The sequence below is a fragment of the Cohnella sp. 56 genome, assembly GCF_037963805.1.
In the GTDB taxonomy this organism is placed as follows: domain Bacteria; phylum Bacillota; class Bacilli; order Paenibacillales; family Paenibacillaceae; genus Cohnella.
Genome location: NZ_JAZDQE010000003.1, coordinates 230,686 through 346,028 on the forward strand (window position 1 = coordinate 230,686; position 115,343 = coordinate 346,028).

At 63.0% G+C, this 115,343-nt stretch carries 89 protein-coding genes, 1 pseudogene and 2 riboswitches (1 of these 92 running past the window's edge); of the genes and pseudogenes, 52 read left to right on the forward strand and 38 right to left on the reverse strand.

All coding sequences use genetic code 11. From position 1 onward, the window contains the following. Window positions 1-3,454, forward strand: the 3' portion of a protein-coding gene (locus tag VQ071_RS06595) for a glycosyl hydrolase (RefSeq protein ID WP_340513102.1). 815 nt of this gene lie to the left of the window's left edge; 3,454 of the gene's 4,269 nt are visible here — the last part of the coding sequence; its start codon lies beyond the left edge, outside the window; the stop codon is at window positions 3,452-3,454. A gap of 415 nt (window positions 3,455-3,869) precedes the next feature. Here the strand turns inward: VQ071_RS06595 and VQ071_RS06600 are convergent, their stop codons facing one another. Continuing rightward, on the reverse strand, window positions 3,870-4,235 hold the full coding sequence (locus VQ071_RS06600; RefSeq protein WP_340513459.1) for a DUF3889 domain-containing protein: 366 nt from the start codon (window positions 4,233-4,235) through the stop codon (window positions 3,870-3,872). A 254-nt stretch (window positions 4,236-4,489) separates the two neighbouring features. On the opposite strand from VQ071_RS06600, the gene VQ071_RS06605 reads away from it, so the two are divergent. Beyond that, entirely contained in the window at window positions 4,490-5,095 is a 606-nt protein-coding gene (locus VQ071_RS06605; protein ID WP_340513103.1) for a Uma2 family endonuclease, read from the forward strand. A gap of 71 nt (window positions 5,096-5,166) precedes the next feature. Here VQ071_RS06605 and VQ071_RS06610 read toward each other — a convergent pair whose 3' ends face one another. Next, the gene (locus tag VQ071_RS06610; protein WP_340513104.1) at window positions 5,167-6,897 is read right to left on the reverse strand and encodes a permease; all 1,731 of its coding nucleotides are present in this window, start codon (window positions 6,895-6,897) and stop codon (window positions 5,167-5,169) included. Between the two features lie 124 nt (window positions 6,898-7,021). Here VQ071_RS06610 and VQ071_RS06615 point away from each other — a divergent pair, with 124 nt between their 5' ends. Continuing rightward, complete coding sequence (locus VQ071_RS06615) at window positions 7,022-7,924, forward strand: AraC family transcriptional regulator (RefSeq protein ID WP_340513105.1); 903 nt, start codon at window positions 7,022-7,024, stop codon at window positions 7,922-7,924. Between the two features lie 385 nt (window positions 7,925-8,309). Here the strand turns inward: VQ071_RS06615 and VQ071_RS06620 are convergent, their stop codons facing one another. Continuing rightward, a complete protein-coding gene (locus VQ071_RS06620; RefSeq protein WP_340513106.1) occupies window positions 8,310-8,933 on the reverse strand; it encodes a GyrI-like domain-containing protein in 624 nt (207 codons plus the stop codon). 162 nt (window positions 8,934-9,095) lie between these two features. On the opposite strand from VQ071_RS06620, the pseudogene VQ071_RS06625 reads away from it, so the two are divergent. The 8 genes and pseudogenes from VQ071_RS06625 to VQ071_RS06660 form a co-directional block, all read left to right on the forward strand. Further along, window positions 9,096-9,836, forward strand: a pseudogene (locus VQ071_RS06625) (DUF3900 domain-containing protein); the annotation flags it as partial. A 375-nt stretch (window positions 9,837-10,211) separates the two neighbouring features. Continuing rightward, window positions 10,212-10,529, forward strand: coding sequence for a DUF3898 domain-containing protein (locus VQ071_RS06630; protein ID WP_271752724.1), 318 nt, complete (start codon window positions 10,212-10,214; stop codon window positions 10,527-10,529). Between the two features lie 1,224 nt (window positions 10,530-11,753). Beyond that, complete coding sequence (locus VQ071_RS06635; protein ID WP_340513108.1) at window positions 11,754-14,600, forward strand: SLC13 family permease; 2,847 nt, start codon at window positions 11,754-11,756, stop codon at window positions 14,598-14,600. 129 nt (window positions 14,601-14,729) lie between these two features. Continuing rightward, on the forward strand, window positions 14,730-15,986 hold the full coding sequence (locus VQ071_RS06640; protein WP_340513109.1) for a multidrug effflux MFS transporter: 1,257 nt from the start codon (window positions 14,730-14,732) through the stop codon (window positions 15,984-15,986). A gap of 88 nt (window positions 15,987-16,074) precedes the next feature. Further along, window positions 16,075-18,366, forward strand: a complete 2,292-nt coding sequence (locus VQ071_RS06645; RefSeq protein WP_340513110.1) for an alpha/beta hydrolase family protein — start codon at window positions 16,075-16,077, stop codon at window positions 18,364-18,366. Window positions 18,367-18,525: 159 nt separating this feature from the next. Continuing rightward, a complete protein-coding gene (locus tag VQ071_RS06650; protein WP_340513111.1) occupies window positions 18,526-19,185 on the forward strand; it encodes a nitroreductase family protein in 660 nt (219 codons plus the stop codon). Between the two features lie 428 nt (window positions 19,186-19,613). Next, complete coding sequence (locus tag VQ071_RS06655; protein WP_340513112.1) at window positions 19,614-22,718, forward strand: hybrid sensor histidine kinase/response regulator; 3,105 nt, start codon at window positions 19,614-19,616, stop codon at window positions 22,716-22,718. Beyond that, window positions 22,715-23,875, forward strand: coding sequence for a response regulator (locus VQ071_RS06660; RefSeq protein ID WP_340513113.1), 1,161 nt, complete (start codon window positions 22,715-22,717; stop codon window positions 23,873-23,875). Before VQ071_RS06655 ends, VQ071_RS06660 begins: the two co-directional genes overlap by 4 nt. 192 nt (window positions 23,876-24,067) lie before the next feature. Here the strand turns inward: VQ071_RS06660 and VQ071_RS06665 are convergent, their stop codons facing one another. Together VQ071_RS06665 and VQ071_RS06670 are read right to left on the reverse strand one after the other, a co-directional pair. Next, window positions 24,068-25,270, reverse strand: a complete 1,203-nt coding sequence (locus VQ071_RS06665; RefSeq protein WP_340513114.1) for a GNAT family N-acetyltransferase — start codon at window positions 25,268-25,270, stop codon at window positions 24,068-24,070. A gap of 54 nt (window positions 25,271-25,324) precedes the next feature. Beyond that, a riboswitch (ZMP/ZTP riboswitch) is annotated at window positions 25,325-25,406 on the reverse strand. A 44-nt stretch (window positions 25,407-25,450) separates the two neighbouring features. Beyond that, complete coding sequence (locus VQ071_RS06670; protein ID WP_340513115.1) at window positions 25,451-26,467, reverse strand: helix-turn-helix transcriptional regulator; 1,017 nt, start codon at window positions 26,465-26,467, stop codon at window positions 25,451-25,453. A 170-nt stretch (window positions 26,468-26,637) separates the two neighbouring features. Between VQ071_RS06670 and modA the strand changes: the two genes are divergently transcribed. Continuing rightward, a complete protein-coding gene (gene modA / locus VQ071_RS06675) occupies window positions 26,638-27,507 on the forward strand; it encodes a molybdate ABC transporter substrate-binding protein (protein WP_340513116.1) in 870 nt (289 codons plus the stop codon). A gap of 6 nt (window positions 27,508-27,513) precedes the next feature. Next, complete coding sequence (gene modB, locus VQ071_RS06680) at window positions 27,514-28,182, forward strand: molybdate ABC transporter permease subunit (RefSeq protein ID WP_340513117.1); 669 nt, start codon at window positions 27,514-27,516, stop codon at window positions 28,180-28,182. 467 nt (window positions 28,183-28,649) lie between these two features. On the opposite strand, the gene VQ071_RS06685 is transcribed toward modB, so the two are convergent. After that, window positions 28,650-30,800 (reverse strand): YhgE/Pip domain-containing protein, encoded by a 2,151-nt coding sequence (locus VQ071_RS06685; RefSeq protein ID WP_340513118.1) that lies wholly within the window; start codon window positions 30,798-30,800, stop codon window positions 28,650-28,652. A 185-nt stretch (window positions 30,801-30,985) separates the two neighbouring features. Here VQ071_RS06685 and VQ071_RS06690 point away from each other — a divergent pair, with 185 nt between their 5' ends. Further along, window positions 30,986-33,073: a translation factor GTPase family protein gene (locus VQ071_RS06690; protein WP_340513119.1), complete on the forward strand. Its 2,088-nt coding sequence runs from the start codon at window positions 30,986-30,988 to the stop codon at window positions 33,071-33,073. A 179-nt stretch (window positions 33,074-33,252) separates the two neighbouring features. On the opposite strand, the gene VQ071_RS06695 is transcribed toward VQ071_RS06690, so the two are convergent. After that, entirely contained in the window at window positions 33,253-33,714 is a 462-nt protein-coding gene (locus tag VQ071_RS06695; RefSeq protein WP_340513120.1) for a hypothetical protein, read from the reverse strand. Window positions 33,715-33,898: 184 nt separating this feature from the next. Between VQ071_RS06695 and VQ071_RS06700 the strand changes: the two genes are divergently transcribed. Beyond that, entirely contained in the window at window positions 33,899-34,480 is a 582-nt protein-coding gene (locus VQ071_RS06700) for a nitroreductase family protein (protein ID WP_340513121.1), read from the forward strand. A 147-nt stretch (window positions 34,481-34,627) separates the two neighbouring features. After that, on the forward strand, window positions 34,628-35,605 hold the full coding sequence (locus tag VQ071_RS06705; protein ID WP_340513122.1) for an alpha/beta hydrolase: 978 nt from the start codon (window positions 34,628-34,630) through the stop codon (window positions 35,603-35,605). Here the strand turns inward: VQ071_RS06705 and VQ071_RS06710 are convergent. From VQ071_RS06710 to VQ071_RS06735, 6 genes are read right to left on the reverse strand one after another with little or no spacing between them, the layout of a single operon-like run. Beyond that, entirely contained in the window at window positions 35,602-36,456 is an 855-nt protein-coding gene (locus VQ071_RS06710) for a diguanylate cyclase domain-containing protein (protein ID WP_340513123.1), read from the reverse strand. The genes VQ071_RS06705 and VQ071_RS06710 overlap by 4 nt on opposite strands. Further along, window positions 36,453-38,549: a cellulose biosynthesis cyclic di-GMP-binding regulatory protein BcsB gene (locus VQ071_RS06715; RefSeq protein ID WP_340513124.1), complete on the reverse strand. Its 2,097-nt coding sequence runs from the start codon at window positions 38,547-38,549 to the stop codon at window positions 36,453-36,455. The genes VQ071_RS06710 and VQ071_RS06715 overlap by 4 nt, the downstream gene beginning before the upstream one ends. 17 nt (window positions 38,550-38,566) lie before the next feature. Next, window positions 38,567-39,817: a glycosyltransferase family 2 protein gene (locus tag VQ071_RS06720; RefSeq protein ID WP_340513125.1), complete on the reverse strand. Its 1,251-nt coding sequence runs from the start codon at window positions 39,815-39,817 to the stop codon at window positions 38,567-38,569. After that, window positions 39,804-41,405 carry a hypothetical protein gene (locus VQ071_RS06725; RefSeq protein ID WP_340513126.1) on the reverse strand — a complete coding sequence of 534 codons (1,602 nt, stop codon included), beginning with the start codon at window positions 41,403-41,405 and terminating at the stop codon, window positions 39,804-39,806. Before VQ071_RS06725 ends, VQ071_RS06720 begins: the two co-directional genes overlap by 14 nt. Before the next feature lie 30 nt (window positions 41,406-41,435). Then, window positions 41,436-42,971, reverse strand: a complete 1,536-nt coding sequence (wsfD, locus tag VQ071_RS06730; protein WP_340513127.1) for a glycan biosynthesis hexose transferase WsfD — start codon at window positions 42,969-42,971, stop codon at window positions 41,436-41,438. A gap of 52 nt (window positions 42,972-43,023) precedes the next feature. Beyond that, the gene (locus VQ071_RS06735) at window positions 43,024-44,154 is read right to left on the reverse strand and encodes a hypothetical protein (RefSeq protein ID WP_340513128.1); all 1,131 of its coding nucleotides are present in this window, start codon (window positions 44,152-44,154) and stop codon (window positions 43,024-43,026) included. A gap of 425 nt (window positions 44,155-44,579) precedes the next feature. Here VQ071_RS06735 and VQ071_RS06740 point away from each other — a divergent pair, with 425 nt between their 5' ends. From VQ071_RS06740 to VQ071_RS06750, 3 genes are all read left to right on the forward strand, one after another. Beyond that, window positions 44,580-45,062 (forward strand): MarR family winged helix-turn-helix transcriptional regulator, encoded by a 483-nt coding sequence (locus tag VQ071_RS06740; RefSeq protein WP_340513129.1) that lies wholly within the window; start codon window positions 44,580-44,582, stop codon window positions 45,060-45,062. Continuing rightward, window positions 45,059-48,247 (forward strand): MMPL family transporter, encoded by a 3,189-nt coding sequence (locus VQ071_RS06745; RefSeq protein ID WP_340513130.1) that lies wholly within the window; start codon window positions 45,059-45,061, stop codon window positions 48,245-48,247. Before VQ071_RS06740 ends, VQ071_RS06745 begins: the two co-directional genes overlap by 4 nt. 174 nt (window positions 48,248-48,421) lie before the next feature. Further along, window positions 48,422-48,847, forward strand: a complete 426-nt coding sequence (locus VQ071_RS06750; RefSeq protein ID WP_340513131.1) for a TerB family tellurite resistance protein — start codon at window positions 48,422-48,424, stop codon at window positions 48,845-48,847. A 97-nt stretch (window positions 48,848-48,944) separates the two neighbouring features. Here the strand turns inward: VQ071_RS06750 and VQ071_RS06755 are convergent, their stop codons facing one another. From VQ071_RS06755 to VQ071_RS06780, 6 genes are all read right to left on the reverse strand, one after another. After that, window positions 48,945-49,835, reverse strand: coding sequence for a type II CAAX endopeptidase family protein (locus VQ071_RS06755; RefSeq protein WP_340513132.1), 891 nt, complete (start codon window positions 49,833-49,835; stop codon window positions 48,945-48,947). A gap of 219 nt (window positions 49,836-50,054) precedes the next feature. Then, window positions 50,055-51,446, reverse strand: a complete 1,392-nt coding sequence (gene fumC / locus VQ071_RS06760) for a class II fumarate hydratase (RefSeq protein ID WP_340513133.1) — start codon at window positions 51,444-51,446, stop codon at window positions 50,055-50,057. Between the two features lie 815 nt (window positions 51,447-52,261). Then, window positions 52,262-54,262 (reverse strand): ABC transporter ATP-binding protein, encoded by a 2,001-nt coding sequence (locus tag VQ071_RS06765; protein ID WP_340513134.1) that lies wholly within the window; start codon window positions 54,260-54,262, stop codon window positions 52,262-52,264. Continuing rightward, complete coding sequence (locus VQ071_RS06770) at window positions 54,255-56,126, reverse strand: ABC transporter ATP-binding protein (RefSeq protein ID WP_340513135.1); 1,872 nt, start codon at window positions 56,124-56,126, stop codon at window positions 54,255-54,257. The genes VQ071_RS06765 and VQ071_RS06770 overlap by 8 nt, the downstream gene beginning before the upstream one ends. Window positions 56,127-56,153: 27 nt before the next feature. Next, complete coding sequence (locus tag VQ071_RS06775) at window positions 56,154-56,597, reverse strand: MarR family winged helix-turn-helix transcriptional regulator (RefSeq protein ID WP_340513136.1); 444 nt, start codon at window positions 56,595-56,597, stop codon at window positions 56,154-56,156. Between the two features lie 280 nt (window positions 56,598-56,877). Beyond that, window positions 56,878-57,855 (reverse strand): aldo/keto reductase, encoded by a 978-nt coding sequence (locus VQ071_RS06780; protein WP_340513137.1) that lies wholly within the window; start codon window positions 57,853-57,855, stop codon window positions 56,878-56,880. Window positions 57,856-58,089: 234 nt separating this feature from the next. Between VQ071_RS06780 and VQ071_RS06785 the strand changes: the two genes are divergently transcribed. Then, window positions 58,090-59,103: an aldose 1-epimerase gene (locus VQ071_RS06785; RefSeq protein WP_340513138.1), complete on the forward strand. Its 1,014-nt coding sequence runs from the start codon at window positions 58,090-58,092 to the stop codon at window positions 59,101-59,103. 922 nt (window positions 59,104-60,025) lie between these two features. Here VQ071_RS06785 and VQ071_RS06790 read toward each other — a convergent pair. Further along, on the reverse strand, window positions 60,026-60,871 hold the full coding sequence (locus tag VQ071_RS06790) for a helix-turn-helix transcriptional regulator (RefSeq protein ID WP_340513139.1): 846 nt from the start codon (window positions 60,869-60,871) through the stop codon (window positions 60,026-60,028). Window positions 60,872-61,362: 491 nt separating this feature from the next. Between VQ071_RS06790 and fabF the strand changes: the two genes are divergently transcribed. Further along, window positions 61,363-62,607: a beta-ketoacyl-ACP synthase II gene (gene fabF, locus VQ071_RS06795; protein WP_340513140.1), complete on the forward strand. Its 1,245-nt coding sequence runs from the start codon at window positions 61,363-61,365 to the stop codon at window positions 62,605-62,607. 1,273 nt (window positions 62,608-63,880) lie between these two features. After that, the gene (gene purT / locus VQ071_RS06800) at window positions 63,881-65,044 is read left to right on the forward strand and encodes a formate-dependent phosphoribosylglycinamide formyltransferase (protein WP_340513141.1); all 1,164 of its coding nucleotides are present in this window, start codon (window positions 63,881-63,883) and stop codon (window positions 65,042-65,044) included. Between the two features lie 60 nt (window positions 65,045-65,104). On the opposite strand, the gene VQ071_RS06805 is transcribed toward purT, so the two are convergent. The 4 genes from VQ071_RS06805 to VQ071_RS06820 are packed head-to-tail and all read right to left on the reverse strand — an operon-like array spanning window position 65,105 to window position 69,171. Next, window positions 65,105-66,199: a GerAB/ArcD/ProY family transporter gene (locus VQ071_RS06805; RefSeq protein WP_340513142.1), complete on the reverse strand. Its 1,095-nt coding sequence runs from the start codon at window positions 66,197-66,199 to the stop codon at window positions 65,105-65,107. After that, window positions 66,196-66,429 carry a hypothetical protein gene (locus VQ071_RS06810; RefSeq protein ID WP_340513143.1) on the reverse strand — a complete coding sequence of 78 codons (234 nt, stop codon included), beginning with the start codon at window positions 66,427-66,429 and terminating at the stop codon, window positions 66,196-66,198. Before VQ071_RS06810 ends, VQ071_RS06805 begins: the two co-directional genes overlap by 4 nt. Continuing rightward, window positions 66,426-67,610 (reverse strand): Ger(x)C family spore germination protein, encoded by a 1,185-nt coding sequence (locus VQ071_RS06815; protein ID WP_340513144.1) that lies wholly within the window; start codon window positions 67,608-67,610, stop codon window positions 66,426-66,428. The genes VQ071_RS06810 and VQ071_RS06815 overlap by 4 nt, the downstream gene beginning before the upstream one ends. Next, window positions 67,603-69,171 (reverse strand): spore germination protein, encoded by a 1,569-nt coding sequence (locus VQ071_RS06820; protein WP_340513145.1) that lies wholly within the window; start codon window positions 69,169-69,171, stop codon window positions 67,603-67,605. The genes VQ071_RS06815 and VQ071_RS06820 overlap by 8 nt, the downstream gene beginning before the upstream one ends. Window positions 69,172-69,317: 146 nt before the next feature. Here VQ071_RS06820 and VQ071_RS06825 point away from each other — a divergent pair, with 146 nt between their 5' ends. Beyond that, entirely contained in the window at window positions 69,318-69,659 is a 342-nt protein-coding gene (locus VQ071_RS06825; protein ID WP_340513146.1) for a winged helix-turn-helix transcriptional regulator, read from the forward strand. Between the two features lie 338 nt (window positions 69,660-69,997). Beyond that, complete coding sequence (locus tag VQ071_RS06830; RefSeq protein ID WP_340513147.1) at window positions 69,998-70,651, forward strand: YfbR-like 5'-deoxynucleotidase; 654 nt, start codon at window positions 69,998-70,000, stop codon at window positions 70,649-70,651. Between the two features lie 92 nt (window positions 70,652-70,743). Here the strand turns inward: VQ071_RS06830 and VQ071_RS06835 are convergent, their stop codons facing one another. Continuing rightward, a complete protein-coding gene (locus tag VQ071_RS06835) occupies window positions 70,744-71,661 on the reverse strand; it encodes a DUF4097 family beta strand repeat-containing protein (RefSeq protein WP_340513148.1) in 918 nt (305 codons plus the stop codon). A 1-nt stretch (window position 71,662) separates the two neighbouring features. After that, window positions 71,663-71,992: an HAAS domain-containing protein gene (locus tag VQ071_RS06840; RefSeq protein WP_340513149.1), complete on the reverse strand. Its 330-nt coding sequence runs from the start codon at window positions 71,990-71,992 to the stop codon at window positions 71,663-71,665. Between the two features lie 342 nt (window positions 71,993-72,334). Between VQ071_RS06840 and VQ071_RS06845 the strand changes: the two genes are divergently transcribed. From VQ071_RS06845 to VQ071_RS06875, 7 genes are all read left to right on the forward strand, one after another. Next, entirely contained in the window at window positions 72,335-72,574 is a 240-nt protein-coding gene (locus VQ071_RS06845; protein ID WP_340513150.1) for a hypothetical protein, read from the forward strand. A gap of 264 nt (window positions 72,575-72,838) precedes the next feature. Next, complete coding sequence (gene cyoA, locus VQ071_RS06850; protein ID WP_340513151.1) at window positions 72,839-73,831, forward strand: ubiquinol oxidase subunit II; 993 nt, start codon at window positions 72,839-72,841, stop codon at window positions 73,829-73,831. Window positions 73,832-73,844: 13 nt separating this feature from the next. Beyond that, window positions 73,845-75,803, forward strand: coding sequence for a cbb3-type cytochrome c oxidase subunit I (locus tag VQ071_RS06855; RefSeq protein WP_340513153.1), 1,959 nt, complete (start codon window positions 73,845-73,847; stop codon window positions 75,801-75,803). Continuing rightward, on the forward strand, window positions 75,803-76,423 hold the full coding sequence (gene cyoC / locus VQ071_RS06860; protein WP_340513154.1) for a cytochrome o ubiquinol oxidase subunit III: 621 nt from the start codon (window positions 75,803-75,805) through the stop codon (window positions 76,421-76,423). Before VQ071_RS06855 ends, cyoC begins: the two co-directional genes overlap by 1 nt. A 1-nt stretch (window position 76,424) precedes the next feature. Next, window positions 76,425-76,766 (forward strand): cytochrome o ubiquinol oxidase subunit IV, encoded by a 342-nt coding sequence (cyoD, locus tag VQ071_RS06865; protein ID WP_340513155.1) that lies wholly within the window; start codon window positions 76,425-76,427, stop codon window positions 76,764-76,766. A 105-nt stretch (window positions 76,767-76,871) separates the two neighbouring features. Beyond that, window positions 76,872-77,318 (forward strand): MarR family winged helix-turn-helix transcriptional regulator, encoded by a 447-nt coding sequence (locus VQ071_RS06870; RefSeq protein WP_340513156.1) that lies wholly within the window; start codon window positions 76,872-76,874, stop codon window positions 77,316-77,318. Between the two features lie 71 nt (window positions 77,319-77,389). Beyond that, window positions 77,390-77,878, forward strand: coding sequence for a DoxX family protein (locus tag VQ071_RS06875; RefSeq protein WP_340513157.1), 489 nt, complete (start codon window positions 77,390-77,392; stop codon window positions 77,876-77,878). A gap of 101 nt (window positions 77,879-77,979) precedes the next feature. On the opposite strand, the gene VQ071_RS06880 is transcribed toward VQ071_RS06875, so the two are convergent. Further along, the gene (locus VQ071_RS06880) at window positions 77,980-78,873 is read right to left on the reverse strand and encodes a cation diffusion facilitator family transporter (RefSeq protein ID WP_340513158.1); all 894 of its coding nucleotides are present in this window, start codon (window positions 78,871-78,873) and stop codon (window positions 77,980-77,982) included. Between the two features lie 995 nt (window positions 78,874-79,868). Between VQ071_RS06880 and VQ071_RS06885 the strand changes: the two genes are divergently transcribed. The 4 genes from VQ071_RS06885 (at window position 79,869) to VQ071_RS06900 (ending at window position 85,303) form a co-directional block, all read left to right on the forward strand. Then, on the forward strand, window positions 79,869-81,323 hold the full coding sequence (locus tag VQ071_RS06885; protein WP_340513460.1) for a circularly permuted type 2 ATP-grasp protein: 1,455 nt from the start codon (window positions 79,869-79,871) through the stop codon (window positions 81,321-81,323). Between the two features lie 21 nt (window positions 81,324-81,344). Further along, a complete protein-coding gene (locus VQ071_RS06890; protein WP_340513159.1) occupies window positions 81,345-82,298 on the forward strand; it encodes an alpha-E domain-containing protein in 954 nt (317 codons plus the stop codon). Beyond that, complete coding sequence (locus VQ071_RS06895) at window positions 82,295-83,161, forward strand: transglutaminase family protein (protein ID WP_340513160.1); 867 nt, start codon at window positions 82,295-82,297, stop codon at window positions 83,159-83,161. The genes VQ071_RS06890 and VQ071_RS06895 overlap by 4 nt, the downstream gene beginning before the upstream one ends. A 533-nt stretch (window positions 83,162-83,694) precedes the next feature. Then, window positions 83,695-83,794, forward strand: a riboswitch (purine riboswitch). Window positions 83,795-83,845: 51 nt separating this feature from the next. Then, the gene (locus VQ071_RS06900; protein ID WP_340513161.1) at window positions 83,846-85,303 is read left to right on the forward strand and encodes an NAD(P)/FAD-dependent oxidoreductase; all 1,458 of its coding nucleotides are present in this window, start codon (window positions 83,846-83,848) and stop codon (window positions 85,301-85,303) included. A 160-nt stretch (window positions 85,304-85,463) separates the two neighbouring features. On the opposite strand, the gene VQ071_RS06905 is transcribed toward VQ071_RS06900, so the two are convergent. Continuing rightward, window positions 85,464-86,111 carry a DsbA family oxidoreductase gene (locus tag VQ071_RS06905; protein ID WP_340513162.1) on the reverse strand — a complete coding sequence of 216 codons (648 nt, stop codon included), beginning with the start codon at window positions 86,109-86,111 and terminating at the stop codon, window positions 85,464-85,466. A 229-nt stretch (window positions 86,112-86,340) separates the two neighbouring features. Here VQ071_RS06905 and VQ071_RS06910 point away from each other — a divergent pair, with 229 nt between their 5' ends. Together VQ071_RS06910 and trxA are read left to right on the forward strand one after the other, a co-directional pair. Continuing rightward, window positions 86,341-86,766 (forward strand): RrF2 family transcriptional regulator, encoded by a 426-nt coding sequence (locus VQ071_RS06910; RefSeq protein WP_340513163.1) that lies wholly within the window; start codon window positions 86,341-86,343, stop codon window positions 86,764-86,766. A gap of 142 nt (window positions 86,767-86,908) precedes the next feature. Continuing rightward, window positions 86,909-87,220: a thioredoxin gene (gene trxA, locus VQ071_RS06915; protein ID WP_340513164.1), complete on the forward strand. Its 312-nt coding sequence runs from the start codon at window positions 86,909-86,911 to the stop codon at window positions 87,218-87,220. A 126-nt stretch (window positions 87,221-87,346) separates the two neighbouring features. Here the strand turns inward: trxA and VQ071_RS06920 are convergent, their stop codons facing one another. Then, window positions 87,347-88,030, reverse strand: a complete 684-nt coding sequence (locus VQ071_RS06920) for an LptM family lipoprotein (RefSeq protein ID WP_340513165.1) — start codon at window positions 88,028-88,030, stop codon at window positions 87,347-87,349. Between the two features lie 528 nt (window positions 88,031-88,558). Here VQ071_RS06920 and VQ071_RS06925 point away from each other — a divergent pair. Continuing rightward, window positions 88,559-89,866, forward strand: coding sequence for a molybdopterin-dependent oxidoreductase (locus tag VQ071_RS06925; protein ID WP_340513166.1), 1,308 nt, complete (start codon window positions 88,559-88,561; stop codon window positions 89,864-89,866). A gap of 26 nt (window positions 89,867-89,892) precedes the next feature. Here VQ071_RS06925 and VQ071_RS06930 read toward each other — a convergent pair whose 3' ends face one another. The 4 genes from VQ071_RS06930 to VQ071_RS06945 form a co-directional block, all read right to left on the reverse strand. Beyond that, complete coding sequence (locus tag VQ071_RS06930; protein WP_340513167.1) at window positions 89,893-91,239, reverse strand: ABC transporter substrate-binding protein; 1,347 nt, start codon at window positions 91,237-91,239, stop codon at window positions 89,893-89,895. Then, window positions 91,236-92,795 carry an ABC transporter substrate-binding protein gene (locus VQ071_RS06935; protein ID WP_340513168.1) on the reverse strand — a complete coding sequence of 520 codons (1,560 nt, stop codon included), beginning with the start codon at window positions 92,793-92,795 and terminating at the stop codon, window positions 91,236-91,238. The genes VQ071_RS06930 and VQ071_RS06935 overlap by 4 nt, the downstream gene beginning before the upstream one ends. Next, on the reverse strand, window positions 92,792-93,412 hold the full coding sequence (locus VQ071_RS06940) for an RNA polymerase sigma factor (protein WP_340513169.1): 621 nt from the start codon (window positions 93,410-93,412) through the stop codon (window positions 92,792-92,794). Before VQ071_RS06940 ends, VQ071_RS06935 begins: the two co-directional genes overlap by 4 nt. 334 nt (window positions 93,413-93,746) lie before the next feature. Next, on the reverse strand, window positions 93,747-93,890 hold the full coding sequence (locus tag VQ071_RS06945) for a hypothetical protein (RefSeq protein WP_340513170.1): 144 nt from the start codon (window positions 93,888-93,890) through the stop codon (window positions 93,747-93,749). Window positions 93,891-93,946: 56 nt separating this feature from the next. Here VQ071_RS06945 and VQ071_RS06950 point away from each other — a divergent pair, with 56 nt between their 5' ends. Next, window positions 93,947-94,933: a DUF6612 family protein gene (locus VQ071_RS06950; RefSeq protein ID WP_340513171.1), complete on the forward strand. Its 987-nt coding sequence runs from the start codon at window positions 93,947-93,949 to the stop codon at window positions 94,931-94,933. 161 nt (window positions 94,934-95,094) lie between these two features. Then, window positions 95,095-96,195, forward strand: a complete 1,101-nt coding sequence (gene ychF / locus VQ071_RS06955) for a redox-regulated ATPase YchF (protein WP_340513172.1) — start codon at window positions 95,095-95,097, stop codon at window positions 96,193-96,195. 704 nt (window positions 96,196-96,899) lie between these two features. Here ychF and VQ071_RS06960 read toward each other — a convergent pair. Continuing rightward, window positions 96,900-97,328 carry a MarR family winged helix-turn-helix transcriptional regulator gene (locus VQ071_RS06960; RefSeq protein ID WP_340513173.1) on the reverse strand — a complete coding sequence of 143 codons (429 nt, stop codon included), beginning with the start codon at window positions 97,326-97,328 and terminating at the stop codon, window positions 96,900-96,902. A 159-nt stretch (window positions 97,329-97,487) separates the two neighbouring features. On the opposite strand from VQ071_RS06960, the gene VQ071_RS06965 reads away from it, so the two are divergent. From VQ071_RS06965 to VQ071_RS06980, 4 genes are all read left to right on the forward strand, one after another. Further along, window positions 97,488-97,943, forward strand: coding sequence for a CBS domain-containing protein (locus tag VQ071_RS06965; RefSeq protein WP_340513174.1), 456 nt, complete (start codon window positions 97,488-97,490; stop codon window positions 97,941-97,943). Between the two features lie 77 nt (window positions 97,944-98,020). Beyond that, window positions 98,021-99,262, forward strand: a complete 1,242-nt coding sequence (locus VQ071_RS06970; RefSeq protein WP_340513175.1) for an MFS transporter — start codon at window positions 98,021-98,023, stop codon at window positions 99,260-99,262. A gap of 174 nt (window positions 99,263-99,436) precedes the next feature. After that, window positions 99,437-100,276: a stalk domain-containing protein gene (locus VQ071_RS06975; protein ID WP_340513176.1), complete on the forward strand. Its 840-nt coding sequence runs from the start codon at window positions 99,437-99,439 to the stop codon at window positions 100,274-100,276. Between the two features lie 221 nt (window positions 100,277-100,497). Further along, complete coding sequence (locus tag VQ071_RS06980; RefSeq protein WP_340513178.1) at window positions 100,498-102,294, forward strand: ABC transporter ATP-binding protein; 1,797 nt, start codon at window positions 100,498-100,500, stop codon at window positions 102,292-102,294. 207 nt (window positions 102,295-102,501) lie between these two features. Here the strand turns inward: VQ071_RS06980 and VQ071_RS06985 are convergent, their stop codons facing one another. From VQ071_RS06985 to VQ071_RS06995, 3 genes are all read right to left on the reverse strand, one after another. Continuing rightward, window positions 102,502-103,005, reverse strand: coding sequence for a DinB family protein (locus VQ071_RS06985; protein ID WP_340513179.1), 504 nt, complete (start codon window positions 103,003-103,005; stop codon window positions 102,502-102,504). An 80-nt stretch (window positions 103,006-103,085) separates the two neighbouring features. Beyond that, the gene (locus VQ071_RS06990; protein ID WP_340513180.1) at window positions 103,086-104,069 is read right to left on the reverse strand and encodes a helix-turn-helix transcriptional regulator; all 984 of its coding nucleotides are present in this window, start codon (window positions 104,067-104,069) and stop codon (window positions 103,086-103,088) included. Then, window positions 104,066-105,028 carry a LysR family transcriptional regulator gene (locus tag VQ071_RS06995; RefSeq protein ID WP_340513182.1) on the reverse strand — a complete coding sequence of 321 codons (963 nt, stop codon included), beginning with the start codon at window positions 105,026-105,028 and terminating at the stop codon, window positions 104,066-104,068. Before VQ071_RS06995 ends, VQ071_RS06990 begins: the two co-directional genes overlap by 4 nt. 127 nt (window positions 105,029-105,155) lie before the next feature. Here VQ071_RS06995 and VQ071_RS07000 point away from each other — a divergent pair, with 127 nt between their 5' ends. Together VQ071_RS07000 and prfA are read left to right on the forward strand one after the other, a co-directional pair. Next, window positions 105,156-106,043 carry a DMT family transporter gene (locus tag VQ071_RS07000; protein WP_340513183.1) on the forward strand — a complete coding sequence of 296 codons (888 nt, stop codon included), beginning with the start codon at window positions 105,156-105,158 and terminating at the stop codon, window positions 106,041-106,043. A 93-nt stretch (window positions 106,044-106,136) separates the two neighbouring features. Beyond that, on the forward strand, window positions 106,137-107,210 hold the full coding sequence (prfA, locus tag VQ071_RS07005; protein ID WP_340513184.1) for a peptide chain release factor 1: 1,074 nt from the start codon (window positions 106,137-106,139) through the stop codon (window positions 107,208-107,210). A 726-nt stretch (window positions 107,211-107,936) separates the two neighbouring features. On the opposite strand, the gene VQ071_RS07010 is transcribed toward prfA, so the two are convergent. Then, window positions 107,937-108,815, reverse strand: a complete 879-nt coding sequence (locus tag VQ071_RS07010) for a helix-turn-helix transcriptional regulator (RefSeq protein ID WP_445293271.1) — start codon at window positions 108,813-108,815, stop codon at window positions 107,937-107,939. A gap of 151 nt (window positions 108,816-108,966) precedes the next feature. Between VQ071_RS07010 and VQ071_RS07015 the strand changes: the two genes are divergently transcribed. The 6 genes from VQ071_RS07015 (at window position 108,967) to VQ071_RS07040 (ending at window position 115,300) form a co-directional block, all read left to right on the forward strand. After that, complete coding sequence (locus tag VQ071_RS07015) at window positions 108,967-110,352, forward strand: MFS transporter (protein ID WP_340513186.1); 1,386 nt, start codon at window positions 108,967-108,969, stop codon at window positions 110,350-110,352. A 97-nt stretch (window positions 110,353-110,449) separates the two neighbouring features. Next, window positions 110,450-111,448 (forward strand): N5-glutamine methyltransferase family protein, encoded by a 999-nt coding sequence (locus VQ071_RS07020; RefSeq protein WP_340513187.1) that lies wholly within the window; start codon window positions 110,450-110,452, stop codon window positions 111,446-111,448. Between the two features lie 107 nt (window positions 111,449-111,555). Beyond that, complete coding sequence (gene spoIIR, locus VQ071_RS07025) at window positions 111,556-112,377, forward strand: stage II sporulation protein R (RefSeq protein WP_340513188.1); 822 nt, start codon at window positions 111,556-111,558, stop codon at window positions 112,375-112,377. A gap of 51 nt (window positions 112,378-112,428) precedes the next feature. Continuing rightward, window positions 112,429-113,610, forward strand: coding sequence for an L-threonylcarbamoyladenylate synthase (locus VQ071_RS07030; RefSeq protein ID WP_340513189.1), 1,182 nt, complete (start codon window positions 112,429-112,431; stop codon window positions 113,608-113,610). A 490-nt stretch (window positions 113,611-114,100) separates the two neighbouring features. Beyond that, window positions 114,101-114,658 carry a manganese efflux pump MntP gene (locus tag VQ071_RS07035; RefSeq protein WP_340513190.1) on the forward strand — a complete coding sequence of 186 codons (558 nt, stop codon included), beginning with the start codon at window positions 114,101-114,103 and terminating at the stop codon, window positions 114,656-114,658. Between the two features lie 60 nt (window positions 114,659-114,718). After that, window positions 114,719-115,300, forward strand: coding sequence for a low molecular weight protein arginine phosphatase (locus VQ071_RS07040; protein ID WP_340513191.1), 582 nt, complete (start codon window positions 114,719-114,721; stop codon window positions 115,298-115,300). Window positions 115,301-115,343: the final 43 nt, after the last annotated feature.

The window sequence follows — 115,343 nt, forward strand, 5'->3', positions numbered from 1 at the left end:
CGGCGTCACGGTCAAAGGCAAAACCTATATCGCGGGCGGCGGGCCGAACACGGTCATCCTGAACGACTCGACGCTCGGCGAAGTCGTGGTGAACCGCAAGGAAGGCGAGGTGCGCGTCCAAGCGACCGGCACGACCCGGATCGCGCAGATTACGGTCGACAGCGCGTCGAAGCTGGAGCTCGGTCAAGGCGTCACGGTCGAATCCGCCGCGCTCAACAGCCCGGTGAAGCTGGAGGTGGCCGAAGGCGCTTCGATCAACCGGCTGCAGGTCGCCGCGGGCGCATCCGGCACGACGATCTCCGGCAGCGGCAGCGTTGCCTCGGCGGTCATCGAGGCGACAGGCGTGACGGTCGGAGGCAAACCGATCGCAGCGGGGACGGTCAGCATCTCGAACGGCGCGGCGACGCCGTCCACACCGGGCACGTCCACGCCGGCTCCGTCTACGAACCCGCCGGTCAACCCGGCAGTCAGCGTCAACCTCGTCGATGCCGACGCGACGCCGGCCACGCGCTCCCTGTTCACCTATCTGAACGACCTGCGCGGCAACAACATCCTGTTCGGGCAGCAGCATGCGACGACCGAAGGGCTGTCCGCCGACCGCAAGGCCGACGCGCCTGTAGGCACGCAGTCCGACTCGCTCGATGCGGTCGGCGAATACCCTGCGCTGTTCGGCTGGGACACGCTGAGCCTGGAGGGCTGGGAGAAGCCGGGCGTCAGAGGGGATTTCCCCAAGAGCCGCGACAATCTGATCGATGTGATGCGCCAAGCCTACAACGCCGGCGGCGTGCTGACGCTCAGCTCGCATATGCCGAACTTCGTGACCGGCGGCGACTTTTATGACCTGAAGGGCAATGTCGTCTCCCACATCCTGCCGGGCGGGGACAAGCATGCCGAGTACAATGCGTTCCTGGACAACATCGCGGACTTCGCCAACCATCTGAAGGATGACGGCGGCAACCCGATTCCGGTCATCTTCCGTCCGTTCCACGAGCAGAGCGGCAGCTGGTTCTGGTGGGGGGCGGCGTTCACGTCCAAGGACGAATACCGGGAGATCTTCCGTTATACGGTCGAGTATCTGCGGGACCTCAAAGGCGTGCGCAACTTCCTGTACGCCTACTCGCCGGGCGGCGGCTTCGGCACGAGCGCGGAACGTTACCTGGAGACGTACCCGGGCGACGACTATGTCGATATCCTCGGCTTCGACAGCTACTACAACGGCGAGGGCCAGACCTGGTTCGACGGCGTCAAGACCGAGGCGGCGCTCGTATCGCGCATCGCGGACAGCCGGCACAAGGTCGCAGCGCTCACCGAGTTCGGCTACCAGAAGATGAAGGTCAGCGGCAATGCGACGCCGGACTTCTATACGAAGCTCTCGCAGACGCTGCAATCCGATCCCGACGCGAAGCGTATGGCGTATATGCTCACCTGGGCGAACTTCGGACCGGACGCCTACGTGCCGTATCCGACGGGCGCAGGCCAGCCTGAGCATCAGATGATGCCCGACTTCCTCAAGTTTTTCCAGGAGTCCTATACGCTGTTCAACAAGGAAGTGACGGGTGCCTACAACCGCAGCGTGACGACGGAGCGCGAGCAAGCGTTCATGCATATCGCTTCGCCGACGGATCAGGGCACGGTCAAGACGAACACGACGCGGATCCGCGCGCGTATCCTGAACGAGACGCCGGCCCGCGTGGCCTACACGACGGATGCGGACGCTGTCGAGCATGTCATGTCGCTGGATTCGGCCACCGGCTTCTACGTGGCCGATTGGTCGCCGAGCGCGAGCCAGAACGGCAGGGCGGCGACCGTCACGGTCAAGGCTTACGATGCGGACGGCCGTGTGCTGCAGGAGCAGACGAATACGGTGTTCGTTAAAATACCGGAGGTGCTGGTCGGTGCGTACACGTTCGACGACGGCATCGAGGGCGTGCAGAACAACGGCGGCTGGCAGGCGAATATCGACAGTCTGTCGCATGCTGCGGCGGACGGCGACGGCAGGCTCAAGCTGAGCGTCGTCGGCACGACCTACACGGACGACTGGCAGGAGCTCAAGCTGGAGCTGAAAAACGCGAAGGCTGTAGCCGGCGCCGATACGCTCTCCGCTGTGAAACGCATCACTTTCGAGGCATGGGTGCCGGTGGCGGCAGGCGCGAAGAGCGGCAAGGCGACATTGCGCAGCGTCGTCCAGCTGCCGCCGGATTGGGACCGCAAGTACGGCATGGACACGACGCAGGTATCGTTCGCGAATCTGCCTCAGACAGAGATCGACGGCGAGCCGTACGTTCACTACACGGCCGCGATCGATCTGACGGATGCGGACACGCTCGCTGCGGCTGACGATCTGGCGCTCTCGCTCGTCGGCAGCGGTCTGGACAATACGGGAGGCGCATTCCCCGTCTATATCGACAACATCCGCTTCTACAACACGTACCAGGATGCAGCCGCCGATCCGGCGTCGGTCGACGACTTCGAAGGCTACCTGGGCAGCAATGAAGCGCTGGGCGCGAAGTTCGTCCATGCGGGCGGCGACGATACGTCCACGGCGCTCGACGCGGGCAACAAGCAGGGCGGCAGCTACGGCTTGAAGTATACCTATACGCTGGCGAACAGCGGCTATGCAGGCATCACCAAGTCGCTCGGCGGCGTCGACTGGTCCGGCTTCAATGCGCTCCAGTTCTGGTACAAGCCGGACGGCAAGGGACAGAAGCTCGTCATGCAGATCAATGCGGACGGCAAGACATACGAATACTATCCGGATACGACGACGGAGGAGGCCAAGTTCATCACGGCGCCGTTCAACGCGTTCCAGCCGGCCAACGGCGCGACGGGTACGCTGACGAAGCTGAATCTGTCCAAGGTGAATGCCTTCTCCATCTATACGAATGCGAAGCCGGACGGTACGAAGCTGACATCCTCGATGTACTTCGACGATATCCGCGCGGTTAACGACAAGGATGCCGGCACGGTGCCTAACGGCAGCGCCGGCGGCGGCCTGCCGTTAGGCACGCTGTACGGATTCGACGCCGGCACGGAGGGCTGGGCGCTGAACGACAATACGCTGGGCGCATCCAACGTCCGGCAGGTGTCGGACGGAGAGCTGAAGGCGCTCGCGGCCGACTTCCCGAAGAACGGAGACTCGGCGCCGCACTTCGAGCTCGTCGCGATGAAGGATATGGATCTGAGCAAAGGAAGCAAGGTCAAGGTCAAGGTGCGGCTCTCGGCAGGAGAAGCCAAGGCGCAGCTGTTCGTCAAGCACGGCAGCTGGGTCTGGGCATCGACGGGAGAAGTATCGCTCGGCACCGCGTATCAATGGATCACCCTGGATCTGGGCGTCGACGATATCAACGGCGGCAAAATCGACAAGTCCGCGATCAAGGCGCTCGGCCTGCAGATCTACTCGCCGGCCGGGGCGGATACGTTGACGGTGTACGTAGACGAGGTCGTACTGGAATAGGATGAAAAGAGCGCCCTGTCGGCTTTGCGGCCGAAGGGCGCTCTCTCCTGCTCGTGAAGGATTCGGGCTGCTGCGGCCGGCCCAGCCGCGAGGCTGGGCCGTGCCTGATGCTCATTGCCGCTGTCCGCGCGGGAAGACGCACGGTTTGTAGGGCCGGAGCCTGCCCCGGGGGCAGGACGGCTATGCAGGTTCAGTCTGGACTTCGTCTTTCCCGCAGGCGGCAGCTTCGCTTCGATGCGAACGGCTTCACGATCGGCAACTGTCAACACTTGCATGTCTCCCGATCGAGCACCTCGGGCTGTCGATCCAATCCCGTATTCGTTATTAACCGACTGTCGACAGGATCAAACTTCCGGCAGCTGTCCGCCGGCAAAAATGGGAATTCGAGCATGGTCCAAAAGTCCAAAGCTGACCGTCAGGTACGCGATTCCCGGAGCGTGATCGCGATGAGCCGGTCCTCGGCATCGCGGAACCGCACGGTCGCGTAGACGCCGAATTCGCGGCTGCCCTCGCGGAGCCAGAGCTTGAACCGCTCCTCGCTGAGACCGTCTCCGACATGCGTTCTGCCGATATGCGAATAATCGACCAGCGCGGCCTTCGGGTACTTGTGCTTCGTCTCCTCGATGGCGATCACACTCCACTTGTGATACGTCGTTCTGTCCGCTGCGGCCGCATGCCCCGGGCGGGCGATCCCGGTCGCCAGCAGGACGAGAGCGAGCAAGGCAAGCAGTGCGCCGCCCCGCACGCGGCAGCTTCGATCAAATGGCTTGAGGCCAGTCATCACCTATCGAACCTCCTATAATCGCTTATGCCGGATCGAATTCCAGTATGCCCCGACAGAGGAGAAGAATGCCGGGTGCAGCCGCGATTTTCCCGAGCGCGTCGCTCCGCATGTGATTGATAGGATTGACAGTCTCTGGGCTGGCGTCCGTAATAATGGGAAATGATCGTACGGGGAAGCGCCCCGTCAGAGCCGCGCACAGGGTCGTGTCGCTTTGACGGGGCGCTTTTTTACCGTGAGAGGGGATGAGATAGATGGCGGATAAGGACAAGCATGGCCGCAAAAACGAACTGCGCGAGTCGAACGTTACTTACGAGATGTATGCGGAGATGCCTGACGACGGCAACCGCTACGAGATTTTCGACGGCAAGCTGGAGCTGATGTCTCCCGGGCCGAACGCGTACCATCAGGCGATCAGCGGCAAGCTGCATCTGCTCCTGCAGAGCTGCACCTCGGTGTATATCGTGCTGTACTCGCCGCTGGATGTCATTCTTAGCAGAACCAACGTCATGCAGCCGGATCTCGTACTCGTGAGCAAGGACCGCTGGGAGATCGTCACCAAACGCGGTGTCGAGGGAGCGCCGGATCTGGCCGTCGAGATTCTGTCGCCCGGCTCGCGTCAGCGGGACCGGGTGCGCAAGCACGCCGTCTACGAGCGGCACGGCGTACCCGAATACTGGATCGTCGACCCGTCCGCCCGGACGCTGGAGCAGTTCTTGCTCGTCGATGGCCGCTACGTCTTGGGAGCGCTGTTCGAGGAGCCGTCCCGGGTCGTCTCGGACAGATTCCCGTGCGTATCGTTCACGGTGGACGAACTGTTCAAGGGCGACGTGCTCGAACGGCTCGCGTCGCTGAACTGAGGCGGACTGCCGGGAGGCGCGCACCCGGGGGTGCGGGACGCGCACAGTCTGCCCGGGAATCCGAGACGAGCTCACTCCACGCGGAACCCCGCATACGTCGACGGCGCCAGCCGGATCGCGTACAGCGCGGAGCCGTCCCGGGCATCCGTTGACACCTTTTCAGCCCGTGCCGACGGCGTGAGGCCCGCGAGCTTGCGCCCTTCGGGCAGACTTATCTGCCATTGCTGCGGCAGGGGCGCGAAGTTCTCAAGCACGAATGCCCCGTTGTCATAGGCGAACCATCCCGCGTTCGCAGGACCGTGCAGCGCGTACGGCAGCGCGAGCCGCTGCGTGAACAGGCTGCGCAGCTGCGTGACGACAGGCTCCGGGAGCTTCCACAGATCCGGGTAGTGATCGGGTACGATCAGCGTGTGGATTTTGCCTTTGCCATAGTTGTCGTACATCAGGATCGGGATGTTGTTGTGGCCGCTGAGCGCGACGATCTGCTGCCAGGTCCCGTTGGTGCTGTAGTCGAATATCGGGAAGGACAGCGGCTCGGCGGACAGCGAGAAACGGTCGAAGGTGCAGCTATGCGTGTTCCGGGCGAACTGCTGCACGGCCAGCCGCTTGCCCGTCGGCCGCAGCGTCGTGAAGTCCTCGGCCCCCTTGCCGTACATGCGCGCGATGAAGCCGGAGGTCATGACGATCTGCCCGCCCTGCTCCAGGAACGTCTTCATCTTGGCGATGATGTCCTCGTCCCTGGCCGCGTCCGCCGTGATGAGCAGCGGCGTGTCCGCCGGCTCGGGAAAATGCGGCGTCGGCTCGAACGGGATGCCGAGCATGCCCAGATAATCGTACAGATGATCCTCGCCCTTGGCATGATGCGGCTCGTATACGGCTGCGCCGACCGGGGCGCCGAGCTGCGGCGCCAGCCGGTCCAGCTTGTCCAGCTGGAAGCCCAGCGGCGGGATATAGTAGCTGTCCCGCAGCAGCGAGTAGCAGAACAGCGTCAGCTCCTTCGCCTTGCCGAAGACGGTGAGGTAGGCCTGCTCCAGATAATAGTCGACGTATGTGCAGTCGAGGCTGTCGAACCAGCCGCCACCGTTGCGTCCCGGCGCCAGCCGGTCCATCCAGCGCAGCAGCGAATACGAGGCGTAGCGCGGGATATGCTGCTGGCTGATCGCCGGATCGCGCGTCTCCGTGCCGGTGTAGACGCCATCGAACAGCTGCGGCTGCGTCTCCGTGTTATAGCCGGAAGCCTGGTACGATTCGTTCCAGTTCGGATACTTGATGATCATCCGCGAATTCGGATTGACCTCGCGGGCGGTCTTCATGATGAGCTGCTCCGATACCTCCGTCATCAGCTCCAGCCGGAATTCCTCCCACGACCGTCCACCCTTGCGCGCGAGACAGTCGTCGCAGCCGCAGTTCGTGAAGAAGAAGTCGTCGAAAATCACTTCGTCGAACACGGCTGCGGCATTGGCGACCGCTTCCTTGAATTTCATTCTGGAAGCTTCGTCGGTGTAGCAGATGCCGCCGAACAATCGCTCGTAGCCGGGCCGGTAGGACGCGCCGAGCGTAGGCGTGATGCCGCCCGCCGTCTCGATGCCGCGCGCTTCGAAAAACGACTTCAGCTCCAGCAGCCGCTCGCGGCTCAGACTGACGTCGCCCCGGTGATTCTCGATATAAACCTTGGACAATCGCAGATGGCGCTGGAAAAAGTCCATATCTGCCGCAATCTCGTCCAGCGGCTTGTCCAGACATCCGGCCGTGCAGTAAATGGCCAGCTTGAACGATTCGTAGGATGGGGATCGGTTCGTCATCTTAAACGGCGCCTCCTTGGCGGGCGGATAGGTTTATAGATGATTATAGAGGCCGGCAGCGGGGAGAAGTTGTGCGCACTCAACTAAAACTATTAGAATTGAAACTTAAAAGGAGGTGGGCGGTATGCCGGTGCTGCAGTTCGACTGTCCGCCGATGCCGGGCTACATCCGCAGCGGCTACAGTCTGGCAGGGCCGGGCCGCAGGCATCCGGAGCGGAGCGCGATCGGCGAGTTCGATCTGCTGGTCGTGAAGCAGGGCTGCCTGTACATCGGCGAGGAGGACCGAACCTACAAGGTGTCGGAAGGCCATGCGCTCATCCTGCGGCCGGACCTCCATCACTATCCGACGGAGGGCACGCGGGAGCTGACGGCATCGTACTGGCTGCACTTCGACACGGCGGGCGCGTGGCGGGCGGTCGATGAGGCAGGAGAGGCGGGCGTTGTGGGGAGCGAAGGGGCGGAAAGTACGGAGGCGCAAGCTGGACGCGCATCCGGTCCCCGCATACAGCCTTTTGCGATCCGGCTGCCGCAGTTCACGCGTCTTGCGGAGCCGGGCAGGATGTACGAGCTGCTGGGACGGCTCACGCAGCTGGAGTCGTCCTCGCATCTGGACGATGTGCGCTGGCGGCAGCAGCGGCTCTTCCAGGAGACGCTCGCGCTGCTCGCGGACTCGCTGGCCGCCTACGGGCCGAAGCCGGGCGACGAGGTGGCGGATCGCGCGGCCTCGTATCTCCGCCTGCACTATGCCGAGCAGATGACCGCGCAGCGGCTCGGCGCTGAGCTGCGGTTCCATCCCGTCTACATCGCCCGGTGCATGCGCCGGCGATTCGGCTGCGCGCCGATGGAGTACCTGCTGCGCTACCGGCTGGAGCAGGCCAAGCGGCTGCTCCTGCAGACGGACCTGCCGATCCTGCAGATCGCCAGGGAGACGGGTTTCCAGCAGGCGGCGTACTTCACCTCCTGCTTCCGCGCGCGGGAGGGCGTGACGCCGCGGGCGTACCGCCAGGTGTTCCACGGGCACCGGTAGAGGAAGGGCGCAAGCTCCGTACGGGCGGGGCACGGGAGCGCTGCGCCCTGCTGGCGGGAGCGCGTGCTGGCGGCGAGAGGAGACGAGCCCCGGCGCTGGCGGGATCGCGTGCTGGCGGCGAGTGGAGACGAGCCCCGGCCCTGGCGGAACCGCGCGTTGATGGTGAGCGTAGACGAGGCTCGGCCCCGGCGGAACCACGCGTTGATGGTGAGCTTAGACGAGCCCCGGCTTGGCGGGATCGCGTGATGGCGGCGAGAGGAGACGAGCCCCGGCCCTGGCGGAACCGCGCGTTGATGGTGAGCGTAGACGAGGCTCGGCCCCGGCGGAACCACGCGTTGACGGCGAGTGGAGACGAGCCCGGGCGGGCTTAGCTCTGGCAGCGCCGCTACGCCTTGGCGACGGCGAACCGCAGGACGGTTCTGAGCTTGTCGGGCGCGGTTTTGCGCGGATCGGACAGGTAGATCTCGCGGTGCTCCTTCGACATGCGCGCGTAGCCCGCTTCCGCGCAGAAGGCCTCCATTTGCCCGAAGCTCGCGGGTTCGTCGTCGTAGCTGCCCAGGTGCATCATCTGGCAGCTCAGGCCGTCTGCGATGTCGACCAGCGACAGCCGCGCGAGCTGCGGATTCGGCTTTTTGGCGGCGGTCTTGTCCACGAACGCGCGGAACAGCGCCGTCGTCAGGAAGCTGGGTTGGCGAATCATCAGCGTATACTTCAGATTGGTCTTGTCCGTGGCCGGCCGTGTGAGGTCGACCAGACTCCACACGCCCTCCAGCGGATACACCGTATATTCATAGTAGCCTTCCGGAACGTCGCTTCCTTTGTACGACATCTTGACCGCATAGCTCACGCTGTACAGCGCCTCCGTCTCCTGCGCGAACGCGGGGCCGTTCGGATCGCCCTCCCCGTCGATGGCGATGAAGGTCATGGCGGGCACGTCGACGATGGCGGGCTCGCTTTTGGGAACGTAGAGCTGCTTCTCCTGCCTCTTATAATCGATTTTTGCTGGCATGATCGGACCTCCTCGGCTTTCCTTTGCGACCATATTAATCTATAGACATTGACAACTGTATGTCAGCGGGGCTGGACAAGCTCGAGTCCGGGTCGGTACACTTGACTAATAGCGTTCATGCGCCGGACAGGCCAGACTAGCGCGCGACAAGGAGCATATTCAATGAGATTCGCCATACAATATTTGTCCTTCTTCGTCATCCAGTCGGAGAGCGGCAAGGAGACGGACACGAACAAGCGGTACAAGCACTATAAGACGCTCGATCATTACGACTACGAGGATAGCGAGGTCAAGTCGTTTCTCGACGAGGAGTTCACGCGGATCGCCAAGCGCAAAGCGGACGTGAACCCGGACACCGCGGCGGCGCCGACCAAGATCGGCCGCTTCGTCATGGAGCCGGGGCAGGAGCCGGAGAGCAATCCGAACTACAATCTGTTCCAGCGGCTGCGCGTGGCGACGACGAGGGAGCAGTTCCACTATGCGTGCGACGACGTGCTGCGCAGCTATATGGATACAAGCGCGGTGCGGGGAGGCGCATTTATCGTGGCGGCGGCCAAGATCAACGAGCTGTTCGACGAGCCGTTCGTGTTCGTGCTGAAGTGCGACTTCGAGTCCAAGATCGCCCGCATCTCGGACGAGCGCAGCCTCATCTCCAAGGTCGACATGGCGATCAGCGCGCGCAACATCAAGTCGATCCAGTATCCGCACATGCCGGAGGAAGGGATGCTCGAGCCGTACGAGCTGAAGATTCACCAGGCGTCGCATGCGCGCTACTTCGAGGACTTCCTGAAGTATGTGTCGTACGAGAAGTCGAAGCCGGAGATCGTCAACGATCAGGTCCTGGGCCTGGTGCAGGAATATATGGAGCGCAAGTGGTCGGACGGCGGCGCGGAGAGCGAGCAGGGCTATGCGGCGGCGGACGGTGCGGGAGCGATGGGCGGCCCGGGCGCCATGCCGGGCGGCGGTATGGCCGCGGGAGACGGGGCCGGCGCAGGTGCGGCCGGCGGCTACGGCGGCGAGTATGAGGCGATCCGCGAGCGCGATCCGGCGGCGGGCGCGGGGTATGGCGCGCCGGGTTACGGTGCGGCGGGGTATGACGAGGCCGGCCAGGGCGGCGGCTATGGCGAAGGCGGAGCATACGGCGGCGGTCAGGGCGAAGGCGCGTATGGAGGCGGCTATGGCGGAGGCGGATTCGGCGGCGGCCAAGGCGGTGGCGGTGGCGTATCGCGGGCGGCGCGCGGCAGCGGCGGCTGGGCGCAGGAGGCGCGAGAGTTCGAGATGTGGGCGGCCGGCGACAAGCGCCAGCTGCAGGAGAAGTGGACGCACGAGGACGTCATGGGTGCGACGGCCCATATCGTCGAATATCAGCCGGACCTAGAGCTGAAGTTCAAGGCCGACGATATCTCGGTGCGGGCCAAGATGAGCGACTACGGAGACGCGATCCATATCGCCCGTATGAACGGCAAGTACGTGCTGCTGATCGAGGCGGACGGCTTGCAGTTCGAGAAGGGCATGTCCCCGATCGAGCTGCTCCACCCCGAGGACATCGAGCAGGTGCTCGCCCGCATGCGCGGCCGCCCGCGCGCCGGACACTGAGGCCGGTAGACGGAGAGATCGGGAGCCTGGAAGCCCGAGAGCCAGAGAGGACGCCGTCCGCAGCTAACTTTCGTTAGCAGACGCAGCTTCGGCGAGCGTTCATAATGTGTCATAGCGGCCAGCACAAGCGGAAACACGGGGCGATAGCGGAAAAAAGTGCCGTTATGCGGAGTTTCTAGGTGCTCTGGTGTGGCGATAGCGGAAAAAAAAGCTCCGTTATGCGGGGTAACTAGGTGGTCTGGTGTGGCGATAGCGGAAGAAAGTTCCGTTATGCGGAGTGGCTGGGCGTTCTAGCGGGGCAATAGCGGAAAAAAGTTCCGTTATGCGGAGTAACTAGGTGTGCTAGCGTGGGGATAGCGGAAAAAAGTTCCGTTATGCGGAGTAACTAGGCGCTCTAGCGTGAGGATAGCGGAAGAAAGTTCCGTTATGCGGGGTAACTGGGCGCTCTAGCGGGGCAATAGCGGAAGAAAGTTCCGTTATGCGGAGTGGCTGGGCGCTCTAGCGGGGCGATAGTGGAAGAAAGTTCCGTTATGCGGAGTAGCTGGGCGCTTTAGCGAGGCAATAGCGGAAGAAAGAACCGTTATGCGGAGTAGCTGGGCGCTCTAGCGGGCGATAGCGGAAAAAAGTTCCGTTATGCGGAGTGACTGGGCGTTCTAGCGTGGGGATAGCGGAAGAAAGTTCCGTTATGCGGAGTTTCTAGGTGCGCTGGTGTGGGGATAGCGGAAAAAGGTTCCGTTATGCGGAGTGGCTGGGCGCTCTAGCGGGGCGATAGCGGAAAAAAGTTCCGTTATGCGGAGTGGCTGGGCGCTCTGGCGGGGCAATAGCGGAAAAAAGTTCCGTTATGCGGAGTGGCTGGGCGATCTAGCGGGGCAATAGCGGAAGAAAGTTCCGTTATGCGGAGTAACTGGGTGCTCTGGTGTGGGGATAGCGGAAAAAGGTTCCGTTATGCGGAGTGGCTGGGCGATCTAGCGGGGCAATAACGGAAGAAAGTTCCGTTATGCGAAGTGGCTGGGCGATCTAGCGGGGCGATAGCGGAAAAAGGTTCCGTTATGCGGGGTAGCTGGGAGCTCTAGCGGGCGATAGCGGAAGAAGGTTCCGTTATGCGGAGTAACAAGGTGCGCTGGTGTGGCGATAGCGGAAGAAAGTTCCGTTATGCGGGGTGGCTGGGCGCTCTGGCGCAGATATTACTTTCTCGCTCAACATATGCAGATTGAGGTATAGACGTTGAATATTGCGGATATCGCGTTGTTTAAAGGCTTGTCCAACGTGGACCTGGCCAAGGTGCTCGGTCGTCTGGAGCGGCGGACGCTGCCCGCGGACGAGGTGCTGTTCCGGGCGGGTGATACGGGCGACAGCATGTATATCGTGCTGCGCGGCCAGATCGCGCTCTATGTAGAGACGGAGGACGGCGCCAGGCGGGCGCTGACCGTCCTGCGCGAAGGGGATATGCTCGGCGAGATGGCGCTGCTGACCGGCGAGCCTCGCAGCGCGACGGCAGTGGCCGCCTCCGAGACGGAACTATATGAGCTTGGCGAAGAGACGTTCCGCCAGTTGATCGGGGAGCATGCCGCGCTGTCCGCGTATTTCATCCGGTTGCTGTCCGGCAGGCTGACGCAGACGAACGCGAGACTGACGGAGACGCGTGAGGCGGAGACGGCGCGGATCAGGCGTCAGGCCGCAGGCTGGCCGCCCGCCGTGCAGGAAACGTTGCTGGCCGCAGCGGCGCTGCCGTTCGCGGACAAGGCGCTGCTCGAGCGCCTGTCCGGACTCACGTCCGTGGATGCGGCGCTTGCCGCGCATGCCGACGCCCGCGGCCTGATCGGGACCGACCCGGCTGCCGCGGGCCGGATCTTTGTGCTGCCGGGCGCGCGGCCCGTGCTGGCGGAGCTGTTCGTCGAGCGTCACGGGCATGCGGCCCGCATCCGCTGGACGATCGAAGCTGCGGCCTATTACGAGGCCGAAGGAGAACGGGGAGCGGCTGCGGCCGTGCTGGCCGAGGGAGGCGCCTGGCCCGAGCTGCTGGCGCTGCTCGAGGACGATATGTCCGTGTCGGGCACAGGGGTCGCCCGCACGGAGACGCGCCCGAAACGGACGGCGCAGCCTGCGCAAGATCAGAGCGCGGACGGGCGTGGAGTGGCGGGCCCTGCGGTCGAGGGCCATGAGATGGTTGTCCGTGCAGCGCCAAGCCCTGCGGCGGCGAGTCGTGAGAGGGCCGTCCGTGAGGCTGCGGTCGCCCGCGAGACCGCCGAGGCGGGTTCGGGGGCCAAGCGCGGGCTGCACCGAGACGATACGCATATGCCGCTCGCGGATCTATTGGGGCGCTGCCCGGATGAGCTGTTGTTCGGCAGACCCGGCTTGTTCGCCGCCTATCTGGACGATTGCCTCGCGCGCGGCCGCCAGGAAGGATATATACGCTTCGAGACGGCGCTTGAGATTGCTTCCGAGCGGTTCAATGCCGCGGAGACTGCCGCCTTGTACGAGTGGGGCGCGGAGTGGTGCAGGCGCGCCGACCGGCCTCACAAGGCGATGGAGTATGTCCGCCTGGCCGAAGCGCTGCTGCCCGGCGCGGAGCCGGAGGACGCGGAGCGCGGCCTGCGGATGGCGAAGCAGAAGCTGCGCGAGGAGCAGAACAAGCGGCTCGTCGAGCAGGCCGGCTCGCTGCTGGGCGGCGGCCGTCTGCCGCTGCTCGTCAGTCTATTGCTGGCGCTCGCTGGGTTGTCGTACTTCCACTTCGCCGCTCCGTTTGCCGGACTGACTCGACAGGGGATGGACTTCATCGGTATCGGCATCGCGGCGGTCGTCATGTGGATCGTGCGCGCCGTGCCGGACTATCTCGTCGCGTTGTTCATGGCGATGCTATGGGTGGCCGGAGGCGTCGCCGAGCCTTCGGTCGCGCTGTCGGGCTTCGCTGCGCCGAGCTGGCTGTATATGCTGTTCATTCTGGCGCTGGGCGCGGCCATCACGAAGTCCGGCCTGCTCTACCGCTTCTCCCTGCTGGCGCTGAAGCTGTTCCCCGCCAGCTACCGCGGGCAGTTCTGGGGCATTATCGCGAGCGGGGCGCTGCTCAATCCGCTGATCCCCTCGTCCTCGGCCAAGGTCGGCCTGGGCGTGCCGATCGCCCGCACGCTGTCGGAGGCGATGGGCTTCGCCGACCGCTCGCGCGGCATGGCCGGCCTGTCGCTCACGGCGATGGTGTTCTACGGGTTCACGGCGCCGTTCGTGCTGACCGGCTCCTATACGAACGTCATGGCACTCGGCATGGCCGGCGGGACGGAGGACGTGAGCTGGTTCCAGTGGTTTATTTACGCGCTGCCTGCGTTTCTCGTCTTCGGCGGGGCGATGGCGGGTTATATGGCCTGGACGATGCGCGGCCGGGAGCCAGGCCGGCCGATTCGCCGGGAGGTGCTGGACGACCAGCTCAAGCTGATCGGAAAATGGACGCGCGGCGAGCGGGTGACGGCCGCTGCGGCTCTCGGCTCAATCGCGCTGCTCATCTTGCAGCCGCTGCACGGCCTGGACTACGCATGGGTCATGCTGCTGGGCTTCGCGGTGCTGGTCGTGACCGGCGTGCTCGACGGGCAGACGCTGAAGCTCGGCATCGACTGGCCGTTCCTGCTGTTCATCGGCGTTGCCTTCAGCTTCGCGGAGGTCGCCGAGCGGGTCGGCGTCGTGGACGCGCTGTCGGACGTGCTCGGCGCGCGCATGGCGATCTTCTCGGGCTCTCCGACGCTGTTCCTCGTCGCCGTCGTGCTGCTGTCCTTCCTCGTGACGCTGGTCGTCCGGGACGACGCGGCCGTCATACTGCTCGTCGTATCGACCGCAGGACTGGCGTCGCAGGTCGGCATCCATCCATGGGTGCTCGTTTTCGTCATCTTGCTGTCGACGGATCCGTTCTTTTTCGCCTACCAGTCCCCGACCTATCTGACAGGCTACTACAGCGCCGAGGGACGCTCGTTCACCCATCGCCAGGGCCAAGTGACGGCGCTAGGCTACGGTCTCGCGGTACTGCTGCTGACGATTGCCTGCGTGCCTTACTGGCAGTGGCTCGGGCTGATCGGCCATGGGGGCTGACGAGCGGAAACTGATTCAGACTGTGCGGTAAAAGTGTGTGCGCAGGTCGATACTTCGGGAACGGGTGGCCGCGCGACGTGCGAAGTGTGAACGTAATTGCAGGCGAACAACAAGGAGAATGACAACACAATGCAATCGGAAAAGCAAATGATCGACTCCGGAGCCGTGGGGACGGGGCGCTTGTGGCTCGTGCTCGTGCTGGGGTCGCTGAGTGCGATCGGCCCGCTCTGCATGGATATGTATCTGCCGGCGCTGCCGAAGCTGGCGCAGGATATGGATACGACCGCATCCATGGCGCAGCTGAGCCTGACGGCCTGCCTGTTCGGGCTGGCGCTCGGCCAATTGCTCGTCGGCCCGCTCAGCGACAGCGTCGGCCGTCGCCGGCCGCTTGCCATAGGCATGCTCGTCTACGTACTGGCGACGCTGCTCTGCGCGGTCAGTCCGTCGATCGGCGTGTTCGTCGCGCTGCGCTTCGTACAGGGAGCGGCGGGGGCGGCGGGCATCGTGTTGTCCCGGGCGATCGCCCGGGACTTGTACGACGGCCCGGCGCTCACCCGATTTTTCGCGCTGCTCATGCTGGTGAACGGCGTCGCGCCGATCGCCGCGCCCGCCTTCGGCGGCCAGCTGCTGCAGCTGACGAGCTGGCGCGGCGTATTCTGGGCGCTCGCCGCGATCGGCCTGCTCATGCTGGCCGCCGTCTGGCTCGGCATGCCCGAGTCGCTGCCGAAGGCGCGCCGGACAGCCGGCGGCTTGGCCCATTCGCTGCGCGCCGTAGGCCGACTGCTGCGCGACCGCAGGTTCATGGGCTATGCGCTCACGCAAGGGTTCGTTATGACGGCGATGTTCGCATACATCGCCGGATCGCCGTTCGTGCTGCAGGAAATGTACGGCGTCAGCGTACCGATGTACACGGTTGTCTTCGGCGTGAACGGCATCGGCATCATCATCGCCGGCCAGATCGCAGGCAGGCTGGCCGGCAAGGTCGACGAGGGCCGGCTCTTGAATGCCGGGCTCGCGATGGCGGGGGCCGGCGGCCTGCTGCTGCTCGTATTCGTGCTGACCGGCGTCGGCATCGTCGGCATCATCCCTTCATTTTTTCTGCTCGTATCCAGCGTCGGGCTCGTGTCGGCGTCCTCCTTCTCCCTGGCGATGCGGGATGAGGCCTCCGCGGCCGGCAGCGCGTCGGCGCTCCTCGGCGTGCTCGCATTCATCGGCGGCGGCTTCGCGGCGCCGCTGGTCGGCATCGCGGGCGAGGACACCGCGCTGCCGATGGCAATCGTCATCGCTGCTGCGGAGCTCGGCGCGATCGCTTGCTGCCTGCTGATGGCAAGAAGAGGCGGCCATGTCAAGCCGCGGGCCGACGTTCCTGAACTTGGCCGTAGGTAGGCGGCATCGACGGACGTTATAATAGATTCGTCACGATGCCGGCGGAGACGCCGGCATCTCATTCGTTATGCATCGGGAGGTCGGCGGCATGGGAGACATAGAGCGGATAATCGTGCAGCCGCAGGGGCGTGCCGGTCTATACGACACCTCGAGGCTGCGCCGCTCGCTCGCAGGCGACACCGGGCCCTGGGTTGGCGCGATCGGCGGTCTGTGGCTTGCGGGCGGCGGCGCCACGGCTGCAGGCATACTCGGCGCGCCTACGGGCTTCGGCACGGCGGTCGACATCGTATCCGCGGTGGCCGCACATACGGCGGCGTTCGCGTTGTGCGCGATGCTGATCGCTTGGGCGCTCACCTTCCTGCCGCGGCTATCCGGTCCCTTCGGCACGATCGGGGGCCTGCTGTACACGGCTGCATTGGTTTTCCTTTTGTTGTTCTTGAGCGATATGGGGCTCGTCGTATCGCTCGTCATCGCTTGCCTGTATACGCTGGTCTTGGCTGCGGGCGGCTGGCTATTGGTCGCAGCGGCGACGCGTGGGGCGAGCCCCGGACGGCGGCCTGCCGCCGTACTCGCGCTGGCGCTGCTCTGCGGAGCCGCGGCCTGGGCCGCGAATCCGGCCATCTCCCTGCCGGCCATGAGGCATGCTTCGCAAGATGATGCGGACGCAGCGTTCCAGGGCGACGCGGGTGCCGGCGGCGCTGCCCCACTGCGCGCTCTGACGACAGGCGATCCTGCGCAGCCGGGCGCATATGCGTATACGAGCTTCACGTACGGCAGCGGGACAGACCGTCTTCGCGCCGAGTTCGGCAGTCAGGTGCGCCTGACTTCGGAGCCGGTGGACGCTTCGGCTTATTTGAAGAGCTGGCCGATGCTCCGCAAGTGGTTCTGGGGCTTCGGCCCGAGGTCGCTGCCGCTGAACGGACGCGTATGGATGCCGGAGGGGGACGGGACCTATCCGCTCGTCCTGATCGTGCACGGCAATCACGCGATGGAGGATTACTCCGACGGGGGCTACGCCTATCTGGGCGAACAGCTGGCGAGCCGGGGCTTCATCGCCGTGTCGATCGACGAGAACTTCCTCAACTTTTCGACTTGGTCCGGCATCCCGAAGGCAGATATGAAGCTGCGGGCATGGGTGTTGCTGCAACATATCGGCCAGCTCCGCAACTTCGCTCAAGACTCGACGTCCCCGTTCTACGCCAAGGTTGATTTTCACAAAATCTCGCTGGTCGGACATTCGAGGGGCGGACAGGCGGTGGCCATGGCGGCCGATCGCGATGCATGGTTCGCGGATGACGGGACGCTGCCGCCTCGGGACGGCTACCGCATCGTATCGGTCGCCGCCATCGCGCCGACGGACACGGTGGTGGACGGCAAACAGGCAGCGCTGCGGAATATATCGTATCTCGTGCTGCAGGGTGCCTCGGATGCGGACATCAACGATTTTTACGGGGACAGGCAGTACTTGCGGACGACATTCGCCGGGAGCGGGGGCGCATCGTTCAAGGCGTCGCTCTACATAGAGGGCGCCAATCATGGGCAATTTAACGCAAGCTGGGGTGCGCGCGACAATTCGCTGCCCGCCGGCCTGTTCCTTCGTGAACCGGCGCTTGGCGAGGAGGCGCAGCAGCGGATTGCCAAGCTTTATCTCACGGCATTTATGGAGGCGACGCTGCTGGGAGATGGCGAATACGCGCCTCTATTCGAAGACTATCGCGCTGCGCGCGCTTATCTGCCGGATACGCGGTATGTGAACCGGTACGAGAGCGCCGGCTTCCAGACGGCTGCCCGCTTCGACGAGGCAGGCTCGGATGCGGCGCATCCGGCGGCAGACCTGTCGGGAGCGGCCCGAGGCATCGAAGCCAGCGTCGAAGAAGCCCGGGACCGCCAGCGCCAAGGCAAGGGTACCAACGGGCTCACCCTGCAATGGACGCGGGCCGGTGAATACACGATGACGTTCGCGCGGCCCATGACGGTTGCAGCGGCGGGCGGCGAGGCCGCACTCTCCTTTGCAATGGCCGATCTGTCGCGGGATCTGCCCGGCTGGGACGGGAGGACGGTCGCGGCAGCCGATATCCGCGTCGGACTTGCCGATGCGAACGGCAATTATGCGGAGGTGCCGCTCGCGGAGTTCGCAGCGCCGCAGCCGCTGTTCCGCGCCGACATCTTGCGCCTCGGGCGGCTGGAATTTCTCGTGGATCGCGGCAAGTACAAGGAGCGGTATGAACCGGTCTTTCAGACGTATCGCTTGCCGCTGCGAGCCTGGACACAAGCGAATCCGGCATTCGACGCCGTCGCAATCGCGCGAATGACGTTCGTGGCGGGTCGGCGCGGGCCGGGCAAAGTCATGCTGGACGATATCGGAATCGCGCCAGAGTGAACTGTAATTCCCAAGTTGACAGTTGAGTCTGAGCGGGCGTATACTGTGTTTGCATCAGCACAGTTGCAGATCGCTTCGCTTCGATACCGGACAATCCGATTCATGCTTTTAACTGTGCTATTTATTGATATAGATAAACAAAAAATGGAGGAGACCATCATGAACGAAACACTGACACTCACTCGTGTAACAGCCTATGCCGACGTCGTCAGGGAACGGCATTCCGTGCGCCAATATGACCCCAACTGGACGATCTCGGAGTCCGAGCTCAAGGAGATTCTGGCCGAGGCGTCGCTCGCGCCGTCCAGCAGCAATACGCAATCGTGGCGGTTCCTGGTCTTCCACGACAAGGAGCTTCGCAAGAAGCTGCACCCGATCGCGAACAACCAGCAGCAGATCCTGGATTCGTCCGCTGTCGTCGCGGTACTCGGCGATGTCGAGGGCTTCAGGCGGATGGGGCAGATCAACGATATTGCGGTGGAAAAAGGGATTATGCCCCGTGAATTCGCGGACCAATTCACGGAGCGCAGCATCGCGATGTACGGCAGCCTGAGCCGGGAAAAGCAAACGCATATCGCGCTCGTCGACGGCGGCCTGGTCAGCATGCAGCTCATGCTGGCCGCCAAGTCCCGCGGTTATGACACGGTGCCGATGGGCGGCTTCAACGCAGAGCGGCTGATCGAGGAATTCGGCATCCCGAACAACCTGGTGCCGATCATGCTCATCGCCGTCGGCAGAGCGGCCTCTCCGGGACGCCCGACCGCGCGCCTGCCGATCGACGAGATCACATATTGGAATGGCCAAGGCTTGAACAAGTAATCCGGCCTACCGCGAGGGGACGAAGCAGCGAGCGCGCTGCCTCGTCCCTTTTTTAGTCTCGTCGTCCCGCTAACGCGGCTAGCCTTCGCGATCTTGCGCCGCGCCGACAGGCATCCGCCTACCGCACCGCACAAATATGGTGCGGTATCGTACTGCCCGGCTCGTATCGGCCCCGCCCGCTGCTCCCCGCTCCACCATCGCCCCCGCCCCGTGACCTCTCCGAGCCGCACTGCCTGCCCTTCTCCGGTCGGTTAAGCGGCTGTTAAGCGCTATAGTGCACAATGGGGATAGGCGGAGCAGATCCGTCTGCATGCGGCTGGCCGTATTGCGGGGTGCTCCGACAGATTAATGGGGCTACCTATATCCAGCATTCGGAATTACAATAGAATTAAGGAATTACAGTAGAATTGAAAGAGTTAAATTCGACAGTGAGCGCGGTGACAGACTTGGCGGAGCGGGACGACAGCGAGAATAAGAGGCGGGGCATCGATCGTTTCCTCGTCGGTCTGATAATCAGCGTGCTGCTGCTGGGCACCGTGATGATTAGTGTCAATCATTCCGGTCGGGGTGGGCCGCAAGCGACGGCGGGCGTCATGGACCTGTCAGCATGGAATCTCGCAACGGACGGCATGCTCAGATTGGACGGGGAGTGGGAGTTCTACCCGAACCAGCTGCTGTCGCCCGCCGACTTCGCAGGAGGCCGGCAGCCCGATGGCAAGCGTTATATCCAGGTGCCCTCCATCTGGAACGGCAAGGGCATGAAGGGCCACGGCTACGCTACCTACCGTCTGCTCATCAAGCTCCGGCCGACGGACCAGACGCTCGCCATTCACAAGCAGGTCATCCGCTTCTCGGACCGCATGTTCGTGAACGGACGGGAGGCGGCTTCGGCGGGCACGCCTGCGAAGGAGCGGAGCGGCTACAAGCCCGGCAACTTTCCTTATACGGTATCCTTCCTCGCAAATGGGGACCGGGTGGAACTGGTCGTGCAAGTGGCCAACTACGAATATCCGAATGGGGGCATCGCGCTGCCGCTGCGGTTCGGCCTCTCCGACGATATCCAGCTGTCCCGGTCCGCCCAGACGATGTTCGAATGGTCAGGCGCGATTATACTGCTGCTGTTCGGTATTTTTTCGCTGGCGCTCTATTTCTTTTTTCAGCGCAATCCCGCTTTTCTCTCGTTCGGCTTGTTCTTTCTTTGCTTTGCCGTTCTCATCGTGCTCAACGGTCAGCGCATGCTTTTCCAGATACTCTCGGACATGCCGTTCGAGCTGATGTGGAAGATCAAAGACCTGTCCATCTTGCTCTCCATTCCGTTTCTGTTCGTGTATACGGCATTTGCCTATGCCAGCGGGCTCTCCAGAAGAATGCTGCTCTATCCGGCTGGTGCGATCGGATTGTTCTGTCTTGTCATCGTATGGGTGCCGTACCGCATGTACGCGCCGGTGCTGGATGCGCTAATGCTGGTCTACATGCTGCTGCTGGCATCGCTGGTGCTGTTTATCGTATCCAAATACTGTTCCGGACGGGCCGGGAACAACTCGTCGTCCGAGATCCGAATGTATATTTTGGCCCTTGTCTCGCTGCTGCTCGTGCTGATCAGTTCGGCCTTTCTCAATCAGGGCGACGGAACCTTCTTGCCTTCAATTATGTCTGACATATTCGGCCTGTCCTTCGTCGCCTTCGTCGTCATGATGCTGGCGCAGAATTACTTCGCCACTTACCGGTCGATGGTCAAGCTGACCGAAGAGCTGCAGGCGGCCAACCAGCTCAAGGACGAATTCCTGCTGCGGACGTCGTACGAGCTGAACACGCCGCTGCAAGGCATTATGAACTTGTCCCAGTCGCTGCTCGACAGCTCGGCCCAGCTGCCGAAGGACCGGCGCGTCGGCAGCCGGGACAAGCTGCAGATCATCCGCAATACGGCCTACAGAATGTCCAATCTGGTTCACGACATTATCGATCTCACGCGGATCAAGGACGGCCGGCTCGAGGTGGCTTTGAAGCCGGTGGACCTCGTCGCGTGCGTCGCCATCGCCTTCGAGGTGAACGGCTTTCTCGCCAGGGAAAAGTCCGTTCGTCTCGAGCATCGTCTCGCCGCGGAGAGCCGGTATGCAACGGCGGACGAGAACCGGATCATGCAGGTGCTGTCCAACCTGCTCGACTACTGCATGAAGTTCGACGACTTGACGGCGATCATCGTGACCGGTCACAGCGCGGGCGAACGGTCGGTGCTCGAGATCGAAGCGATCGTCTGGGGCGCAGGTATCATGGCGGATTCCAAGTCCAGGGAGCCGGGCTTCTACGGGGCCAATCTGGCCGCGGCGGTCGAGCTCACGAGGCTGATGGGCGGCGAGATGAGAGTCGTGCCCGGAGAGCTGGAGCGGGGCAGCGTCATCTTCGAGCTAAGCCTGCCGATGGCCGAGCGGCCGTCGGCAGGCGGTCTCGGCGTCCACCTGCGCGAGTCCGGGGGGGACGCGCAGGCGGGCCCGTCGGTTCTAAGTCCGGCCGGCGGGGTCTACACGGTGCTCGTCGTCGAGGAGGAGCCGCTGCATCTGGAGCTGATGGTGAACCTGCTCGTCAGCGAAGGCTACCGGGTGCTGACCGCACGCTCGGGCGAGGAGGCGATGGAGCGGATCGAGGCCAGCCGGCCCGACATCGTCCTGCTGGACGTACTGCTGCACGGGGGCGGCAGCTACGAGATCAGCCGCGCGATCCGCCGGACCTATACGCCGATCGAGCTGCCGCTGCTGTTCGTCACCGCACGGACGACGCCGGCCGACGTCGAGGCCGGCCTTGCCGCCGGCGGCAACGACTTTATTTCCAAGCCGCTCGACGCCTCGGAGGTCAGAGTCCGCATCCGCACCCAACTGGCGATGAAGCGGCTCGCCAAGGAAGCGACAGAGAGCGAGATGGCGTTTTTGCAATCGCAGATCAAGCCGCACTTTTTGTACAATGCGCTCGGCACGATCATGTCGCTATGCTACACGGACGGGCCGCGGGCGGGCGAACTGCTGGCGGTGCTGAGCAAGTACCTGCGCATTATTTTCCACGAGGATCACAAGGAAGAGAGCGTGCTGCTGCGCAGAGAGATCGAGCTGGTCCGCGCCTACGTCGATATCGAGAAGGAGCGGTTCGGCAGCCGGCTGGCCGTCGATATCGATATCGACGAAGGGCTGATGTCGACCAAGGTGATGCCGCTGACGATCCAGCCGCTGATAGAAAACGCGATCCGCCACGGCGTAGCCAAAAAGCTGAACGGCGGCCGTGTGCTGTTGTCCGTGAGGCGGCGGGGCGGAGAAGTGGAGATCGTCGTAGAGGACAACGGCGTCGGCATGGCGGAGCGGCAGGTCCGGGAGCTGATGAAGACGGGCGGCGGCACGTCGGAGGGCGTCGGCTTTGCGAATATCGCCAAGCGGCTCAGCCATCTCAACGGCTCGCGACCGCTGATTGAGAGCGAACCCGGCGTCGGCACGCGGATCACCATCAGGCTGCCCGGCGAGGAAGATACGAAAGGAGGGGACAGATCATGATCACTGCATTGCTGGCGGACGATGAAGCGCATGCGCTCAGTCTGCTGGAGCTGCTGCTGCACCAGATGGGCGAGGTGAAGGTCGTCGGATGCTGCAGCAACGGTATTGAAGCCTTGGAGCAGATCGTCCGGCTGAAGCCCGACGTCGCATTTCTGGATATCGAGATGCCGGGTATGAACGGCCTGGAGGTGGCCGAACGGCTGGAGGCCGCGTCGTCCGCTACGCATATCGTGTTCGTGACCGCCTATGATCGGTATGCGGTGTCAGCGTTCGAGAACGACGCCCTGGACTACCTGCTGAAGCCGCTCGAGGTGGACCGTCTGCATCGCACGGTCAATCGGGTCAAGCGGGCGATCGCCTACAGGCGCGCGGAAGAACGCGAGCCCGCCCCCGCCGTGACGGAGCCGGCAGCGGGCGCTCCCGGCAATCTTAGCGTGCAGCTGCTCGGAGAGATACAGGTGTCGATCGCAGGGCGGGGACGGCTCAAGTGGCGGACCTCCAAGGAAAAGGAGCTGTTCGCGTATCTCGCCGTCCATTATGGCAGCCGTGTGCATCGCGACGTGCTGCTCGACGAGCTGTGGCCCGACGAGCACTATCAGAAGGCCAAGGTGTATCTGCATACTTGCGTGAGCTATCTGCGCCGCGATCTGCGTCAGCTGGGCATGGAGGACGCCGTCATCTACGAGGACGAGAAGTACTCGCTCATCCCTGCGCTCGAACACTCCGACTATCGGGAGTTCGTCGAGACGGCGGCCACGCTGCTCTCGTCGGGCGGCAACCATGCGGATAGTCTGGAGCGTATGGTCGCACTGTATAGCGGCAGGCTGTTCCGCAGCGAGGATTACCAGTGGGCGGACGAGGAGGTCCGCCATACCGAGGCGGCCATCGAGGCGCAACTGCTGAGGCTGACACAGATCTACGAGAATCAGGGCGATTACGGACGCATGATCGCGGCCGGGCGCAGGCTGCTGCAGCATTCTCCCTACAACGAGGAAGCCTATCGGATTCTGATGAAAGGCTATGCGGGCAGCGGCAAGCACGACGAGGTCTACCGGGTATACGAGGAGATGGAGCGCAAGCTTGACGAGCTGCAGATTCAGGCGTCGACGATGACGCTGAGTCTGTATCAGGGCCTGAAGGTGCGGAAGCAGGGCTGAGCCAAGCCCAGGGACCCATTTTAAGCCGTTACTCAGCTGGCGCTCACACTGGATTAAGCCGGGGGGAATAAGATGTTCTCGACCCCCCATTGATATATAGAAGACTCGACCCGCGGCGACGCGGGTCTTTTTTTTGCCTGGGCACACTTGAGCCGCGAATGCGTATCGCTTCGGCGCACCGTAGACGTACGTTCACACTTGAGCCGTGGACACGCGCCGATATTGCAAACTGACTCTTCGCTCGTACAGGTTCGCGCTCCATCCGTCCCCGTCGTACCTGCCGCAGTGGACCAAGCCATGGCGCATGTAATAGGCGTTCAGCGACGGATTGTCGGCCATGCAATCCAGCCTCAGCCACGTCTTGCCCCGTTCTCCGATAATACGCTCCGCCCGTTGCAGCAGCTTGCTGCCGAGCCCGAGTCCCTTGAACGCGCGCGCCACGGCCAGCCGGTGCACATGACCCGCGTCTTCGCTGTAGCGATCGCCCCAGATCTCTTCGAATCCCCAATAGATCGAAAAGCCGCCTGCCAGCCGTCCGTCCATATAGGCGGCATATACGTCCTGCTCGCGGAACAGCTGCTCGATACGCGCGTCCGAGAACATCTCTGGCCGCCACTGGCGAATGCCCTTGGTGTCGCGGATCCAGTCGGCCGCCTCCATATACAGCGCCTGCAGCATGCGCATATCCTCATGTCTCGCCCGCCGGATATGCAGGCCGTCGGCGGTCTGCATATCCGGCGGAGACGGGGACGGGTCTGCCGGCGCGGATGCGGGACGGCCCGGCGCAAGCTGATCCGTCGGCGGCGCTTCGGGACGCCATGCGTACTCCAGCAGCTCGGCGGATGTCCGCGCTCGATCCGTCCCGAACAGCCGCGCCACGATATGCAGCGCCGCATCCATGCCTGTCGTGACGCCGCCCGACATGACCACCTTGCCGTTGTCGACATAGCGGACGTCGCGCACGATCTCCGCGCTGGCGGGCGCGGCAGCCTCCAGCAGGTCGAACGCGCGGCGGTTGGTGGTGATTCGCAGGCCCCCCAGCAAGCCGGCCTTGGCGAGCAGCAGCGCGCCGGTGCAGACCGAGAGCACGAGCTCGGCCCGCCCGGCGGCCGCGCGGATCCATGCCGTGAGCGCTTCGTTGTGCATCTCGCGCCGCGAACCCAAGCCGCCCGGCACGACCAGCACGTCCGGCGCCGGACAGTCGGCCAGCGTATACCGCGGCACGACGGTCACGCCGCTGACCGTCGTCACGGGCGCAGCGCGCTCTCCGACGGTGTACACGCACAGGTCCTTGCCCCAATTGCTGGAGACGGCGAACACATCGAACGGGCCAGCCATATCCAGCGTATCCACACCCTCATAGACCAGTACCGCTACATTCCTCGTTTGATCCATTTGCACCGACGCTCCCTTTTTAATAGAAAAAAGCATTCGACCTAAAAAGATCAAATGCTCTGCCCAGGCGAACGGCTCGTATGAAAAACGCGCTCCCCCGCAGTTGTCTGCGTCATCGCCAGTCACGCGTTCCTTGAATGCTTGAACCTATTATGAAACGGCAGCGGCCCAAGTTGCAAGCTATTCTTCGTGCAGGATCTCTCCGGTGCGGGACAGGTCGTAGCCGGAGATGGCGGCAAGCTCGCGCTTGAATGCGTCCGAGCGCAGCGTGCCCAGCAGGCTGGCGATCCATGGGAGATTGGCGGGCGTCTTGAGCGCGACCAGATCGTAGCTCTCCTGAATAAGCGGGACGAATTCGACGCCGTCGACGATCGCGGCGGCCTTCTCGATGCCGACGCCGAAGTCGGCGTCACCCGCTGCGACCTTGGCGGCGACGGCCATATGGCTCGTCAGCGCTTCGGCATACCCGGCGAGGCCGCTCGGACGGATGCCGCGCAGTCGCAGCTGCTCCTCGAGCAGCACGCGCGCCCCGGCGCCGCGCTCGCGGTTGGCCAGACGCAAGCCCGGGCGGCCGAGATCCGTCCAGTCGCGGAGTCCGAGCGGGTTGCCGCGCGCCACGTACAGCCCGGCCATGCGTCCGAGCAGGCGGACGACCATGTACGGCGAGCCGATCAGGATGCGGCGGATGTAGGGCAGGTTGTACGAGTCCGTCTCCCCGTCGTACAGGTGGGTGCTGACGATGTCGGCTTCGCCGCGGTACATGGCGACCAGGCTGTCCAGGCTGCCAGCGTATGCGCGCAGCGGGCGCACGTTCCCTGCCTGCCGGCCATGCTCCAGATGCTTGGCCAGCAGGTCGAGACTGATGTCCTGGCCGGTGATGACCAGGACGCGGGCGCCGGAGGGTATGGGGGCACGAGGCGCAGCGGCTGCCGCTGCGTCAGGCGCCAGGCGGTGGGCTGCAGGCGCAGCGGCATGCTCCGCGGCGGCATGCGGCCGCTGCGGTTCGGTCTGCGTCGGCGCGGCGGGTGTACGCATCCGCAGCTTGTAGGCGTCCAGGTCGGCGGCATCGACGCGCATCTGCTTGCCGACTCTGTAGGACGGCAGCTCGCCCTTGCGAAGGAGGTCGTAGACGGTCAGCTTGGATATTTTGAGCATCCGGGCGATCTCTTCGGTCGTATACGAAATATTCGAGGTCATGGTCGGGATGAGCTCCTCATGCGGGTGATCCGTTTTCTTGTATTGTAGCATAGCACGTCTCCGCGAGCGCTCCGAGCCGGCGGTTCGGTCATTTACATCGCTGATGTCGTTGCCTATAATGATGTTTAGTTATAAATAGACATAATTAGTTGGGTGGATGAGAGATTGCTATGATGAAATCGGTAAACAGAAATTTAATTCTGCTTGGCTGTCTTATGTTGATCTTCGCACTGGCTGCATGCGGCGGGACGGGCAAGACATCGCCATCGACGTCGCCCTCGTCTTCATCGTCTCAGGAAGCCTCGGCGTCCGACGCGCCGTCGAACGGCGCTGCGGCGCCTTCGGAGCGGGCCGAGCTGACGATCTCCGCGGCGGCCAGCTTGACCGATGCGCTGGGCGAGCTGCAAAAAGCATATGAAGCGGCGAATGCAGGTGTGAAGCTCAGCTTCAACTTCGGCGCTTCCGGCGCTCTGCAGCAGCAGATCGAACAGGGGGCGCCTGCCGATCTGTTCTTGTCGGCTTCGCCGAAGAACATGCAGGCACTCGTTGACAAGGGACTCATCGAAGAGCAGCATAACCTGCTTAAAAACGAGCTGGTCGTCGTCGTGCCCGAGGACGGCAAAGCTGCGGTGAAGAAGCCGGAGGATCTGTCGGGCGCGGACGTGAAAAAGGTCGCCATCGGCATCCCCGACAGCGTGCCCGCGGGCGGCTACGCCAAGGAAGCGTTGACTGCGGCGGGATTGTGGGACGGTCTGCAATCCAAGCTGGTGCAGGGCAAGGATGTGCGCCAGGTGCTCCAGTATGTAGAGACCGGCAATGCCGACGCCGGGTTCGTGTACAAGACCGATGCGATGTCGTCCGACAAGGTGCAGGTCGTATTCGCAGTCGACCAGGCGCTGTACAAGCCGATCGTCTATCCGGTCGGCGTGGTGAAGGCGACCAAGCATGCCGAGGCGGCTGAAGCATTCTACCAATATTTGCAGACATCCGAAGCGATCGCGATATTCGGCAAATACGGATTCGGCGCCGCCGGGGAGTAGAGGGCGATGGATTGGCATGCGTTCTGGCCGCCGGTCCGGCTCTCGCTGCAGGTCGCGCTGCTGGCGAGTGTGCTGTCGCTGGCGCTGGGCACTGCGGCGGCACACGCCGTCTCGCGGCGCGCGTTCAGAGGCCGGGCGCTGCTGGAGACGCTGTTCATGCTGCCGCTCGTGCTGCCGCCGACGGTCGTCGGGTTCATCCTGCTGACGCTGCTCGGACGCAAGAGCGGGATGGGCCGGTTCATCGAGTGGGCGACCGGCGCGCCGGTTATTTTTTCATGGTGGGCGGCGGTGATCGCGGCTGTCGTCGTCGCGTTCCCGCTCGTCTACCAGACGATGAAGACGGGATTCGCCTCCGTCGATCCCGAGATCGAGGAGGCGGCCCGTTCGTCGGGGGCGGGAGAGGCGCAGGTGTTCTTGCACATAACGCTGCCGCTCGCGGGGCATGCCGTCCTCACGGCGTTCGTGCTGGCATTCGCGCGAGGGCTCGGCGAGTTCGGCGCGACGCTGATGATCGCGGGCAACATTCCGGGCCGCACGCAGACGGTGCCGACGGCGATCTATGTCGCCGTGGACGCAGGTCATACGACGATGGCCTGGGCGTGGACGGCGGCCGTCGTCGCCCTGTCATGGCTGCTGCTGCTGGCGACCGGGCGGAGACAGAAGGACGCGCGGTGAGTTGCGAAGCGATGAGCCCCGCCCGGGCGAACGGCGGGCTCTTGCTTCTTGCTGTGGGTGTGAAAGCTAAGGTGCGAATGTGCGGCGGGAGCAGAATTAACTGCAATTATACAGTTAATTTTGCCAGGCAACCGTTCAAGAAGCCATTACCTGCAAATATACAGCTAATACGTCTGAGTCTGCCGGTCCATGCCCATCATCCGCTGCTTTAACTGCATATTTGCAGGTATCTGCCCTACGGAGCGCCTGGACAAGGAAAATAAGTGTAAATATGCAGTTATCCTGACCCACCTCTCTCGTGCGAGGAACGTCCATGCGCTGGATCGCGGCGGGCTGAGGGCGTAAATATGTTTTTGAAGCTATCCGCGGCTGCCCGGGAGATAAGGCGGCGCATGCGGGCTGCCGGCTTCATGTCGCGAGACAGCCACCTATGCGACAAACATGGCAGCGAATAGAGGCTTGATGGTTCAATGCAGCAGCCGGCTCTCCTTGGCCTTGCGCACGGAGCCGGCCGTCAGCCGGTTGATCGGCCGCTTGAGCGCGAGCCCCAGCGCCAGCGCCGCTGCGGCGTAGACGATCATATAGATGTAAGCGCGCTGCACGACATCCCATAGGATGCCGCCGACCGCCTCGCGCATCATGGAGATGGCGTAGGTGAACGGCAGATACGGGTGAATCTGCTGGAAGAAGGGCGGCGCCATCTGAATCGGGAATGTCCCGCCCGCCCCGCCGAGCTGCAGCACGAGCATGACGATCGCCAGCGCCTTGCCGACGTTGCCGAAGACGGAGACGAGCGTGTAGACGATGAGCATGAACACCGCCGACAGCAGCATGCCGAACAGGATGAACCACCCGGGCCGCGCCACATAGGCGTCCAGAATGTAGATGTCGCCGAGCGTGACGCAGACCGACTGGAGCACGGCGAGCGTGCCCATCGTCAAGTATCTGCCGAAGTAGATCTGCGAGCTTCGGTAGCTCAGACCGGGCTCCGAGACGTCGACGGACATGACGGACACGAGCAGTACGGCGCCCACCCAGAGCGACAGCGTGGTGAAAAACGGAGACATCGCCGACCCGTAATTCGGAATCGGGTACAGCTTGTTCTCCTTCAGCACGACCGGCGCGGCGAAAAAGGCGCTCTCCTTCTGCGCATCGTGTCTTAGCAGCGAGATGATCTCCGCCAGGTTGTTGTCCTTCTCGAACGTCCGGATCTTGCCCGCGATCTCGGCGATCTTGCGCTGCGCCGCGGGCAGCTCCGCCTTGACCTTGGCCAGCTCCGCGCCGCCGGTGCCGAGGCCCGCCGCAGCGTCGGCCAGCACGCGCTTCACGTCAGGCAGCGCGGTCGAAGCGCCGGCGAGGACGGACTGGGCCGAACCGGCTGCGTCCGCGGCCTTGGCCAGCGCGGCGTCGATGCGGGGCGCGATCTCGCTGTCATAGCTGCCGATCAGCCCCGAGAGCGCCGCCTCCGCCTCGCCCGCCAGAGCGTTCAGCCGATCTGCCAGCGCCGCGGCAGGCGCCTCCCCGCGCGCGGCGGCGTCCGCGATGTCGTCCAGCAGCTTGGCCTGCTGACTCATGTTCGTCTGCACCTGCTTCAGCTTCGCCGCATGCGGGGCCAGCGCGCTCGAGCCTGCCAGCGTATCGAGCCGGCCCAGCAGATCGGCCAGCCGGCCTGCGACGTCCGCGCCGATCCGCAGGCGCTTCGCGGCTCCGGCCGCCGCCGTCCGGGCAACGTCGAGATCGGGATCGGCCCCTTCCAGCAGCGCCGTCACCGACTTTGCGGCCCCCGCCAGCGCCTGCAGATTCAGCAGATCCTGCTTGATCTGCGGGTTCATCTGGGCCAGCGCCGTACGCCCCTGCTTCAGCAGGCTGCCGGTCCGCTCGGCCAGCGTCTGGCCGTCCTGCGCGAGCTTGGCCACATCGGGCAGCCGCGCCTGCGCTTTTCCGACGATCCGGTTCGCCGTGCCGATATCCTGCTGCGCCGTATTGACCGCATCGTTGATCTCGGGGAAGGACGCCTCCAGCTTGAAGATGAGCGCCTTCACCTTTTCGATCGACGGGAGACTCTCTTCCAGCTCGCTGCCGACCTCGTTGAAGATGTCGAATATAATCCCGCTCGCCGTCTCGACGAAGCTCTGGCTGACCTCCTCCACGACGCTGCTCGCCCCCTTGGATGTGACCTTGGGCGCGATGGCGTTTATTTTTTCGTTGACGTAATAATCCAGCGTCGCGGGCGAGGGCTCGGCCGCCAGTAGGGTGGCGAGACTCGCGGAGAAGTTGTCCGGGATGACGATCGCCGCATAGTAGTCGCCGTGCTTCACGCCCCGCATTGCCTCGTCTCTATCGACAAACGTCCACCCGACGCTCTTGTTGGCCGCCAGATTCGCCGCGATCTCCTTGCCCGCGTTGACAGGCTTGCCGCGTACGGTCGTCCCCGCATCCTCGTTCGCGACCGCGATGGCGATGCCGCCCGTCTGGGCGTAAGGGTCCCAGGACGCCTCGATGTTGAACCACGCATAGAGCGACGGCAGAAAGACAAGCCCCGCGATGATGACGGCGGCGGCCGGGTTGGTGGCGGTACGACGCAGATCGCGCAAATAGATGGAGAAAACGGATCTCATAAGGGCAGGCTCCTTAGCTGGCAAAATGATGCGGCAAGACGCGCCATGACGATCGGGCATCCGCCAATGCGTGTACTAATATTACCCAGAGCTGCCGTCGGTTATCCAAGCAAGGCCGCTCGCGGGTTGCGGAAGACGGGACATGCGTTAAAATGGAGAAATAGATCGTGTGGAGGAGCGGGACGATGGCGGAACAGGCGATGCAGAGGCAGACGCAGGTACATACGCAGATACAAGCGCAGGCGCCGATGGAATCGCGATTGCCGTCGCAAGGCCGGGAGCGAGGCGCCGGCGGCCGGCGCAATATCGGCATATTCGCGCATGTCGACGCGGGCAAGACGACGACGACCGAGCAGATGCTGTATGCGAGCGGCCGGATTCGCGCCGCGGGCAGCGTGGACGAGGGAACAGCCCAGACCGATTCCATGGATGTCGAGCGCGCGCGGGGCATCTCGGTCCGGGCGGCGGTCACGCGTCTCGAATGGCAGGGCATCAGCGTGAACCTCGTCGACACGCCGGGGCATGTCGACTTCCTGGCGGAGGTCGAGCGGACGCTGCGGGTGATGGATGGCGCGATCCTGATCGTATCGGCCGCCGAAGGCGTGCAGGCGCAGACGGAGGTCGTCTGGCAGGCGCTGCGCGAGATGAACATCCCGACGCTGCTGTACGTGAACAAGATGGATCGCACCGGCGCCGATCCGGATGCCGCGCTCGCCCAGATCAGGCGGCTGCTGTCGCCGGCGGCCGTGCCCGTCCAGGCGCCGGTGGGCGCCGGAGACGGCTTCGCAGGGACGACCGACCTGCTGGCCGACTTTGGCGGCGGGGCGTCGGCGTGCGAGGCCGCCTACGGCACGCTGCTGGCGGAGGCGGCGGCAGATCGGGACGAGGCGCTGCTCGCGCGTTATCTCGAGGAGGGCAATCTGCCGGCTGATGCGCTGCGGGACGCGATCGCGGACGGCGCGCTGCGGGGCGAGCTGTACCCGGTGCTGTTCGGCGCATCCGCGCGGGGGATCGGCGTGCGGGAGCTGATGGACGCGATGATTGGGCTGCTGCCCGCGCCTGCGGGCGATCCTGCGGGCGAGGTATCGGGCGTCGTCTTCAAGCTGGAGCGCGATCCGGCCATGGGCAGGATCGCCTATGTGCGCCTCTATGAAGGGACGATCGCGAACCGCGACATGATCCCGGGCGGTACGGAGGGGACGCGGGACAAGATCACGCAGATCCGCAAGGCGGACGGCAAGCGCTGGGACGACGTGGGCGTGCTCGCAGCCGGCGACATCGCGGCCGTCTGCGGCTGGAGCCGGGCGCGGATCGGGGATATCGTCGGCTCGCCCGACGGCGTCCCGGGCGCGCAGCGGCTGGCGGTTCCGCTGCTGACGGTGCAGGCGTTCTGGCGGAGCGAGGCCGAGTACCCGGCGGTCGTCGCCGCCTGCCAGGAGCTCGCGGACGAGGATCCGACGCTCGCGCTCCAGTGGATGCAGGACGAGCGCGAGCTGCATCTGAAGGTCATGGGGCCGATTCAGACGGAGGTGCTGGCGAGCGTGCTGCAGAGCCGCTTCGGGCTCGAGGTATCGTTCGGCGCGCCGACCGTCATCTACAAGGAGACGCCTGCAGAGGTCGGCGAGGGCTACGTCGCCTATTTGTCGCCCAAGCCGTGCTGGGCGATCCTGCGCTTCCATATCGAGCCGCTGCCCAGAGGGAGCGGGCTCGTCTACGCGTCGCGCGTGCGCGGGGAGCATCTGCTCGACAGCTACCAGAACGAAGTCGCCCGGCGGGTGCCGGAAGCGCTGCGCCAGGGTCTGCGCGGCTGGGAGGTCACCGATCTCAAGGTCACGCTCGTCGAAGGCGAGCATCATGTGTGGCACACGCATCCGCTCGACTTCGTCATCGCGACGCCGATGGGGATCATGGACGGGCTGGCTCGTGTGGGTACCCGGCTGCTGGAGCCGATGCTCCGGTTCAGGCTGTCGGTGCCCGAGGAATTCGCGGGCAAACTGATGAACGAGCTGATGCTGATGCGCGCGGCGTTCGATACGCCGGCGCTGTCGGGGGAGCGGATGGAGATCGCGGGCCTGCTGCCCGTGGCGGACTCGCTGGACTTCCCGGCACGGCTCGGCTCGATGACCAAGGGCCGGGGCGTGCTGTCCGCCTCGTTCGCAGGCTATCAGGAGGCGCCTGAGGGCGTGCAGGCGGAGCGGCGCCGCTCGGGCGTCAACCCGCTCGACCAGGCGCGCTACATACTGGCCGCACGCAGCGCGCTGTCGGCCCAATGAGCTGACGCGAGAGAGGGCCGCTGGCTCGCGGTGCAGGCCAGGAATCGTTGTTGCGCGGGGAGCAAGGTGGCGGGAGTCCGCTCCCCAAGTGTGCACGTAGATCGACAAATGCCGCCCGCACGATGGGGTTCACGCCCCAAGTGTGCCCCGGATGCCGGCCCCGGATGCCTGGCCCGGCTTTAGAACCAGCCGCGCCGTGAACGGTGTGTGTGCACGCGGGAGAGCACGGACGGCTCCTCGTCCGCCAGCGCCGGCGCTGACGGAGGGGCGGGGTCGGCGCGGTCGACGGCCGCCCGGCGTACGGGCTCAGCCTCTGCCGGCTCGACTTGCTGCTCCAGCCGGGAGATGCGGCTGCGCAGCTCGATCAGCTCCTGCTGGAGACCGGCAACCGTGCGCTCCCAGTGGCGCAGCACCATCTGCAGCTCTGCGACAGTGTCCGCAGCGACAGCGGCTTCCCCTGCCGGATCGCCGCTGCGGACGTCGGGCGCTTCCCGGCTGTCTGCGTCACGAGGCGCAAGGGCGCCGTCCGTGTCATTCGGGACATTCGCTTCTCCCGCGGCACCTGCCTGTGCGCGAGACTTGCCGAGCAGACCTTCGAGCTCTTCTCTGGACAGCGTCGAATTTGGTTCGGACGAACTCATCGATTTCCCGCCTCTCCCGACTGCGCTTGGATAGATTCCGCATGCATCGCTACAATCCATTTTACAATAAAAAGCAACTATTGCGCATGTTCGCCTTGCAACAATTGAAGCGCCGGGCCGCAACGGTTATGATCGTAAGGGAATATAAAGAAGAATCGCATCGGAAAACGGAGGAGAAGCAACCATGCATACACAGCTTCTGGAGACGATTAAAGGGCGCCGCAGCATCGGCAAAGTAAAGGACGAGCCCGTCCCGCGCGAGGTTGTCGAGAGTCTGATCGAAGCGGCGGTCTGGGCGCCGAACCATCACCGGACCGAGCCCTGGCGGTTCGTCGTCATGACGGGCGAGGGTCGCCGGACGCTGGGCCGCGCATACGCAGCGATGGCCGCGCCTGCGCTCGCCGAGCTGTCCGGGCAGGATCGCGCGGACCGGGTGTCCCGCGAGGAAGCCAAGGCGCTGCGGGCGCCCGTCGTCATCGCCGCCGTCAGCTCGCCGGCGGCCGATCATCCGCGCGCGGTGCTCTGGGAAGAGCGCGCCGCCGCGCACGCCGCCGTGCAGAACCTGCTGCTGGCCGCGCACGGCACGGGCCTTGGCGCAGTCTGGCGCACGGGCGACGGACTGGGGCACCCGGAGATGGTGAAGGCGTTCGAACTGGGCGCGCAGGAGGAGATCGTGGGATTCATCTACATCGGCTACCCGGATATGACGCCGAACCCCGGCCAGCGTGTAGCCGGCACCGACAAGACGCGCTGGATCGAGCAGTAAATCTTATCGCCTGCCGTGCATGATTCAGCGCGCGGCGGCGCAATTTATATCCAGATCCATAATCCAATCCGAAGCCTCGCCTCCTCAGGAAGCGAGGCTCTCTTGCTCCATCCCGGCTTTATTGCTTCAGGAGAGGAGGCTACCCGTATGAGCGCTGTCGTCCTATGGATCGTCGTCGCAGCATGCGCCGTGCTCGCGCTGTCGACCGTGCTGATCTGTCTGTATTTCTACCGGCTGGCCATCGCCCGCAGCAGCAAGGCGTTCATGGCCGCCGACCCGAGCCTGCCCAAGAACGAGGTCTCCACCTGGCATTCGGCGGCGGCATGGTATGCCGAGCAGCCGTTCGAGCTGGTCGAGATCTCCTCGTTCGACGGGCTCAGACTGCGGGGGCACTATCTGCCGCCCACTGCGCCGTCGCACCGCGCCGTCATCCTCGCGCACGGCTACTCGGGGCAGGGCGAGGACATGGCGGCCTTCGCCCGCGAATACCACGAGGCGGGCTATCACGTGCTCATGCCCGACGCCCGCGGCCATGGACATAGCGAGGGCCGCTACATCGGCTTCGGCTGGCACGAGCGCAAAGATTATACGCGCTGGATCGCCGAGCTCGTCCGCCGGGTGGGAGAGGAGGCGCAGATCGTGCTGCACGGCATCTCGATGGGCGGCGCCACCGTGCTCATGACGAGCGGCGAGCAGCTGCCTCCCCAGGTGAAGTGCATCGTATCCGACTGCGCCTACAGCTCGGTGAGAGACATTCTCTCCTACCAGCTGAAGCGGCTGTACAAGCTGCCTTCATTCCCGTTCGTGCCGATTACGAGCCTCGTCTGCCGGTTGAAGGCGGGATATTTTTTCAGCGAGGCTTCGGCCGTGCGCCAGGTGTCGAAGGCGGACAAGCCGATCCTGTTCATCCACGGCGGCAGCGATACCTTCGTGCCGACGACGATGGTACACAAGCTCCACGAGGCGGCCGCGCCCGCGGACAAGCCGCTCCTGATCGTGCCCGGCGCCCAGCACGGGACCGCGTACACGACGGACCCGGATGCGTACAGGGGCGAGGTGCTGGCGTTTCTCTCCCGGCATCTGAGCGCTGAGTCCGTGCGCATCACGACCTTGCAGGAAGGCTAGACGTCGTATTCCAGCTGCTTGCGCGCCTGGGCGATGAACTCCAGCGGCGTAGGCGTCTCTTCCGGGCTGTATTCGAGGGCGCCGATCTTCAGGCTCAGCTCTACTTTCAGACGGGAACTGCCGGCCTGATCGTGCATCTCCCTGGCGCGCTGCCGAAGCCTGTCGATGACGACGTTCGCGCCTTCGCGATCCGTAAACAGCAGCATGCCCCAGGTCGGATTGTCGGCATTTAACATGTATAGCGAGTCGTTGGTCCGGATGCTCGTCTGGGTGAGCTGGCTCACGTCGTAGATGGCCTGGGTCATCTGCTCACGGCTGATCATGCGCTTGATCTCGTCCCAGTACTTCACGCTGACGATCAGCAGGGTGAGCGGCATCTTGTAGCGTTGGGACAAGGCCATGAACACCGTCGCGTCCTTCTGGAACGACAGGCTGTTTTTCAGATCGGTATGCTCGTCCACGGTCGCGAGCGATTGATTCAGCTTCTGGAGCCGCTCATTGTTCTCCTGCAGGCGCCGGTTGGCCATCGTGAGCATCCAGGTAATCAGTGTCAGCAGCGGAGTCAGCACCAGCCAGACGTAGTTCTGGGCGCTGACCGTCGCGCCCTCGACGACCGTCCGGTACAACGTGAATGTCCCGTACCCGAAGATGAACAGAATGTTGAGGATCAAGCCGGCGGTGACGTTGGTGAAGTACGTGATGATCGCGATCAAAAAGGCGGCGTTCAAGAAGATGATGTTGTACATATAGCGGTCGGGGTCTCCCGCCATGTAGACGATCACGACGAAGGAGAAGATGAACAGCAGCAAATACGCGCCGTCCGATATCAGGCTGCTCTGGTCGCGTCTCATTTTCCATCTCTCCTTTTGCGGCGATGCTTGCGAATCAACAGGATGAGGGACAGCAGGACGAGCAGCAGGACGGAGACCGCGGCCGCCGTGAAGGCGAGCACGTCCTCGCGCTCCAGCATGTTCTCCACGGCGGACGGCTGATCCGGCGCCGCCTCGCGCTTGAAGCGGTAGGCGTGAATGTTCCCGTCCATGTCCGTCACGGCGCCGTCTCCGTATACCTTCCACATCGTCGATTCGTTGGCGATGAGCTTGGAAGCCAGATATACGTACCTGGAATCGGCGCCGGTAACCGCCAGCAGTCCGTGTCCGGACGCATACGGAGATACGATCAGCTGCAGCGAGCCGATCCGTTTGCCGTAGTCTTCGTCGATGCTCATCTTCTCGTTCGATGCGAAGCCGGTGCCTGCGGCGTCGTACTTGAAGTACAGGCTGTCGTTCGCGCTGCGGATGACCGGATTGTCCGCATACGAGCCGATCGCGATCACATTGCGGTCCTTCAGCGCATCGGCGGAGGCGTCCGGACCGAAGAAGCGGACATCGCCCCCGTTGCCTTCCGCATACTGTCCGAGCAGGTTGAACAGATTGCCGATCGTCCGGTATGTGTTGCCGTCGCGCTTCTCCGGCAGCACCACGCCGACCTGGTTGTATATGCCGTCCCGCAGGAACGGATACGGATAGTTGTTGAACAGCAGCTCGGTGCGGTCCTTCGTATGCAGCTGCAGCACCGTGTCCGTATCGATGAATGCCCAGGGCATCTGATCCTGCGGCAGCATGCAGGAGGTGTTCTTCACCTCGAGGTCGAAGGCCGTCGTGATCGTGAAGTTGCCCGACAGGTTCAGGTTTTTCGGGAGGGTCAGATTCAGACTGTCTCCGTCCGCCAGCGCCTCGGTGAGCTTTTTGCTCCCGATCGGCTTGCCGTCTACGAGGACGGTGACCAGAGACCGGTCGAAGTCCAGGTTTTTGGCGTAGCGGAACTGCAGGCTCAGCTTGCTGGCTTCGGCGATCGACCGATTGGCCGGCAGCGCGATGTAATAGTCTTTGGTCCGGTGGGAAGTGCCTGTGATTTGATCGCCCACCTGGGTCAGATTCACGACCTTTGTGACGGCAGGGACGGGCGAGGCGACCTCCGTAGTCGCCGTCACTTCCTTGACGGGACCGGAGAGCTGCGCGAGCAGGGAGGCGTTGCCGATGAGCCTGCCCGCCTTGACGAGCAGACCGGCATTGTCGGAGGTGACGACGAGCGTAGGCTGTCCGTTCGCGTTCACCAGTCGAATGACGGCCTTGTCGCCGAGCGCGGCATCCGGGATCAGACCCCGGAGAGATGCCGGGAGCCGGTCGCGCATGGCGACGGCCACGACCAGCTTTTTGCCCGCAAGCTCGCTGTCGTCGATACCGTAGGCCAGCAAGGGGACCCCCTTCGAATCGGAGCCTCCGGATTTGGCGAGGCCGGACAGCGCATATACGGCCGCCTCGAGCTCCGACGGATCGGCATCCTTGGGGATGGCGATCGCGTTGTCCTGCCGGGCGAGCGTGTCGAGCCCCGTGAATCTGGCGGAGAAGTCGGCGATGGCATTTGCGAGCGGCAGCGGCGTATAGCTGACGATGATGCTGGAGCTCTTGTAAATCTGGAGCCATTTATCCGCATAATAGGTCGGCGTACAGATTTGCACCTGCTCGTTCCCGGACACGATATGCCCCTGGATCGTCAGTGTGTTGGTGCCCTCGATCAGTGCGGAGACGGGGACCTCGACGACCATCCGCTGTCTCGCGCCCTCGCTCACCACCGGACGGAACGACGTGACCGTCGTGCCGTTGACGCTGATCGTCACGCTGGACAGCTTGTCCTGCGCCAGCGGAGAAGCTTTGTAGTCCAGGGCGACCTTGACTTGCCCGGCTTTCCAATAGGCAGGAATTTGGAAAAATTGCTGCTTGTACGAGATGTTGCCGTCCAGCGTCGTGTCCGTGTCGGAGATCGGCGTCGTGTAGGACGCGGCGCCCGGATTCGCGTCCGGCTCCGCGGCAAGCGCCGCGTAGGGAGGAATCGAGGCGGCGACGAGCCACAGCAGCACGAACAATATTGCGCATTTTTTCACACGTCTTTCCTCCTGGCTTAAAATCTTTCGGTCTTGTACCACTTAACCTCGCGCTTGAAAACCAGATCCTTGAAATAGTTGTAAAGTCCGTACGCCGCGACGACCATCCACAGCTGGCAGTAGGTGACGTACATCAGCATGATCAGCCACAGGTTCGACAGCTTCATCTCGCCCTTTTCCGTGATCAGCGTGATATACGTTCCTACCACGAACAGCGTGATGGCCAGAAGCCACAGGAACGAGCTGAATCCGGCGATGGTCGTCTTCACGTAGCCGAGCGCATGCAAAATCAGCAGCAAATCCGACACGATCAGCGAACTGACCAGCAGGAAGTAAATGGCGACGAAGTACAAAATATCGAAACGAATGCGGGCGGCCGAACGGTTGAACAGCAGAGGGAAGTTTTTGACGATGACATATACATTGCCCTTCGCCCATCGCGACCGCTGCTTGAACCATACGCTCACCGTCTGGGGCTCCTGCTCCCAGGTGACGGATTTGGGCTGGAACTTGATCCGGTAGCCCATCATGTAGATCCGGAAGCTGATCTCCGTGTCCTCGGCGATCGCCTTGACGTCCCAGCCCCCGATCTCCTCGATAATATGCCTTCGCATGATGAAGTTGGTGCCCGGTATCGTGCACAGCTTGAACAGCTTCCACCTGCCCGCCTGGGCCATCCATTGGAACGAGAGCGTCTCGATATTGATGAAGCGGGTGAGCAGGCTCGCATTCCGGTTGCGCGTGCGAAACTTGCCGATGACCGCCCCGAGTCTGTCATCCGCCATGATCTCGGCGACGAGGTACGTGAGCGCAGTTTTCTCCGGTGTGTTGTCGGCATCGTAGATGGCGATCAGCTCTCCCTTGCTCTGTGCGAACCCGATGTTGAGCGCGTTGGATTTCCCCTTGCCGCCGGTCGTTTTGTCGGTGTTGATAACGATCAGGTTCCTGCCTGCGTACCGGCGCTGAAGGCCGGACAGCAGCTCGCTGCTGTTGTCCGAGGAGTTGTCGTTGATGACGATGATCTCGTACCGGTCGTGCGGGTAGTTCAGGGCGAGCAGCGACTCCACCGTCTTCACGATGACCTTGCCCTCGTTATGGGCCGGCACCATGATCGAGACAAATGGAGGCAGCTCCGGTAGGGCAGGGACGGGCTCCCGGTCCGTCTGCAAATAAAAGAGATAGCCGGCGACGATCAGCACGACGTTCACAAGCAGCAACGACCAGATGCAGATGACCGAGATGAGCATGAGGATGTCAAAAGGCGTCATGGCTGCCTCCCCGATATAAAAATTTGCGCCTGTAGCGGCGGTAGCCGATGAAGAAAAACAGACCGAATACGGCCAGAGATAGTCCGATAATGACCATCAGAATCCGGTTCTGAACGCCGAACAGCTTGGTGAAGCTGGTCTTGGGGGCTGCGGTGTACGCATAGTCGGCATCTACCTCCCGTCCCTTCTTGTCGATATCCAACGGCTTGCCGTCAATCAGGAGACTGCCGTCCGAGGATTGAACCGTCAGTCGGTCCGTACGTACTGCATGCGCCCCGTTCTTCAGATCGGAGAAGGGAATCCAGCTGCGTGCGATCGCGTCCACGGCGTCCTCCATCGATGCCGCGTCCCGGAACAGATCGAAGGAAAACGCAAGGTTCAGCGGCAGCGGCGTGTGCGGGGCGATGCTGCGTCGTTCGAAGTCCTGAAGCTGCGCGAACGGCATGACATAGGGCGAGAAAGCGAAGGCCGCTGACGTGCCGCCCGGCTGCACCTGCTGTCCCTGCGGGTCGGGACCGAGGAAGACCGAGTCGAAAAAGGACATGCCCTCCGAGGCGTAAATCTGGTCGTAGGCCCAGGACAGGCCGGCTCCCATGCCGAGCGGCGCGATGCCGTTGTCTGCGAGCAGCTCGATAAAGCCGCTCATCTTTCCGCGAAGCGAGCCGTCCGCAGCCGTTGAAGTGGCAGCGACGGCCGGCGCGTCGACGATAATGCTGCCGTTGCGGGACTGCACGTATTGCATCGCCTGAAGGTATCGCTGCATCGCCGGATAGCTCGTGTTGTAAAAGACGGGCTTCACGCTGATCACGAACGGCACGCCTGCGTCATAGAGCTTGTCGGCCAGCGTCTTCAGCAGCGCGAGATCGGAGAAGGGATAAACCTCCTTGATCAGCACGTAGGCGCCGAAGTCGCCGGCGGCGTGCAGCCAGTCCTTCAAGACATACGCGAGCGCCAGCTCGGTCAGGCCGCCCGCGGACAGGCAGGAGGCATACGCGTATCCGCCCGCGGCTGCGGCGTAGGGCATGCGCCTTCCGTCGCTCATCGATGTCAGCGTGCCGTACCTCTTGGCATCGGCCGAAGTTCCGGCGATGAAGTCCAGGTCGGCTACCGTTGACAGCGCCTGGCCGTAGTCCCCCGCTTCGATGCGGATCATGTCGGGCGGCGCGGGCGTCAGCTTCAGGCCCAGGCGGGCCCGCACGCGGTCCGGGAGCGTCTGGCCGCCGATCTGCAGATAGTCTCCGTCGTAAGCCGCCAGCTCCGAGGCAAGCGTGTCGTTCGCGGACAGGTCGGGCGCATTGCGCACGACTACGACGCGGCTGTAGGACTTCAGCGTCCCTGCCGTATAACGGTCGAACGCCATGGCGACGACCCGGGCGCCGTAGGCGGCGAGCAGCCGCTCGATCGTCTCGACGTTTCCTTGCCGCACCGTCGACAGCGCCAGGCTGTCGTATAGCAGCAGCACCTGCCCCGCTGCCGCAGGGGGCGCGGACTCGGCGGCAGCGGGGCAGGGAGAGACGGACGCGTATGCAAGCGCGAACGCCAACACGATCAGCATCGCAGTTCTGGCGATGCTGAAGCTTTTTCGCATGAGTCTTCCTCCTCGCTTGATCGTCGGGTCTTAGACGGCGGTCGCCGCCGGAGCGGCGCCTGGGCGCAGCGGCACATTGCGCCAGAGACGTCCCAGCAGGGCGTCGGATACTGTCGTGAAGGTCACGAGGTCGAAGGCGATCGTGAACATGAATTCGTGCTTGGCCAAGTCCGCGTCGCCCGCGCCCACAATCGAGATCGCGATGCCCGCGAGACCGAGGAGGATCATCATGAGCAGCAGGGGCAGCCTGACCGCCTGCCTTCGGTTTTTGGTCCGGACGGCGGTCACGAACGAGGGCAAGTACAGCCCGACGACGATGATCAGCCACAGGAAGATGAACCCGAAGGTTTTGGGCGTCAGCGTCTTTTTGAGCGTGCTGTATACAGAAAAGAAATGCGTCTGTGCGCCGAATGCCAAGCCTGCGGACTTCTCGTAATTGCCCATCGCCTCCGGCCGCGTCGTGAACGCATCCTTGGCGGCCAGGTTCAGCATCCTGCCCGCCTGGCCCGGATGGGTCGCGTAATAGGCGAGCACCTTGCCGAAGCCGAATTTGCCGTAGAACTCGGTCAGCATCTGATTCGAGTTCACGTCGATCGTCGTATACGGCTCATAATAGATCGTACCGCTGAGCAGCGAATATTGCCCGTTGATGCCCATGCCCTCGAGCGACTTCTCGGGGTTGCTCGAGTCGGGCAGCACGCCTCGGGTCATTGCGTGATATTTGTTGATATTGACGAACTCCTGTGGAATGAGCACGTAGGAGGCGATGCTGACGACACAGAGCAGCGCCAGTCCGCCGGCCGCGCTGAGCCTGTACGGGCGATCTGTGCGCGCGAGCAGCACGCAGATGCCGAACAAGGCGATCAAGATGCCGAGCGGCGCGTTCTGCTGCTTGCTCGTGACGAGCAGCAGGGAGCTGACGACGAATACGGCGAGCATCGCATAGTCGTTGAATCGCCGGCGGTAGATCAGCAAGCCGGAGGCCAGCACGAACAGCGACATGACCAGCATGAGGGCTTCGCTGTAGAAGGAGTTGAAATAAGCGGTGTAGGCCGTATCCCCGAACAAAAACACCGCGATCGAGGCAATCGTATAACCTCTCTTCGCAGGCGCTCCCCAGGTCAGAGCCTCGACCAGCATATAGACGGCAACGGTATAAAGGATCAAATAGATCGCGGCCTGGATGCGGATATCGAACGTCCGGGCGTTCAGGAGCCAGATGTTCAGTTGGAGCGCGGTTCGGATGAAGAGTGACTGGGACGAAGAGAGGGTGGCGCCGTTCTCGTTGAAATACTGGAAGATGCCATAATGCTTGATGAAATACCCGAAGTATTGGCTCGCGTAATCCGGCGCATTGAAGTAGATGCCGTTGCTGTACAGGACACGGAAATAGTCGCCGTTGTCGGCCATGCCGATATAAGGCTTGACGAACAAGGCGGCCGCCGAGATCGCGAGCACCGCTGCGGCCGCGAGCAGGGAAGGAGAGGCGTAGCGGGTCGCAGCGGTGAAAATACGTTTCAAATACGCGGCGATCGCTCCCGTGTTCGCCGATTCCGGTTGATTCATATTCCCCTCTCCTTTCCTGGCCGTGAGGCGTGAAGCGTGAGGCGGCATGCGGCTAATAAGCGAGAGCCAGCAGAGCCGTCAGATTGTCGAACGAGTAGGCCTGGCCGGTCGCGGGATCGCCGAAGCCCCCGTCCAGCGGTCCGCCAGTCCCCATCGTACGCAGCTCGTTCATTCGCGCGAGCGCCTGCTCGTACAGCTCCTTGTCGGCGGCGGCGGACCCGATCATCGCAGCGAGCGCATAGATCGCAGTCGAACGCACGTTGTCCTTCGGCTCCCCGGTCCGGCTATACGTACCGTACAAAGCGCCGGCCTTCACTTGTCGCTTGATGTACGCGACGCTCGCGGGATGCTCCAGCCCGACCTCGGACAGGTGCAGAATCGTCACGAGCGACTCGACGGTCCGAATACCCTCGGGAGACGCGTATGCTTGCTTGCCATATTCGTAGCGTGTCTCGTAGAAGGGGAACGCGTCCCCCAGATAGCCGCCTTCGGCTGTACGCCGGCTGTTTTCGAGCAGTCGCTTTTTGTCGCCGTCTTCAAGCTTCAGCATGCCGAGCGTCTTTAGATCGATATAGCACAGCGTGAGAAAATCGTTGGTCGTCTTGTAGGTCTCGTCATAGAAGTCGTACAGATTGCCGTCCTTGACGTTGTAAGTATAGAAGCGCTCGCCGTATCTGTCGGCCTCAGCCGTATAGGAGGCATCCTTTAATAAGATCCCCGCCTCGTACAACGCCCTTATGAGTCGAAGGTCGTCGATAGCCGCGTTGACGGAATAACGCCGGTCCAATTGCGGGCTATAGCGGTAACTGAAGGCTGTCGTCATGTCGAACACTGCTCTGGCGCGGCTCCAGGTCCTGGCGAACGCCTCGCGCTGCCCGGTGAGGGCGTAGTAGCGCATCAAGAGGCCGGCCGACTCGCTCAACACTTCGTGGCCGCTCGCGGCGCTGCCGTCCTGCGCAGTGTCGATCAAATTCGTATAGACGCCGTCCGGACCTGTCATGCGGCGGGCGATGAAGCCCTCAAGGGCGCCGCGTCCCTCGTCGTATGCCGCAGAGGCGCCGTAACGATTAGCGGGCGGAACGCCGTCAGAGCCGTCTCCCGGGCGCGTCGTTCCTTGCGAGCACCCGGCCAGTATCGTCGCAAGTACGCCAAAAATAGCAATAAAACGGTTGGTTATTCTCAATGCAGGCGATCCTTTCTTGACACGGATGGTCACATCGTTTTAAAAATATTTACCACGCTCGCCGTGTCTTTACGACGGCATTCGGAATCATCTTTATTTTTGCCCGATAAATGATCAGGAGTAATACCGGGGTGAGAGGCGAGAAAAATGTCGAATTATAATACTTATGTCGAATAAATGGATATATAAGATTATGTATGGAACAAGAAAAAATAAATATAAATCTTTAGTCCTATTTCCATGGCATAGTAATTATTTTAGATGAAACCTTAACATTCGTAACGATAAACAATTTGGTAATTCCAAAGTTCAAACCCCCGTCCTGCAATCGGCGTGAATCGGATGTTGATTGACGCAAGCTTGGGCTTCTGATATAGTTCGATAATAAAACAATTCAATCAATGAATGATTAGAGGGTGATACCAATGCTGGACGGCCCAAAACTGAGCCGGATCATCGAGCGCTACAAGTCGGCGATGTTTACCGTGAACAGGCGGATCACCGCGCTGCTGCGCGATGAGATGCCGGGGGATCTGACGCTGGACCAATTCGCCATTATCGAATACGTCGGCTCGCGCGACCAATGTACCTCGACAGAGCTGGCCGACGCGTTCTGCGTAGGCAAAAGTTCGATCACGGCGATCGTATCGCGGCTGGTGGACAAGGAGCTGCTCGTCCGCGTGCCGGACGGCAAAGACCGCAGGGTGACGTACTTGCGGCTGACGGAGGAAGGCGAGCGCCTCGTCGCCGAGCTGGACGGACGGATCGGCGATGTGCTGTCGACATACGTCGGCGCCTTCGACGAGTCGGAGGCCGATCAATTCATTGAGACCTACGAGAAGCTGGCGCGCGTCGTCATGCAGGGCGGGAGCCCCATCACCGAGGAGAAGGGCGGCAAGGAGCAATGAGGCATATCGTCAAATTCAGGTGGGCGGTGCTCGTCCTCTGGCTTGCAGTCGTCGCCGGCCTGGCGCTGACTGCGCCTAACATGGCGGATCTGGTGCGGGAGAAGGGCCAGATCACCGTGCCGGACGGCAATACGTCGACCAGGGCCGGCGAGCTGCTGCACGAGCGCGACCTGCAGCGTGCGGGCGCCGGAGAGGCCGGCCAGGGCGGCAGCTCGACCGTGCTGGTGTTCCATAGCGACGCCGCGCTGACCGATTCGCAGCTGTCGGAGATCAGGCAAGGCATCGACAGATTGAAGTCGGACACAAAAAAGCTCGGCATCGTCTCCGTCACGACGCACTTCGACACTGCGGAGCTGAAGGACCAGATGATGTCCAAGGACGGCAAGACCGTGCTGGCGCTGCTGTCGGTCGACACGCACGGACGCGAGCTGTCCGCGCTGCGGGATGAGCTTGACGCCGCCGTGGCGGACGTCAAGGTCGACCATTACTATACCGGCAACTGGCTCATCCAGGAGGATGTCGTCGACAGCTCGCAGGAAGGGCTGCACAAGACGGAGTACATCACGGTCGTGTTCATACTGGCCATCCTGTTCGTCGTGTTCCGCTCGGCGATCGCGCCGTTTATCCCGCTGCTGACCGTCGGCATCAGCTATGTCGCGGCGCAGTCGGTCGTCTCCTATCTGGTCAAGTATCTGGATTTTCCGCTGTCGAACTTCACCCAGATCTTCATGGTGGCGGTCATGTTCGGCATCGGCACGGACTACTGCATCCTGCTCATCAGCCGGTTCAAGGAGGAGATGGCGCACAACGGGGGCGACAAGATCGGGGCTATCCTGACGACGTACCGGACGGCGGGGAAAACGGTGCTGTATGCGGGCCTCGCGGTGCTCGTCGGATTCGCCTGCATCGGCTTCTCCGCGTTCAGCCTGTACCAGTCGGCCGTTGCGGTCGCCGTCGGCGTCGCCGTGCTGCTGATCGCGCTGTTGACGCTGGTCCCGTTTTTTATGGCCGTCCTCGGCAAGGCGATCTTCTGGCCGACGCGGGGCTCGCTCGAGCACAAGCCGAGCGGCTTCTGGGGCGCGATGGGCAGCTTCTCGCTGAAGCGTCCGCTGCTGTCGCTGCTCGTGCTGGCCGTCGTGCTCGCGCCTTTCCTTTCTATTTATAAAGGCTCGATCTCCTTCAATTCATTGGATGAGATCGGCGACCGGTACGATTCGGTCAAGGGCTTCAACCTGATTGCGGACAGCTTCGGACCCGGCGAATCGCTGCCGACGACCGTCGTCCTGAAGACCGACCAGCCGGTCGATACGTCCGCCGGGCTCGCGATGATCGAGCGGGTGAGCCGCGAGCTGGCCGGCGTCGAGGGCGTCAAGACCGTGCGGAGCGCGACGCGGCCCACCGGAGAGGCGCCCAAGGACTTCCAGGTCGCCCAGCAGGCGGACGCATTGGGCAGCGGCCTGGACCAAGGCGCAGCGGGCATCGGCCAAGTGTCCAAGGGGCTGTCGGACGCGAGCAAGGCGCTCAGCGCCAACGCGTCGAAGCTGAGCGGCGCCGCAGCGGGCGCGGATAAGCTCGTCAGCGGCACCGAGTCGCTCAAGAGCGGCATCGCGCAGCTGGAGACGGGGCTCAAGGCCGTGCAGAAGGGGCTGCAGAGCGGCGCTGCGGGCGCCGGGGAGCTGCAGCAGGGCGCGGCGCAGGCCAAGAAGAGCGCGGATCAGCTGCTCGCCGCGAGCCGCAAGCTGGAGGCAAGCTACGGCGAGCTGCAGAGCGGGCTGGGCCAGTTGTCTGCGGGTTATGCCGATATTGCCGCGAAGCAGCAGGCGCTGGCGGACGGACTCGGCGATCTCGGCACGGGCATCGGCAGCCTCGGAGACAAGTATCCGGAGCTGGCTGCGGATGCGGACTACAAGCGGGCGGTGGCGACCGTCGCCGCGCTGCAGTCGAACGCATCGCAGCTGGCGGGCGGGCTTGAGCAGCTGAACGGGAAGCTCGCCGGCGCGGCGGCGGGTCTGAAGCAGGCCAATGCAGGCCTGGCACAGGCGGCCGACGGCCAGGCGCAGCTGTCGGCGGGATTGGCGAAGCTGTCGGCCGGCATCGGCGAGCTGGAGCGCGGCATCGGGCAAGCCTCGGCAGGGCAAGGGCAGATCATCGGGCGGCTGCCGTCGGTGACGGGCGGACTCGACGAGCTGACTGCGGGCCAGCGGCAGCTCGGCGACGGCTTCGCGCAGCTGAACGACCAGCTGGGCGAGCTGACGAGCGGTCTGAACAAAAGCGTGAACGGGCTCGATCAGGTGTCCGGCGGGCTGAAGTCGGCGCAGGATTACGTCGGCGAGCTGTCCGGTGCGCAGGACGACGATCTGAGCGGCTGGTTCATCCCGGAGCAAGCGCTGCAGAGCGATGAGTTCCGGCAGGCGCTGAACGTTTACGTCTCCAAGGACCGCAATATCGCCACCTTCGACGTTATTTTCTCCGGCAATCCCTACGAGCTGGAGACGATGAAGCTGATCGCGCCGCTGCAGGAGGCCGTAGACCGCGGGCTGAGCGGCACCGCCTACGCCGCGGGCGCGCAGCATGAGATCGGAGGCGTCACCAGCGCCAACAACGATCTGCACAAGGTGTCGTCCGCCGACTACTCGCGCACGGTCGTGCTCATGCTGATCGGCATCGGGCTCATCCTCATCTTCATGTTCCGCTCGATCGTCATTCCGATCTACCTGGTCATCTCGCTGATCGGGACGTATTATACGTCGCTCGCGATCACAGAGCTGATCTTCGTGCGCATGCTCGGACACTCCGGCGTGAGCTGGACCGTGCCGTTCTTCGGCTTCGTGCTGCTGGTCGCGCTGGGCGTCGACTACAGCATCTTCCTGATGGACCGGTTCCGCGAGTACCGCGACCTGCCGCCGCAGGAGGCGATCCTGAAGGCGATGCGCAACATGGGCACCGTCATCCTGTCGGCCGCGGTCATCCTCGGCGGCACGTTCGCGGCGATGCTGCCGTCTGGCGTCATGTCGCTGCTGCAGATCGCGACGATGGTGCTGTGCGGACTGTTCCTGTACGCCGTCATCGTGCTGCCGCTGTTCGTGCCCGTCATGGTGCGTACGTTCGGCGATGCGAACTGGTGGCCGTTCATGGGGCGGCGGGAGCAGCAAACGGAGTCGGTGCGAGGCGATTTGCAGATATAAGATCCGCGGGTTAAAACCCGATGCTTCAAATCGACGGTGCGAATGTCGTACAATCGAAGGGGAGGATTGCGACTGCGGCGAGGCTGGTGCGGCCAAAGGCGGCCGGCTGAGAGCAGGAGGCGGTCGCTATTCACTTAGAAGACGGATGGAACGTCATGAGGAGCGTAGGGTCGAATGTTTCTGCACTTTATTGAGAAGCGTGAGCATAAAGAAGCGTTTTTGAAGCTGGCCTACCGGGTTGCCGATTCGGACGGCTTCGTTAATCGCAACGAATGGGATTATCTCCGCTCCTGGAAGCTGGAGCTGGATATGGAGGACTGGGAGCCGGGTGCGGAAGACGGGGCTTGTTCGCTCGCGGAGCTGGTCGGCGATATTAAAGAGGAGCAGATTCGCAATCTCATCTGCGCGGAGATTCTGCTGCTCATCTACGCAGACGGCAATTACAGCGAGGATGAACGGGAGATCGCTTGTGAACTGCAGCGGCTGTTCGGCTACTCCGAAGCGACCTTCGGCTTGTTTGTCGATTGGGTGAAGCGAATGGATGAGTTGCGGGTCGAAGGGATCAAGCTGATTCTCGACCCTGCGCAAGCAAGGCGCTAATCGGTACGGCAGCGGGCGATCCGCTGCCGTTCGTTGCCATACGCCGTCCAGCGGGATGAACCCGTCGGGCGGCTTTTTGGCTATTGCAGTTCGGCGGCTAGCCGTGCAGATCGGCACCTGAATGTTCGCGTGTCTCGACGTCGGACAAGCGCCTCGCGATTAGCGGCCTTCTCGACATGAGCAACGCCGTCGCCAGTAAGGCAAGAGCTACGAGAACGCCTGACTCTCCTGTCCAGAGCAGCGCGTGTGCGCCTGTGGTGGAGGAGTCGAAGGCATCCTGAATGACCGCATTCCAGCACGCATGCAGCAGGAAGGCGGGCCATATGCTGCCGGTCGTCAGCCGCAGGCGTCCGATCACGCAGCCGAAGGACGTAACCGAGATCATGAACAGCAGCACGGAGAGGACCGGGTACGGCCCGGAGTCGTAATGGCCGAACAAGATGACGGGCAGATGCCAGATCCCCCAGATGATCCCGCTGGTCAGCAGCGGACGAGGGATGCGAGCGTCAACCAGCCGCGTCAGCATGTAGCCCCGCCAGCCAAGCTCCTCGCCGACGCTGCCGATCAGGCCCACGACGGTGCCGGCCACGACTTGGAAGAGCAGCACTGCGGCGAACAGCAGTCCGGGCGGAGCATGAATGAACGTGTCCGGGTCGGTATACGACGCCAGTCCTGTCCCCCAGGCAATGCCGTAGGCGAGCAGGCCGATGACGACGGGATACAGCAGGATAAAAGGCAACGCCCGCACCGTACGACGCCCGCCGAACCGCAGGGAAATGTCCGCTATGCCTTCGCGCAGCAGCAGGCGGGCGCCGATCGATGACAGTCCGGGCGCCCACATGAGGAACAGCGCCCCGAGCGGGAAGTGCAGCGCGAGCACGTAGCCGAGCGTGGAGAGCGGGACGAGCAGGGCGAAGTAGACGAGAAGTCCCCGTCTGGCCGAACGAATCCGTTCTATTTCCTCGTCCGGTCCGAAGTTTGATTGCATGACAGCAGCTCCTTGCTTCTAATTGATCGTTTGTCAAATAGAAGTATAGCTGCGGAAGCGCTCCGACCAGAATATACCCGAGACCAGTCATTTCCCCGGACCTGGGCCGCGCCGGCACTGGCCCTCTGTACGGATATCCACCCGGACAGGGCGGAGCAGTAACTTTAATATGAAAATTGGCGTCCGAACCGGCAAAGGTTCGAACGCCAATTTTGCTTTCTATTCTTTCGGATGAATCATGTCTTCCGGCTTCACGTATTCGGTGAACTGCTCGTCCGTCAGCAGGCCGGTCTTGAGGGCGGCTTCGCGGAGCGTGAGGCCTTCCTTGTGCGCCAGCTTGGCGATCTTGGCGGCGTTCTCGTAGCCGATGTACGGGTTAAGCGCGGTGACGAGCATGAGCGATTGCTCGAGGTTGCGGCTCAGCACCTCGCGGTTCGGCTCGATGCCGACGGCGCAGTGCTCGTTGAAGGAGCGCATGCCGTCCGCGAGCAGGCGGACCGACTGGATGAAGGCGTTCAGGATAACCGGCTTGAACACGTTCAGCTCGAAGTTGCCCTGGCTGGCGGCGAAGCCGATCGTCGCGTCGTTGCCCATGACCTGGCAGGCGATCATCGTGATCGCTTCGGCCTGGGTCGGGTTGACCTTGCCGGGCATGATGGAGCTGCCGGGCTCGTTCTCGGGGATCGTGATCTCGCCGATGCCGGAGCGGGGACCGCTCGCGAGCCAGCGCACGTCGTTGGCGATCTTCATCAGATCGGCGGCGAGCGCCTTGAGCGCGCCGTGCGCGAAGACGGACTGGTCGTGGCTGGTCAGCGCGTGGAACTTGTTCGGCGCGCTCACGAAGCCTTTGCCGCCGGTCGCTTCGCTGAGCGCCTGGGCGACGCCGTCGCCGAATGCCGGATGGGCGTTGATGCCGGTGCCGACGGCCGTGCCGCCGATCGCCAGTTCCTTGAGCGTCTGCACGCTGGTCTTGATCATCTGCTCGGTCTTGTCGAGCATCGCGTACCAGCCGCTGATCTCCTGGCCGAGCGTGATCGGCGTCGCGTCCTGCAGGTGGGTGCGGCCGATCTTGACGATGTCCATGAACGCTTCGGACTTGGCCTTGAGCGTCGCCTTCAGCTCGGACAGCGAAGGCAGCAGCACCTCGTCTACTGCGACTACGCTCGCGACATGCATCGCGGTCGGGAACGTGTCGTTGGAGCTCTGGGACTTGTTGACGTCGTCGTTCGGGTGAACGCGCTGGTCGAGACCCTTCGCCTCGAGCAGCTGGTTGGCGCGGCGCGCGATGACCTCGTTGACGTTCATGTTGGACTGCGTACCGCTGCCCGTCTGCCATACGACGAGCGGGAACTCGGCGTCCCACTGTCCGGCGACGATCTCGTCGGCAGCAGCGACGATCGCATCCTTCTTGTCGGCGTCGAGCTTGCCCAATTTATGATTAACCTGCGCTGCAGCTTTTTTGAGCTGCGCGAACGCCGTGATCAGTTCCTTGGGCATCCGCTCCGTGCCGATCTTGAAGTGCTGGCGGCTGCGCTCGGTCTGCGCGCCCCACATGGCCTCGGAAGGTACCTTGATCTCGCCCATCGTATCGCGTTCAATCCGGAATTCCATTTGCTGAGTCTCCTCCTTATATAACATCACGTCTTCCATTATACTGGCTCGTCTCCGCGGTTCCAAATGAAAATCGGCTCATGGAGCGTGCGTCGGATACGAAGCATGGGGCCGAGATGAATCCATGAAGTTTGGAGCGGAAAAAAGTCCCGCTATCGCCCGCAAATCGGAGCCGCAGCGTGGCGATAGCGGAAAAAGGTTCCGCTATCGCTCGCAAATTCGAGCCGCAGCGTGACGTTAGCGGAAAAAGGTTCCGTTATCGCTCGCAAATTCGAGCCGCAGTGTGACGATAGCGGAAAAAAGTTCCGCTATCGCCCGCAAATTCGAGCCGCAGTGTGTCGATAGCGGAAAAAGGTTCCGTTATCGCCCGCAAATCGGGGCCGCAGTGTGGCGCTAGCGGAAAAAAATTCCGCTATTGCTCGCAAATTCGAGCCGCAGCGTGACGATAGCGGAAAAAAGTTCCGCTATCGCTCGCAAATTCGAGCCGCAGTGTGACGATAGCGGAAAAAAGTTCCGTTATCGCCCGCAAATCGGGGCCGCAGTGTGTCGATAGCGGAAAAAAGTTCCGTTATCGCTCGCAAATCGGGGCCGCAGTGTGATGATAGCGGAAAAAAGTTCCGTTATCGCTCGCAAATCGGGGCCGCAGTGTGACGATAGCGGAAAAAGGTTCCGTTATCGCCCGCAAATCGGGGCCGCAGTGTGACGATAGCGGAAAAAGGTTCCGTTATCGCCCGCAAATTCGAGCCGCAGCGTGGCGATAGCGGAAAAAAGTTCCGCTATCGTCCCCGCAACGCCGCCAGCCCCGCCCGCTCCCGCTAGATCGCCCGCCGGAACTGGCTGTTGTAGAGCCGGGCGTACGCGCCGCCGCGCTCGACGAGCTGCTCGTGCGTGCCGCGCTCGACAATCTCGCCGCCGTCCACGACCAGGATCAGATCCGCATGGCGCACGGTATTGAGCCTGTGTGCGATGACGAAGCTGGTGCGGCCCTTCATGAGCGCGTTCATCGCTTCCTGAATGTGCATCTCGGTGCGCGTGTCGACGCTGCTGGTCGCTTCGTCGAGGATCAGAATGTCGGGATCGGCGAGGATCGCCCGCGCGATCGTGATGAGCTGGCGCTGGCCGTGGCTCAGATTGCCGCCGGCCGACGTCATCGGCGTGTCGTAGCGCTGCGGCAGCCGCTCGATGAAGCCGTCCGCCCGCGCGAGGCGCGCCGCCTCGCGGACGTCGAGATCGCTCGCGTCCGGCCGGCCGTAGCGAATATTGTCCGCGATCGTGCCGGTGAACAGATAGGCGTCCTGCAGCACGATGCCGAGCCGGGAGCGCAGCGCGTCCTTGGGCACGGCGGCGATGTCCTGACCGTCGACGGCGATGCGGCCCTCATCGATATCATAGAAGCGGGTGAGCAGGTTGATGACGGTCGTCTTGCCCGCCCCGGTCGGACCGACGAGGGCGACGGTGTGCCCTGGCTCGGCCGCGAAGCTGATTCGCTTGAGCGTAGGTTCGCCGGGGCCGTTGTAGCCGAAGCTGACGTCGTCGAAGACGACATGTCCGCGCGGGACGGCGTCCAAGACGCGGCTAACCGATGTCGTCTCGGAGCCGCCGTTCGGGCGCGATCCGTCAGCCGCTGCCGGCCGGTCGTCCGAACCCTCGGCCCGGTTCGGCCGGACAACCGGTGCCGGCCGGGTATCCGATCCTTCGGCCCGGCCCGAGCCGCTGTCCGCTCCGAAGTCACCATGTGCCTCGTCGTCCCGTATCCCACTCGCAAGTTGCGGCCGCTCCGACGATTTCTTTTCCCCCTCGTATTCAGTCTCCGTATCCATCACCTCGAACACCCGCTCCGCGCCGGCGACGGCGGCCTGGATCGCATTGTACTGGTTGGCGAGCTCGTTGAGGGGCCAGGTGAACTGGCGCGAGTAGCTCAGGAACGCCACGATGACCCCGATCCGCGTCCAGTCGTGCCACGCCATCCAGCCGCCGGTCGCGGCGATGAGGATGAAGCTGAAGTGTCCCATCATGTTCATGCCGGGCCCGATCGTGCCGGACAGAATCTGCGCCCGTGTACCCACCGCACGCAGCTCGGCGCTATGCGCCGCAAACCGCGCGATCGCCGCCGGCTCGCGGCGGAGCAGCTTGACGGCTTTCTGGCCGGACACGGTCTCCTCGACGAACCCGTTGAGCTCGCCGAGCGCCTGCTGCTGCGCCTTGAAGTACCGCTTCGAGCGCTTCCCGATGGTCTTGGCGACGAGCACGACGAGCGGTGCGGTCGCCAGCGTGACGAGCGTCAGCCAGACGTTCAGCCACAGCATGAGCACGAGCGCCCCCGACAGCGTGAGCGCGCTGGCGGCGATCTGCACGAAGCTCTGGTTGAGCGTGACGGAGACGTTCTCGACGTCATTGGTCGTCTTGCTCATGAGCTCGCCGTGCGGCGTGCGGTCGAAAAAGCGCAGCGGCAGCTTCTGCACATGCGCGAAAAGATCCTCGCGGAGCGCCCATACGGTGCGCTGCGACACGCCGGCCATCACGTAGGCTTGCAGCCATGAGGCGAGGCTGCCGAGCGCGTAGACGGCGAGCAGCGTCCAGCATAGCCGCGCGAGTCCGTCCCACTCCCGCGGGATGATGTAGCTGTCGACGGCGCGGCCGAGCAGATACGGCCCCGCGAGCGAGGCGGCGGTGGAGAGCAGGATCAGCGCAATCGCGACCGCGAGTCCTGCGCGTTGGCGGCCGAGATAGCCCCACAGACGGCGGATAGTTGCGCCGGCGTTGTGGGCGCGCGCTTTTTCGGCGCCCGGATCGGGTCTGCCTCTGCGTTCAAACATGGGTGAGCGCCTCCTGTCCGCGTTGGGATTCGTAGATGTCGCGGTAGATCGCACTGTCCCGCAGCAGCTCCTCGTGCGTGCCCGCGGCCGCGATCCGGCCGTCGTCCAGCACGAAGATGCGGTCGGCCTCCATGACGGAGGAGATGCGCTGCGCGATGACGAGGCAGGTGCTGCCTTGCATCCGCTCGCGCAGCGCGGCCTGAATGCGGGCTTCGGTGGCGAGGTCGACGGCGCTCGTGCTGTCGTCGAGAATCAGGATGCGCGGACGGAGGAGCAGCGCCCGGGCGATGGAGAGACGCTGCTTCTGTCCGCCGGACAGGTTCACGCCGCGCTGGCCGACGACGGTGTCGTAGCCTTCGGGCAGCCGGCTGATGAAGCCGTGCGCTTCGGCGGCGCGGGCGGCCGACTCGACATCCTCCTGCGTCGCTTCGGGCCGGCCGTAGCGGATGTTGTCGCGGATCGTGCCGCTGAACAGAATCGCCTGCTGGAGCACGAGGCCGACGTCGCGGCGCAGGCGGTCGGCGGGGATATCCCGCACGTCCGTGTCGCCGATCGTCACGCGGCCAGCGGATGGATCGTAGAGGCGCGGGATCAAGCTGACGAGCGTCGATTTGCCGGAGCCGGTGGCGCCCAGGATGCCCACGGTCCAGCCCGGCTCGATCGCGAGGCTCACGTCCCGCAGCACGTCGCGGTCGCCGGTCGGGTAGGCGAAGGATACGTGTTCGAAAAGAATGCGTCCGGGAGATGCGGGGACGGCTGCGGAGGCGGGAGCGGTTGCGAATGCAAGTGCATTGGCATTGGCATCAGCATTGTCATCAGCATTGTCATATGCTTCCGCCGTACTTTGCACACCTGTTGCTTCAAGCATCATCGGCAGCCCTGGCGCCTCGGCCACCTCGGGCTTCTCCGGATCGGCCATATCCGGCGCCGTGCGCAGCACCTCGTTCACGCGTCCCGCCGAAGCGCGGGCGCGGGAGATGTTGACGATCTGGTTGCCCAAGCCCGCCAGCGAGAACATCATCGTCGACATATACGTGATGAATGCCGCCAAGCTGCCGACCGCGAGCCCGCCGCCGTCCGTCATCCGGCCGCCGAGCCACAGCGCGGCGACGATGCAGACGTTGAGCAGCAGCGTCATGATCGGCCCGTTCAGCGCGACGACACGCGCGGCGCGGATCGCGGCGTCCCGGTTGTCCCGGTTCGCGAGGCCGAACCGGCCCCGCTCGAATGCGGCACGGACGAATGCCTTGACGACGCGGATGCCGGACAGGTTCTCCTGGACGACCGTGTTGACCCGGTCGAGCTTCTGCTGTACGGAGAGGAACAACGGCCCTGAACGCCGCAGCGTGACGATGAGAATGACGATAAGCGGCGGCAGCGCGGCCAGACAGAGCAGCGCCAGCTTCGGACTGATCAGGAAGGCCATGATGAGACTGCCCGCGAACAGGCAGCCGTCCCGCACGAGCATGCGCTGGGAGATCATGACCATGTTCTGCAGTTGGGCGACATCGGCCGTCAGCCGGGTGACGAGCGAGCCGGTCGTCAGTTCGTCGAGATTGCGGAAGGAGAAGGTCTGGACCTTGCGGAACAGCGCATTCCGCAGGTCCATGCCGAAGCCCTGCGACGCGAAGGTGGAAAAAACGGTACAGCCAACGCCTCCGATCAGCCCGACCAGCGCGGCTCCGACCATCCAAGTGCCGTGCTGCCAGATCGCCCCGAGCCGGCCCCCGACGACGCCATCGTTGACGATGCCGGCCATGAAGCGCGGCTGCAGCAGGTCCATGGCGACCTCCAGCACCATCAGGAGCGGGGCGAGTATCGACGCGGCCCGATAAGGCCGCAAGTAACGAATAAGTTCACGCAAAGCAGGAAACCTCCAATCGTTCGTAGGCTAATGATCAGATTCGATCAGATTGTGCCGCATCTGCAGCAGCATGCGCCGCATAAGCAGCCGTTCTTCCGGCAGAAATCCGTCGAGCGCGCGCTCCTCGACGACGCGAATCGCCTCGCGTACGGCGGTCAGCGCCTCGCGCCCTTTGCCGGTCAGATAGACGCGGGAGACGCGCTGGTCGCGCTCGTCGGGCCGGCGCTCTACGAGCCCGGACTTCTCCATGCGCGACAGCATGACCGTCAGCGTGGCGGGCGCGAGGCCGACGCGCTCCGCCAGGTCGCGCTGGCGGAGTCCGTCCTCGTCGGCGAGGCGGAACAGCACCGGCGGCTGTCCGGGATAGACGCCAGCGGGCTGGATGAGCTTGTCGGTCTCGCGGCGGTGGAGCTTGACGACGCGGCTCATGATTTGCGAGAGCTCGCGGTGGTGGTGAGGGTGGTGGTGCATGGCGAACGGCCTCCGTTTGATTAGTTAGCTGGCTAATTAATAAATTAAATGCTCGACGGGGAGGTGTCAACATTTTCTGTGGGGTGAGAGGGCGATATTTTCTGTGGTGCGAGGCGGCGGGGGGCCAATAGACAGCGCAAATACCGTCAAGGGCTGCACGCCCTGACGGTATTAAAGGTAATTCGGTCAACAGTTAGCAGTCCCGCCCGCGATCAGCGCCTCAAGTATACACGTGGATCAACAGTCGACGATCCCGCCCGCGATCAGCGTCCGAACGCGATCAGAACCCCTGCACCGGATGCGGGACGTACGGCGCCTCGAGCGCCGCGATCTCCTGCGCCGTCAGCCCGAGCGACAGCGCCGCGACCGCGTCGTCCAGGTGATGCGGCTTCGTGGCGCCGACGATCGGCGCGGTTACGGCGTTTTTCTGCGCCACCCAGGCCAGCGCGACCTGCGCGCGAGGGACGCCGCGGGCAGCCGCGATCTCCGCGACCCGCTCCACGATCGCCCGATCCGACTCGACCGACGACCGGTACAGCGTCTGGCCGAACGCATCCGACTCCGACCGCTCGCTCGTCTCGTCCCAATCGCGCGTCAGCCGGCCCCGCGCCAGCGGGCTCCACGGGATGACGCCGACACCCAGCGCTTCGCACAAGGGCAGCATCTCGCGCTCCTCCTCGCGGTACAGCAGGTTCAGATGGTTTTGCATGCTGACGAACTTCGTCCAGCCGCCGCGCTCCGCCGTATGCTGCGCTTGCAGAAACTGCCACGCATACATGGACGAAGCGCCGATATAACGCGCCTTGCCCGCTTTGACGACGTCGTGCAGCGCCTCCATCGTTTCCTCAATCGGCGTGTGCGGATCCCAGCGATGGATCTGGTACAGGTCGATATAGTCCGTGCCGAGCCTGCGCAGACTGTTGTCCACTTCGCTCAGAATCGCCTTGCGCGACAACCCCGCGCCGTTCGGGCCCGGACGCATGCGGCCGTGCACCTTCGTCGCGATGACGACCTCGTCGCGTCGCGCGAAGTCCTTGAGCGCCCTGCCCACGATCTCCTCGCTCGTCCCGTCCGAATACACGTTGGCCGTGTCGAAGAAGTTGATGCCGAGCTCCAGCGCCTTGCGGATGAACGGCCGGCTGCGCTCCTCGTCCAATGTCCAAGGATGCGTCCCGCGCCCGGATTCGCCGTAGCTCATGCATCCCAGACACAGTCGGGACACCTCCAGGCCGGTATGTCCAAGTCTCGTATATTGCATTTGCTGCACGCCTCCTTCGGCTTGTCTTCCATTCTATTGGCATCATAACGGATTCCGGCGGGAAAGGAAAATGCAGCTCGCACAGCCGCCGCTGACGATGGAAATCCGGTGTGGAGGCTGGCTCGTCGCAGGAGGAGCCGCGACGTATAATCCATGGCTGTTCCCCGCTGCGCGGTGTATAATATGCTAGAATCAGATGTACGTACAAGTCTTGATGAACGCCAGGAGGTTAACATGACAGCGAACGCGCAAGCTTACGAAGGTCAATACGAGGGTTTGAAGGCAGTATGGCTCAAGGCAGGCCCCTACGAAGCGGCGGTGCTGCCCGAGATTGGCGCGAACCTGATCGCGTTCCGGGATACGGAGCGGGGATATGCCTTCCTGCGGGAGCCGGCGGCCGATGAGCTGCAGTCGTTCACGGAGCGCCCGATGGTGCACGGCATTCCGGTGCTGTTCCCGCCCAACCGATTCGAGGACGGCAAGTTCCCGTGGGAGGGCCAGGTGCACCACCTGCCGGTGAACGAGACCGATCGCAACAACCATCTGCATGGATTCCTTTACAATATTCCGTGGAAAGTAGACGGCTTCAGCGCGGACGCACTCGGCGCCCGGGCGGCGTTCAGCGTGACGGTGGCGGCAGGGGACGCGGTGTACGAGCGGTTTCCGTTTGCGTTTACAGTGCGGCTGGAATATACGCTGAGCGGCCAAGGCCTGCATCAGCGCGTCAGCGTGCGCAACGAGGGAGCGGGCAATATGCCGTGTCTGCTGGCGTTCCACACGGCTGTCAACGCGCCGTTCGTGCCAGGCAGCACGCCGGGCGATTATACGTTCAAGCTGACGGTCGGCGAGCGCTGGGAGATGGGAGCGGACGGCCGGATGCTGCCGACCAAGCGCCGCCTGCCGCTCACCGAAGGCGAGGCGCGCATGCGCGACGGCACGCAGTCCCCGTTTTTCGAAGCGATGGACAATCACTACACTGCTGTGCCGCAGAACGGACGCAACCGCATGGAGCTGACCGACACGCGTACGGGCGTCAAGCTCGTCTACGACGTGGGCGCGGGCTACAAGCAATGGATGATCTGGAACGACGGCGCCAAGGGCGGCTACTTCTGCCCCGAGCCGCAGATCAACCTCGTCAACGCGCCGAACATCGAGCTGTCGCCCGCTGAGAGAGAGGAAGCGGGACTGCTCGCGCTATCTCCCGGCGAGATCTGGGAAGAGACGAGCCGTCTGTATACGATCGGCTAATAGCACGCCGCCGCAAGACGCTGCATGCGCAGATATTGCGTGTGCAGCGTCTTCAAGCTTCGGCATCATTTCGAATGGTGCACCATTGCGGTGCATCCTCACCCAGTCCGGCCCGCACTCCCACTCATGCACCAAAATAGTGCATGCACCATCGCACCGCATCCGCACTCCGCCCGGCCTGCTCTCGCCCTCAAGCACAAAAATGGTGCACCAACGCGCTGCATCCGCACCCAGTCCGGCCCCGCACTCGCACTCATGCACAAAAATGGTGCTCCATCGCGCTGCACTCCGCACCCAGTCCGGCCTGCGCTCGCCCTCAAGCACAAAAATGGTGCTCCATCGCACCGCATCCGCACCCAGCCAGTCCTGCGCTCGCCCTCAAGCACAAAAATGGTGCTCTATCGCACCGCATCCGCACTCCGCCCGGCCTGCTCCCGCCCTCAAGCACAAAAATAGTGCACCATCGCACCGCATCCGCACCCAGCCCGGTCTGCTCTCGCCCTCAAGCACAAAAATGGTGCTCCATCGCACCGCATCCGCACTTCGCCCGGCCTGCTCCCGCCCTCAAGCACAAAAATGGTGCACCATCGCACCGCATCCGCACTCCGCCCGGCCTGCTCCCGCCCTCAAGCACAAAAATGGTGCACCATCGCACCGCATCCGCACCCAGTCCGCCCCCGCACTCGCCCTCATGCACAAAAATGATGCACCATCGCGCTGCATCCGCCATCCAGCCTGGCCTGCGTCTGCTCTCATGCACCATTCTGGTGCTACGAGAACGCAGCCTATCAGCTAGCACACTTTATGCCTCAGCATAGCACCAAAATGGTGCTATGAGAACCTGCGACTCCGCACGATGCCTTGCCACTACCGTGCCCTTCACCACTATCGTGCCTCATCGCCACTACCGTGCCCGCCGCCCCTACGCATCCAGCAGCCGTCGCAGCTTATCCTCCGTGCGCGAATCGGCGGCAGGCGTGTATACGCTGAGCCGGAGATCGGCGCTGCCGTGTGCCTGGAGCGAGGTGAGGTGGAACAGCATCTTGCCTGCTTTGGCGTGTCTGAATTCGAGGGCGACCTCGGGCGCGCTGCTGACATGGCTGTCGTGCCACAGGCGCTCGAAGTCGGGGTGCGCATCCTTCATCTCCGCCAGAAAGCCCTCGTACCACTCGTCCTCCACATACTGTCCGTAGTACGCGCGGAATATCGCGAGGAAGCCGCTCGCGAACGATTCCCAATTGACGGCCAGCCTGCGGAATTCCTTGCGCGTGAAGACGAGCCGGATCATGTTGCGGTCCTCCGGCGCGATCCGTCCGAAGTCTGCGAAGACGCGCGCGGCGGCTTCGTTCCAGCCGACGATCTGGCAGCGTCTGTCCGAGACGATCGTCGGGCAATGGCGGAGCTCGTCCAGGATGCGCGACAGCGACAGCGTCATGACCGGCGGCTCCTCCCGCCCGTAATCGCCAGCTCCTGCGGCGCCCCCACCGCTCTCGGCCAGCGCATAGAAGTACTTGCGCTCGTCGGCTGTCAGCCGCAGCGCCTCCGCGACGCACTCCAGCACGGCGTGCGACGCCTGGATATCGCGTCCCTGCTCCAGCCATGTGTACCAGGTGCTGCTGACGCCCGCCAGCTGGGCCACCTCCTCCCGCCGCAAGCCGGGTGTCCGCCGCCTGCCGATGTCGGGCAATCCGACCTCTCCCGGAGACAGCCGCGCCCGCCGCGCCTTCAAAAAATCAGACAATGCCTGCAGCCTCGCCTGCTTGTTCATTCCGCATCCTCCTCTAACGCTGGCGGCCGCTCATTGCCGCCATCATCCGCCTGCCCGTCGCGGCAGCTCATTGCCGCCATCATCCGGCTGCCCGTCGCGGCGGCTCATTGCCGCCATCATCCGCCTGCCCGTCGCGGCCGCTCATCGCCGCCATCATCCGCCTGCCCATTGCGGCAGCTCATCGCCGCCATCATCCGGCTGCCCATTACGGCAGCTCGTCCGTGTCGCGCCCTTCGTCAAACATGCTGCTTCCTCACCCTCGCTCGCCGATGCGGATGCTGCTTCCCTGCTCACGCCCGCCGCCGTGCATGCGGCTGTCGTGCGCCGCCCTGCCTCCCGGTGAACGCCCGTCGCAGCCGTCCCGCCGTTCCTCTCCCGCCTCGCCTTATTCGGGTATTCATTATACCAGTATAAACTATAACTTGTACTAGGATATCACGATATGGAATGATACGTTTATCAATCGGGCACGTACGATGGAGGAGATCGAGATGGCAAGAGTCGTGATTACGGGGACGGGTGTCGTGTCGCCGCTGGGCGCGGACGTAGCCGCCTTCTGGCGGGGGCTGATCGAGGGGCGGTCAGGTGTGCGGACGATCGAGCATATGGACGTATCCGGGTACAAGACGCGTATCGCCGGGCTCGTGCTGGACTTCGACGCGGAGGGGCGATTCGGCCGCAAGGAGGCGAGGCGGATGGACCGCTTCACGCAATTCGCGCTGGCTGCGGCGGACGAGGCGGTGCGGGAGGCAGGGCTGGATATGGAAAAAGTAGACCGGGAGCGGGTGGCGGTGTACGTCGGATCGGGCACGGGGGGCTTGCGGACGCTCAGCGACAACGAATCGCTGCTGCGCGAACGGGGTGCGGACCGCGTCAGTCCGCTGCTCGTGCCGATGATGATCGCCAATATGGCGGCGGCGCAGATCAGCATCCGGTATGGCACGTACGGGCCGACGATGGCGCCTGTGACGGCCTGCTCGATCGGCAACACGGCGATCGGCGAGGCATGGCGGCTCATCCGGAACGGCGAGGCGGACATCGTCATCGCGGGTGGCGCGGAAGCCGCCGTGACGGAGCTATCGCTGGCGAGCTTCGGCAATGCGACGGCATTGTCCCGGCGCAACGACGAGCCGGCTCGGGCGAGCCGCCCGTTCGATGCGGACCGCGACGGATTCGTGCTCGCCGAGGGGGCGGGCATCGTCGTGCTGGAGTCGCTCGAGCACGCACTGGCGCGCGGCGCGCGACCGCTCGCCGAGGTGATCGGCTACGGTGCGAGCTCCGACGCCTACCACCAGGTCGCCACACATCCGGAAGGGCGCGGCGCGATTCTGGCGATGCGCGCCGCGCTCCGCAGCGCCGGCCTAACGGCGGCGGACGTGGACGTCGTCAGCGCGCACGCGACGAGCACCGAGCTTGGCGACGCGACAGAGACGCTGGCGATCAAGCAGGTGCTGGGCGAGCGGGCGTGGCGGGTCCCGGTGACGGCCAACAAGTCGATGACCGGCCATATGCTCGGCGCAGCCGGCGGTGCGGAAGCCATCGCGCTCGTGCGGACGCTGCTCGAGGGCATCATCCCGCCGACGATCAACCTGGACCGGCCCGACACCGACTGCGACCTGGATTATGTGCCGAATGTGGCCCGGCAGCATCCGGAGCTTAAGATCGGCCTGTCGAACTCCTTCGGCTTCGGCGGGCACAATGCAGTCATCGTGCTGCGCAGGTACGAGGACGACTGAGCGGACGGGGCCGATCGCCTCTCGTCGTGCAGGCGATGCGCGCCGAACCGTGGCCGAGAGGCTCATCGCCTCTCGTTGTGCAGGCGATGCGTGCCGGACGGCCCCCGATAGGCGCATCGCCTCTCGTAGTGCAGGCGATACGCGCCAGACGGCCCCCGATAGGCCGATCGCCTCTCGTGGTGCAGGCAATGCGCGCGGGACGGCCTCCGATAGACTCATCGCCTCTCGTGGTGCAGGCGATGCGCGCCGGGCGGCCCCCGATAGGCTCATCGCCTCTCGTAGTGCAGGCGATGCGTGCCGGACGGCCCCCGAGAGGCCGATCGCCTCTCGTTGTGCAGGCGATGCGCGCCGGGCGGCCCCCGATAGGCCGATCGCCTCTCGTGGTGCAGGCGATACGCGCGGGACGGCCCCCGATAGGCGCATCGCCTCTCGTCGTGCAGGCGATACGCGCGGGACGGCCCCCGATAGGCGCATCGCCTCTCGTCGTGCAGGCGATACGCGCGGGACGGCCCCCGATAGGCGCATCGCCTCTCGTCGTGCAGGCGATGCGCGCGGGACGGCCCCCGATAGGCCGATCGCCTCTCGTGGTGCAGGCGATGCGCGCCGGACGGCCCCCGATAGGCGCATCGCCTCTCGTGGTGCAGGCGATGCGCGCGGGACGGCCCCCGATAGGCCGATCGCCTCTCGTGGTGCAGGCGATGCGCGCCACCCCGGCGCTATCGCTGCCCCGCGCCATCCCGGCCCTATCGCTGCCCCGCGCCACCCCGGCCCTATCGCTGCTCCGCGCCATCCCGACCTTATCGCTGCCCCGCGCCATCCCGGCCCTATCGCTGCCCCGCGCCATCCCGGCCCTATCGCTGCCTCGCGCCATCTCGGCCCTATCGCTGCCCCGCGCCACCCCGGCCCTATCGCTGTCCCGCGCCATCCCGGCCCTATCGCTGCCCCGCGCCATCCCGGCCCTATCGCTGCCTCGCGCCATCTCGGCCCTATCGCTGCCCCGCGCCATCCCGGCCCTATCGCTGCCCCGCGCCATCCCGGCCCTATCGCTGCCCCGCGCCACCCCGGCCCTCTCGCTGCCCCGCGCCATCTCGGCCCTATCGCTGCCCCGCGCCATCTCGGCCCTCTCGCCAATCCCGTGCTACTCCGGTCCTCTGGCCGATTCGGCGACATCACTGGGCATCAGCATGCCCGCGTCAGTTCGGCGCACTCGGCCTCGCGCCCCGATTGTTGTATAATGAGCACAACCGACGGTGCGAGGAGAGGGATAACGAAGATGTTCCATACGAAAAAGCTGCTGCTGCTCGGCTCGGGCGAGCTTGGCAAAGAGGTCGTGCTGGAGGCGCAGCGACTGGGAGTGGAGACGATCGCGGTCGATAGATACGAGGGGGCGCCCGCGATGCACGTGGCCGATCGCAGCTATGTCATCGACATGTTGGACAGGCAGGCGCTGCGCGATCTGATCCTGAAGGAGCGGCCCGATCTCATCGTTCCGGAGATCGAGGCAATCGCGACGGCCGAGCTTGTGAAGCTCGAGGAGGAGGGCTTCCGCGTCATCCCGACCGCGCGCGCCGCGCAACTGACGATGGATCGGGAGGGCATCCGCCGCCTGGCCGCGGAGACGCTCGGTCTGCCGACGGCGCAGTACCGCTTCGCCGACAACTACGACGCGTTCGCGGCCGCCGCACGCGAGATGGGCTTCCCCTGTGTCGTCAAGCCGCTGATGAGCTCCTCGGGCAAAGGGCAGAGCGTCTGCCGCTCCGAGGAGGGACTGGCGGACAGCTGGCGCCTCGCGATGGAGGGCGGCCGGGTGCAGCAGGGCCGCGTCATCGTGGAGGAGTTCATCCGCTTCGAGTCGGAGATCACGCTGCTGACCGTGCGGACCGCGGAGGGGACGCAGTTCTGTCCGCCGATCGGTCATATCCAGCAGAGCGGCGACTATATCGAGTCGTGGCAGCCGCATGAGATGACGGCCGCGCAGCTCGAGGAGTCGCGGCGCATCGCGCTCGCGATCACGGATGAGCTGGGCGGCGTGGGCGTGTTCGGCGTCGAGCTGTTCCTCGCCGAGGACAAGGTGTACTTCAGCGAAGTGTCGCCCCGTCCCCACGATACGGGCCTCGTGACGCTCGTCAGCCAGAACCTGTCCGAGTTCGCGCTGCATGCGCGGGCCGTGCTCGGTCTCCCGGTCCCGGAGATCAAGCTGATCTCCCCCGGCGCGAGCCGTCCGCTCAAGGCGCTGGAGGAATGGAGCGGCTATCGGCTGACGGGCGCCGAGGAGGCGCTCGCCGTGCCGGATACGCAGCTGCGCGTCTTCGGCAAGCCGGTGACCAAGCCCGGCCGGCGTATGGCCGTGGCGCTGGCTTCCGCGGACAGCGTGCTCGAAGCCCGCTCGAGAGCGGCCGAAGCGCTCGGCAAGCTGCGTCTGACGCAGAGCGAATAGCACGCGAGCTATCTCTCCTGCACCACCGAGCCCCAGGCCGCCTATAGCGCGGGCCGGGGCTTATTGGCGTCCGGCGCCGGGCATGCCTCTGAGCTTGGCGATCGTCCAGTAGAGGGCGGGCATGAGGAAGATGAGCCAGGTGAAGGTCTGGAAGGAGGGCTGCATCGTCCAGTGCAGAAATTCGCCGGGGTACCGGCTGAACTGGTAGGCGAATATGAACACAAAGGACGTCAGGGCGAACACTAAGGGGCGGTGCGACTTGAAGCCGGAGAACCGCATGGCGATTCGCGCTCCCATGAACAGCAGCAGCGCCGTCTTGATCAGCAGCGTTGTGGACCATATGGCGATCAGAATCGGATCGAGATTTTCCAGCACCTCGCCGAAGGAGATGAAGCGTACGACCTCCAGCACCGGATAAGCGATGCTGCCCGCCATCGTCGGCCCGAACAGCAGCAGACCGGACAGCCAGTAAGCCAGCAGCACGGAGATGACGAGCGCCTGCATGGCAGCCACCTTGCGGAAGGGCTTCTCTACCGGCTGGAAGTGAGGCAAGATCAGCAGCAGCAGCGTCAGATCGTTGGTCCAGCCCGCGGCAAAAAACGTAGATCGAATCAGCTTGGTCGCGGACCAATGGGTGACGAAGGCGCTCGTCATGTCGTAATTCATCTTGCCGAGCAGCACGGTGAGGACGGGGAGCGTCGTCGCGAACACGGTCAGGAAAAAGCCGTCGCCGAGCAGCGAGATCGAGCGAATGCCCGAACGTGCGGCGAGGGCGGCGCATAGCAGGAAGCATCCGAGCATGGCCTGCGTGGGCGTACCCTCCAGATATACGGAGATGAACAGATCCGAGTAGGAGGCGGCGCACATCGTGGCGATCGTCAGGCAATACAGCAGCAGCAGCGAGGAAAAAAGGAAGTGAGGCGCCCGGCCGACAATCCGCCTCCCGTATTCCCCCCAGTCTTGCCCTTGGTAAGCGTAGCTAAGGCGCACGGAGAAAAAGGCCAGCGACAAGTTGATGAGCCCCGCGGCGGGAATGGCGAGCCAGCCGAGATATCCGCTCAGTACATACAACGGGCTCAGCATGTACACCAGCGGTGCCGCGATCAGCTGCAGCGTCATCAGCCGCCATAGCTGTCCGAAAGTCAGCGACTTCATCGTCCGCCGTACTCCCCGGGCAGCGCCAGGCTATGATCCGTCCAGCCGAACAAGCCCCGGACGATCCATACGGGGAGCGGCAGCTCGTCCCTTATGCATGCGACGCCCGCATAGAGGAGTACGATCAGCCACAGGAACGCCGAGCCCAAGCGTTCGCGCTTGTTATCGAGCCGCAGCCGATACTGCTCGGAGGCTGCGATTCCCGCCAAGATCAGCCATACGCTTTTCATGAAGCGCCTCCCTTCCTGGTCGACCACAACGGTTTGTTCTCTGCATTCAGATGCGTGATTCGAACGTTGGCCTCCACGATGAACCGCATGTCCTCGCGGTATATCTCGGGCCAGCGGTTTTTGACGCTGTCCCAGTAGCGGGGATACCGCCATTCGAGGCGCCGTCCGACCTGCAGCACGTCGGTGCCTGCTTGCTTGGATTTATCTAATGCGCGCTGCATGTCGGTCGCGATCTCCAGGTTTATTTTGCGCTCCAGCCCGTGCAGCAAGCGCGGCTCGGTGACATCCTGCGTGGTCTGTGTGGACTCGAGCGTCGCTTCTGCGGTGAGCTTGACCCGGCACTCGAGCATGCCGTTCCGGAAGCGGGGTCCGACCTCTCCGTGCAGCTCGTTCAGCTTGATGTTGTATCTGCCGTTGCCCGACAGCAATTGATATATGGGCTCCGTCAGACTGCCCGACGCCCAACTGACTGACTTGGTCTCCTCGATATCCAATGTGCCCTTCATGTGCATGTCCTGAATCATGGCCGCGCCGTCGGGGCCGACCCACCACCGGTCCTGGCCTTGTTCGCTGACGAGCGGCCGCTTGCCCATATGGAGCAGCGGTACGGCGAGACCGACGCCGTCCGCGCTTGCCACGGCCAGATCCCTGAGCGTGGCATGACCGACGAAGTGCCGGTTGCCGAATTCGCGCAGCACCTCGGACGGCGCCCGCTCGAACACCGGCGTCAGGTTCATGATTTCTTTGGCTTGACCTTCGGAGATGAATACGAATGTCCGCAACGGGATGGAAGGATTGCGCGACGCCCACTCCAGCAGTTCTTCCATCCCTCTTTTTACGGCGAATTGCTCGCTGACGACGATGGCTCGTGTCTGCCCCCAAGTGAGCTTGCGGGTCAGATCCTTCTGGATCGCCTCCAGCGCCTCGGGCAGCGTGGCTGCCGATTGCGTGTTCGACGTATAAGCAAGTCCGAGCTGGCTCGGGGATTGGACGTTGCTGGCGGAGCCCAGACGGTTGGGCAGCGGCGCACCGATCGTCAGCATGATCTCTCCGGGATTGTCGCCCATATCGATGTAAGCGCTCGTGATGAAGCTGCGGTCGTTCAGCTCGATCTTCGACCAGCAGCCGCCGAGCGGCAGCGCAGTCAGGACGGCGGCCAGCATGCGCCAGATTTTATTCATGATCGGGCGCCCCTTGCGAAGCGTTCGTCTTGCGGTACGCGACCGGACGATGCCCCATGCGCGCCCAGTTGATGCGGATGAAGGTGTCTTTCCAATCCGCGATGGACAGCGGGGCGACCGGGTGCATATAGGGCACGCCGAACGAGGATAGCGACACGAGATGAAGGAACAGGATGAACAAGCCTGTCACCAGTCCTGCCAGGCCGAGGACGCCGCCGAGAATCAGCAGGGGGAAGCGGAGCAGCCGGAAGGCGAGCCCGAGCTCAAAGTGAGGGATGACGAAGGAAGCGATGCCCGTGATCGACACGACGATGACGGTCGGGGCAGATACGATGCCCGCCTGCACGGTCGCCTGGCCGATGACGATTGCGCCGATGATCGACACCGTCTGTCCGAGCGGTCTCGGGATGCGGATGCCCGCTTCGCGCAGTCCCTCGAAGATCAGTTCCATGATCAGCACCTCCGCGAGCGCGGGGAAGGGGATGTTCTCCCTGGCGGCCGTGATCGTCAGCAGCAGGTTCGAAGGGACGATCTCCGGATGAAAAGTCGTGACTGCGACATAAATAGAAGGAACGAGGAAGGACATCGTCACGAAAAACAGCCGGATCCAGCGGATCCAGGTCGACGCCAGGTAATTCTGGTAATAATCCTCCGCCGACTGCATCAGCGAGAAAAAAGTGACCGGTACGATCAGCGTCTGCGGCGTGCCGTCGATCATCAGGCCGATCCTGCCCTCCATCAGCGAGGCGGCGAGCGTATCGGGACGCTCTGTGTATTGGACGGTAGGAAAGGGAGACAGCGGATCTTCCTGCATCCGCTCCGCAATATAGCTGGCGCCGAGCACGCTGCTGGTATCGATGGAGGCGAGCTTGTCCTTCAGCGACTGCAGCACGTCCTCGTTGCAGAGGCCTTCAATATATAAAATGTAGGCTTCCGTCTTGGTGAACCGTCCGAACCTGTACTTCAACAGCTTGAAGTCCGGATGCTTCAGCTTGTGCCGGACGAGCGAGAGATTGGTTCGGATGTTCTCGACGAAGGCTTCCTGCGGGCCGACGATGACGGTCTCATGCTGTGACGCTGTGACAGATCGTTCATTGTACGACGTTACAGGGAACAAGTAGATGCCGGCGGCGCCTCCTTCGATCATCAGCGCGGCATGACCTTCGAGCAGGGCGGTGACGGCTTGATCCGCATCGGGACAGGCCGTTGCCTGGATCGAGACGAGCGCTCCGCTGAGCAAGCCGTCCTGCAGCTCGCTGCTCGTCAGCTGTGTCTGCCGCTCCAGCAGCGGCTTGATCAGATGCTCCAGCAGCGTTTTTTTGTCCACGATCGTCTCGATGTAGACCAGCGTACAAGCGACCCCTCCCGCCGTGAGGGGCTGGCAGACCATATCCTCGGAATGCTTGAGCGCGTCGCGGAGGTGTGCGAGCGCATTCCCGCGGCGGGCGCTGCCGCCGGAGGCATGGTGCAGGAGACCGCCGCCGACGCTGGGCGATCTTCCGTGCGAGCGAAGGCTGGCGGCCGCCGCACGACGCCAAGCCCGGAACAGCCATTTGAACATGGCGCGCGCCTCCTCGTCCGCATCGTTTCCAATAGTATGCAACGAATCCAATCGTAGCATCCGCCCGTTTTTCAGAATTTGTTCAGTGCCAAGTGTTATAAAAGGAGTATATGAAAAACTCGAACGCCGAAAAGGAGGGTGTCATCATGCTGCAAACGGTCAAATTCGAAGCAAACGATATAGCGAGCAACCCCGTAGGCACGGCGATGAGCGTCATCGGCGGCAAGTGGAAGGGTGTCATCCTGTACCAACTGATCCAGCAGGAAGCACGGTTCAATCAGCTCCGCCGCTTAATCCCGGGCATCACACAACGCATGCTGGTGCTTCAGCTGCGCGACCTGGAACGCGAAGGACTCGTCCAGCGGATCGTCTATCAAGAGACTCCGCCGAAGATCGGCTATCGCCTCACTCCCTACGGCCGCACCCTGGAGCCGGTCATTCTGATGCTCAAGGAATGGGGAGAAGCCCATCAGACGGCGGCGCACTGAAGCCTGAAGCCCGACAACTCGGGATGATTGCCCGCCCAGACAACCGGCCCGCCGAGGCCGGTTTTTCATTTTGTCGCGAGGCGCTCGATCGCACCAGTACCCGCAACCGCACATGTCTGTGCGGTTCGCGCCATATCCCCGTCACCCGTCGCCACAATCCCGCCCCCGCCACCCGTCCGCCCCTCAGCACCGCCGCCAAGTTCTCGCATTCCGCTTCATTCATTCACTTTCCCTTGAAACTCCGTTAATCCTGGCTTTACATCGCGCGTTTATACTGGTGCTGCGGCTCGATGTTGCGAAGCGAAGCCGGACTTTAGACATACGTGAGGAGAGCCGCCATGGGGATTCATGCATACTTCAGATCGCTGGACGTGCTCGACCGGATCATCCGCTGTCCGGGCAAGTTCAAGTTCGAGCAGCACAGTGTCGCCGCGCATTCGTGGAAGGTCGTACAATATGCGAAGACGTTCGCGGATATCGAGGAGCAGCAGGGTGCCGTCATCGACTGGAAAAAGCTGTACCGGATCACGAGCAGCCACGATTACGGGGAGATTTTTATCGGAGATATCAAAACGCCGGTCAAGCATTCCTCCATGCAACTGCGCACGCTGCTGCAGCGTGTCGAGGAAGGCATGGTTCATCATTTTATCGAGGAGCACATTCCGCGCGAGTTCAAGGCGATTTTTCAGGAGCAGCTGCGGGAAGGCAAGGATCAGTCGGTCGAAGGCTTGATTCTGGAGGCTGCGGATAAATTGGACCAGGTGTACGAGGCATTCTCCGAGCTGCAGCGGGGCAATACGGAAAAGGAGTTCATCTCGATGTACAGGCATGCGCTCCTCAGCATACGCCGGATTCCGCTGAAATGCGTGGATTACTTTTTCGATCATATTTTGCCCGATCTCGTGAATGAGGAGTCGATGTCGCCTGTCGATATCCGCAAGATCACGGAGGAGGCGCTGGCTTCGCCGCCGTCGCAGCCCTATCCGGCCTGAGCGGGCGCATGCGGCTCGGGAGCCGGCAGCCGAACTTCGCCGCACAAACGACAACGCCGCCTGCATCGTAAAGATGCAAGCGGCGTTGTCGTTTATTCAGCTGTCGCCACCCGGATGCTGCCGCTGTCCGTGCGTACCTTGACCACGTCTTTGGTCTGCCCCGGCGAGTCCGGCGAGTGAATCGAGCCGGAGCCCGATCGCAAGTCGTAGTGGCCGGCAAAGGAGGCTGGCACCTCGACGCGAACGCTGCCGGAGTCCGTCTTGATGTCGACGGAGGACGTATCCTGCTTCTGCAGCCGTACGCTGCCCGAATCCGATTTGATCTCGGCCGCTCCGGCGAGGGCGGCGAGCTTGATCGAGCCGGAGTCCGACGAGACGGTCGCCTCCGCCTTGATGCCGTCGGCCTGAATGCTGCCCGAATCCGTCTTCACGGTCGCTTGCTCGGCCTGAATGCCGCTGAGCTTGACCGAACCGGAATCGGACTTTAGCTCCAGCGTCCCCGCCTGAATGTTCGAGGCTCTCAGCGAGCCGGAGTCGGAGCCGATCTTGACCGTCTGCGCCTTGGGGCCGTCCACGACAACCGAGCCGGAGTCCGACTTCACCGTGACGGCATCCAGCAGGCGCGCATCGCTGAGCGCGACGACGATCGACTGCTTGCGGCTGCCGAAGTTGAAGTTGAAGTTTATATTGAACCATTTGAACTTGGGGTTGAGGTTCAGCTCGAGCTTGCCGCCTTCCAGCTTGACGTCCGACAGCCGGCTGATGACTTCCTTCTCTTCCTTGCCGTCCAGCTTGACGGTGTTCTTGCCGTCCGTGCTCGGCACGAAGCGTATGTCCAGACTCTTGGCATCTCCGACGACGACGAACTCCCGAAGCTCCCCTTCGCCAAATGTCCACGTCTGCGAATGCGCGGCGAGCGGCTCCGCGAATTGAAATTTGTAGTAGGCCGCGCCCCCGAGGCCGATCAAGATGAGGCCGATGGCGATCGTGATCCAGGATATTTTCTTCATATTATATAGACCTTCCTCTCCGAATGCTGTTCGTCCATGTCAGCCCTCGCGCCGTCAGGCGGATACCTGCTCTGAATGCCGCGACCGTGCCGAAGGCGGCCAGCATGCCGATGCCGGTCACTGCCAGGCTGACGTACATCTTGGCAGGATAACTGAAGCCGTTCAGCGCCCAATCCGCGAGCACGGAGAGCGGAGAGGCGATCAGCGCAATATTGACGGCCGCGAGCGCCGACAGCACCGCCCAGAGCGCGATCCACAGCGGGACTGCGACGATCCCGAGCAGCGCAAGACCTGCAACTGCGAGCGCGCCGGCCGATTTGTTCTCGTTCATGCTTATCCCTCATTCCGATGGCGATGTTGTCGCGCATAATTCCTTGTCTGCTATCTCATTATAAATTGGAGCATGCGCCGGAAGAATGGACGCCGGTTGGACTTCGCCTCCGTCCGGAGTCTAGGAAGATTATAGCAGCTGCGGCGCGCTTGACGGTATCTTTCGTTTGGAAGCCGTTTCACAAGGGTAAAACTAGAAAGACGAGCCATACGCTGCTTGACAGTTGAATCGAACAGGTCTGCGCGGGGCAATTGAGATTAGGCAGATTCAGACTATATTTCGTCACAATTTTGTGATAGAATGTTCACATATAGCGTTTCCATCGAAGGGAGTTGTTCTCCAATGAGAAAAGACATGACGATCGCGCTGAAGTGGACGGCAGGAGTTATCATTGCGTTAGGCGTCATTTTCAGCGCATTCAATATGAACGAATTCAACGACGGCAACCTGGGACTGATGATCGGAATCGGATTCCTGGTCGGCGGACTGCAGATTCTGCTGTTCGGCGTCGCTGCGCCTCTCATGATGAAGAAGTCGGATCTTGAGCCGGAATCCCTGGACAAGGTCGAGGATCTCGCTTAACAAGCTGCAACCCGATCGATCGCTTGCAACCAAAGACTGCCTGCGTAGAGAGACATCTCCGCGCCAGGCAGTTTTTTTGTTGCGAATGTTTGAACAAAGGTCGAATTGGTGAACAATTTATTGCTAAATATCAAACAAACATTGACGCATTTGTTAACAGCAGAGCCGGGGCCTTCGGATTTTGATATGTTAATGACATAGCGCGGGATTCTGACGAGAGTGCCGCGGGCCCGGCGCCAAGCCGCAATCAAGGAGTGTGAGCAAATGAAGTACAAAGGGTGGTTTATGCGGGCAGCGGCGTTCCTGCCGCTGGCGCTGATGACGTTCCTGCTGTCGGGCTGTGCCGACGTAGTCGTCCTTAATCCCAAAGGAGAGATCGGCAAGCAGCAGCTTGATCTCATCTACATCACGACGGGGCTATGTCTCATCATTATCGTGCCCGTCCTTATATTGACGTTCTGGATCGCCTGGAAATACCGGGCGAAGAGCAAAAAGAAAGAAGCGTACCAACCGAACTGGGATCACAGTACGAAGCTGGAAACCATCTGGTGGGGGATACCGATCATCATCATCCTGATCATCGCGATCTTCACCGTTCGATACAGCTACAAGCTGGAGCCGTCCAAGGCAATCGCTTCGGAGGCGAAGCCGATCACAATCCAGGTCGTCGCGCTCGACTGGAAGTGGATGTTCCTGTATCCGGAGCAAGGCATCGCTACGGTGAATTACGTACAATTCCCGGAGAAGGTTCCGGTGCAATTCCAGCTGACCGCGGATGCGCCGATGAATTCGTTCTGGATTCCGCAGCTTGGCGGCCAGATCTATACGATGTCCGGCATGGCGATGAAGCTGCATCTGATCGCGGACGAACCGGGCGACTACTTCGGCACGGGCGCGAACTTCAGCGGCGAACACTTCGCCAAGATGACGTTTAATGCCAAGGCGACCTCCCAGGCGGAATTCGACAAGTGGGTGCAGGACGTCAAGCAGTCGTATCCGGCCATGGATCAGAACGGCTACACTGACCTGGCCAAGCCCGCGACTTCGATGGTGCGCTCGTTCTCGTCCTTCCCCGAGGGACTGTTCGACCAGATCGTCAACAAGTACGTCGTGAAGGGCGGGTCCGCGCATCACCACGGGGCCGAATCCGGCAACGCCAAGCAAGAAGACCACGATATGAGCAATATGCAAGATATGGACATGTCCGGCATGGATATGTCCGGAGCGGACGATCACGGCGCCGCGCATCAACATTAAGGAGGGGACCCGATTGAAGATTACCAAGCTATCCGATTTCTTCGTGACTGGGGACCCGCTCATCTACGGCGCGGACGTCGCGATCGGACTGACGTTGGTCGCCATCGTCTTCGCGCTCACGGCGTTCAAGCGCTGGGGCTGGCTGTGGCGCGAATGGCTGACCACCGTCGATCACAAGCGGATCGGCATCATGTATGTCATCGCATCGCTGCTCATGCTGTTCCGCGGGGGCGTCGACGCCCTGCTCATGCGGACGCAGCTGGCGCTGCCGGACACCATGGAGTTCCTGAAGCCCGATCACTATAACGATATTTTCACTACGCACGGCGTCATCATGATTTTGTTTATGGCGATGCCGCTGATGTTCGGTCTGTTCAACCTGACCGTGCCCCTGCAGATCGGCGCGCGCGACGTCGCGTTCCCGCTCCTGAACTCGCTCAGCTTCTGGCTGTTTTTCATGGGCGCGATGCTGTTCAACGTATCGTTCGTTATCGGCGGCTCGCCGGAGGCCGGCTGGCTGGCTTATCCGCCGCTCTCCGAGAAGATGTTCAGTCCGGGCGTCGGACAGGACTTTTATATCTGGGGTATTCAGATCTCCGGTATCGGCTCGCTCATGACCGGCATCAACTTCATCGTGACCATCCTCAAGATGCGCGCGCCCGGCATGAAGCTCATGAAGATGCCGATGTTCACCTGGTCGGTGCTCTCGAGCTGCGTGACGATCATCCTGGCGTTCCCGATTCTGACGGTGACGCTGGCGCTGCTGTTCATCGACCGTTACTTCGGCGCCCACTTCTTCACGCTTGATCTGGGCGGCAATCCGATGATGTATATCAACCTTATCTGGATGTGGGGTCACCCCGAAGTGTATATCGTTGTACTGCCGGCGTTCGGCATATTCTCGGAGATCGTCGCGACCTTCTCCAAGAAACGGCTGTTCGGCTACGGCTCCATGGTGTTCGCGTTGATGAGCATCAGCATCTTCTCGTTCTTCACTTGGGCCCACCACTTCTTCACAATGGGCTCGGGCGCGAACGTCAATGCGTTCTTCGCCGTCACAACGATGATCATCGCGATCCCGACCGGGGTCAAGGTGTTCAACTGGCTGTTCACGATGTACAAGGGGAAAATTACGTTCGAGCTGCCGATGCTCTGGATGATGGCCTTCATTCCCTGCTTCATTGTAGGCGGCTTGACCGGCGTCATGCTGTCCGTCGCGCCGGCCGACTTCCAGTTCCACAACAGCTACTTCCTGATCGCTCACTTCCATCAGGTGCTGATCGGCGGCGTCGTATTCGGTTACTTCGCAGGTCTGTACTACTGGTGGCCGAAGGTGTTCGGCTTCAAGCTTAACGAGAAGCTCGGACGCTGGGCGTTCTGGCTGTGGAACATCGGCTTCTACGTCTGCTTCATGCCGCAGTACGTGCTCGGCCTCATGGGCATGACGCGTCGTGTCAGCACGTATAGCTGGGACACCGGCTGGTGGAGCTGGAACTTCGTCTCCACGATCGGCGGCTTCCTGATGGGGATCGGCTTCCTGTTCCAAGTATGGCAGATCCTGCACAGCATCAAGTTCATGAAGCGCGTCAAGGGCGATCCATGGGGCGGACGCACGCTCGAGTGGTCGATCCCGTCTCCTGCGCCGTTCTACAACTTCGCCATCACGCCAAAGGTCGAGGGCCGGGACGATTGGTGGCGGCGCAAGGAACTGGCCGCGCAGGGCGTCCAGGATCCGCCTCCGCAGTACGAGCCGATTCATATGCCGAAAAATTCCGGCGTGCCGATCGTCATGTCCGTCTTCTGGTTCATCGTCGGCTTCGGCTTCGTATTCGACTGGGTATGGCTCATTGTTCCTGGCGCGATCGGCATCGCGGGTACGATGCTGTATCATTCGTTCAACTATGACACCGATTATTATGTGACGGTCGACGAGATCAGAAGGACCGAAGCCGAAGCAGGGAGGGTTGTCTAATGGCGCAAGTCGCGGCAAAACATAAAGGGCACGACCACGATCACGGCCATGACGGCCATCACGACCTTGAAGCGCTGCGGACGATGGGCTTCTGGATTTTCATCATTACGGACTGTATTATTTTCGGCACGCTGTTCGCCACCTACGCCGTGCTCCACAACAACACGGCGGGCGGCCCCGGCGCCGCGGATCTGTTCGAGATGCCGGGCGTCATCGCGGAGACATTTATCCTGCTGACCAGCAGCTTCACCAGCGGTCTGGCCGTCCTGTCGATGAATCGCGGGGACAAGAGGGGTCTGATCAACTGGTTGATCGTTACCGCCGTGCTGGGCGCTTCCTTTATCACGCTCGAAGTGACCGAGTTTCTGAAGATGATCGACGAAGGCGCCAAAATTTCCACCAGTGCGTTTTTGTCCGCCTTCTATACGCTGGTCGGTACGCACGGTATTCACGTCACGATCGGTCTGATCTGGATGATCGCGCTCATGTTCCAGGTTGCGAAGCGCGGCATCACGCCGGTGACCAAGCGCAAGATCGGCAATATCAGCCTTTACTGGCACTTTCTCGACGTCGTATGGATCTTCGTCTTCACGATCGTGTACATGATGGGGGTGAGGTAAGATGGCGCAGCATCATGACACGCATGCCGCACACGGCGGAGATTCGCATGAGTCGCACGGCTCGTTGAAGTCCTACGTCATCGGGTTCGTCCTGTCGCTCGTGCTGACGGCGATCCCGCTGATCCTCGTGCTGAACGACATCGTGACCGGCAATGCCGCCGACGTCGTCCTGCTCGTGACGGCCGTCCTGCAATTCGTCGTGCAGCTGTTCTTCTTCATGCACCTCAAGGAAGAGAAGAAGCCGCGCTACAACCTGATGACGCTGATCCTCGGTCTCGTCATCGTCGTGACGATCGTCGCAGGCTCGATCTGGATTATGGAATACAATATGGTATCGCACTGATCCCGGCCGGGACAGTGCCAAGCCGGCGATCCCTATTGCGGATCGTCGGTTTTTTTAGGTTTGACAAAAGAGTTTAGGTACTATACACTCATGCGTATGACGAACATGGATGAATTATCGAGCGAACGAATCGGCGATGCGCTGCTGGACGTGTTCAAGGCGTTCGCCAGACAGGATCGGAAAAACAGGGAGTACGGGATCGACGAGCCGTTGTACCATTCCGAAGTGTACACGCTAAGCGAGATCAGGGAGCATGAGGGCATACATATTACGGCGCTCGCCGAACGCTGCGGCGTCACCAAGGGCGCCATCTCCCAAGTGCTCAAGAAGCTCGATCAAAAAGGTCTGGTCGTCAAGGAAAAGGATGCCCGCAATCAATCCAGAATCATGCTGAAGCTGTCTCCCAAGGGCGAACAGGCATATCTTCGCCATCTGGAGCATCAGGATCGCTTCAAGTCTGTCGTCGCCGCATCCATAGGGGATATGCCTGACGAGGCTGTGTTGTATATCAATAGGTTTCTGGCGGAGCTCGGGAGCAAGCTGGCCGACTGAGAGCTCCCCTTTTTTTGAGCAATGTGTTTAGTAGCTATACACATGGTGTTTACATAAAGGAGGACTTATGGATGGAACCTTTAATCGCTTTGATTGTCGTCACGCTCTTAACTTTCGCAGCAGGGGCTGCGGGTATCTCGCGCCTGCGGTCGTGGCCGGTCGCCTTGCGGGGAGGGCTTGCTGCGATGTTCATGTTGACGGGGGCGGTGCATTTCTTCTACATGCGGACGGACATCGTGCAGATGGTTCCGCCGGCTCTGCCGTATCCGGACTTGATCGTGACGCTCACCGGCGTATTGGAATTGGCCGGAGCGATCGGGCTGCTCTGGCGGCCGGTCGTGCTGTGGGCGTCAGGCGGGCTGTCGCTGCTGCTGATCGTCATGTTCCCCGCGAATCTGTATGTCGCGCTCAACGGCCTGGCGACGCATCCGGAGGATGAGCTGATTCCGCGTACGCTCATGCAGCTGCTGTTCCTGGCGGCGAGCTTGTCCGTGTGGATGCACTACCTAAGGCGCCGGTCTTCGGGCGCGGATGACGGGCTCTCGGCGCGGGCCAACTGACTCGCGGCGGAGCGCCATGGCGTGTCGGGATGGGGCATCAAAAACCGCCCGCACGGCCTTGCGGGCCGAAGCGGGCGGTCGGGTGAAGCGGTGTCGCGGGTTTATTCGCCTTCGTTCCAAGGATTCATATGTACGAGCACCTCGACGACGTCGGGGTCGCTCTCCATAATGCGGCGCTTGAGCTCGCGCCCGATGTCGTGGCCCTGCTGGATCGTATAGTGGCTCGGGATGCCGACGCGCACGTCGACGATGATGTAGTGGCCGTGCTCGCGCGCGCGGACCCGGTCGATGCGCCGGATCTCGGGCTCGCCGGAGATGAGCTTCTCGTACTGGGCGAGCTTGCTCGGCGCGACATTGCGCTCCATGAGGATGTCGATGGCATCCGTCCCCATCGCATAAGCGAGCTTCAGCACGAGCAGCGATACGACAATGCCCGCCACGGGATCGCCGTACGCGGCCCAAGGCCAGTCGAGGCGCTCGCCGATATAGGCGAGTCCGATGCCGATGACGGCGGCGAGCGAGGCATACACGTCGGCGAGATGATCGTAGGCGGTTGCGAGCACGCTCTTGCTGTTGACGGCGCGGCCGATCCGGATCGTATAGATGTACAGCGCCTGCTTCCAGATCAGCGACACGACGGCGGCGGCCAGCGGCAGCAGGCTCTCGCTCTCGGGCGGCTCCCTGAGCGTCAGGACCGCATGATAGCCGATCCACAGCGCGGCGATCGCCAGGATGATGGCGACGAGAGCCGACGCGACGACCTCGGCTTTGCCGTGGCCGTACGGGTGATCCTCGTCGGCAGGCTTCTTCGATACCATGGAGGAAGTCAGCGCCGCGACGGTCGCGATGATGTCGCCTGCATTGTGGATGCCGTCCGCCACGAGTACGGGGCTCGCGAAAAGCAGGCCGACGACGATCTTGATGATCGTGAGTGCGATATTGCTGACAAGGCTGATCCAGATGGACAGCAGCCCTGCGTTTGCTTTAGAGGTCAACGGCGGTGGCTCCTTTATGCCGGACTTGGTTCACATGCGATATTTTAACATAGCGCGGAGCGGGATTCCTAATGGGGAGGGGCGGTGGTGTGAACCGCTTGTGCGTTCAGCTTGCAGTCGCGGTGCTCCGCTGCAACGGTGCACTTCGCCGCCTTCGCGCTCGTTTGTTCCTACCTGAGACTAATTGGCTCGCATTTCGCCGTCTTCGCGCCCGTTTGTTCCTACCTGAGACTAATTGGCTCGCACCTCGCCGTCTTCGCGCTCGTTTGTTCCTACCTGAGATTAATTGGCTCGCACTTCGCCGTCTTCGCGCCCGTTTGTTCCTACCCGAGACTAATTGGCTCGCACTTCGCCGCCTTCGCGCTCATTTGTTCCTACCTGAGACTAATTGGCTCGCACTCCGCCGTCTTCGCGCTCATTTGTTCCTACCTGAGACTAATTGGCTCGCACTCCGCCGTCTTCGCGCTCGTTTGTTCCTACCTGAGACTAATTGGCTCGCATTTCGCCGTCTTCGCGCCCGTTTGTTCCTACCCGAAACTAATTGGCTCGCACTTCGCCGCCTTCGCGCTCATTTGTTCCTACCTGAGACTAATTGGCTCGCACTCCGCCGTCTTCGCGCTCGTTTCTCGCTTGCAGCCACCTTCCTCATGCGGCTTGACCGTTGTCGTCGTCCGGCTGGTACTGTTGTCCCCGTAGTAACTCCGGAATAAACCGCCCCATTCCAATCCGCCGAACCCGAACATGTCCCATCCCGCTATCGAACGGTTCATTATGCGATGGCCATACTTTTTCTATCGCGTGATGTAATATGTGGGTTATATAATTCATAAATTTTAATCACTAATGTCATAAATATTGACACAATCATGAACGGCGAATATGATCTATTTAAAAGAAAATATATCGAACCCCAACAATAATCGATCGCCGGATCCCCACCGAAGGGAGGAATGGCTCTTCTCCCCTGCGATGCGGTGCGGAGAGGGGCCGCTATGATGGAATTATGGAACGCGATTACCTCGCTGTCTCCTCCTGCCTCCAAGTTTTACGACGAGATGTTCGAGGGGACGCAGGTCAGGACGCATTATGAGAAAGTCCAGGCGATACTCGCCCGCCTCAGCATCGAGGAGCGCGCGACGAGACAGCGGCAGATGAACAGGCGGCTGATGGAAGAGGGGATCACCTTCACCCTGTCGCAACCCGGTCAGACGGAAGCGCTCGAGCGCACGATCCCGTTCGACCTTGTACCCCGCATCATTCCAGGCGCCGAGTGGGAGACGATTGAGCGCGGTGTCTCGCAGCGTGTGCGCGCCTTGAACGCTTTTCTCCAGGATGTGTATCACGAGCAGCATATTTTCCAGGACGGACTCATTCCCCGGCGAATGGTGCTCGGCAACCGCTACTTCAGAGGCGAGATGATGCGTCTGTCCGTGCCGGGCGGCGCCTACGTGACGGCTTCCGGCATTGATCTGATCCGCGACGAGAAGGGCGGCTACTTCGTGCTGGAGGACAATTTGCGTTCTCCATCGGGTTTCTCGTATATCTTCAAGAGCCGATCGATCATGACGCACGATTTCCCGGAGATGTACTTCTCGCATGCCATCCGCGGCATCGACCGCACGCTTGACGCCTTCCGCTCCTCCCTGCGCGGCATGGCCCGGACGGGCAAGAGCGACCCGCTCATCGCGCTGCTGACGCCTGGCAGCTTTAACTCGGCGTACTTCGAGCATGCATTTCTCGCGCAGCAGATGGGCATCGAGCTGGTAGAGGGGCGCGATCTCGTCTGCGAGGACCACAAGATTTACATGCGCGGCTCCCGCGGCAAACGCAAAATCGATGTGCTGTACAGGCGGATCGACGACGACTTCCTCGACCCGCTCGCGTTCCGGCCGGATTCGATGCTCGGCGTGGCGGGGCTCATGAACGCTTACCGCTTCGGCAATATCGCGATCGCCAACGCGCCCGGCACGGGGGTTGCCGACGACAAGGCGATCTACACCTTCGTACCGGACATGATCCGCTACTATCTCAACGAGACGCCGATCCTTTCCAACGTGCCTACTTATCTGATGAGCCGTCCGGAGGAAAGGGAGTACGTGCTGCAGCGGCTGGACGAGATGGTCGTCAAAGAGACTTCGCTCTCGGGCGGCTACGGGATGCTGATCGGTCCTTCGTCGACCGAGCGCGAGCGTGCGGCCTTCGCGCAGAAGATCGCTGCCGATCCGGATAACTACATCGCGCAGCCGACGATCAAGCTGTCCACGGCGCCCGTCTGCCAGGACGGCCGGCTCGTCTCCCGGCATATCGACCTTCGCGTATTCGCGCTCATGAACGGCAAGCAGGTGCATGTGCTGCCCGGCGGACTGACACGCGTCGCCATGAAGGAAGGTTCGCTGGTCGTCAATTCGTCCCAAGGGGGCGGCTGCAAGGATACGTGGGTATTAGCCTGATCGTGACGAGGAGGGAACGCTATGCTGGACCGCATCGCTGAATCGTTGTTCTGGATTGGACGCTATACGGAGAGGGCGGAGAACCACGCGCGGCTCATCGACGTGTACTATCATCTTCGGGAGGATGAGCAGGGACCCGACGGACAGGTGTGGCGCCGCATCGTCGGCGCGATCGGCGATCTGGCCGCGTACGAGGCGAAGTATGCCGAGTACGGCGAGCGCGACGTCATCCATTTTCTGACGCTGGATGCGACGCAAGCCAACTCGCTCGTCGTCTGCGTCGGCCAGGCGCGGGACAATCTGAGGAAGATCCGCGACCGGCTCCCGTCCGAGCTGTGGAATTTGTTGAACGGCTTTTATCTGTGGCTGAAGGGCTGCGATACCGCCGAAGTGCTGGGAGATTCGCCTCATCAATTTTACCGGCGCATCAAGGAGGGGCTCGCGGCATTCCAAGGCACGGCTGTATCGATCGCGCTGCGCGACGATGCGTACGCCATGATGGAGAGCGGCCGGTATCTCGAGCGATCGGAAAATATCGTGCGGCTCCTCCAGTCCGTGCTGCGCCATACCGCAGAGACGGGGAATACCTCCTACGCCTACCTGATGGCCGTGCTCAAGTCGGTGGGCGGCTACGAGGCGTTTCGCAGGCTCGGCATCGAGGAGCTCAGCACGGAGGAGGTGGCGTCGTTCCTGCTGGCGCAGGAGCAGTTCCCCCGGTCCGTCCACTATGCGCTCGCCGGCTTCTCGGACTATCTCAAGACGCTGCGGTCCGGCGCGATCCGCTCGGGCTCGGGTATCGACCGGATCGTCCGGATTGTCGACAAGGCCCGCTCCGAGCTGAGCTGGCTGGAGCGCTCCGATATGAACGCGCAAGCGCTGGATGCCGTGCTGCTGCAGCTGCTCGTCACGAACCGGCAGCTCGGGGAGTCCATGGCGAAGGTGTTTTTTTCCCCCGGACGGGAGGTCACGGCATGAAGCTGGATATTACCCATGTCACGACCTACCGGTACGGCGCGCCGGTGACGGACAGTGTCAATGAGCTGCGCCTCGCGCCGCGGACCGACGAGCGCCAGGCGTGCTATCAGCACCGGCTCATCATCGAACCTAACGCTTCTTTGATGTCTTACGAGGATTATTTCGGCAATCGCGTGCATGCCTTTACGGCCAACCATCCGCACAGCGAGCTCGTCATCACCTCCCAGTCGACGGTCGTCACCCGCGATTCGGAGATGAAGCGCCAGCCGGAGACCGAGCCCGCCGAAGCATGGGCCCGCCTGCGCAGCGAGCCGTTCCGCGACGCCAACGCGGAGTATCTGCTGCCGACGCCGTTCGCGACCTTCCATCCGGTCGTCGCCGGGTACGCGGAGGGTGCGGACTGGGGCGCCGGGCAGCGCGGCGTATTCGACTTCGTCCAGCGCGCGTCCGGCCGCATCTTCGACGACTTCGAATACAAGCCGCTGTCGACGGCGGTCCACACGACGGCCGACGAGATGATCGGCATCGGTGCGGGCGTGTGCCAGGACTTCGCGCATCTGCTGCTGGCGATCTGCCGGATGCGGGGCGTGCCTGCCCGGTACGTGAGCGGATATCATTTTGTGGGCGATCTGCAGGGACGCAATGCGGATTTTGAGCAGGCCTCCCATGCCTGGGTCGAGGCGTACGTGCCGGGCATGGGCTGGATCGGGTTCGATCCGACCAACAACGGGCTCGTGGACTGGCGGTACGTCAAGCTGGCGCATGGGCGGGACTACCTGGACATCGTGCCGGTCAAGGGCGTGTACCGGGGCACGGGGGAGCAGACGCTGACGGTGAAAGTGGACGTGCAGTTGGCGGGATAACGGGTTGGAGCGTGTCTGCCGAAGTGGCGGCGAGCGGGGTGACAAGTTGGAGTATGTCCGCCGAATTGGCGGCGAGCGGGGTGACGAGTTGGAGTATGTCCGCCGAAGTGGCGGCGAGCAGGGTGACGAGTTGGAGCGTGTCTGCCGTTATTGGCGCGGCGGGCGTAGGCGGTGGCTGTTCGGGAGTCGCTATCGGCGGCTGGTCGGACGGCCTGTTTTTGTGCACGGCAAGGCGTCGTTCGCCTCTCGTAGTGAAGGCGATGGAGCGGATAGGTGCGCCGGGTTTGATGTGATGCGTGAAGGTCTTAATGTTCGGAATTTGATCGAACAATTGTCTCTCGTCCCACATATCCGATCGACAAGGCAATTTTTAACGTACAATCACACTCCTTTCAATTGACATGTACGTGTAATGCGCGTAAACTGATTTTCGGACGCAGCTCAAGTATGCCCAGGGTCATCGTATGTCGCATGACGAGCTTGGGCGCTGCGAACTGCGGCTTAAACGTTTCTTCAAAACCGCACCGCCATCAGGCATCATCTATACGCACATTCGTATATCTCCGGCGATAAGGGCCGGTGGTCTCTACCGGGAACCGAGAATTCCCGACTACGAAGGAGCGGAGGTTACTCCGTATCTTTTGGCGGTCGGGAATTTTTCATTTTCGGGAGGCAGAACGAGTTATGAACCCTTATGACGTCATCGTCGTCGGCGCTGGTCCGGCGGGCATTTTCGCATGCTACGAGCTTTATCGCAAGGCCCCGCATCTGAAGGTGCTGCTCGTCGACAAAGGCCACGATATCCATCGCCGCCGCTGCCCGATTCTCGAAGAGAAAATTCAGCTCTGCCCACCGCCCGCAGGCAAAAAGGAGTTCGCTGGCTGTCTGCCGGCCTGCTCGATCACGGCGGGCTTCGGCGGCGCGGGCGCATACAGCGACGGCAAGTTCAACATTACGACCGAGTTCGGCGGCTGGCTGACCGATTATCTGCCTGCTTCACAGGTGCTTCAGCTGATTCAATATGTCGACGAGATTAATCTGGCCCACGGTGCCACACCGACAATCACGGATCCGACGACCAACGTCGTTAAAGGGATCGAGCAGCGCGCTTATGCGGCCGGACTCAAGCTGCTTCGGGCGCAAGTCCGTCACTTGGGGACGGAGCAGAACCTGGAGATCATGAAGTCGATCGCCGCTTATCTGTCGGACAAGATCGAGAGGCGGTTTAAGACGGAGGTCGCGGACCTGTTGACTGTGAAAGAAGGCGGAAGTCATCGCATCACGGGCATCGTACTGAAAAGCGGCGAGGAGCTGCAGGCGAACGTCGTCGTTGTGGCACCCGGTCGCGACGGCTCGGCATGGCTGACGGAGGTGCTGAAGAAGCGCCGCATCAAGATGCACAGCAACCAGGTCGATATCGGCGTTCGCGTCGAGACGTCCGATGTCGTGATGCGGGAGATCAACGAGCATCTGTATGAGGGCAAATTCGTATTCAACACGTCGGTGGGCACACGCGTCCGCACGTTTTGCAGCAATCCCTCGGGGCATGTCGTCGTGGAAAATCACAGCGGTGTCATGGCCGCTAACGGGCATGCATTCAAGGACCCGGCGCTCGGCTCGTCCAACACGAACTTCGCGCTGCTCGTATCGCACAAGTTCACGGAGCCGTTCGACAAGCCCAACGAATACGCGCGGGAAATCTGCGAGCGCGCGAACGATCTGTCGGGCGGCGGTGTCGTCGTGCAGAAGTATGGCGATATACTGCGGGGCCGGCGATCTACGGCGGCGCGCATCAAGGAAGGGTTCCTCGAGCCCACGCTCAAGGAAGCCGTACCCGGCGACCTGGGCCTCGTGCTGCCGTACAACACGATGAAGAGTCTGATCGAGATGGTCGAGGCACTGGATAAAGTGACGCCGGGGCTCGCATCCGAGCACACGCTGTTTTACGGCGTCGAGGCGAAGTTTTATTCTGCTCGGCCTCAGCTGACGGATCGGCTGGAGACGGAGATCGCGGGATTGTATTGCGGCGGCGACGGCGCGGGCATCACGCGCGGCCTCGCGCAAGCCGGTGCGGCGGGCGTATGGATGGCGCGGGCAATCGCAGAGCGTCTGAGCGGGGAGCGGCCGGCGGCCGAAGTGTGAGCGTAGATCAGCAGTTGGCGTAAAGGCGGCCGCCGCCCCGTCTGCGGCCACGGACACGAGGCTCCGCCCGGGCGCAAGAAGACGCGCCTGAGCGGAGCCGCATGCCGGCGTCCGGCCTCGCAGCCGGGCCGATGGAGCCTGTCCCGAGCGAATGAAGTGCCTACTCCCCCGTACGATCCTGCTCCGCAATTTTTCCGAATGCCTTCACGAACTCGGCGGCCGGGTACGCGCCCGACAGACCGTACTTGTTGTTCAGCACGAAAAAGGGGACGCCGGTGATGCCCATGGCCGAGGCGTGATCGAGATCCGCCTGAACCTCCTCCGCGCCGCTGCCGTCTTCGAGAGCGGTCTCCAGCTGATGCGTATTGCAGCCCAGGTCGGTGGCGATCTCCAGCAGCACCTCGCGCCGCGCGATATCCCTGCCGTACTCGAAGTACGCCATCATGACCGCGTCGATCCATGCCTCCCGTCTCTCCTCGGGGAGGATCGCGGTCAGCCGGTGCGCCAGCACCGTGCTCGGCATCCGCGTCACCCTGTCGAAGCGGAACGTGACGCCGACGGCGGCTCCCGCCTCTGTCACATGCTGCAGCATCTCCTCGATGCGATGCTCTCCTCCCATCTTGTGCGCCATGGAGGCGCGGAACGGCAGACCTTCGACCGGCACCGAGGGGTCGAGCAGATAAGCGTGATAGCTGACCGTTACTTCTTCGCCGGATTCGTGAGACCATTGTTCGATGGCGTCCATTACGTTTTTCTTGCCGATTCTGCACCAAGGGCAGACCATGTCGGAATAAATATCGATATGCATGAGCTCAGGCTCCTCGTCTGTCGGAGAATAGTTGCGACGGTCCAAGCGGACTTCAGCCGCCAGGCCGCCACCTTGAGTATGCCAGAACGGACGGCCCCGATCAATCGCGCCGCAGGGAATAGGGCGAGCTCGCAGGCGGCATCCTAAGCGATGCCCCGGCGTATCCTCTTGACAACGACAACTGTAACTGTTAATATTACAGTAACCCGCCGAGGAAGGGGGCGCAGCATTGAACAGCGAATTTATAATTGCCGTGCACAGTCTCGTCCTGCTCGCGCACAAGCCCGACGGCATGGCATCCAGCGAAGAGATCGCGGCCAATGTCTGCACGCATCCGGCGCGCGTGCGCAAGGTTCTGGGCTTCCTGCGGAAGAACGGGTACGTAACGACGCGCGAGGGCTCGGGCGGAGGCTACAGGCTGTGCCAGGATCCGAGCGATATGACGCTGGCCGATATTTACCGGACGATGGCTGCCGGCGCGGTCACGCCGAATTGGTGCAGCGGCAATCCGGAGATGGACTGCATGGTAGGCTCGAATATGCAGGAAGTGATGAACTCCGTATTTTGCGGGGCCGAGCGGCAGCTCGAGCAGTACTTCCAGGGTATCACGATCGGTCAGATGCTGTCCCGGATCAAGGCGTGTCAGAAGACGTAGCCGGGGGTAAAGTGTGTCGTGGCGTCCGCGCGGACAACCGCGCGAAGGATCGGATGGAGCGGACCGGAGCAACGTAGCTTCGTGACGATCATCATACAGATATACGTCAATATGACTTATAAACTTGAAGGAGTGGATTACGATGGCCGTAGTCGTAACGAAAGACAACTTTAACGAGACCGTAGGCGAGGGCGTATCCCTGCTGGATTTCTGGGCACCTTGGTGCGGACCTTGCAAGATGCAGCTGCCGATCGTAGAGGAGCTCTCGACCGAACTGCAGGGCACTGCGACGATCGCCAAGGTCAACGTCGACGAGCAGCCTGAACTGGCTTCCCAATTCGGCGTCATGAGCATCCCGACCTTGATCCTGTTCAAGGATGGCCAGCCGGTTGACAAGCTGGTCGGTCTGCAGAGCAAGGATTCGCTGAAGGCGAAGATTCAGAACCAGCTTTAATTTCCCGAGTATGTACAGAGCACCCGGTCCTAGCGGACGCGGGTGCTTTTTGCATGCCGGCGGCTGTCGGCTGAGAGACGACGAAGCCGCGCTATGGAGAGCGGATGACGTATCGGGTGTCGCGCACTAAATCGTCCATTGCGCGTGCGTGAGCGCGACCAGCCGCCATTCACCATCGCTCTGGACGAGCGTGACGATCAGGCTCTCCCAGTCCATGCCGCTCGTATCGTCCGATCCCGGGAAGTGGAATTCGACGAACGAGGAGCCGGGATAAATGTCCTGTCCGTTGTACACGGTATTGCCCTGGCCGATCAGCTTGCCCGCCGTGACGCTCGGAGCGCTGTCGAAGTCTTTGTCGTACACGAACTTGTCGTAGTAGTCGCGGAAGGTCAGTTCGATCGGTTCCCCGCTGCCGTCCGCCGTGCCCCAATTGACCTTATCCGTGCTCTTGAAGGACGGCAGCGAATCGGGTTTGAATAGTTGATCGCTCTCGGTCATTGCGGCATAGGGGGAAAAGCGAAGGCCCTGTTCGGGATCGATCCAGGAGGAGAGCCGCTTGAGATCGCGGTCGCGCAGCGCTTCGACGATATCCTTGGCTGCCGACAGCGCCGCTTCATTGCCGGCGGGGGCGACGGATGCCGTCGGCGATGCGGCCGGCGAAGCGGTAGAGGAAGTGGAAGTCGATGAAGCCGTGGCGGTGCCGGACGCGGATGGCGAGGCGTCGTTCCGGTCGGATGCGCCCGTACCGCAGCCGGCCAGCCAGACCACGGCGAGTAACGCCGTCAATTGCAGTAATATCCTGCGCATCATGATGCAAAACCTCCCGAAGATGTATGAATTTAAATCATTTTTAACTTTGTCGCTTAAGCATTAGACGCAGAAAATCGCCGGATGTTCCGGTGAACTTGAGATGATATACTGATTTTGAGGCGCAAAAACACAGCTCCGGTCGGTAGTACGGACGGGAGGCCAGCCGCTGCGCCGGGCTCCTCGGTAACCTTCCCCCCTCGGGATGTCCGGCGTCTCGCATCATGTCGAGCGGGGGTGTACGCTTGCAATTGACTGTATTCGGGGATGCGCGCTGCCGATTGTGGGCGGGCGTAGCCGAGGAGATATCGGGCGGGCAGGGCATGTCGTGCGCCATCTGTTCGGCACGGAGCCCGGAGACGCCGAGGTGTGCCGTCAGGAGGCAGGCGAGGCGCTTCTTGGCGGCCCGTTGTGCTGTATCGCGCAGCGGATCGGCCAGCTCGGCTCCGGGGCGGCGTTCGCTGCGGCGCTGGCGAATCATGTTGACGGAGGAAGTTGGGTACATATAAGAGAGGTGAAGGAGGGCGGCGTATGGCGGATCGGAAGAAGCAGAGCTTGGGCAAGCAGCTGGCGGAGCTCCACCGCTGGAACGCATGGCTCGTCGTGGCGCTGGCCGTCAGCGGGCTGATCCTGTCCTGGGGCGCGGCCAGAGGCTGGCTCGGCGAAGGTCGCGTATGGGTGAAGCAGCTTCATATTTATATCGGACTGATCACCGGCATTGTGCTAATCCTGTATGCGCCGCTGCTGAAGCGGCATCTGAAGCAGCTCCGCAACCGTCCCATGCAGCGGGGCAATCTGGCGTTCGTCGTGGTCCTGCTGCTCGGCTGGCTGGCGTCCGGCATCGTGCTCTGGCAGCTGCGGCATCTGCCGCCGAGGTGGGCGACGAACGCGCTGGCCGTACACGATCTGCTGACTTGGATCGGCCTGCCCTATGCGGCCTACCACTCGATCACGCGCATGCGCTGGGCCAAGCGGCCGCAGCGGCGCGCGATCCGGACGGACGACGAAGCGGAGGCCGCCCGGCCCGAGGCGGAGAGCGGCGGCCCGGATCGGCGCGAGCGCGGCGCGTATGCGACCGGCGCACGCGGCGGGCTGCACCCGGCCGCCGGACCGCAGCCCTGGATGACGCGCCGCCAGTTCATCCGCGGCGCCGTCGGCGTGGCGCTGGCCGCAGCCGTGCTGCCGTCATTTTTCCGCTGGCTGGGCGGGGGGCTGCTCGCGTCGCCCGGCTCCGGCAGCATCGCGGCGGACGAGACGGATGCGAACCGCATGCGGCCCGCGCCCGCGCCGCTGCCGGACTCCGTGCGTGTCGTCGGCGGCGGCGCGCAGGGCAACTTCCGTCTCTACACGGTGACGCCGCTGCCGCACTTCGAGTCGGAGACGTGGCGTTTCACGCTGGACGGCCTGGTCGACCGGCCGGCCACATGGACGTGGGCGCAGTTTCTGGCGCTCAAGCGCAAGGTTCAGGTCAGCGATTTTCACTGCGTGACGGGTTGGTCGGTGTACAACAATACATGGGAGGGCATCCCGCTCGCCCAATTGCTGGAGGCGGCGGGCGTGAAGCCCGGCGCGAAGTACGTGAAGTTCTATTCCGGGGACGGCGAGTATACCGACGCCCTGTCGCTCGAGCAGGCGCGGATGGAGGATGTGCTGGTCGCCGTGCTGCACGACGGCAAGCCGATCCACCGGGACTACGGCGGTCCGGTTCGTCTCATCGTGCCGGGCATGTACGCCTACAAGTCGGTCAAGTGGCTGGATCGGATCGAGCTGATCGACCGCCCCCATACCGGCTACTGGGAAGCGCGCGGCTACGACAACGACGCATGGGTGAAGGCGTGATCGCCTTCGCCCCATGCGTCGTCCGCTTATGATCCGGCAGTTTCCGCGTTGCTCCTGGTTGTCGCCTTCTGTTCGGCCAGCGCCTTCTGCATCAGTCTCTCGGCCTCGGGCTGGATCGCTTTGAACGCGGCGTCCGATGTCTCCTTGTCCGCCAGGACGCTTCGTATATGCCCGTTCACCAGCTCCGCGAACGAGGCGTCGAAGTCGCCCGGACCTTGATTGATGCCGTATCCAAGCTTGTCCAGCGAGTTGGTCGGCAGCGGCTCGTAAAATATCTTCAAGGCCGAATCCTGCTTCAGCGCCGGATAGTCCCGCTGCACGGGCAGACCGTCTGCGTTCAGGAGCCCCGCTCTCGCCCGGCCGACGCGCTCCGACATGAAGTACGAGATCGCCTCCCAGGCTTGCTCCGCATGTCCGGCCCCGGCAGGTATCGCGAACAGATTGAACATTTGAATCTCGCCTGCCCGGCCCGGCTCGCCCGAGCGGGCCGGCGGTGCGGTCATGCCCCAGCCGAACTTCGCCGTCTCCCGGAGGTTCGGATACAAGCTGTCGTAGTCGATAGTGAACGCGGCGTGGCCCTGCTGGAACAGATTGCCGTTGTCCATGCCTGCGGACTCCATCGTGAACACGCCGCGCTCATAGGCGCTCACGACCAGCTTGAACAGGCGCTCCCAGCCGGGCGAGTCGAAGGTGACCGTCCCGGATTGAAGATTGGCGTAGGCCAGCCCCTCGGTGCCGGCGACCTGTCGCAGGAGATCGAAGGGACTGCGCAACTGCGGGATAAAAAGTCCCGCAGTGTCCTTATCCCTGCGCGGGTCCTGCATGACCCGGCCGGCCAGCTCGAGCAATTGCTCCCAGCCGATGCTCTCCGAAGGATAGGGGACGCCAAGCTGGTCCAGAATGTCTTTGTTGTAATATAATGCGTTCGCGTGGAAGGAAGGACCGAGCGCATACAGCGATCCGCTTTCTCCGCGGAGATATTCCAGTACGCCGGGCGTCACCAGCTCGGTCAGCTTCGTCTTGGAGGAAGCCGCCCACCCGTCCATATTTTGCAGCTTGTCGGCACTTCGCAGCAAGCGATACTGCGCGCTATCCACAATCATCAGGTCCGGTTTTTCGTGATCGAGGAAGGCGCTCATCGTCGCTTGATCGTAGGACGTATAGCTGTTCTCCTGACTCATCGGCACGAACTTCACGTCCCAGTCGGGGAATCCGGTCTCGATAAAGTCGCGGTACCACAGATCGTAAATATAGTCGGAGCAGCAAGCCACTGTCAGCGTCTTGGATGCCTCGTGGGACGGTCCCCCTTTGACGCATCCTCCGACCGCCGTCAGCAGCAGCGCCAGTGCCGCAAGCGCGGCCAGCTTTTTCATGGCGTTTCCTCCCCCGACGCAGAGCCCCCGCCGGCAGGCTTGGCTTGCAGCGCCTGTTCGGCCTTGGTTTGCAGCTCCTTCAATAGTGCCGGCACGTCCAGGGTTCCGTCCGCCAGATCCTTCGTCCGATTGTATGCTTCGGTCCGCACGGCCGCGGCCAGACTGCTATAGACGGGGTCCGAATTGCGCTTCGCGGTGTCGAGTATCTGCACCGGGTCGACGGAAGCGCGGTAGAATACGGCGGAGCGGCTGTCGCCCGCTCCATCGTTCGCCGCCACGGTCGGCAGCGAGGAATTGCGCGTCAGTCTGATGTACCGCTCGGACTGCGACGGCGTCATAATATACTTCAGCAGCTCCCAGGCCGCGTCTGCGCTCGCGGACTTCGCCGGGATTGCGAGGATATAAGGAATCTCGAAGGCGCCGATCGCCTGATCCCGTTCCTTGTCCCGCGGCTGCGTCACGACGGCCCAGTCCGCCTCGAAGCCGGTTGCCGCAGGCGCGTCTTTCAGATTTTGCATATAAGAATTGCCCGCATACGTCATCGCGGCGCGGCCGTTCAGGAACGGGTCTTGCTTGAGCAGGTCATTCACATCGATGCCGCCCTCCCATTCGGGGTCCGGCACGTTATTGATCCAGCCCTCGCGATGACCGTCCGCCAGCTTCGTCCACAGGTCGAGCCAGCCTTTGGCATTCGCGGTCGCCTGATCGAGCCCGGCGTTCGCGAGGCGCAGGTTCTGGCTGTCGCCGATGGTCATAGCTTCGAAGCCCATGTTGGTGGAATAGCCGAAGCTGAGGCCGTAGACCGGCTTGCCTTCCTTCTTGATTCCCTGGAATCTCGCGGCCGTGTTCATCGCCTCTTCCCAGGTCATGCCGTCGGTCGGCTCGGGCACGCCGTTTTCCCGGAACAGATCGCGATTGTAATACAACGCGTAGCCGGCGAATTCCGGCGCGAATCCGTACAGCTCCCCGCCTCCGGCCTCGCGCAGGGTTTCTCTGACCGCCGTATTCCAGCTCTCGTCCGTCAGCTTGTCTCGTTTCATCCACGCGCCGAGCGGCTTCAGCAGGCCGTCGGCCGCCAGCTCGGACACGTACGCGAGCGGGATCTGCACCAGATCGGCATGGCTCTGCTGCAACTGCTCCCGATACCGGTCGATCCCGACCGACGAATTCGCGACTCCCGTCCCGGCGCCCGGATAGGCGGAGTACTCGAATCTCACGGCAGGGTGACGGATGATGAAGGGCTGCCCGTACATCGTCATGAACGTGCTGTTGTCCCAGAACATAATATTCAGCGTCGTCGTCTCCGTCTCGCTGATGACCGGCTTGGCCGTCTCCTTGGGCGTCAGCAGATTCGTCAGATCGCCTCTGAAGACGACCGCCCCCGCGATCAGCAATGCGACGATTGCAGTAGCCGCGGCGCGTCTTCTGCGCCTGGCGCGTCGTTCCAGCATTTTGATGCGCTCCTTTACGCTTTTCATCGTATGGCTGCCGAAGCCGCCGGAGCCGAGCGGCAGGTCGGACAGCGTGCGTTGCCAGCGATCACGTTCGCTTTTCATGATCTACCGCTCCTCTCCTCGTCGTCTTCGTGGTCTTGCTCGAACTGCTTGTTCATCATCGCGCGTGCTCTGTGAATGCGGGACTTGACCGTGCCCTCCGACACCTGCAGCAAGCTGGCGATCTCGGCCATGCTGAGGCCGTGATGCACCTGGAGCAACAGACTCTCGCGAAGCTTGCGGGGCAGCAGCATGACCGTCCGCCATATCTCGCGCTGTCGGTGAGAGCCCAGCCACTCGTTCTCGGCGGACATCTGCGTCTCTCTGTGCGGCATCACGGCGGGCAGGCGGATACGTTTGTACCAGCTCGATTTGAAGTAGTCCAGTGCGGTGTTGCGCGTTATCTTCAACAGCCAGGAGCGGGCGCCCGCTTCCCCGCGGAGCGTATGCAGGTTCTGATACGCCTTGACGAATACGTCCTGCGCGATATCCTCGGCCGTGTCCCGTTTGCCCGTCATAAAGAAAGCGTAGTTCCAGACGTCTCTGCCGTAAGTGAGCATGAGCTCCTCCAGCACGGCGTCGCGATCGATGCCTTCGGTCATATGCTTCAAATAATCGTGCGTCATCGCAGCCACCCCACTATGTACCGACGAACGCTCCGAGCGGGAGCGTTTATTCATAATATCCGTTTCATCGTAATCTTCCGGCGGCGCTCAGGGAAGAGCGTTCCGTCAAGACTGCATCCATGACGATTGCAACTCCTTTGTCCGTTTCTCGTGCGGCCGGCACGTCTAATGAACGACTGGCGCGGTCAAAAGTTCCCTTTTTCTTCATGCGGGCTGCGGGCGGGCCGCGCTTCGGTTGTCGAAGCGTCGGGGGTATGGTACGGTAGAGGAATCTTTTTTGGAGGAAAAACAAACAGAGCGGCATGGCCGCCCTGCGGTAATTATAGCGTAGAAGCAGGCTGACGGTGCGTGGACATCTGTGCGGAGAGGGGAGAGCCGGCGTTTTGGCTCAGTCGGTTTTTTTCTTTTTTTGCGGCACCGGAGCGACCGACTTGGTGTTCTCCAGCGTGTCGTTCACGAACGCCATATCCTGATTTTTCGCGTGCATGTCCGTCGTGCCTTTGTAGTTGCCCTTGCGGCTTTCGTTTTCCATTGTTCACTCCTCCTTCGCACATTAGGTTATCCGAATCAAAGGGGCTGTTATCCATCATGCTGCGTACACGCCGATTTATGAACGCCCTGCTCGTCGCGGCTGCCGTCGCGCTGCCCGCGGCTGCCTGCAGCGATGCCTCCACCGGCGCAGGCGGCTCGCCGACACCAGGGGCATCGGCCTCGTCCGCGCGTGCAGCATCGCCGACCGCCGGCGCTGCGCCCGCCCTGTCCGAGCCGGCACGCGAAGCGGTACGGCAGCTCGAAGAAGCCGGGCGGGCGATGAGCGCCGTCGGCCGCTACGCCTTCACCCTGCATCTGGTGCAGAAGCTGAGCGGCGGCAGCGCGGCCGCATCCGTCTTCGAGGTGACGAACACCGGCAAGGTCGAGCGGTCGCCCCTCAAGCTCGACCAGACGATCGACAGCGTTCAGGACGGCGACAAGTCCACGCTGCGTGCGATTCTCGTCCCGGATGCCTATTACGTCTACGATCCATCCTTTGAAGAATGGGGCAAGCTGCCCCGGGAGCAGGCTGCCGACATCGCGAGGACGCTGTCCGAATATCAGACCGATCCTGCGCGGGCGCTGACTTCCGCGGCGGCGCTGGGTTCCGGGCTCGCATCCGCGAGCGAGGGCGGCCGCGTCGTCGTCAGCTACGAAGGAGCGGGGCCCGGGGCGCTCGCATTTCTGAAGCATATCCTTGAAGGCACGCTCGATCTCGGCAGTCTGGACGCCGAGGTGCAGGACAGCATCCGGCTGCGTTCCCTGACCGCGAGCTTCACGCTGGACGCAGCTTCGCATCTGCCGCTCGCCTACCGCGTGGCGTCGGACATGACGATCGAGTACGAGCGAGGCTCGCCGTCCGTGCTGAGCCAAGTGTTCGAGGGCACCTACGGCAAGCACGACGCGACCGAGGCGATCGCCGTGCCCAAGGCCGCGCTCGAAGCGCCGGAGCTCGATCCGCCGATCGACGATCCGGAGGCGAGCGAAGGCGACATCGGGAGCCTGGACGATCTGGAGGGGCTGGACGGGCTGGAGTCGAATTGAGGGCAGGGAAGGGCCATCGGCTTCGAAGGATGGGGGCTCCTGGTGGTGGACGCAGGTCCGGGCCTTCCGGTATAATGTCTGGAGTATAATCGAACCGTTGACGGCCGTCCGGCGCTACTCGCGTCGTCTGGGGGCCGCACGAAGTCAGGAGTGTATAGCGAATGCCGCTGTCCTGCGGAATCGTCGGCCTGCCCAATGTCGGCAAGTCGACTTTATTCAATGCCATTACCCAAGCGGGGGCCGAGATGGCCAACTATCCGTTCTGTACGATCGACCCGAACGTCGGCGTCGTCGAAGTGCCGGACGAGCGCCTGCAGAAGCTCGCCGACATCGTCACGCCGAACCGGATCGTGCCGACTGCATTTGAGTTCGTCGATATTGCGGGTCTGGTCAAGGGCGCGAGCCGCGGCGAGGGCCTCGGCAACAAGTTCCTCGCCAATATCCGCGAAGTGGACGCCATCGTACATGTCGTGCGCTGCTTCGTCGACGAGAATATCACCCACGTATCGGGCAAGATCGATCCGATCAACGATATCGAGGTCATCAACCTGGAGCTGATCCTGGCCGACATCGACTCGGTGGAGAAGCGCATGGACCGTTCCCGCAAGAACATGAAGGGCGGGGACAAGAAGTACGCGCAGGAGGTCGAGCTGCTCGAGCGCATCCACGCCGCGCTGCTCGAGGAGAAGCCGGTCCGCAGCGTCGAGCTGACGGACGAAGAGCGCCTGCTCGTGCGCGATCTGCACCTGCTGACGATCAAGCCGGTGCTGTACGCGGCCAATGTGAGCGAGGGCGAGGCGGCGAACGCCGACGCCAACGAGTATGTGCAGCGCGTCCGCGAATTCGCGGCGGCCGAGGGCTCCGAGGTCGTGCCGATCAGCGCGCGCGTCGAGTCCGAGATCGCGGAGCTGGAGGGCGAGGACCGCGACATGTTCCTCGAGGAGCTGGGACTGTCCGAGTCCGGCCTCGATCGGCTCATCCGTGCGGCGTACAAGCTGCTCGGCCTGTATACGTACTTCACGGCCGGCGTGCAGGAAGTGCGCGCCTGGACGATCCGCAAGGGCACCAAGGCGCCGCAGGCCGCGGCCGTCATCCATACCGACTTCGAGCGCGGCTTCATCCGGGCCGAAGTCGTGTCGTACGAGGACCTTGTCGCAGCCGGCTCCATGAACGCCGCCAAGGAGAAGGGGCAGCTCCGCCTCGAAGGCAAAGAATACGTCGTCGCCGACGGCGATGTCATGCATTTCCGCTTCAACGTATAGCTAGCCGCCTCGCTCAGCGCGACACGGCCGATGACCCCGGGCATCTGTTGCCCGGGTTTTTTCTGTGCAGATACACGATACTACCGTATAACGCGGCTCATGGAGACACACTTTCCCCGAGATACACGATACTGCCGCACAACGCGCCACTTGGAGGCGCGAATGCCCCGAGTTATGCGATACTGCCGCACAACGCACCACTTGGAGGCGCGAATGCCCCGAGTTATGCGATACTGCCGCACAACGAGCCACTTGGAGGCGCGAATGCCCCGAGTTATGCGATGCTGCCGCACAACGCGCCACTTGGAGGCGCAAATGCCCCGAGTTATGCGATACTGCCGCACAACGCGCCACTTGGAGACGCGAATGCCCCGAGTTATGCGATACTGCCGCACAACGAGCCACTTGGAGGCGCGAATGCCCCGAGTTATGCGATGCTGCCGCACAACGCGCCACTTGGAGGCGCGAATGTCTCGAGTTATGCGATACTGCCGCACAACGAGCCACTTGGAGACGCGAATGCCCCGAGTTATGCGATACTGCCGCACAACGAGCCGCTGTCCTCCACCCCTCACTCCAATACTTCTACTACTCCTAAGCCTCGTACGCCAAATAAGCCGGGCAGGCTGATCCTGACCGGCTCTCTGAAGAGGGATGTGCCGCCCAATAACTTTCCAGGCTTTTGAATACAATATCGAGAAACGCTAGTCGTCCAGGTACGTACGATTGAACTTGGCCAGCAGCTCGCCGAGCCGCACGCGTTCTTCCTCCGTCCAGTCCTTCAGCAGCAGGTCGATCCGTTCTTGGCGCTGGCGCTTGGATTCCTCCAACGAACGCAGGCCTTCTTCCGTCAAGCGGTAAAAGGAAGCTCTCCCGTCGTCCGGGTCTGGCGTTTTGTAGACGTAGCCCTTTTGCTCGAGCGCGCTCGTCTGTCTGCTGACGGTGGAGATGTCGAGATGAAACTCCTCTGCGAGCGCCTTGACGCCGACGGAGCCATGGGACTGGATCTGACCGAGCAGCAAATAAGCGGAGCGGTCGAGCTGCCCGAACTTGCCGCTGGTCGAGATGGAGGTGAGTCGGCGAGTCAAGAGCGCGATCTCGAACTCGATGCTGATTTGCGATTCCTTATCCACGATTCCACCCGCCCTTGCTGCATTCTGTTTCCCATCGTACCACATGAGGCCTGCTTTTCAAGCATCCGCCAAGCATTGCAAGATTGACAATTTTCATAGTAGTTGTATAATACACTTATAATTATAGTTTTGCAATACAACTAAATTGGAGGGGCTCTCATGCAGGCGCACGAGATTATGATCAAGCAAGTGTACAAGGTCAAAGAGAGCGAGACCGTGCGGCAGGTGATCCGGAGATTCATCGAATACCGCATCAGCGGCATGCCGGTGGTCAACGATCGCAACGAGATCGTCGGCTACGTCAGCGACGGCGATGTCATGCGCTACATCGGCAAGCACGAGGACCGGTACGTCGACTTTTTCTACGCCTCCATCCTGATCCAAGGGGATAACGAGCAGTTCGAGGAGCGGGCGCGCAGATTGCTGGATCTCAACGTCATGTCGATCGCCAAGACCAAGGTCGTCAAGGCGGCGTGGGACGACGAGGTCGAAGAGATCGCCGCCGTTCTGGGCAAGAAGCAGATCAAAAAGGTGCCCGTCGAGCGTGATGGCGTCCTCGTCGGCATCATCAGCCGCGGCAACGTCGTTCGCCACGCGTTCGAGAATTTGCTCTGAGCCGAGCTTGCGCCAGATTCACGCCAGATTCGTGCCAGTGACTACATCTCATATATAAAAAGGAGCAGAATATCCTCATGTCTTCTACAACCAATGCTTCCGCCGGATCGCCTCTGGCGCCGGAGGAGAGCTTGCTTAAGCAGCCGCGCGCCGTATGGGCGGTCGGCTTCGCATGCGTCATCGCCTTCATGGGCATCGGGCTCGTCGATCCGATCCTCCCGTCCATCGCCATTCAGCTGCACGCGTCGCCCAGCGAAGTGTCGCTGCTGTTCACGAGCTACAATGCCGTCATGGCGGTCATGATGCTCATCACCGGCGTCATTCAGGCGCGTCTGGGCATGAAGGGCACATTGCTCGCGGGCATCGTCATCATTGCCTTGTTCGCGGGACTCGGCGGCGCGTCGCACGGCATCTGGGCGCTGATCGGGCTGCGCGGGGGCTGGGGCCTCGGCAACTCGTTGTTCGTCGCCACCTCGCTCACGGCGATTGTCACCTTGTCCACGGCGGGAGTAGCCAGGGCGATCATCCTGTACGAGGCCGCGATCGGCCTCGGCATCTCGGTCGGCCCGCTCATCGGCGGCGAGCTCGGCTCCATCTCCTGGAGAGGACCGTTCTTCGGCGTCGCCGCGCTGATGGTCATCGCATTCCTCAGTCTGGCCATCACGATGCCGAAGGCCCAGAAGCCTGCTGCCTCGGCCCCCCGGAAGAAGGCATCGCTCGCCGACCCGTTCCGCGCGCTGAAGCATCGCTCGCTGTTGATCTTCGGTCTGGGCGCGTGTCTGTACAACTTCGGCTTTTTTACGCTGCTGGCGTATGCGCCGCTGGTACTGTTCGACTACTTCGGCTACGACGCGCACGGCTTGGGCTATATCTTCCTGGGCTGGGGCATCCTGCTCGCCGTCACGTCCGTCTTCATGGCGCCCGTGCTGCAGCGCAAGTTCGGCACGCTCAAGTCGATGTACGCCATGCTGACGCTGTTCGGCCTCACGCTGCTGGCGATGGGCATCTGGACGACGACGGAGTGGGTCGTCGTCGGTGCGATCGTATTCGCCGGCGCCCTGCTCGGCAACAACAATACGCTCATCACGACAGCCGTCATGAACGCCGCGCCCGTCGAGCGCTCGACGGCCTCCGCCGCGTACAGCTTCCTCCGGTTCATCGGCGGCGCGATCGCGCCGTACTTCGCCGGCAAGCTGGCGGAGTGGTACAATCCGCATGTGCCGTTTGTGGTAGGCGGCGCATTCGTGCTGGCAGCCGTCGTCGTCATCATGCTGAATGGACGCCATCTGCTTCACGTCGATCGCGCCGGCGCGCACTGATCTTCTCATCGCGGCAGCCGTCCCCCCGTTGTCAGGGAGGACGGCTGCCGTCGGTTTGGACAAGCGCGCAACCTTTTGGACGAAGCGCGCGTCTGTATGGGGGCAATAATCGTTAGAGATGCCATCGCATTCGGCATGGCGATCAGCCGCAACCTAGAGAGGAGCTAACTCATCATGCGCAAATCCAAGACCATTATTCTACTGACGGCAGCCGGCATTCTCGGCGCGACCGCGGTCGCCGGGGCATCCGGCCTCACGCAGAAGGTGAGCGGCCTGCTCCGCTCCGACATTCACATCTCCGTCAACGGCGACGCCTACGCCTCGCTGACACCTGTCTACATCGACGGCAAAGCCTATGTGCCGCTGCGCGATACGGCAGGCGCACTCGGCTACGAGCTTGCCTGGAGCCAGCAGTCCAAGCAGTTCAACCTGAGTCAGAAAAAAGAGGAGCAGGCGCCGGTGGATCAGTACATACTGAATACGGGCGTCGTAACCGAAGCCAATACGGACGGGAATCTGACGAGCCTGAACGTGATGGGCAGAGGCGCGACGGGCGGCTTCGACTGGATTATCGCCAAGGCGGACAAGGATACCGTCATCGTCGACGAATCCGGTGCGGCCAAGACGACGGCCGATCTCAAGGCGGGCACGCGCGTTGCCGTCGAGTACGGACCGGTCGTCGCGCTCAGCTTCCCCGGCCAATCGCATGCGGCCAAGATCACGATCTTGGGCGAGCGTCTGATCAAGGAAGACAAGGTCGGCGCCGTCAACAAGACGGATAGCGGCTGGCAGGTCCAGCTCGGCGCAGGCACGGGCGATGAGGCGGTATCGAATCTGGTGTTGAACGTCGGCGCGGATACGCTGATCGTATCGTCGATGGGCGAGCCGCTCAAGGCCGAGGATATCAAGCCCGGCGCGAAGGTCCGTGCGTTCTACGGCCCGGCTACGACGCGGAGCATCCCGCCGCAGAGCCCGGCGGACATGATCGTCGTACTGCCGGCGGACGTCCAATAAGCATATTATTCCAGCGATAGAGCGGCCCCTTCGAAGGACCTTCGAAGGGGCCGCTTTTTTACTGATACATCGTTCCGCTGCCCCCATCCGACGTCTCATTGCCTGCGAACAACAGCCTCGACAGCCGTCAACGCTCTTCTTTTCGGATACAACACCCGCTCCCCGTCAAGCTGATATAATGAACACACTGATATTACTCGACAAAAAGGAAGCATCGTATCATGAGAAGACTAAGCGAGCAACACGAGGCGGGCGCGGGGAGAGCGGATGTGAAGCTGTCGCGCGTACTGCTGCTGTTCAAGCCGTATGCGGGCCAGCTGGCGTTTATCCTGGTGCTGTCGCTCGCGGCTACGCTGGCGGGGCTGGCGGCGCCGCTCGCGACCAAGGAGCTGGTCGACCGGGCCATTCCCGGCAGGGACATGGGGCTGCTCCTGCTGTTCGCCGGCCTCATGGCGCTCAGTCCGCTCGTCAAGGGCGTGCTGAACGTCTGGCAAACCTACTTGAACAATAAAGTTGGTCAAAGCGTCATGCGGGATCTGAACGACCGTCTGTTCCGCAATCTGCAAAAGCAATCGATGTCCTTCTTCACCCGTTCCCGCACGGGCGAGATCATCCAGCGGATCTCCGGGGACGTGCAGGCCGTGCAAGGCGCGATCACGGGCACGATCGTCACGGCCATCACGCAGGCGGTCACGCTGATCGCGACCGTCGTCATTTTGCTGCGGCTCGATTGGCGTCTCGCGCTCGTCTCGATGACGATCATCCCCCTGCTGCTGCTGCCGGCCAGGAGAATTGCGAAGCTCCGCAAGTCGCTCCGTCTTCGCGTGCAGAACATGCGGGGAGAGATGGCTTCCCATCTGTCGGAAACGTTCGGCGTATCCGGCGCGCTGCTGACCCGGATCTTCGGGCGCGAGGAGGCGCAGGTGAACCGGTTCGCGGAGATGAACGACTCGGTCAAAAGCATGGAGCTGCGCCTCGGCCTGATCGGCCGGTGGTACGGAATGGCGGCAGGCGTATCCAATCCGCTCGCGACGGCGGTCGTCTATCTGTACGGCGGATGGCTCGTCATTCATGACGGCCTGTCCATCGGCTCGGTCATCGCCTTCGCCGCCCTGACGGGACGGATGTACGAGCCCGTATCGGGTCTGCTGGGCGTGCATCTGGATCTGTCCGCCGCGATGGGCATCTTCCAGCGGATCTTCGAGTATCTCGACCTGAAGCCGGAGGTGGCCGACGCGCCGGGCGCGAAGCCGTTGGAGAGAGGGGCGGGCGAGGTTCGGTTCGACGGGGTGGCGTTCGCATACGGCCTTGGCGGCGAAGCCGTGCTCAAGGGGATCGATCTGACGGCCAGGCCGGGCCAGCTGCTGGCGCTGGTCGGGCCGAGCGGGGCGGGCAAGACGACGCTCGCGGGCCTCGTCGGCAGGCTGTACGATCCGGCGCGCGGGGCCGTGCGCATCGACGGCCGCGATATCCGCGGCGTCACGCTCGGCTCTTTGCGCGGGCAGATCGCCTATGTGACGCAGGAGCCATTCCTGTTCTACGGCACGATCGCCGACAACCTCCGCTTCGCGAAGGAAGACGCCACGCCGGAGGAGATGGAGACGGCCTGCAGGCAAGCCTACATTCACGACGTGATCGCCGGACTGCCGCAGGGCTACGATACGAAGGTGGGCGAGCGGGGCCACCGGCTCTCGGGCGGCGAGCGCCAACGAATCGCCATCGCGCGCGCGATCCTTAAAAATCCGCGCATCCTGCTGCTCGACGAGGCGACCTCGCATCTGGACTCCCGCTCCGAGGCTTATGTGCAGCAGGCGCTTGAAGGACTGATGGCCGGACGCACGACGATCGCCATCGCGCATCGCCTGTCCACCGTCCGCTCCGCCGACGCCATCGCCGTGATGGATCGGGGCCGCATCGTCGAACAGGGCACGCATGAGGAGCTGCTCGCGTTGGACGGACTGTACGCCAAGCTGTATCGGACGCAGTTTGCCGAGACGACGACGGACGCATCGAGGTAGAAAGACAGCGTGTGACTGGGGGAGGCATGGAGCTGGCGGAAACGTGGAGGCGGCGCGGGGAGGGGGGCGCACGGAAGGTAGCTAAAGGACGGGGAGAGGTGCCGCACGACAGGTCGAGATAGCCGATGGAATCGGCTAACGGCGGCGAAAACGCCGCGCGGCGACCGAGATAGCCGATAGAATCGGCTATCTCAGGCTGCCGAACCGTCACACGACCGGCGGCTCCATACCCATGCTCTGCCATTCTTCGAGCGACGGCCCGTACAGGCCGGGCACGCGCAGTCCGGCCTGTCGCATCAGCACGGTCATCTGGCCCCGGTGATGCACCTCGTGCTGGATCACGGCGCGAAGCGTAATGCCGTTCGGCCACTGCTCGCCGTACATGTCGCTGGATTCGGCCAGCTTGGCGTCCTGCCATTGCTCGCGCACGGCCCCCGCCACCTCCCGCGACGTGCGCGCATAAGCGGCCGCAATGTCGGCGGCCGACGACGGCACGACGTGCTCGTCTCCAGGCGCCTGAAGCTCGAGCCCCGTACGGACCAGCATCTCGTGCGGGCTGCAGGTCAAGTGCCAGGCGAGCCGGCCCAGCGTGCGGTAGTCTTCTCCTACGGACTGGGACAGCGACGCGTCGGTGAGCGCCTCCATCAGCCGGCGCGTGCCGGCGGATACGCTTTCCCATTCTTGAACGAACGCTTCGATGCTTGTGAACACAGGATCATCCTCCTCAGAATCGCCGCCCCTGTCGGACGACTTCCTTAAGCTCCCTGTATGGGGCTTGTCCTCCGAGCATATCAGCCCTTCGCTGACAACAGGCTGTCAGCAGACGCATAGAGGCGCAGCACTTCTTCGGCGCATGCGCGCACGGCTGCCGCCAATTCGGGCGGCGACTCGACATAGACGCTTGTCCCGAAGCCGAGCAGCCACAGATGGAGCCACGGCTCGTCCGGCTGCCGCGTTCGTACGCGCAGCGATCCGTCTGGCAGTTCCTCCATGCCCGCCGTGCTGTCCGACGAGCCAAAGTAGTCCTCGGCCTTCGTCCGGGCGGCAGACGCGAATCGCAGGACGATCTCCTTGGGACTGCTCCAGTCCGCATTCGACATGCTCTCCCAGGTCAGCGGGCGCATCTCCGGCTGTTCCCTGCGCGCGAAGACATCGTCCGTCCGGGCGAGCGCCTTGATGCGGGACAATCTGAACAGCCGGAAGTCTTCTCTTTTCAGACAATAGCCGTAGATGTACCAGACCAAACCCTTGAGCACCAGGCGCGTCGGCTCGCACAGACGTTCCGAACGTTCTCCCGCTATGTCCGTATAGCTGAACCTCACGATCCGCCGCTCCCGTATCGCCTCCCGGAGCAGGGCGACCTTCGCCTTGTCCTGCGTTCCCCCTCCCCAAGGATTGATATCGACGACCATCTGCTCCGCTGCGTCCGTCAGCAGGGTCTGCTCGGCTCCCGACAGCATCGCACCGACCTTGTCCAGCAGTCTGCCAATCTCCCGCTCGTCCATCGCCTGGCGGATACCCTGCAGGGCGATCACCATCGCCTGCAGCTCCTCCATCGTCAGAAACTGGCGCTCGAGGCGATAGCGCTCCATAATCTCGTAGCCTCCGCCTTCTCCCGCGTAGGAGACGATGGGGATGCCGGCCTGATTGAGCGTCTCCATATCGCGATAGACGGTCCGCAGCGACACCTCGAACCGGTCTGCCAGCTCCCTGGCCCCGATCCGCCGCCTTCCCAGCATCAGCATCGTAATCGCGAGCAGCCGGTCCAGCTTCATGCGATGATGCCTCCTTTGCGATGGCCCCGGCGCAAGGTTTGCGCATGTCCCAGGTCGGGCGCTTCTCCGGCGGCCGCTCCGCTGACCGCTTCGTCCAGCTTCTCGCATGCCTTCGCCAGCTCTTGCAGGAACAGCTCCAACGGCCGGCTGACATAGGCGTCCCGCCGCATGACGAAGAACGTGCGGATGCGGTTGTAAGGCGCCTTCAACGGATGAACGCATAGCGCGCCCGCCGCTTCGGCCTTGGAGACGACGCTGCGGGGCAGGAGCGAGATGCCGAGTCCGGCGGATACGCCTCCGACGATCGCTTCCAGCGTGCCGAACTCCATAATTCTCGGCAGCGCCCAGGCATGCTCCCGGGTCCAGCGCTCCAGGACGGACCGGTAGTGGCAGCCGTCCGTGAACACGAGCATCGGCTCGCCGGCCAGCGCTTCGACATCCTGCCGCTCCGGCGGGGAGATGAGGACGATCTCCTCGTCGAACGCGGGCACGGCCGTTACTTCCTCCTCGGGCCAAGGCCCCGACAGAAACCCGCCGTCCGCCTCGTAGCGCAGCACTTTGTCCAGCACGCTCGCCGAATGGCCGGTGGACAGCGACAGCTCGACCTCCGGATAGCTGCGATGATAGTCTGCCAGCAGAGCGGGCAGGCGGACGGCTGCACAGCTCTGCGTGGAAGCGATCGCGAGCGGCCCGAGCGGGCCTTCGCTCGAAGCGACCGCCTTGGCCGCCTCGTCCAGCAGCCCGACGATCCTTTCGGCGTACTCCAGCAGCAGCCTGCCTTCCGTCGTCAGCGTCATGCCGCGGTTGTGCCGGTGGAACAGGGGCTTGCCCAGATCCGACTCCAATTGACGGATGCGAGCCGTCACATTCGACTGCACATAGCCGAGCTTGGCTGCGGCGGCCGTCACCGTCCCCTCGAGCGCCACCGCCCGAAACACGCGCAAATCCCCGCTTTCCATTCCTATGTCCCGCCTTTCGGTATCACTTGCACTGATGGATGCCATGATTTATTTCTATTTTATTTGATGACGCATACCCGTTACAATCATTTTAACCGAACCGGATCCGCGAAGGAGAGATAACCCGATGAACCCCAGAGTCTATGCTTCGCTGATTCTCGTCACCACCTTGTCCATGGGACTGGCGTTTCCCGTTGGCCGGATCGGCCTCGACGGTGCGCCGCCTTTTTTGTTGATGAGCATGCGCTTCGTCGCCGCCGGACTGCTCATGGCCGCGTTCACCGCACGGCGCGCCAAGCCGGCCAGCTCCGGCGCATGGCTGCGCATCGCCCTGATCGGCACGCTGAATTCCGCAGGCGTCATGGGCTGCAGCTACTACAGCATGAGGTGGATTACGTCGGGCGAGTCGGCGATCCTCATATTCGTCAACCCGCTGCTCATTATTTTGTTCGCCGCCTTGTTCCTCAAGGCCCGCTATCGGATCGCACAGTGGACGGGCGTCGCACTCGGCTTCGCTGGCGTCTTCTGCACGATGGGCGCGCATCTGCAGCTGAACCCCGGCACGCTCATCTCGCTGCTCGGCGCCTGTTTTTTCGCTGCGGCTTCCCTTTTAGTCAAGCGCTGGGGCCAGCAGATCGATACCTGGGTGCTCAGCGGCTACCAGATGCTGTTCGGCGGCATCGTGCTCGGCGTCCTGAGCGCGCTGTTCGAGCATCCGTACATCCATCCGACCGGCTCGTTTTATTTCTCGCTCGTCTGGCTCGTGCTCGTCAGCTCGATTCTCCAGTTCTCCGGCTGGTCCTATCTGCTGCAGCGGGGCGATCCCGCCAAGACCAACGCGTTCCTGTTCCTGGCGCCCTTCTTCGGCGTCATCGGCGGGGCGGTCCTGCTCGGCGAGCCGCTCCATGCCTACGTTGCGGCGGGCGGCGCGATGATCTGCGCCGGCATCTTCCTCGTCAACTGGCAAGGCAGCGCGCCGCGGAAGACGGTAGCCGCCACCGAGCGGGCGAGCTGAAGCCGCGGCCTGCTCCGTCGCCGCACTGCTCGGACTTGCACCGGTATGATATAATGGAGAGACAACGATTATGATTACCGGAGGTTGGTTGAAGTGCTGGATCGCTTGCAGGCACTGGCGGACCGATACGAGAAGCTGAGCGAGCTGTTGTGCGACCCCGACGTGGTGAACGATTCGGCCCGTCTGCGCGCGTACGCGAAGGAACAATCGGATCTGCAGGAGCCCTACCAGGCTTATGTCGAATATAAGCAAGTGTCGGAGCAGTTGGCCGATGCCAAGACGATGCTCGAGGACAAGCTGGACGACGAGATGAAGGCCATGGTCAAAATGGAGATCGAGGAGCTGGCCGCCCGCAAAGAGGAACTGGAGGAACTGGTACGCGTCCTGCTGCTGCCCAAGGATCCTAACGACGACAAGAACGTCATCGTCGAGATCCGGGGTGCGGCCGGCGGCGAGGAGGCGAACTTGTTCGCCGCCGAGCTGTACCGCATGTATGCCAAGTACGCCGACAGCCAAGGCTGGCGCACCGAGCTGCTCGAGGCCAGCGTCAGCGACCTCGGCGGCTTCAAGGAAGTCATCTTCACGATCAACGGGCAGGGCGCGTACAGCAAGATGAAGTTCGAGAGCGGCGCACACCGCGTGCAGCGCGTGCCCGAGACCGAGTCCGGCGGCCGCATCCATACGTCGACCTCGACCGTCGTCGTCATGCCGGAGGCCGAAGAAGTCGATATCGAGATTCTCGACAAGGACATCCGCGTCGACACGTTCTGCTCGAGCGGTGCGGGCGGCCAGTCGGTCAACACGACCAAGTCCGCCGTGCGCGTGACGCATATCCCGACCGGCATCATCGCCACCTGCCAGGACGGCAAGTCGCAGAACGACAACAAGGCCAAGGCCCTTCAGGTGCTCCGTACCCGAATCATGGACATCAGGATCCAGGAAGAGACCGCCAAGTACGCGGGCGAACGCCGCGAGAAGGTCGGCACCGGCGACCGCAGCGAGCGTATCCGCACGTACAACTTCCCGCAGAGCCGCGTCACCGACCACCGCATCGGCCTCACCCTGCACAAGCTCGACTCCGTGCTGAACGGCGAGATGAACGATATCGTGCATGCTCTCTCGATCGCCGAGCAGGCCGAACTGCTGGAGAAGGAAGGCATGGCCTGATTCAGCCGAGCCGCATAAATGGAGAGCCCATCGTTACCCCTTTGGGGGGAGCGGTGGGCTCTTTTGGGCTATCGATCGGCCAATAGCGGCGGAAGCTGCCGCTATGCCCGGCTTGCCCGGCCTCTTGTGTGGGCCAATAGCGGAAAAAAGCTCCGCTAACGCGCGCGAACCCAGCCTCGTACCGGCTCATAGCGGAAGAAAGTTCCGCTATTGCTCGCAAACCCTGCTTCGTGGTAGCCAATAGCGGAAAAAGTTCCGCTAACGCATACAAATCCATCCTCATATCGGCTGATAGCGGAAAAAAGTTCCGCTATTGCTCGCAAACCCGGCTTCGTGGTAGCCAATAACGGAAAAAAGTTCCGCTAACGCGTACAAATCCATCCTCATATCGGCTCATAGCGGAAAAAAGTTCCGCTAACGCGCGCGAACCTGGCCTCGTACCGGCTCATAGCGGAAAAAAGTTCCGCTATTGCTCGCAAACCCGGCTTCGTGGTAGCCAATAGCGGAAAAAAGTTCCGCTAAAGCGTACAAACGCATCTTCGTACCGGCTGATAGCGGAAAAAAGTTCCGCTATTGCTCGCAAACCCGACTTCGTGGTAGCCAATAGCGGAAAAAAACTCCGCTAAAGCGTACAAACTCATCCTCGTACTGGCTCATAACGGAAAAAAGTTCCGCTAACGCGCGCGGACCCTTCCTCACTTCGGCCCATCTCGGCAGAAACCGTCGTTATTTTCCGCCGTTTCCCTGCTCCATCGCCGCTGTCGCCGCCTGCGTCGCTCCTTCGGACAGGCGCTTCAGCTTGGCGGCCGTGTCGCTCTCTGCGGACGGCATATTGACGGTCGCCGTCAGATGTGGCGCGTCCGACACGGCGAAGGAAATCTGCTCGAAGACGAGCAGGCCCGCCGCAGGATGGTAGTTGCGCTTCGTCCCCTCGGGACCGCTCAGCACGTCGTGGGCCGGCCACCACGCGCGGAACTCGGCGCTCTCGCGGGTCAGGTCCTCGATCATCGTCACCCACCACGGGTCTCCCGCGAACCTGGCGTAGCCTGCGCGGAACTGGGCGAGGCGATGCCTGGCATGCGGCTCCCAGCCGTCGCGGAGCAGGTCGCGTATATAGGGGCTGGTAAACGTCCGCCACAAGGAATTGCGATCCCTGGCGGACATCGCCGCATAATCGCCGTAGATCAGGCAGGCGCTCCTGTTCCAGGCTACGATATCGAGCCGCTGGTCGGTCACCATCGCCGGACTCGGTTCCTGCTGCGAGAGGAACAGCCGCAGCGCTTCCGGCACATCGCCGCCTTCCGGCTGCGGGTCGGCGGGGAGCTGGCGGATCGCGAGCAGGTACAGATGCCGCCGCTCGGCATCGTCCAGCCGCAGCGCGCCCGCGATGCTGTCCAGCACCTGGGCGGACGCCTGGATGTCGCGCGCTTGCTCCAGCCATGTGTACCAATCCGCGCTGACGCCCGCCAGCTGCGCCACTTCTTCGCGCCGGAGCCCCGGCGTGCGCCTGCGGCCTCCGCGCGGCAAGCCGACCTGCTCGGGCGAGAGGCGTGCTCTTCGCGTTTTCAGGAACAACGCCAGCTCCTGCTGCCGCGGGTCTCTCATCGGATTCATGTCGTTCGCTTCCTCTCCCGCCAGTCCAGCCTAGGATTCGCGATCCCCGGATAAACGCTCGGATTTTGCTGCCGTCACATCCATTATAAACTGACCGGGCATCGAATGACGACGGTCGCTTGCGATCGAAAGGAGAATGGAGATGGAAGCATCTGTGCAAGTCCGCGCCAGCAGCGGACGGGAGAGGGGGCGCTCACTGCTGCTCATCGGGCTGTCGCTCGGCTATTTTATGGTACTGATGGATACGACGGCGCTCAGCGTCGCGCTGCCTGCCATACGCGGGGACCTCGGCGGCGGGATATCGGGACTGCAGTGGGTGGTAAACGCGTATACGATCGTGTTCGCGGGATTGCTGATGTCGATGGGCGCGCTGGCCGACAGATGGGGGGCGAAGCGCGTGTATATGGCGGGGACGGCTGTGTTTCTCGCCGCCTCGGCCTCGTGCGCCGCGGCGCCGTCGCTGGGCGCCCTCATCGCGCTGCGCGGCGTGCTCGGCATCGGAGGAGCCGCATTGCTGCCGGCATCGCTGGCGCTGCTGTCGAGAGCGTATCCCGAGCCTGCGGCCCGCGCCCGGGCGCTCGGCATATGGGCAGCGACGACGGGGGCGGCGATGGCGATCGGTCCGGCCGCCGGCGGCGTTCTGGCGGACGGGTTGGGATGGCGCAGCATATTTCTGATCAACGTGCCGCTGGCCGCCGTCAGTCTCGCGCTAACTGCGAAGCTCGCCGGCGAAGCGGCGGTCCGCAGCAAGCGCAGCCTCGATCTGGCGGGCCAGGCGACGGGGATCGCGGCGATCGGATCCTTGGCCTACGCTCTTACGGAGGGACAAGCACGCGGCTGGTCGTCTCCCGTCGTACTGGGCGCATTGTGCGTCTTCGCTATTGCGGCGGCAGCCTTCCTGCGGGCCGAGGCCAAAGGTGCCGCACCGCTGCTCCCGCTCCGCATATTCAGAAGCCCGACCGTATCGGCGGGCATGACGGCCGGCCTGCTCGTCAACGTCGGCTTCTCCGGCGTACTGTTCGCGCTCCCGCTTTATTTCCAGCAGGCATGGGGCTATTCGGCGCATCAAGCGGGCCTGGCCCTGCTGCCGATGACGATCCCGCTCGCCTTCAATCCGATCCTGACGGGCCGGCTCGTGAGCCGCATCGGCTCGCGGGCGCCGATGACGGCCGGCTTCGCGCTGTGCGGGATCGGCGTGCTGCTGCAGGCGTTCGGAGGCGCGGGCTCCGGCTACTGGGTCATCCTGATCGGAATGCTGGCCATCGGCTTCAGCATCTCGCTGACCATCCCTGCCATGATGGCCGCGGTGCTGGCCGCCGTACCCGCCGAGCTGACAGGCTCCGCCTCGGGCGCGCTGAATGCCGTGCGTCAGCTCGGTGCGACGCTGGGCGTCGTGCTGCTGGGCGCGATCCTCGGCCATGCCGGCACATTGGAGGCCGGCGTGAAGCTGGGCTGCTATGCGCTGGCGGTCGTCCTGGCCGCAGGCAGTCTGCTCTCCTGGGCGAAGATCGGTCGGGAGGGGCGCTGAGCTAGGCCGGCCGCACCTGCGCACGGTCGGGATGTGGTATCGGTCTTGCCGCGTATGATACCATATGGCTTATGTGATGGCGGAAAGGAAGAGCGGCATGGAACAAGCTCGAACGTACGGAGAAATATGGAGGGCGGGGGCGCGGCGGCTGGCGGAAGTCAGCGGCGACGAGAACGAGGCGGAAGCAAGCGCGGAGCTGCTGCTCCTGCACCTGCTGGGCATCGGCAAAGCGGAGCTGCTGCGCGATCTGAGGGAGCCGGTTCCCGAGGCGCTGCGGGAGCGCTGGGCGTCGCTGCTTGCCCGCAGGGCGGCAGGGGAACCCGTACAATATATAACCGGGGAACAGTACTTCTACGGGCGCCGGTTCGCCGTAGCGCCGGCCGTGCTGATCCCGCGCCCGGAGACGGAGCTGCTGGCCGAGGCGGTGCTGGCAGCGGCGGCGGAGATCTTCGAGAGACGCGGCGGCCGACCGTTAGGGGCAGTGAGCGGGCGGGCAGGAGGCCAGTCGCCGGAGCCGGCTGCGCAGGAGGACGGAGGCGAGTCCGCTGCTGCGATTCGCGGGGAGACAGCGCTGCGCGTACTGGATGTCGGCACGGGCAGCGGCGCACTGGCTGTCACGCTGAAGCTGGAGCGGCCCGGCTGGGACGTGACCGCGAGCGATCTGTCGCCGGCGGCGCTGGCCGTAGCGGCGGGCAATGCGACGGCGCTGGATGCGCAGGTTCGGTTTGTGCAGGGCGACCTGCTGGCGCCCTTCTTGCCGGGCGGCGGGCATGCGGGAGAGCGCATCGACGTTCTCGTCTCCAATCCGCCTTACATTCCGTCCGGCGACCTGCCGGACCTGCAGCCGGAGGTGCGCGAGCATGAGCCGCATCTCGCGCTGGACGGCGGGCCGGACGGACTCGCACCTTACCGCCGTATGGCCGCGCAGCTCGGCCAACTGGCCGCCATGCCGAACCTCGTCGCCTGGGAGGTAGGCATTCATCAGGCAGAGCAGGCGGCAGACCTGCTCAGACAAACTTCGCGCTGGGACGAGATCCGCCTGATTCGCGATTATGCTGGCATTGACCGCCACGTGCTGGCCCTTCGTTTCTCATAAAAAAATAGATTGCTAGGTTTACAGATTCGAGAGAAGGACATAATGAGGACTAAGCCGTTCCGGAACGCATCGGCCGCACCGACGGGTGCGCATGAGGAGCGAGAACGATGCGTGGTCTTCGTCATTATGGTCCTTTTCTTTTACTTTTTCTTGTCGGTCTGTCGGGATTCTCCACCCTTGCTGTGAACCGTGCCTCGGCGGATGCCGAAGGCGACGATACGATACCGAACCAAGCGATCCGCATCCGCATCATCGCCAACTCGGACAGCGATCGCGATCAGAAAATCAAACGTGAAGTGCGAGATGAAGTCGCGGCGCTGATCGAGTCCTGGGGCGAGATGCCGGCTACGATCGAGGAGGCGCGCGCGCTGATCCGCTCGCATCTGCCCGAGGTCGGGAAGGCGGCGGACAAGTCGCTGAAGCGGTCCAGGGCGGGCTATGGGCAAAAGACGGAGCTGGCTGTCGTCGAATTTCCGGCCAAGACGTTCGAGGGCAAGGATTATCCGGCGGGCAAGTACGAAGCGCTTCGCATCACGCTGGGCGAGGGCGGCGGCGCCAACTGGTGGTGCGTGCTGTTCCCGCCGCTGTGCCTGACCGCGTCGGTGAAGGCGGACGACGGAGCGGCGCAGGCCGCGAATCAAGCGGGCGAGGGCAAGGCGGCGGCTGCAAAAGCGGACAAAGGCAAAGCTGCGGGAGCAAAGGCGGGCAAAGGCGAGGCAGTGGCGGCAAAGTCAGACGCGGACAAGGGTGCGGCGGCAACGAAGGCGGGCAAAGGCAAAGCGGCGACCGTTCAAGCGGTCGCACACAGCTCGGCGGGGGACGATGACGGTATCGTGGCAGCCGTGCCTGCCGAGAAGCCGAAGGCGGAATTTTTTCTCTGGGTGCTGCTCAAGAAGCTGATCAGCTTCATCAGCTCGTTGTTCGCTTGAGTCCCTGTGATATAATCGTCCTAACTTGAGAAACGCGAGGGACGGACAGACATGACGACGAATACGAAATATTGGACGCCGGCGGACGGGGATGCCGGTTTGACCGAAGCCGCCGCGGCGCTTGCCGCAGGCGGCGTCGTGGCGTTTCCGACCGAGACGGTGTACGGTCTCGGAGCGGACGCGCGCAGCGAGGCTGCGGCGGAGCGGATCTTCGCGGCCAAGGGGAGGCCGTCCGACAATCCGCTGATCGTGCATCTGGCTGATGCGTCCGGCGTGGAGGCGCTGGCCGCCGGAGTGTCGCCGCTGGAGCGTGAGCTGATGGCGGCCTTCTGGCCCGGCCCGCTGACGCTGGTGCTGCCCGTGCGGCCCGGGGCAGTGGCCGCGCGCGTCACGGCGGGGCTCGACACGGTCGCCGTGCGCGTGCCGGCGCATGAGACGGCGCGGCGGCTGATCGCGGCCGCGGGCTGCCCGGTCGCGGCGCCCAGCGCGAACCGCTCGGGCCGGCCGAGTCCGACGCGCGCGCAGCATGTGCTGGACGACCTCGACGGGCGCATCGACGGCGTGCTGGACGGCGGTCCGACGGGCGTCGGCGTGGAGTCGACGGTCGTCCGCGTGCTCGGCGGCGACGTCCATATCCTGCGGCCGGGCGGCGTGACGGCCGAGCAGCTGCGGGATGCGGTCGGCGAAGCGGGCCGCATTGTGGCTGGCGGCGCCGGCGATGCGGCGCTGAATGCGGGCAGCGCCGACGGTGTGGTGCCGGATGCAGTCGGCGCGGCATCGGCAGCTGGGAGCGCTGCCGTTGGGACGGCTGCCGGCGCGTCGCTGGCAGCCGCGGGGGATGCGCCGGGCGCGCCGCGCTCGCCCGGCGTGAAGTACGCGCATTACGCGCCTGCGGGCGTAATGGCGGTTGCTTCCGGCGCGCCGGAGGCGGTGCGCGCCGCCGTGCAGGCCGCCGTCGATGCGGCGCGGCGGCGGGGAGAGCTTGTCGGCGTGCTGTGCTGCGACGAGCACGCCGGGTTTTACAGCGGCGCGGACGCAGTCATCGCGCTGGGGCCGCGCGCGGCGCCGGAGGCCGCCGCGCAAGCGCTGTACGCGGCGCTGCGCGAATGCGACGCGCGCGGGCTGCGGTTCATCGCGGCCGAAGCCTTCCCGGAGGAAGGCCTCGGGGCTGCGCTCATGAACCGCATGCACAAGGCGGCCGGGGGCCGCGTCCTGCCCGAGCGTGCACCATAACGGTGCATGCCTCACGGTTCGTGTCTCCCGAGCCCATCGCCGCGCCCCAGCATGCACAAAAACGGTGCATGCCTCACGGTTCGTGTCTCCCCAGCCCGTCGCCGCGTCCCAGCATGCACAAAAACGGTGCATGCCTCACGGTTCGTGTCTCTCCAGCCCATCGCCGCGCTCCAGTATGCACAAAAACGGTGCATGCCTCACGGTTCGTGCCTCCCCAGCCCGTCGCCGCGCCCCAGCATGCACAAAAACGGTGCATGCCTCACGGTTCGTGTCTCTCCAGCCCGTCGCCGCGCCCCACGGTGCACACCGCCCGTCTCTCGCCGCCCCCGCACCCTCCCGCTCTCCTCAGCCTGCCAGCCGTTGCGCATGGAACACTTCCGGCCGTCCGCTACTCCTCCGTCATCATCCGTCCTCTCTGCCCGCAGGGCATGTTCGCCGCCTTGTCCGCATATGCTCACATATCGGGCAAGCGGGACAAGGGGGCTGGAGCATGGAATGGTCTGCGGCGGCAGGGCATTTGGTTACGATCGGTATTATGGCGATAGCGCTCGGGATGGATGCCTTCTCGCTCGGCATCGGCATCGGGCTCAAGGGGGTTCGCAAGCTGGACGTGCTCAAGCTGAGCGCGTTGATTGCCCTGTTCCACGTGCTCATGCCGCTCGGCGGCATGCTGACGGGGCATTATGTGAGCGAGCTGCTGGGCGGCGTCGCCACGTCCGCGGCCGGTGCGCTGCTGCTCCTGCTGGGCGGCCATATGGTATACAGCGCGCTGCGCGGGGAGTCTGTGACTTCCTTTAACCACCGTACGCTCTGGGGCATGCTCGTATTCGCGCTCAGCGTGAGCATCGATGCCTTCTCGGTAGGCGTCTCGCTCGGCATGTTTTCCGCGCATATGCTGTTCACGGTGCTCCTGTTCGGATTCGTAGGGGGGGCGATGAGCGTGCTGGGGCTGCTGCTCGGACGGCGGGTGAGCCAGTCGCTCGGCGGCTACGGGGAAGCGTTCGGAGGCGTCATCCTGTTTGCATTCGGACTGCTCTTTTTGATATAACTAGTTCACTATAAATAGATGAAGGACGGGAATCCGTCCTGAACGAGGAGGCCAAGGATCATGCGGCGTATATTGATGGTGTGCACCGGGAATACATGCCGGAGTCCGATGGCCGAGGCGCTGCTGCGCGATTGGGCGGCGCGGACGGGCACTGCGATGGAGGTTCGCTCCGCCGGCGTAGCCGCCCAATCGGGCATGCCGATCTCGGCGAATGCGGCCGAGACGCTGAAGCGGGGGAACATCGTGCTCCCCGGGACGTCGACGCGGCTCGACCGGGAGGACGTGGATTGGGCGGATCTCATCCTGACGATGACGACTTCCCACAAGCGCGCGATTGCGGAGCGCTATCCGCAAGCAGCCGCCAAGACGTACACGTTAAAAGAATACGCCAGTCAGAGCGAGGCACTGGTGCCGGACTTGCAGGAGATGGATCGCCTTCATGCCGAATTGCAGGTGGCGCTGGCGCTGGGCAAGCCGTTTCCCGAGCAGGACAAGCGGCGCCTGACAGATCTGTCGCGACGTGCGCCGGATATGGACATCGCCGACCCGTACGGCGGGCCGCTCGCCGTATACGAAGCCTGCGCCCGGGAGATTCGCGAAGCGATCGAGCGCGCCTTCGGCGGTCGGCACGAATCGAATTGACTGCTTCCGCGCCATAACCGAACGGCCACAAGCGCCGCTTGCT

Excerpts from the sequence above, each read along its gene's own strand:
- VQ071_RS06600 (WP_340513459.1), bottom strand. The coding sequence starts at position 4,235 with ATGACTGGCCTCAAGCCATTTGATCGAAGCTGCCGCGTGCGGGGCGGC.
- VQ071_RS06605 (WP_340513103.1), top strand. The coding sequence starts at position 4,490 with ATGGCGGATAAGGACAAGCATGGCCGCAAAAACGAACTGCGCGAGTCG.
- VQ071_RS06610 (WP_340513104.1), bottom strand. The coding sequence starts at position 6,897 with ATGACGAACCGATCCCCATCCTACGAATCGTTCAAGCTGGCCATTTAC.
- VQ071_RS06615 (WP_340513105.1), top strand. The coding sequence starts at position 7,022 with ATGCCGGTGCTGCAGTTCGACTGTCCGCCGATGCCGGGCTACATCCGC.
- VQ071_RS06620 (WP_340513106.1), bottom strand. The coding sequence starts at position 8,933 with ATGCCAGCAAAAATCGATTATAAGAGGCAGGAGAAGCAGCTCTACGTT.
- VQ071_RS06630 (WP_271752724.1), top strand. The coding sequence starts at position 10,212 with ATGTGGGCGGCCGGCGACAAGCGCCAGCTGCAGGAGAAGTGGACGCAC.
- VQ071_RS06640 (WP_340513109.1), top strand. The coding sequence starts at position 14,730 with ATGCAATCGGAAAAGCAAATGATCGACTCCGGAGCCGTGGGGACGGGG.
- VQ071_RS06645 (WP_340513110.1), top strand. The coding sequence starts at position 16,075 with ATGGGAGACATAGAGCGGATAATCGTGCAGCCGCAGGGGCGTGCCGGT.
- VQ071_RS06650 (WP_340513111.1), top strand. The coding sequence starts at position 18,526 with ATGAACGAAACACTGACACTCACTCGTGTAACAGCCTATGCCGACGTC.
- VQ071_RS06660 (WP_340513113.1), top strand. The coding sequence starts at position 22,715 with ATGATCACTGCATTGCTGGCGGACGATGAAGCGCATGCGCTCAGTCTG.
- VQ071_RS06665 (WP_340513114.1), bottom strand. The coding sequence starts at position 25,270 with ATGGATCAAACGAGGAATGTAGCGGTACTGGTCTATGAGGGTGTGGAT.
- VQ071_RS06670 (WP_340513115.1), bottom strand. The coding sequence starts at position 26,467 with ATGACCTCGAATATTTCGTATACGACCGAAGAGATCGCCCGGATGCTC.
- modA (WP_340513116.1), top strand. The coding sequence starts at position 26,638 with ATGATGAAATCGGTAAACAGAAATTTAATTCTGCTTGGCTGTCTTATG.
- modB (WP_340513117.1), top strand. The coding sequence starts at position 27,514 with ATGGATTGGCATGCGTTCTGGCCGCCGGTCCGGCTCTCGCTGCAGGTC.
- VQ071_RS06685 (WP_340513118.1), bottom strand. The coding sequence starts at position 30,800 with ATGAGATCCGTTTTCTCCATCTATTTGCGCGATCTGCGTCGTACCGCC.
- VQ071_RS06690 (WP_340513119.1), top strand. The coding sequence starts at position 30,986 with ATGGCGGAACAGGCGATGCAGAGGCAGACGCAGGTACATACGCAGATA.
- VQ071_RS06695 (WP_340513120.1), bottom strand. The coding sequence starts at position 33,714 with ATGAGTTCGTCCGAACCAAATTCGACGCTGTCCAGAGAAGAGCTCGAA.
- VQ071_RS06700 (WP_340513121.1), top strand. The coding sequence starts at position 33,899 with ATGCATACACAGCTTCTGGAGACGATTAAAGGGCGCCGCAGCATCGGC.
- VQ071_RS06705 (WP_340513122.1), top strand. The coding sequence starts at position 34,628 with ATGAGCGCTGTCGTCCTATGGATCGTCGTCGCAGCATGCGCCGTGCTC.
- VQ071_RS06710 (WP_340513123.1), bottom strand. The coding sequence starts at position 36,456 with ATGAGACGCGACCAGAGCAGCCTGATATCGGACGGCGCGTATTTGCTG.
- VQ071_RS06720 (WP_340513125.1), bottom strand. The coding sequence starts at position 39,817 with ATGACGCCTTTTGACATCCTCATGCTCATCTCGGTCATCTGCATCTGG.
- VQ071_RS06725 (WP_340513126.1), bottom strand. The coding sequence starts at position 41,405 with ATGCGAAAAAGCTTCAGCATCGCCAGAACTGCGATGCTGATCGTGTTG.
- wsfD (WP_340513127.1), bottom strand. The coding sequence starts at position 42,971 with ATGAATCAACCGGAATCGGCGAACACGGGAGCGATCGCCGCGTATTTG.
- VQ071_RS06740 (WP_340513129.1), top strand. The coding sequence starts at position 44,580 with ATGCTGGACGGCCCAAAACTGAGCCGGATCATCGAGCGCTACAAGTCG.
- VQ071_RS06745 (WP_340513130.1), top strand. The coding sequence starts at position 45,059 with ATGAGGCATATCGTCAAATTCAGGTGGGCGGTGCTCGTCCTCTGGCTT.
- VQ071_RS06750 (WP_340513131.1), top strand. The coding sequence starts at position 48,422 with ATGTTTCTGCACTTTATTGAGAAGCGTGAGCATAAAGAAGCGTTTTTG.
- VQ071_RS06755 (WP_340513132.1), bottom strand. The coding sequence starts at position 49,835 with ATGCAATCAAACTTCGGACCGGACGAGGAAATAGAACGGATTCGTTCG.
- fumC (WP_340513133.1), bottom strand. The coding sequence starts at position 51,446 with ATGGAATTCCGGATTGAACGCGATACGATGGGCGAGATCAAGGTACCT.
- VQ071_RS06765 (WP_340513134.1), bottom strand. The coding sequence starts at position 54,262 with ATGTTTGAACGCAGAGGCAGACCCGATCCGGGCGCCGAAAAAGCGCGC.
- VQ071_RS06775 (WP_340513136.1), bottom strand. The coding sequence starts at position 56,597 with ATGCACCACCACCCTCACCACCACCGCGAGCTCTCGCAAATCATGAGC.
- VQ071_RS06780 (WP_340513137.1), bottom strand. The coding sequence starts at position 57,855 with ATGCAATATACGAGACTTGGACATACCGGCCTGGAGGTGTCCCGACTG.
- VQ071_RS06785 (WP_340513138.1), top strand. The coding sequence starts at position 58,090 with ATGACAGCGAACGCGCAAGCTTACGAAGGTCAATACGAGGGTTTGAAG.
- VQ071_RS06790 (WP_340513139.1), bottom strand. The coding sequence starts at position 60,871 with ATGAACAAGCAGGCGAGGCTGCAGGCATTGTCTGATTTTTTGAAGGCG.
- fabF (WP_340513140.1), top strand. The coding sequence starts at position 61,363 with ATGGCAAGAGTCGTGATTACGGGGACGGGTGTCGTGTCGCCGCTGGGC.
- purT (WP_340513141.1), top strand. The coding sequence starts at position 63,881 with ATGTTCCATACGAAAAAGCTGCTGCTGCTCGGCTCGGGCGAGCTTGGC.
- VQ071_RS06805 (WP_340513142.1), bottom strand. The coding sequence starts at position 66,199 with ATGAAGTCGCTGACTTTCGGACAGCTATGGCGGCTGATGACGCTGCAG.
- VQ071_RS06810 (WP_340513143.1), bottom strand. The coding sequence starts at position 66,429 with ATGAAAAGCGTATGGCTGATCTTGGCGGGAATCGCAGCCTCCGAGCAG.
- VQ071_RS06815 (WP_340513144.1), bottom strand. The coding sequence starts at position 67,610 with ATGAATAAAATCTGGCGCATGCTGGCCGCCGTCCTGACTGCGCTGCCG.
- VQ071_RS06820 (WP_340513145.1), bottom strand. The coding sequence starts at position 69,171 with ATGTTCAAATGGCTGTTCCGGGCTTGGCGTCGTGCGGCGGCCGCCAGC.
- VQ071_RS06825 (WP_340513146.1), top strand. The coding sequence starts at position 69,318 with ATGCTGCAAACGGTCAAATTCGAAGCAAACGATATAGCGAGCAACCCC.
- VQ071_RS06830 (WP_340513147.1), top strand. The coding sequence starts at position 69,998 with ATGGGGATTCATGCATACTTCAGATCGCTGGACGTGCTCGACCGGATC.
- VQ071_RS06835 (WP_340513148.1), bottom strand. The coding sequence starts at position 71,661 with ATGAAGAAAATATCCTGGATCACGATCGCCATCGGCCTCATCTTGATC.
- VQ071_RS06840 (WP_340513149.1), bottom strand. The coding sequence starts at position 71,992 with ATGAACGAGAACAAATCGGCCGGCGCGCTCGCAGTTGCAGGTCTTGCG.
- VQ071_RS06845 (WP_340513150.1), top strand. The coding sequence starts at position 72,335 with ATGAGAAAAGACATGACGATCGCGCTGAAGTGGACGGCAGGAGTTATC.
- cyoA (WP_340513151.1), top strand. The coding sequence starts at position 72,839 with ATGAAGTACAAAGGGTGGTTTATGCGGGCAGCGGCGTTCCTGCCGCTG.
- cyoC (WP_340513154.1), top strand. The coding sequence starts at position 75,803 with ATGGCGCAAGTCGCGGCAAAACATAAAGGGCACGACCACGATCACGGC.
- cyoD (WP_340513155.1), top strand. The coding sequence starts at position 76,425 with ATGGCGCAGCATCATGACACGCATGCCGCACACGGCGGAGATTCGCAT.
- VQ071_RS06870 (WP_340513156.1), top strand. The coding sequence starts at position 76,872 with ATGGATGAATTATCGAGCGAACGAATCGGCGATGCGCTGCTGGACGTG.
- VQ071_RS06875 (WP_340513157.1), top strand. The coding sequence starts at position 77,390 with ATGGAACCTTTAATCGCTTTGATTGTCGTCACGCTCTTAACTTTCGCA.
- VQ071_RS06885 (WP_340513460.1), top strand. The coding sequence starts at position 79,869 with ATGGAATTATGGAACGCGATTACCTCGCTGTCTCCTCCTGCCTCCAAG.
- VQ071_RS06890 (WP_340513159.1), top strand. The coding sequence starts at position 81,345 with ATGCTGGACCGCATCGCTGAATCGTTGTTCTGGATTGGACGCTATACG.
- VQ071_RS06895 (WP_340513160.1), top strand. The coding sequence starts at position 82,295 with ATGAAGCTGGATATTACCCATGTCACGACCTACCGGTACGGCGCGCCG.
- VQ071_RS06900 (WP_340513161.1), top strand. The coding sequence starts at position 83,846 with ATGAACCCTTATGACGTCATCGTCGTCGGCGCTGGTCCGGCGGGCATT.
- VQ071_RS06905 (WP_340513162.1), bottom strand. The coding sequence starts at position 86,111 with ATGCATATCGATATTTATTCCGACATGGTCTGCCCTTGGTGCAGAATC.
- trxA (WP_340513164.1), top strand. The coding sequence starts at position 86,909 with ATGGCCGTAGTCGTAACGAAAGACAACTTTAACGAGACCGTAGGCGAG.
- VQ071_RS06920 (WP_340513165.1), bottom strand. The coding sequence starts at position 88,030 with ATGATGCGCAGGATATTACTGCAATTGACGGCGTTACTCGCCGTGGTC.
- VQ071_RS06925 (WP_340513166.1), top strand. The coding sequence starts at position 88,559 with ATGGCGGATCGGAAGAAGCAGAGCTTGGGCAAGCAGCTGGCGGAGCTC.
- VQ071_RS06930 (WP_340513167.1), bottom strand. The coding sequence starts at position 91,239 with ATGAAAAAGCTGGCCGCGCTTGCGGCACTGGCGCTGCTGCTGACGGCG.
- VQ071_RS06935 (WP_340513168.1), bottom strand. The coding sequence starts at position 92,795 with ATGAAAAGCGAACGTGATCGCTGGCAACGCACGCTGTCCGACCTGCCG.
- VQ071_RS06940 (WP_340513169.1), bottom strand. The coding sequence starts at position 93,412 with ATGAATAAACGCTCCCGCTCGGAGCGTTCGTCGGTACATAGTGGGGTG.
- VQ071_RS06945 (WP_340513170.1), bottom strand. The coding sequence starts at position 93,890 with ATGGAAAACGAAAGCCGCAAGGGCAACTACAAAGGCACGACGGACATG.
- VQ071_RS06950 (WP_340513171.1), top strand. The coding sequence starts at position 93,947 with ATGCTGCGTACACGCCGATTTATGAACGCCCTGCTCGTCGCGGCTGCC.
- ychF (WP_340513172.1), top strand. The coding sequence starts at position 95,095 with ATGCCGCTGTCCTGCGGAATCGTCGGCCTGCCCAATGTCGGCAAGTCG.
- VQ071_RS06965 (WP_340513174.1), top strand. The coding sequence starts at position 97,488 with ATGCAGGCGCACGAGATTATGATCAAGCAAGTGTACAAGGTCAAAGAG.
- VQ071_RS06970 (WP_340513175.1), top strand. The coding sequence starts at position 98,021 with ATGTCTTCTACAACCAATGCTTCCGCCGGATCGCCTCTGGCGCCGGAG.
- VQ071_RS06975 (WP_340513176.1), top strand. The coding sequence starts at position 99,437 with ATGCGCAAATCCAAGACCATTATTCTACTGACGGCAGCCGGCATTCTC.
- VQ071_RS06980 (WP_340513178.1), top strand. The coding sequence starts at position 100,498 with ATGAGAAGACTAAGCGAGCAACACGAGGCGGGCGCGGGGAGAGCGGAT.
- VQ071_RS06990 (WP_340513180.1), bottom strand. The coding sequence starts at position 104,069 with ATGAAGCTGGACCGGCTGCTCGCGATTACGATGCTGATGCTGGGAAGG.
- VQ071_RS06995 (WP_340513182.1), bottom strand. The coding sequence starts at position 105,028 with ATGGAAAGCGGGGATTTGCGCGTGTTTCGGGCGGTGGCGCTCGAGGGG.
- VQ071_RS07000 (WP_340513183.1), top strand. The coding sequence starts at position 105,156 with ATGAACCCCAGAGTCTATGCTTCGCTGATTCTCGTCACCACCTTGTCC.
- VQ071_RS07010 (WP_445293271.1), bottom strand. The coding sequence starts at position 108,815 with ATGAGAGACCCGCGGCAGCAGGAGCTGGCGTTGTTCCTGAAAACGCGA.
- VQ071_RS07015 (WP_340513186.1), top strand. The coding sequence starts at position 108,967 with ATGGAAGCATCTGTGCAAGTCCGCGCCAGCAGCGGACGGGAGAGGGGG.
- VQ071_RS07020 (WP_340513187.1), top strand. The coding sequence starts at position 110,450 with ATGGAACAAGCTCGAACGTACGGAGAAATATGGAGGGCGGGGGCGCGG.
- spoIIR (WP_340513188.1), top strand. The coding sequence starts at position 111,556 with ATGCGTGGTCTTCGTCATTATGGTCCTTTTCTTTTACTTTTTCTTGTC.
- VQ071_RS07030 (WP_340513189.1), top strand. The coding sequence starts at position 112,429 with ATGACGACGAATACGAAATATTGGACGCCGGCGGACGGGGATGCCGGT.
- VQ071_RS07035 (WP_340513190.1), top strand. The coding sequence starts at position 114,101 with ATGGAATGGTCTGCGGCGGCAGGGCATTTGGTTACGATCGGTATTATG.
- VQ071_RS07040 (WP_340513191.1), top strand. The coding sequence starts at position 114,719 with ATGCGGCGTATATTGATGGTGTGCACCGGGAATACATGCCGGAGTCCG.